Source organism: Amycolatopsis sp. WAC 04182, assembly GCF_003947465.1.
Lineage (GTDB): Bacteria > Actinomycetota > Actinomycetes > Mycobacteriales > Pseudonocardiaceae > Amycolatopsis.
Map to the genome: position 1 here is coordinate 727307 of NZ_QHJJ01000001.1, position 111569 is coordinate 838875.

The following is a 111569-nucleotide window of genomic DNA, read 5'->3' on the forward strand; positions in this document are numbered from 1 at the left end:
ATAGGACGTGAGCATCAGGCAGGCGGGCGGTGGATCGACGGACGCCCGGATCTCCCGGCAGACGCTGACCCCCTCGCCGTCCGGCAGCCGGACGTCGAGCACCGCGACCTGCGGTTTGACCGCGGGGATCCGCACGTACGCCTCGGCGGCCGTGGACGCTTCGCCGACCACGGTGAGATCGTCTTCGGCCTCGAAGACCGTCTTCAGCCCGGTGCGGACGAGTTCGTGATCGTCCAGCAGGAACACCGAAATCGTCATCGCACACTCCCCTGTCGGGCCGGCAGCTCCACCGACCAGTCGAGCTTCGTCCCGCCGTCCGGCGCCGCTTCGACGGCGAACGAACCGTTCCAGCGGGCCGCGCGTTCGGCCAGGTTCGCCACGCCGCTGCGATGGCCGGGTTCGGCCGGCATGCCGACGCCGTCGTCCACCACCGAAAGTTTCAGCCACCGGCCGTCCCGGTCGACGGAGACGTCGACCGAGACCGCCGTCGCCTCGGCATGTCTGACCACATTGGACAGTGCTTCGCGCAGGGTCGCGATGAGATCCGAGCGGACCGTGTCCGGCACGGCCGAGTCGAGCGGCCCGTCGAACCCGACCCGGGGTTCCGACGCGCAGCCCGCGTCGAGCGCGACACGCAGCAGCTCCGACCGGAGGCTGCCCTGCGCCTCCGCCGGTTCCTGCAGCGAAAAGATGCTGTTGCGGATCTCGCGGATGGTGCGGTCGATCTCGTGCGCGAAGCCGGTCACGCGGTCGGCGACGGCGGGTTCGCCCGCGAGCCTGCTGAGCCCCTCCAGGCCGAGCCCGATCGCGAACAGCCGCTGGATCACCAGGTCGTGCAGGTCGCGGGCGATGCGGTCGCGGTCTTCGAAGACGGCGAGGCGCTGCCTGTCCTGCTGCGCGCGGGCGAACTCGACCGCGAGCGCGGCGTGCGCGGCGAAGGTCTCGGCGAGCTGGACGTCGTAGGCGGAGAACGGGGTCTTGTCGCGGAACTTCGCCACCAGCAGGACGCCGAGCTTCTCCTCGCCGACGACCAGCGGGACGGCGATCGTGGAATCCAGGTCCTTGACCATCGCGGGCATCGTGACGCCGCGGCCGCCCTGGTGCTCGATCACCTTGTCGCCGTACTCCCGGACCACGACGGGTTTGCCGCTCGTGTACGCCAGTCCGGTCGCGGTGCCTTCGGTCGGCACGGTGACCCCGGCGAGCCGGTCGGCGTCCGGCCCCGGCGGCTCGACGATCTCGAAGACCAGCATCCCGTCACCGCGCGGCCGGGCGACCGCACCCGCCGAACCGCCGGCGACGACGCGGGCGCGCTCGGCGATCAGGCGCAGGGTCGCGGTCAGATCCTGGTCGGTCAGGAGCGCGCCGGTGACGTGATAGGAGGCTTCGAGCCAGCGTTCGCGGCGCTGCACCTGCTCGAACAGCGCGGCGTTCTCGATCACCACACCGGCCGCCGCGGTGAGCGCGACGAGCAAATCCTCTTCGGCTTCGGTGAACTCCTCGCCGTCCGGTTTGCGGGCCAGGTACAGCATCCCGAAGATGCGGCCACGCAGGCGGATCGGCACCACCAGGGACTCGTCCTCGGACGGCGGCCGGTCCCAGGCGTCGCCGAAGCGGATGAACTCGCTCGAATCGAGCACGCTCAGCGCGCCGTACGGCGCACCGGTCAGGTCGCAGGCCGATTCGACCAGGCGCCTCAGGATGTCGGAGAGACTGAGATCGTGGGCGATCCCGGCCACCGCGTCCAGAATCCTGGGCGCTTTGGCGTCACTCGCCGCACTCACCCGCCGCACTGGCGTCACCGTCCCGGAGTAACTCCCCGGGCAGTGGGGTCAGGAGTGACAGACGCGCCCGGATCGCTCATCTGGTGCGTCGATCACGGACAGCGCTTCGTTACCGCAAGCGCCGAGGATCCTTCGACCGGTCACCGATTCGATCGGGATGCGGAGGTACCGGGCGTCCGTCCGACCAGTCCAGCAGCCCAGCGGCAGGGTCTCGAGCTCGGCGATCACGATCGGATCACGCACCTCGGCGGCACGGCCGACGACGGTGACGAACCAGCCCGTCCCCAGGTCCTCGGCGAACTCGTCGACGGCGAACGCCACCACACTGTCGAGTGTCCCGGCGAACAACGCGCTCTGTGACGGCGTCCGGACCACGATCGCACCGTGGTGGAGCGCGAATCGCGCGGGCTGGATCGCCGGCATGGCCCGCGAGGTGAACACCACCCGGCCGAGCCCGGCGCCCGCGAGCAGCGCAAGGCACTGCTCGCGGCCGAGCGTTTCGAGACCCAAGGAGTCGGACATCGGCATCCCCGCGTTCTCGTCGTGTGCTTCGTCGAGATCCACGGTCCCCGGCTTACCGACTCGCCGGTAGGGCCGATGGACCCGGCCCGTGCGGGGGATGCCGGGTTACGCCTTCGGGCTCAGCAGCACCACGGGGATCTCCCGCTCGGTCTTGGTCTGGTACTGCGCGTAGTTCTTGAAGTCCGCGGTGATCTTGGGCCACAGGCGGGCGCGCTGCTCGGCATCGGCCACGCTCGCGACCATCGGCTTCGCGCTCTCACCCTTCAGGGTCACCTGGACGTCGGGGTTGTCGCGGAGGTTGAGGAACCACGCCGGGTGCTGGTCGTCGCCACCGCGCGAGGCGACGATGACGTACGCGTCACCCTCGCGCAGCGGCGAAGTCAGCAGCACGGTGCGCGGCTGGCCGGATTTGCGGCCGATGGTGGTCAGTTCCAGGACGGTCATCCCGGCGACCTGCCAGCCGGCGCGGCCGCCGCTGACCTTCTGGATGACGCGGTGGACGGCGTTCATGGTCTTCAAGGCGAAATCGGAGGGCATGCGGAGAAGGCTACTCCGCTTTCGTCGCCACTTCGATTCCGTCCAGGAGAACCGCCAGCGAGAACTCGAAGGCCTCCCTCGCCTCCTGCTCCAGATAGGACACCGTCTCGTCCTCCATCCGGAACGCGTGCTCGCCCTCCATCCAGGTCAGCGTCGGGAAACGCTCGGCGAAGTCGGGCGAGACCTCCTTCAGATGCCCGGAGCGCGCGTACCACCACTCGTCGTCGGACTGTCCTGTCACCTTTTCGGCCAGCCGCGCCTCCGAAGCCGTCCTGGCGGGCTCGCGCACGCACGAGTACAGCGCGCTGACCAGCCGCCGCAGCGCCGTCGGCCGCAACCCGGTCCGGCGCAGGATCTTCACCAGCGCCTCCAGGACGACGTACTCGTTCGGCCCGAGCACCGGCCGCGCCTGCGAGACCTGCAGGACCCAGGGGTGCCGCAGGTAGAAGTCCCAGAGGTCCTCGGCCCAGCGCGCGGCGTCGGCCCGCCAGCCGTCTCCGTCGTAGATGGCCGGAAGCTCGGCGAGCGCCTTGTCGTGCATGAGATCGACGAGTTCGCTCTTGCTCGGGACATAGGTGTAGAGCGCCATGGCCGTGCGGCCCAGCCGGTCCCCGACCGCCCGCATCGAGAGGCCCGGCATCCCTTCGGCGTCCGCGATGGCGATGGCGGTTTCGACGATCAGATCCACCGAAAGCCCCGGTTTGGGGCCGGGCCGCTCGGCGTCCGGCGACTCGGTCCGCCACAGCAGTGCCATCGACCGCCGGGGATCCCCCTGCGCCGCGTAGACGACCACTTGCCAACTCCTTACAGCCTAAACTAACCTCTGCTACCCTCACTTTACAGGCTAAAGAGTTCCAACCAGGGGAGAGCTATGCCTTCGGCCGCCGACAGCCACGACATGATCCAGGTGCGCGGAGCCAGAGAGAACAACCTCGCCGACGTCTCGGTCGACATCCCCAAACGCCGTCTCACCGTCTTCACCGGTGTCTCGGGCTCGGGGAAGTCGTCCTTGGTGTTCGGCACCATCGCCGCGGAGTCGCAGCGGCTGATCAACGAGACCTACACCGCTTTCATCCAGTCCTTCATGGCCCCGGTCGGACGGCCGGACGTGGACGCGCTGCGGAACCTGAGCGCGGCGATCGTCGTCGACCAGGAGCGGATGGGCGCCAACTCGCGGTCCACGGTCGGCACCGCGACCGACGCGCACACGATGCTGCGGATCGTCTTCAGCAGGCTGGGAACGCCGCACGTGGGGACGTCGGGCGCGTTCAGCTTCAACCTTCCCGAGGGGATGTGCCCCGAATGCGAGGGGCTGGGCAAGGTCACCAGCATCGATCTCGACCAGCTCGTCGACAAGGAGCTTTCGCTCGACGAAGGGGCGATCACCGTCCCGAACTTCACGCCAGGCAGCTGGTACTGGAAGGGACTGGCGGAGTCCGGTTTCGTCGATCCCGCGGTCAAGCTGAAGGACTACACCCCGCGGCAGTGGGAAGACTTCATGCACAAACCCGCCACCAAGATGAAGCTCGGCGGGATGAACACCACCTACGAGGGCCTGCTGGTGAAGGTGCGGCGGCTGTTCCTGTCGAAGGACAAGGAAGCGACGCAGCCGCACATCCGGGCCTTCGTGGACCGGGCGATCACCTTCCGGCAGTGCCCGGCGTGCGAAGGCGCCCGGCTCAACGAGGCGGCGCTGTCATCCAAGATCGAGGGACTGAACATCGCCGACTGCTCGTCGATGCAGATCGACGACCTGGCCGACTTCCTCCGCAAGATCGACGATCCGTCGGTCGGGCCGCTGATGCAGACCCTGCGCGGCACCCTCGACTCGCTCGTCGAGATCGGCCTCGGCTACCTGAGCCTCGACCGTGAATCCGGGACGCTGTCCGGCGGCGAGGCGCAGCGCGTGAAGATGGTGCGGCATCTGGGGTCCAGCCTCACCGACGTCACCTACGTCTTCGACGAGCCGACCGTCGGGCTGCACCCGCACGACATCCAGCGCATGAACGGTCTCCTGCTTCTCTTGAAGGACAAGGGGAACACGGTGCTGGTCGTCGAGCACAAACCGGAGACGATCGAGATCGCCGACCACGTCGTCGACCTCGGCCCCGGGGCCGGACCGAACGGCGGGCAGATCTGTTACACCGGCGATGTCGCCGGCCTGCGCGCGTCCGGCACGCTGACCGGACGGCACCTCGACCACCGGGCACGGCTGCGCACCGACGTCCGCGCGGCGCGCGGGCAGATCGAGATCCGGAACGCGACCCGGCACAACCTGCGCGGTGTCGACGTGGACATCCCGCTCGGGGTGCTGACCGTGGTCACCGGCGTCGCCGGTTCGGGCAAGAGCTCGCTCATCCACGGCTCACTGTCCACAAGGGACGACGTGGTGGTGCTCGACCAGTCGGCCATCCGCGGCTCGCGGCGAAGCAACCCGGCGACCTACACCGGCCTGCTCGACCCGATCCGCACCGCGTTCGCCAAGGCCAACGGCGTCAAGGCGGCCCTGTTCAGCGCGAACTCCGAAGGCGCCTGCCCGAAGTGCAAGGGCATCGGGCTGATCTACACCGACCTGGCGATGATGGCCGGGGTGGCGACGGTGTGCGAGGAATGCGAGGGCAAGCGGTTCACCGCCGAAGTGCTGACGTACCGGCTGCGGGGCAAGAACATCAGCGAGGTCCTCGCGATGCCGGTCGCCGAGGCGCGCGAGTTCTTCCCCTCGGGGCAGGCTCGGACGATCCTGGACCGGCTTTCCGACGTCGGCCTCGGCTACCTCGGGCTCGGGCAGCCGCTCACGACGCTGTCCGGCGGGGAACGGCAGCGGATCAAACTCGCCATCCGGATGGCGGAGAAATCGGCGACCTACGTCCTCGACGAACCGACCACCGGTCTGCACCTCGCCGACGTCGACCAGCTGCTGGGCCTGCTCGACCGGCTCGTCGACGACGGGAACACGGTGGTGGTGATCGAACATCACCAGGCGGTGATGGCGCACGCGGACTGGATCGTGGATCTCGGACCGGGCGCCGGTTCGGACGGGGGTCAGGTGGTGTTCACGGGGACTCCGGCCGATCTGGTCGACTCCGGTGACACGCTCACGGCACAGCACCTTCGCGCTTACGTGGGCCGCTAACTCCGTGAAGGCCTCCTTGAGGGACTCTGGGTCCCTCAAGGAGGCCTTCACGGACCGAGCCTGGGGGCCGGAAGAGGGCGGTAGAGACCAATGGTCTGTTAGTCTGGCCGACATCATGCCCCGCATCCTTGTCCGCGTCGCCGCGCTGATCGCCGTTCTCGCCCTCCTGTTCGGCGTGCCGTGGTGGACGATCGTCGGCTCCCCCGCACTCCCGGCTCCGCTCGAAGTCCTCGGCACGATCGTGTTCGCCGCCGCCGCGGTCGCCGTCCCCGCGTGCATGGTCCTCGGCCACGGCCCGTGGCAGCGTGACCTCGCGGCGAAGATCGGCGACCTCTCCCTCGGGCTGATCTGGCTGCTGTTCTCCTTGTCGGTGCTCGGAAACGTGCTGCGACTCGTCCTCGCCCTGTCCGGAGTGGACAGTGCGGCGGGCATCGTGTCCGGCGTCGTCCTGGCCACCTTCGCGGCGCTGGCGGCGTACGGGATGTTCGAGGCCCGCCGCGTGCCGAGGCTCAAGGAACTCGACGTCGTGCTCCCCCGCCTCGGCGAAGGACTCGACGGCCTCCGCTTCGCGATCATCACCGACACCCATTTCGGTCCGCTGAACCGGACGGCGTGGTCGGAGAAGGTCGTCGAGGTGGTGAACGAGCTCGACGCCGACGTCGTGGCCCACGCGGGTGACCTCGCCGACGGTTCCGTCGCCAAACGCGCACAGCAGGTGGCGCCGCTCGGCAAGGTGCGGGCGAAACTCGGCAAGTTCTACATCACCGGCAACCACGAGTACTTCGGCGAGGCGCAGGCCTGGCTCGACCACATGCGCGACCTCGGCTGGGAGACGCTGCACAACCGGCACCTGCCCGTCAGCCGCGACGGGGACACGCTCGTCTTCGCCGGCATCGACGACCCGACCGGCGCCGCCTCCGGCCTGCCCGGCCACGGCCCCGACCTGCCCGCCGCGCTCGACGGCGTCCCGGCGAGCACTCCGGTCGTCCTGCTCGCCCACCAGCCGAAGCAGGTCAAGCAGGCCGTGGAGGCCGGTATCGATCTCCAGATCTCCGGGCACACCCACGGCGGCCAGATCTGGCCGTTCCATCTCCTGGTCCGGCTCGATCAGCCCGTACTGGCCGGTCTTTCGCGCCACGGCGAGCGCACGCAGCTCTACACGAGCCGCGGCACCGGCTTCTGGGGACCGCCGCTGCGCGTCTTCGCGCCGAGCGAGATCACCCTTCTGACCTTGCGAAACGCCAAGTAGCCATCCACTCGCGACACCCTCGGCGTCGCAGCACGCATCACCGACAAATTTTTTTGTCTTGACAATCGAGACTTTCGGAGCGAGAGTTGTGCCAACGTACTCGCCGCCCCGAAAGGCCGAACCGATGACCATCACCGCCCCCCGGACCCACGTCGCCCTGCCGGCCCGCGCCCTGCTCGCGTGCGGCGCCGTCTCGGGCCCGCTGTACTTCCTGACCACGCTCGTCCAAGCCGCCGTCCGCGACGGCTTCGACCTGACGAAGCACCCGGCGAGCATGCTGAGCAACGGCGACGCGGGCTGGATCCAGGTGACGAACTTCCTGGTCTCCGGTGTCCTGGTGATCGCCGGGGCGGTCGGCCTGAGCCGGACGCTCGAACCGGGCAGAGGCAGCACGTGGGGACCACGGCTGCTGGGTGTCTTCGGCGCCAGCATGCTCTTCGCCGCGGTCTTCAAGGCCGACCCCGGCAACGGTTTCCCTATCGACACCAGCCCCGCCGGCACCGGCCCGGGCACCCTCAGCACCGCGGGCGTCCTGCACATGGCCGCCGGCTCGATCGGTTTCCTCTCGCTGATCGTCGCGACCTTCGTCTTCGCGAGCCGCTTCTCCCGTGAGGGCAACCGCGGCTGGGCCGTCTACTCCCGCGCCACCGGCATCGCGTTCTTCGCTTCCTTCGCCGGGATCAGCTCCGGCAACGCGAACGCCGCCGTGATGCTCGCCTTCTGGGCCACCGTGATGCTGGCCTGGGGCTGGGTCACCGCCGTCATCTTCCGTTCCGCTCGCTAGACCACCCGAGGAGAATTCCCGCCATGAGCACCGTGACCTCGCAAGACGGCACCACCATCGCCTACACCCGCACCGGCTCCGGCCCGGCCGTCATCCTGGTCGACGGCGCGATGTGCCACCGCGAGTTCGGCCCGGCCACGCCGCTGGCCGCCGAATTGGCCGCGCACTTCACCGTCTACACCTACGACCGCCGCGGCCGCGGCGAAAGCGGCGACACCGAGCCGTTCTCCGTCGCCCGCGAGGTCGAGGACATCGCGGCCCTGATCAAGGAAGCGGGCGGGACCGCCCACGTCTACGGGATCTCGTCCGGCGCCGCGCTCGCCCTCGAAGCCGCGAAAGCCGGGCTCCCCATCACGAAACTGGCGGTCTACGAATTCCCGCTGGTCGTCGACGACACCCGCCCGCCGGTCCCGGCCGACTACGACGAACGCCTGGAGAAGGCCATCGCCGACGGCCGCCCCGGCACCGCGATCAAGACCTTCATGCGGGAAGGCGTCCGCGTCCCGGCTCCGGTCGTGTTCATGATGCAGTTCATGCCCGCCTGGCCGAAGCTGAAGAAGGTCGCGCCGACCCTGCGCTACGACGCCGCGTTGTTCGACGGCCTGCACGACGGCACCCCGCTGCCCGAGGGCCGCTGGGCGAGCGTTTCCGTCCCGACACTGGTCATGGACGGCGGCAAGAGCCCCGCGTGGATCCGCAACGGTGTCGCCGCGCTGGCGAAGGCGGTGCCCGGCGCCGAGTACCGCACGATCGAGGGCCAGACGCATATGCTCAAGCCGAAGGCCGTTGCCCCGATACTGATCGAGTACTTCACCGACTGACGGAGCGATCACGATGATCGAACTGGTCGAAGGCGACATCACCGAACAGCAGGTCGACGTCGTGGTCAACGCGACGAACTCGTCGCTGCTCGGGGGCGGTGGGGTGGACGGCGCGATCCACCGCCGCGGCGGACCCGAGATCCTCGCCGAATGCCGGGCGCTGCGCGCGGGGCACTACGGCAAGGGACTGAAGACCGGAGAGGCGGTCGCCACCACGGCGGGCCGCCTCCCGGCGCGCTGGGTGGTGCACACCGTCGGGCCGGTGTGGTCCGATTCCGAAGACCGTTCCGCGCTGCTGGCCGCCTGCCACCGCAACTCGCTGCACGTGGCCGCCGATCTCGGCGCCCACACCGTGGCCTTCCCCGCGATCTCCACCGGGATCTACCGATGGCCGGTCGAGTCCGCGGCGGAGATCGCCCTCGAGACCGTGGTGACCACGCTCTCGGCCGGGTCTTGCTCCGTGGAACTGGTGCGGTTCGTGCTGTTCGGGCGGGCCGCCTACGACGTGTTCCGTGAGCAGGCGGAGGCGATGGGCGTCGTGTAGGGCTACACGCCCGCGGGCGAGGAACCCTGCGCCACCAGCTCCCGGGCCGCCCCGCTCCCGTCCGCCGGAACCGACCAGATCGCCGAATCCACGCCGTACGCCACGGTCCGGTCGTCGAGCCAGGTCGCCTGGTCGTCCACGCTGCGCGTCTCGGCCAGCATGGTCTCCTGCCCGGAGGCCAGGTCGAGGACGGCGAGCCGCCACGGCGCCGCGAGATCGGCGGAAACCTTCTTCTTGAAGGCGATCCGCTTCCCGTCCGGCGAGAGCGACGGGCATTCGACGTTCTCCCGGATCATCTTCGCGACGAGCTTCTCGTAATCCGCCTCGACCAGGTACGTCTTCCCCTTCGTCCCCACGGTCGCGTAGAAGCGCTTGCCGTCGGGGGTGAAGGTGATCCCCCAGTAGTTCACGTCGGACGAGTAGTACGGCTTGCCGTCGAGCAGGAGCCCCATCTCCTCGATGCTCTTCATCAGCTTCCCGGTCCTCAGGTCGAAGATCCCCGCCCTGGTCGAAAACCCGGTCTCCGCATAGGAATCCCCGTTGACGAACAGCGTCCAGAAGGCGAGCTTCCCGTCCGGCGAGACCCGGCCGCGGCTGGGGGTGCCGGGCAGCTCGATCCGGCGGATCTCGGTGAGGTCCTTGTCCAGCACGATGACGTCGGTCATCGGCGGCAGCACCCCTGGCTGGGCGGCCAGGCACAGCGCGGTCCCCGCCGAGGCGGCGAACCGGTCGCAGCTGAGGCCGGACACCTTCCTCGGTTCGCCGGGCCGGTCGGCCGGGACGGTCGCGAGATGGCCGAAGTCGGGGCCTTCGGCGGTGTTGCGGAACAGCAGCTGTCCCTTGGCCTGCACGGAAACCGGCTGCCCCGACACGACGGCGACGGAGTTGACGTCCGGCCCCCGGTCCCGGGAGACGACACCGTAGCCGACGGCCGCCGCGATCAGGACGACGACCGCCGCCACCACGCCGAGGATCCGCGTCCTCATGCGTATGTCCGCAAAGGACGGAGGACGGCCGCGGCGACGACCACCACGGCCAGCGCGCCCGCGGCGACCAGTACCGCGGCGTGCAGGTCCCACGTGGTCCAGGCGAGTCCGAAAAGGACGGACGCGAGCATCCGCGTGGTCGCCTGCCCGGTCTGCACCAGCGCCAGCCCGCTCGCCCGCTGGTGCTCGGGCAGCAGCGGCCCGGCGGCGGCCATCAGGACACCGTCGGTGGCCGCGTAGAAGACACCGTGCAGCACGAGCGCCAGCACCGCGAGGATGCCGCCGTCCACCGGACCGAGCAGCGCCAGCAGCGCGACGACCAGCGCGACATGCCCGCCGAGGAACACCTTCCAGCGGCCGATCCGGTCCGAAAGCCTGCCGAACGGGACGGCCAGCAGCAGGTATACGCCGGCGGTTCCCAGTGGCAGCAAGGGAAAGAAGACCGCGCCGAGTTCCCAGCGGCGCTGCAGCACGAGGTAGAGGAACGAGTCGCTGAGGGTGACCAGGCCCAGCAGCGCCGCCCAGACGCAGATCCGGCGGAACGACGCCTGCCGGATCAGGCCCGCGGTCTCGCGCAAGGAGACCTTGGGCCGTTCGGCCCGCTGCTTGGGCTGGTGGTCCTTGACCAGCACCACCAGGATGATCACGCCGATCGCGGCGATGCAGAAGCTCGTGAAGAACACCGAGTCGTAGCTGCCGAGGCTGAGCCACAGCACGGCCATCGCGACCAGCGGACCGAGGAACGCGCCGAAGGTGTCCATCGCGCGGTGCACACCGAACGCGCGGCCGAGGTGTTCCGGCTCGCTGCTCAGGGTGATCAGCGCGTCCCGCGGCGCGGTCCGGACGCCTTTGCCGGTGCGGTCGGCCGCGAGGACCGCGCCGATCGCGACGGTGGACGAACCCGCCATCATCAGGCCGATCTTGCCCAGCGCCGAGAGGCCGTAACCGAAGCAGGCGACCGCCTTGAGCCGCTGCCACCGGTCCGCGAGATGCCCGCCGACGAGCCGGACGACGGCGGTGACACCGGAGTAGAGGCCGTCGAGCACGCCGAACTGCAGCGGGCTGAGGCCCAGACCGAGGACGAGGTAGAGCGGGAGTACCGCGGTCACCATCTCCGACGAGATGTCGGTGACCAGGCTGACCAGGCCGAGCGCGACGACGTTCCCGGTGACGGCCCGTTTCACGCCGCTGCTTTTCGGTACGTCTACAGCCGCCCTACTGGTGGCTATGTACATGGGAGACCTCCAACGCCGTGAGGAGGTGCCGGGTCGCGGCCCGGCACCTCCTTGCGGGGATCAGTGGCAGGTGTAGGTGGGAGAGGAGTCGATGGTCTTGCCGTCGAGACCGATCAGCTGGGTCGAGAAGGCGTTGTCCGACATGTTCAGCTTGAGCACGCCGTAGGTCGAGATCGCCTTCGCCGTGGCCGGGTGCTCGGTCTTGACCGGGTACAGGCTCGCCCCGCCACCGCCGCCGATGATCTGCACCGGACCCGCGGGGTCCTTGTCGCCGTCGGCGTTCTGCGGATAAAACCGCTCGTAGTGGTGGTCGTGCCCGTTGAGCACCAGATCGACCTTGTTCTGGACCAGGGTCTCCCAGAGCGTGGCCATCTTGCTGTTGTCGCCGTGGTCACCCGAGGTGTAGCGCGGGTGGTGGTAGTACGCGGCGACGCAGGGCTTGGTGTTGTTCTTCAGGTCCTGCTTGATCCAGTTCAGCTGCTCGTCGCTGATCGCGTTCGCGGCCAGGCCGGGCGAGAACTCCGTGCTGTCGATGGCAACGAAGTGCCAGTTGCCCATTTCCCAGCTGTAGTAGGTCTTCCCGTTCGGCGTCGCGATCTTGCCGAAGTACTGCTTGTAGGCGCCCAGCGGGGTGTGGTCGTAGGTCTCGTGGTTGCCGGGGACCGGGTGCATGATGTTCTTGTACTTGCCCCAGGTCTTGTCGAAGTACTTCGTGAAGTCCTCGATGTGGGCGTCGTCGTACTGGTTGTCGCCCATGGTGATGACCGCGGCCGGGTTCATCTGGCCGACCAGCGCGGCCGTCTTCGGGTGGATACACGAAGACGACGAAGCGGTGCACTGTTCGGCGATGTCACCGGAGGCGGCGAGGACGAACGACGAACCGCCCGCCTGTGTGGTCGCCTGGATCTGGTTGCTGGCCGCCGAGGTGTTGCCGGCGGCGTCCTTCGCGCGGACGGTGTACGTGTACGCGGTCGAGGCGCTCAGCCCGCTGTCGGTGTAGGAAGCGCTTTCCGTAGTGCCGACGACCTGGCCGTTGCGCAGCACCTCGTAGCCGCTGACGCCGACGTTGTCCGTCGAGCCTGTCCACGTCAAGTCCACAGTGGACGCCGTGACCGAACCGGCCTTGAGGTTCGACGGCACGGTGGGCGCCTGCGTGTCGCCGGAGGAGTCCGACGTCCCGTAAACCTGCATCTCCCAAAGGGAGTAGCCGTAGCCGGTGGCGCGTTTCGTGCCGACGAGGCGCAGGTACCGGCCGCGCGCGGCCAGCCCGGTGAGGTCGTCGGTCCCGCCGTTGCCGTTGGTGACGGACTTGATCGGCGTCCACGCCGAGCCGTCGTTGGAGACTTCCAGCCGGTACGCGGTGGCGTACGCCGCTTCCCAGTTCAGCTTGACCCGGTTGATGGCCGAGGGGCCGCCGAGGTCGATGCGGATGAACTGCGGGTCGACGCCTTCCGTGCTCGCCCAGCGGGTGGTGCTCTTGCCGTCGACGGCGAGCGGGCCGCCGTAGGACGAGGACTCCACCGAGGAGACGAGGACGGATTTACCTTGGGACAAAAGGACATCAGCGGCTTGGGCGTTACCGCTGAGCAGCGTCGGCAACAGGATGGCGGCCGCGCCTAGTGGCAGTAGTCGGGTTCGGGCCTTCACATCGATCTCCCCGGGAATCCGTGGCGGCGGGTTGAGAGGGACGGGTGCGCGGCGTTCACTTCGAGTACACTTGTTCGTTTGGTAAGTTTCCTAACGAATGCGTACGGTAATCCGTGCCACTCAGTGAGTCAAGACGTAGACTCGTCCCATGACCGGCGCATTGATCTTCGACTTCGACGGGACGCTGGTCGACACCGAGGCGGCCGTCCTCGTGGCCTGGCAGGAGACCTTCCGCGACCGCGGCGGCGAGCTCCCCCTCGACGTCTGGCACACCGTGATCGGCACACAGAACACCGCCGTCGCGATGTTCGAACTGCTGGAGAAGAACGACGAGAACCTGGACCGGGTCGCCGTCCGCACCGGCGTCCGCGCCAGGGTCACCGAGCTGCTGGAATCGGTGGGGCCGCGGCCCGGGGTCGAGGAATACCTCGAAGACGCGAAGGCGCACGGCCTGCGGCTGGCCATCGCGTCCAGTTCGACCGGCGACTGGGTCACCACGCACCTGAACCGGCTGGGCCTCGCGGACGCGTTCGAGGCCGTCCTCACCGGAGACCTCCACGAGGCGAAGCCGAGCCCGGACCTCTACCTGGCCGCGCTCGCCGCGCTGGACCTGCCCGCGGCCGAAGCGATCGCGTTCGAGGACTCGCCGCACGGCGTCACCGCGGCGAAGGCCGCCGGGCTCGAGTGCGTCGCCGTGCCGAACGAGATCACCGCGGTCCTGAACTTCGACCACGCCGACCTCGTGCTCGGCTCGCTGGCCGACAAACCACTCGGCGAGTTACTCAGCCGTTGAGCAGTTCACCCAGCCGGACGAGGAACGGGCGCTGGCCTTTGAGCAGCTTTTCCTCCGCTTCGGCCAGCGTGAACCAAGCGGCCCTGTCGACCTCCGGGAACTCCTGCGTCCGGCCCGACCGCGGCGGCCATTCCATCTCGAAGGTGCCCGGCACGACCTGAGCCGGGTCGAGGTCGCCCTCCACCGCCCAGACCGTCACGACCTTGCCACCGGACTGCTTCACCACGCCGAGCGGGAGGTACTCCCCCTCCGGCGCCGGCAACCCCAGTTCCTCCTGGAACTCGCGCCGCGCCGCGGCCTCCGGCGCCTCGTCCGGCTCGTACTCGCCCTTGGGCACCGACCAGCCGCCCGCGTCCTTCTTCGCCCAGAACGGCCCGCCCATATGTCCGAGCAGCACCTCGGTCACCTCGCCCGACCTGCGGAAGAGCAGGATCCCGGCACTCGTCTTACCCGCCATGCCATCCAGTCTGGCCTTGCGCCGATCGGGTGATGTGACCGGCCCGCGAAAAAAGTTTCCGCCCGGATGTCGATTCGCGTCGTGCCCGTCCGACGCGTTGTCAGAAGCCGCCCGACAGACACTCCCGGAAGGACCGGAACCATGACGCAGACCACCACCGCCCCCGCCCAGGCCACCACGACCGCCGCCGCCTCGCGTGCCGCCAAGGCGCAGGGCGCGATCCAGTCCGCCGTCCGGATCGTCGTCTCGTTCCTCTTCCTCTGCCACGGCTTGCAGGGATTCGGGTTCTTCGGTGGTGTCGACGGCGCCGGCGGCTCGGTGGAGCTCGACTCCTGGCCCGGCTGGTACGGCAGCGTGATCGAACTCGTCGGCGCCGCCTTCGTGCTGGTCGGCCTGTTCACCCGGCCGGTCGCGGTGCTCCTCTCCGGCGTCATGGCCTACGCCTACTTCACCGTGCACGCGTCGGAAGGCCTGCTGCCGCTGCAGAACATGGGCGAGCTGTCGACCCTCTATTGCTGGATCTTCCTGCTGATCGCCGCGATCGGCCCGGGCACCTACGCCCTCGACACCCTGCGCCGCCGCCGCTGACCGAAACGCGATTAAGGCCCCTTTCCTGGAACCATTCCAGGAAAGGGGCCTTTTTATCGCGAACCTGTCGATTCGCTGTCAATAAATGTGGGCATACCATGGAATTACCCCCCGAAAGAAAGTTCCCTACCGATGGGGGTATCCGGCATCCTCAACCACATCAATGGTTTAGACCACCTTGAGCCGGAAGGATGCGTCATGACCCAGACAGCCACCGCCACGACCACCGAGGTCGGTCCGACCGCCCCGAAGTGGCAGGGACTGGCCCTCTCCGTCGTCCGCGTAGTGGTCTCGTTCCTGTTCCTCTGCCACGGTCTGCAGAAGATGGGACTCTTCGACAAGCCCGCCGTACCGTTCGCCACCTGGCCGGGGTGGTACGCCGGGGTGATCGAAACGGTCGGCTCGCTGCTGATCCTGGCGGGCCTGTTCACCCGCCCGGTCGCGGTGCTGCTTTCGGGCACGATGGCGTACGCGTATTTCGTCGTACACCAGCCCGACGCACTGCTGCCACTGCAGAACAAGGGCGAGACGGCCGCCCTGTACTCCTGGATCTTCCTGCTGTTCGCGGTGGTCGGCCCGGGCACCTACGCGCTCGACACCCTGCTGCGCCGCCGCCGCAAGTCCTGACCGCCCGCCGATGCTATGAAGGACGCTTTCATTGCAAATTTTGCAATGAAAGCGTCCTTCATAGCGCTTGAGAGTGACGTCAGCGGCCCTGTGGCAACCCGGCGGCCAGGTCCGACAGAGCCAGCACGTGCTCCATCAGCACGGTCAGCACCTGCTTCGTCGAGTCGCGTTCCCGCGCGTCGCACAGCAGCAGCGGGACGTCCATGCTGACGTCGAGCGCCTGCCGGACCTCCTCGGTGCCGTAGCGGTAGGCGTTGTCGAAGCAGTTCACGGCGACGACGAACGGCAGTCCGCGGCGTTCGAAGAAGTCCACGGCCGCGAAGCAGCTGTCGAGCCGGCGGGTGTCGGCCAGCACGACGGCGCCCAGGGCCCCTTCGGCCAGCTCGTCCCACATGAACCAGAACCGGTCCTGTCCCGGCGTGCCGAACAGGTAAAGGATCAGCTCGGGGTTGATGGTGATGCGGCCGAAGTCCAGCGCCACCGTGGTGGTCGTCTTCTTCTCGACACCGGTGAGGTCGTCGACGCCCTCGGACGCCGCGGTGATGACCTCCTCGGTGCGCAGCGGGGGAACCTCGCTGACCGAGCCGACCATCGTGGTCTTACCGACCCCGAACCCGCCGGCGATGAGGACCTTGACCGCGTTCGCGGTCAAGGATCGCCGGGGCTCAGAGTTTCCGGATGCCATCAAGAACCGCCTGGAGTACGTGTTTGTTGGGGGTGTCGGTGACCGGGGTCGCGGTGCGGAACAGCACGAGGTTCTGTTCGATGAGGTCGCTCAGCAGCACCTTCACCACCGGCAGCGGCAGGTCTATGCGCGCGGCGACCTCCGCGACGGAAGTCGGTCTCTGGCACAGGTTGAGGATGCGCCCGTACTCCGGCTCGAAGCCCGCCACCTCCTGCGAGGAGCGCATGGCGACCACCAGGGTGATCAGGTCGAGGCCGATCGTGTCCGAGCGGGTGCGCCCGCCCGTGACGGCGTACGACCGGACCAGCGGCCCGGCCTCGTCCTCGAACCACGACTCGTGCCGCCCGCTCATGGCGACGTGGGAGTCGCGGCGCGGGGCGCTGAGGTGAGCACCGCGCCGACCCGTTTGACCATCAGGTTCATCTCGTAGGCCACGAGGCCCATGTCCGCGTCCTCCTTCGCCAGCAGCGCGAGGCACGCACCGCGGCCCGCCGCGGTGACGAACAGGAAGGCGTGGTCCATCTCGACCATGGTCTGGCGGACGTTGCCGCCGCCGAAGTGCCGTCCCGTGCCCCGCGCGAGGCTCTGGAACGCCGACGCGACCGCGGACAGGTGTTCGCCGTCCTGCTCCGACAGGTTCCCGGACCGACCGATGAGCAGGCCGTCGGCGGACAGGACTACCGCCCTGTCGGCACCGCTGACGCGCTTGACCAGGTCATCCAGCAACCAGTCGAGTTCACTGACTCCCGCGTTGGCCATCTAGTCACGATCTCCGTACATGTCGAGGTCGGTGTAATCGTCGGTGGGTTCGGTGTCCCGCCCGCGGCGCGTGCCCTGCTGGAACGCGGCGAGCCGGTTCCTCGCCAGCTCGGGGGTGTCCTCGCGGACCTCCTCGCGCTGGGCGGCGGGCCGGTCCTCCATCAGCTGGGGGACCAGGTTCGCCTGTCGGCGGCGCTGCGGCAGCGGTGGCCTGCCGGGCGCCTCGGGGCCGGGTCGCCGGGTCTGCGGCGGACGGCCGTCCTGCGGGCGGGTGTCGGCGGGCGGCCACGCCGGCGGCTGCACCGGCTGCGGACGTCCCTCGGCGCGCACGGGCTCGGGGCGGATCGGCTCGGGCCGCGGCGTCTCCGGCCGGGGCACCCGCGGCGGGCGCGGGGGCAACGGCGGCAACGTGGACCCGGGCTGCTCCGGGGCCTGCTGCTGGGGCGCGACCGGCATCGGCACGGGCAGCTCGGGCCGCTCCGCGGGGATCTCGGTGCGGTGGCGGGCACGACGGCCCGGAAGCAGCGGCGCGGCTTCCGGCACCTCGGTGCTCTCGGGGTCCACCTCGTCCTCCGGCTGATCAGACGGGACCGGCGCGAGCAGGTCGGTGCGGACGAGCACGATGGCCCTGGTGCCGCCGTACGCGGATTCGCGCAGGTGCACGGAGATCCCGTGCCGAGCGGCGAGACGCGCGACCACGAACAGGCCCAGCCGTGGCTCGGCTGACAGGGCCATGATGCCGAAGTCCGGCGGATCGGCCAACATCGCGTTCAGCTCGGCGGCCTGTTCGGGCTCGATACCGAGGCCCTGGTCCTCGACCTCGATCACGACACCCTTGCCGACCACGTTGCCCCGCAGCTCGACGCGCGACTGCGGCGGCGAGAAGGACGTCGCGTTGTCGATCAGCTCGGCGAGCAGGTGCACGAGGTCGCCGACGACCGGGCCCTGCACCGCCATCGCGGGCATCTTCGCCGTCTTCACCCTGGCGAAGTCCTCGGTCTCGGCCGAGGCGCCGCGGGTCAGCTCGGCCAGCGTCACCGGCTTGCGCCACTGACGGCCGGGCTGCCCGCCACCGAGGATGATCAGGTTCTCCGCGTTGCGGCGGGCGCGGGTGGAGAGGTGGTCCAGCTGGAAGAGCGTTTCCAGCTGCTCCGGGTCCTCCTGCTTGCGCTCGGCCTGGTCGAGCACCTTGAGCTGGCGGTGCACGATGACCTGGCTGCGGTGCGCGATGTTGAGGAACACCGCCTTGGTGCCCTCACGGGTCCGCGCCTCTTCGACGGCGGCCGCGATGGCGGTCTGCTGTGCCTTGTTGAAGGCCTCGGCGACCTGGCCGATCTCGTCGTCGCCGTGGTCGAGGAAGTGACCCTTGTCGTCGAGGTCGACGGGTTCACCCGCCCGCACGCGGTCCACCAGTTCGGGCAGCCGGATCTCGGCGACGTCGAGGGTGTCCTCGCGCAGCCGCGCCAGCCTTCCGATGAGCCTGTTCGACAGCCGCAGGGCGATGACGAACACGCCGATCGCCACCAGCAGCGCGATGGCCGCGGCGATGGCCGAGGTGATCAGCGTCCGGTCCGCGTCGTCGACCGCCTGCGTCGTGGCCGTACCACTCTGCTCGACGAAGCCGCGCATCATCGCGTCGCTGACGCCGCGCGCGGCCTGAAGCCACGTCTGCTCGGGGATGGGGAGCGTGGCCTTGCTGTTCTGCAGGAAGGTGTTCTCGACCGTGGTGACGGCCTTCCACGGATCGCTCGCGACGAGCTGGTCGAACTTCGCCTTGACGTCCGGGAGCATCCGCGAGACCGACGACTCCAGCTGCGAGCGGTAGGAGCCGACCTCGGTCACGTAGGCGCGGTAGGTCTCGTCGGTGAAGCCGCCGCCCGCGACGGCCGCGGCGGCGAGGGCGTTCGCGCGCTGCATCTGGTCGATGGCGGTGAACAACGGGACCGCGGTGATGCGCTGGTAGGCGTTCTCGGCGTTCGGTGCGTCCTGCGCCAGCCCGGTGAGGCCCTCGACGAACTGGTCGAGGATCTGGTTGTAGAAGGTGAAGGCGTCCAGCAGCGGGAGCTGGCCGGAGTCGGCCGACTGCCGGATCTGCGGCGCCTTCTGGAGGAGCCCGTTCAGCGTGGCGATGTTGCGCTGCACGCTGTCGGGCGAGTCGCCGACGAACTTCTGCAGATGCGCGGCGACACCCTGGGCGGCGGCGTCGGTCTTGGCGCGCTGCTCGGTGAGCGTGGCGTGCTGCGACCGGTCGCCGGCGAGCTCGCGCAGCGTCAGGCGCCGCTCTTCCTGCACCTGGACGAAGAAGGGGAGAGAGGGGGCTTCCGAGTCACGGATTCGCTGCGCGTAGTCACGGCCGTTGACCGCGTCGAAGATCAGGTACCCGCCGATCGCCAGACCGACCAGCATCAGCGCGATGCTCGGAATGAGCGCGATCGTCAGAACGCGCGAACGAATCGAAGAGCCGCGGCCTCGTCGAAGGGAAATCTGCTTCACCGTGGTCCGTTTTCCTTCCGGCAGTTTTTGGTGTCGGGTCGCCGGGGATTCATACCCGCGGGATCCGATAGCCGGATCAACACAGCGTGGTCCGCTCCGCCCGCGAAGACGCTAGGAGACCCAAACGGGTGAGTCAAGTCCAGACGCGAAGGGTAGTCGCGTATGGCCGTGACCAGCTGACGAGAGGCAGCCGGACCTCGAAAGTCCACCACGTGGACCAGCGGACCCCGCCAAGTGACTCACCAGTAGATCACCTGGTGGTTTACCGCAGGCAGCGGCTTGATCGACACTCTTCGGACTCGATCAAGTCACCCCTCGGCGCGTTCGTGTCCGAGCCGAAAAGTCCACGAAAACTACGCGCCGTGACCTCGCTCACGCTTTCGGACCAGCGCTCCACATACCGTTCGGTTTGCGAACGACATCACCGCGGAGGAACGCCGTCGTCACTCCCCTCGCGCCACGAAATCGAGAATTCACGCGCCCATTGCCGACGATTCGGCGAAATGATCTTCGCCGGAACGGCCGAGCTCGTCGTCGAGGAGCGCGTCGACCCTGCCGGAGGCGTCGCGAAGGATCCGGGCGCCGGCCCAGCACAAGGTCGCCACCCCGCAGATCAGGATCACGACGAGCGCGGTCTCGACCGGATACCGCGCCCCGAATTCGTTGAGCAGAAAACCGGAGGCGGCACCCGACACCGCGACGGCGACATAGGTGAACGACATGATCCCTCCTTCTCCCGGCGCCGTGGCCCGCGCCTCGCCGGTAAGACGGGCGACGCGGGTTTTCCTTACGCCACAGGGGAAGGATCTACGTCACACACGCGGCGAAGCGAATATCGAGATTAACAGCGGATCCACGAAAGGTCGCGCGTTCTCCCCCGCCGGGGCGAGGTGATCACCTCTTTGCCACGGATTCCCGAATGAGTTTCACCCTTTTCTCCACCCAGGCGACCTTCGAAAATCATCGAACTTCCCGCAGCGTCGTCACGGCGCGGAACACCTCACCGTAGGTGGTGTAAAGCGGCGCCAGCCCGAACCTCAACACGTTGGGCGGACGGAAGTCACCGATCACGCCGCGGTCGATCAAGGCCGCCATCGTCTTGGCCGCGTCGTCGTCGGCCACCGAGATCTGGTGGCCGCGGTCTCCACCGCGCGGGGTCAGGATCGTCGCGCCGTCGAGGAGCTCGTCCGCGCACCGGAAGAAGAACTCGCCGAGCGCGAGGCCCTTCTCCCTGAGCAGTCCGCGGTCCACGCCGTCCCAGACGTCGAGGGCCGCGTCCAGTGCCAGCAGCGAAAGGATGTCGGGCGTGCCCGCGCGGCCTCGCGCGATGCCCGCGTCCGCCTCGTACGCGCCCCGCATCGCGAACGGGTCGCGGTCGCCGGCCCAGCCCGCCAGCGGCTGCTCGAATTTGTCCAGCCACTTCGTTGCCACGTAAAGGAAAGCGGGCGAGCCGGGGCCGCCGTTGAGGAATTTGTAGGTGCAGCCGACGGCGAGATCCACGCCCGCCGCGTCGAGCTCGACCGGCAGCGCGCCGACGCTGTGGCAGAGGTCCCAGAGTGCCAGCGCCCCGGCGCGGTGCAGTGCCGCGGTCAGCCCGGCCATGTCGTGGGCGCGTCCGGTGACGTAGTCGACGTGGTTGATCAGGGCGACGGCCGTCCGCTCGCTCACTTGAGCGGGCATGTCCTCGGCGACGACCCGGCGCACCGTGCGCCCGGTCAGGCGGGCGACCTCGTCGGCGATGTAGCCGTCGGTCGGGAAGGTGTCCGCGTCGACGAGGATCTCGTCGCGGCCGGGCTTGAGGCGGGTCGCGGCGACCAGCGCCTTGAACAGGTCCACGCTGGTCGAATCCGCCACGACGAGCTGCCCCGGCGCGGCGCCCACCAGCGGCGCGATCCGTTCGCCGACCCGCACCGGAGCCTCCCACCAGCCCTCCGACCAGGACCGGATGAGCCGCCCGCCCCACTGCTCGCGGACGACCGCGGCGACGCGTCCGGCCACGTGCTTCGGCGGGGCGCCCAGCGAGTTGCCGTCGAAATAGGCGACGTCCGCGTCGAGGTCGAATTCGTTTCGCTTGTGCGCCAAGGGATCGGCCGCGTCCAGCGCCGCGGCCTCGGCTACGAGGTCAGTCACGGTGGCCATCGTCGGCGAGACTGTTCCAGAAGTCCAGCTCGTACGCCTGGAACAGCCGCGCATGGGTTCGAGCGTCCTTTTCGGACAGATTCCCGGCGTCGAGCGCGGCCTGCACCGCCTGGACGGCCAGTTCCTCGAGCTCCGGCGACGGCGTGCCGAAGAAGTCGAAGAAGGCGCACGCCTCGTCGTCGAAGCCGTACCGCTCGCGCATCGCGGCGGCGATCGCGGCGCAGTACCGGCCGAAGGCGGCGAAGTTGGCGACGATCGCCACGATGACGTCCGCCGGCTCGCCGTTGAGCGCGAGCCAGGCGACGAACGCCGGGTACGCCTGGCATCCCGCGCGCGGCTCGAAGCCGGGCGACTCCTCGGCGAGCGCCGCCAGCTTGCCGAGCGCCAGCCCTTCCCCCGAAGCCAAGGCCGCGAAGAACTCCCGTGCCCGCTGCTCCCGGGAACGCGAGGCGAGGTGGAGGAAACTGCGCCAGTCGCTGCGGACGATCCGGTACTCCTCCGCGGCGATCGCGGCGAAGACCGCACGCGGCGCCTCGCCCGCCTCGACCAACGGGACGAGCCTGTTCTCGTCGTCGCGGGGCGCCAGTTCCGCCTGGACCGCGTCGATCAACTCGCGTGCCGAACCGGTCATCGTCGCGGCTCCTCCTTGTTCGGGACTGACGCGGTGAAAACGGAAAAGGTGGACATTTCGCGGAGCACGACCGTGGCCGCGATTCTCTATCCAGCACTGCCGACAGCCCTTACAGTGTGCCTGATCAGGCAGCATCGAGGAGGCCAGCGTTGACCACCCAGCCGACCGTCGCCGAGCAGATCGAAGGCCAGACCATCCCCGCCCTGCTTCACCGCAACGCCCAGGAGTTCGGTGACCTGCCGGCGGTCACGTCACTCGACATCGAGGGCAAGCCGACCCTGAACTGGGTCGAATTCCGCACCGCCATCGCGGAGGTTTCCCGAGGACTCGCCGGCCTCGGGCTCGGCGTCCGCGACCGGATGCTGATCATGGCGCCGAGCAGTCCGGACCACCTCGTCGCCGATCTCGCCGCGGCCCATCTCGGCGCGATCCCCTGCACCGCGTACGCGACGCTCAGCCCGGAGCAGATCGGGTTCGTCGCCCGGCACAGCGCCGCCGGCGTCGTCGTCCTCGCCGGTGCCGACGAACTCGGCCGCTGGTCGCAGGTCCTCGACGACCTGCCCGCGCTGCGGCACGTCGTCCTGCTCGACGCGTCCGCGGTCCCTCCGGACGACAAGCGGTTCCTGTCGTTCGCCGAGCTGCGCGCGGCGGGCGCGGAGGCACACGCCGCCAACCCGCGGGCGTTCGAGACCGCGTGGTCCGCGATCACCCCGGACGACCCGCTGTCGATGATCTACACCTCCGGCACCACCGGCGACCCCAAGGGTGTCGTGCTGTCGCACCGCAACGCGATCTACCAGGCCGTCGCCGTGCAGCGGCTGCACGACTCCCCGATGCACGCCACGAACATCGCGTACCTGCCGCTCGCGCATATCGCCGAACGCGAGCTGTCGATCTACATGCCGATCGTGTGGGCCGGGCACGTGCACACCGTCGCCGACCCGACCGGCGTCGTCGGCGCGCTGGGCCAAGTGCACCCGAAGAGCTTCTTCGGCGTTCCGCGAGTGTGGGAAAAGATGGTGGCAGGCCTCAAGAACCTGCTCGGCTCGCTGCCGGAGGAGAAGCGGAACGGTCTCCTCGGTGCGAACGAACTGCTGCAGCAGGGCTACAAACTGCGCAGTGACGGCAAGGAGGTACCGCCGGAGCTCGCCGAAAAGATCGCGCGGACCGACGCGGCCGCGCTCGCGCCGGTGCGGGCGATGCTGGGCCTCGACCAGATCGAGGTCGCCTCCAGCGGTGCCGCCGCGCTGCCGGTGGAGATCCTGTACTTCATCGCCGGGCTCGGCGTCGAGATCCAGGAGGTCTGGGGGCTGTCCGAGACCACCGGCGCGGTCACCTCGAACACGCCGTCGGCGTTCAAGGCCGGCTCGGTCGGCCGCCCGCTGGAAGGTATCGAGGTGAAGGTCGCCGAGGACGGCGAACTCCTCGTCCGCGGCGCGATCGTGTTCCTCGGCTACCTGCAGGCGGACGGCACGATCAAACCGGACGTCGACGCCGACGGCTGGCTCGCCACCGGCGACATCGGGACCATCGACGAACGCGGCTTCGTCACGATCACCGACCGCAAGAAGGAACTGATCATCACTTCGAGCGGTAAGAACATCGCGCCGACAAAGATCGAAGGTCTCCTCAAGGAACACCCGCTGATCGGGCAGGCCGTCGCGATCGGCGAGAAACGGCCGTACGTCACGGCGCTGATCGTCGTCGACGACGAGATCGCGCCGGGCTGGGCGACCGCGAACGGCATCCAGCTCGCGGAAGGCGAATCGCTCGCCGACAACGCGGAGGTCCTCGCGGAGATCGACAAGGCCGTCGAGGCGGCGAACGCGCGGCTGGCCAGGATCGAGCAGATCAAGCGGTACCACGTGATCCCCAAGGCCTGGACGCCGGAAACCGGCGAGGTGACCCCGACCTTGAAGCTGAAGCGGCGGATCATCAACGACCGCTATGCGCCGACGATCGCGGATCTGTACGCGGCCTCCGCTCCGGAACCCGCCCCCGCCGCCGGTTCCTGACGCGCGGTAAGTCGCAAGACGTGTGCTTGAAGGCGCAACTCGCGTGTCTGGAGGCGTAACTCGTGAGTTACGCCTTCAAGCACGTGAGTTACGCCTTCAAGCACGGGACGAAAGGAGTCGCGACCGGCGAGCGACCGCTGCTAACTTGCCGCCGTGGATCTCTTCTCCCGCTCTTGGGCGGCGCTCCTCGCCGCCGTCGCCGAAACCCCCGACGAAGACTTCGCCAAGCCGTCCGGCTGCGCGGGCTGGCTAGTGCGGGACCTGGTGTGTCACCTGGTGATCGACGCCCAGGACGTCCTGATCACCCTCGCGACTCCCGCCGAGACGGAACCCACGCGCGACGCGGTCACCTACTGGGAGCTCGCCGAGAAGCCGCCCACCGGCGAGGACGACCTCGACGCGCTGATCGTGCGCCTCGCCGCCGCCTACCAGGAGCCGCGGCTCCTCAAGTTCCACCTCGACGACGTCGGCTCCGCCGCGGGCCGCGCCGCCACTCTCGCCGACCCGGCGACGCGGGTCGCCACTCGCGACATCGTCCTGACCGCGGGCGACTTCCTCTCCGCGTACGTCCTGGAGTGGACGCTGCACCACCTCGACCTGGTCGCGTATCTCCCGCACCTCGACGGCCCCGCCACCGACAGCCTCGCCAGGACGCGGCAGATCCTGGAGCAGCGCACCGGGGAAACGTTCCCGGCGTCGTTCTCCGACACGGACGCGCTGCTGGTCGGCACCGGCCGCCGTCAGCCGACGGACGCCGAGAAGGCCGAACTCGGCGACCTGGCCGCGAAGCTGCCGTTCGTAGTGGGCTAAGCCGTCCGGGTCGACTCCGTCCACTTTCGCAGCCGGGGCGGGACGCGCTTTTCGAGGCCGTAGTTCTCCAGGTGCGCGCTGAAGACCTCGTCGAAGGCGCGCTGCACGGTCTCGGTGTCCCACACCGGCCGCTCGAGGATGGGCTGCTTGAGGAACGGCTGCCCCATGACGTGCAGCTGCGGCCCGTTGCAGCGGATCATCTGCCCGGTGATGCCGTCGGATCCGGGGCCGAGCAGGAAGAGCACGACGGGTGCGATCCGCGACGGTGTCCGGTCCGGCGGGCAGGCCCGCAGCGACCGTTCGGATTTCCACACCATCCGGGTGTGCGCGAGCGGGCAGACCGCGTTCACCCGGATCCCGCTCTCCTCCAGGTCGAGCGCCCACGAGTAGGTCAGCGAAGCGACGGCGCCCTTGCTGGCTGCGTACACGCCGAGCTTGCGCTGCCCGAGCGACGCCCCCGACGAGATGTTGACGATCGACCCCGGCCTGCCGCTTTCGACCATCGCCCTGATCGCGGCGAGCCCGGTGTACATGACGCCGAGGACGTTGACCTCGATCAGTTCGCGAGCCTGGTCGACGTCGTCCTCCCACGGCAGCGCCTCGTAGTTCAGGCCGGCGTTGTTGACCAGCCCGTCGATCGCGCCGAACTCGGCGAGACACAGGTCGACGATCTCCTGCGCCTGCTTCGGATCCGCGACGCTGTGCCCGCTGGCGACCGCTCTACCGCCGAACCGGCGGATGTTCTCCGTCGTCCGTTCGGCCAGTCCGGCGTCGATGTCGTTGACCACGACGGCCCCGCCCGCCCTCGCGACGTGCACCGCGAACGCCTCGCCGAGGCCTCGTCCCGCCCCGGTCACGACGACGGCCCTGTCGTCGAGCAAACCGTTCATCGCCTTCACCCCTTTGACCCAGCCGGCCTCCACCTCCAGACCGGTCTCTACTCAGTGTTGGCCCATTCGGCCCAACCGGACCGGCGGCGGCGGCGAACGGCGGCCCGGCTGCGCCGAGCGAGGGCGGGGCGATAGTCGCGCAGATACCCGCGGGCGAGTCAGGCCGGCATCACCCACCGGTCGGACGGCGTAGCCCGATCAGCTCAACAGGGGAAGGATTCACCCGTCTTCTGTTCGTCTCCCTGTAGCCAGAGGCATACTGAACGTTGTCCGGCGGGACGACAACTGTGACTCCCTCGTCGACCGCGTACCACGGCAGGCAAGAATGCGAGGGACGGAAGTTCACCCGATCGGGGGGAGGTGGTCACGCAGTGAAGACGAACGCGGCGCCGCGGATGACCGCCGCCCTGGCGAACCGCGAGTTCCGCGCACTCTGGCTCGCCGAGGTGCAGTCCCTCATCGGGGACCAGCTCACCATCGTCGCGCTGGCGATCCTCGTCTACGACCGGACAGGCTCCGCGTTGCTTTCCGCGGTGGTCTACTCCCTGACCTTCCTGCCCGCGCTGGCCGGCGGTCTCGGCCTCTCCCAGCTGGCCGACCGATATCCGAGGCGCACCGTCCTCGTCGTCTCGTCCCTGGTCCAGGGCGTGCTGATCGCGATCATGGCGATCCCCGGCACCCCGCTCGCCCTGTTGTGCGGGCTGGTGGTGCTGGCGCGGCTCGTGAACGCTCCCGGCAACGCGGCGCAGAACGCACTGACCCGCGAGGTGTTCACCGACGACGACCTCTATCTCAAGAGCCAGGACATCAGGGGCATCTCGACCAACACCGCCATGCTGCTCGGCCTGGCGGGCGGCGGCCTGCTGGTGTCGCAGGTCGGGGTGAGCTGGGCACTGGCGCTGGACGCCGCGACGTTCCTGCTGAGCGCGGCCGTGGTCCGCTTCTCGGTCTCCCGGCGGGCGGCGGCGTCCGACGGCAACGGCAGCTGGTTCGGCGCGGTGAAACAGGTTTTCGGCAACCGGCACCTGCGGGTGCTGGTCTGGTTCTCGTGGCTGGTCGGCCTGGCCGTCGTCCCCGAGGGGCTCGCCGCGCCGCTCGCCGCAGAGATGGGCGTGGGGAAGCAGGCCGTCGGCTGGCTGCTGGCCGCCGATCCGCTGGGCTTCGTCATCGGGGCGTTCCTGCTGTCGCGGTTCGTCTCGGCGGAACAACGACGGAAGCTGCTCGGCGTGCTGGCGGCACTACCGATGGTCGCCCTGATCGCCTTCGCGCTCCAACCCGGGCTGATCCCGGCGTTGCTGCTGCTGGCGGCGGCGGGTGCCGCGGGGGCGTACCTGATCACGGTGAGCGCCACGTTCATCACGTGGGTCCCGAACGAACTCAGGGGCGGTGCGGGTGGGGTGTACCGCACGGGATTGCGGGTGGCTCAGGGAGTAGGGGCGGGTCTCGGCGGGCTCGCCGCCGATCGGCTCGGGTCGGCGACCTCGGCCATCGCGCTGGCAGGCGTGGTCGGCCTGCTGCTGGCCGTACTGGTCGCGCTCAGCTGGGGACACATCAACGGATCCAGCCCGGAACCGCTGCTGTCATGAGGAATCCACACTGGACGACCCCTGGGGCGGCACGGCCGCCCGGCGGGTTCGTACTCGGAAATCTCGACACGACACTGCTTCGGCACCTCAGTCAAAAGAAACGGCTTCGGATCAGAAGTCACGGCTCGACACGGTCACACACCTCCCGGCCACCTCGTTGCTGCGAACTAATACCTTGTCCGGGCTCAGAAGTCACGACTGGACACTATCCGTCACCCCTTCCGCGGCACGTCTCGAAAAACATTCAGTCGACAAGATCAGAAATCACGGGACACGATTGCCACCTCCGGTCCGTGTTCGCGGGCACCCTTGCCTGTGTCGGACAACCGATGCGATGGGATGATACCGGCCGTGGAATACGAACGGTGTATCAGTCGGTACCGGTGAGATTACTCAGCCGTGCCGTCCGCGCGGAAAAGAGGTAGCAATTGCCAGCCGAGACCGGTGACCGCCGCCAGCACGGCGACGGCACCGGCGACCTTGACGACGCGACGGCGACACCCGCCGCCCAGAGCGGTGTACCGGTGACCGAACGCGGGCAGGCGAGTCCGGAAGGTGACCAGGCCGCGCCGCCGGAACGCCATCCCTACGATCCCAGGGCGTGGGCGCTGTGGCAGCGGCCGAAGCGATTCATCGCGTTCCTTTTCGCGATGGAGGCCGTCGGAATCGCGATCATGGTCGTCGCGACGATGAATTCCACGAATCCGGGAAGAACGGACTGGGTTCGTTTCGCCATTCTCGCGGTCGGCGCCACGGCACATATTCAGCTCACCCAGCGGCAAGAGGAAAGACGGCGCGATCGGAGCCGCACCGTCCTCATCGACCTCACCGCGGTATGGACATTTCCAGCCGCGGTGATCCTGCCGCTTTCGCTCACGCTTTCCATCATCGCGATCGTCCGGATCCAGCATTGGTTCATCGCCCGCCGCCCCGCGCACAACTTCGTGTTCTCGTCGGTCACCCACGGCGTTTCGGTGACACTGGCATCGCTCACCTTCGCGGCGTTCGGGCCGCATGAATGGGGCCGGATCTCCGGCTGGGACACCCTCGGCGAGTTCGGTGTCCTGATCGTCACCGGAATGGTCTTCGAAGCGGTGCAGATCGCCTACATCGGCGGCATCCTCGCGCTCGGCTCGCCGAAGCGGCCGTCGATCTCCACCGTGCTCGGCAATGCGGCGGACAACCTGCTGGAGGCCATCACGATCGGCCTCGGCGCGGTCACCGCGGTGCTGCTGTTGATCATGCCACCGATGGTGATCGTGATGGCCGTGGTGACGGTGGTGTTCAATCGCCTCGCCGAGATCGACCAACTGCAAAACGACGCGCGGACGGACCCGAAAACCGGTGTTCTCAACATGCGCGGATGGTCGGAGTCGGCCGATCGGGCGCTCGGCAGGACTGCCCGATCGGACGACAACCTGGCCCTTCTGATGATTGATCTCGACCACTTCAAGTGGATTAACGACACATATGGACATCCGGCGGGCGACGACGTCCTCCGCGATGTGGCACGGAAATTGGACGAGGTCACCCGGCCCGCCGACGTCATCGGCCGGTTCGGCGGCGAGGAATTCCTCGTACTCCTGCCGGATATCGACGAAACGGCGGCCAAACTCGCCGCCGAGCGAGTGCGCAGTGCTATCGCCGAACTGCATATAGTGACTACCGACAAAAGGGGCAGCCGGGTGACCATCTCGGGCCGTACCACCTCGATCGGCGCGGCCTTGTTCCCTCGTCACGGTGAATCCCTGCAGGAACTCCTGCACGCCTCCGACGCCGCCGTCTACGTGGCCAAGGAGAACGGCCGGAACCAGGTGCGCTTCGCCCAGGACGTGGACCGGCCCACCCCTCCGCCGCCTCCCACCGACGAGGCGCGTTCAGAGGACTAAACGCCTTTCGGCCGGTCACACCATCAGGGGACCCCCAAGGAAACCCCGGGGGTTATCCGGATGTCGGCCTTGATCGGCGGATGGCACCCTGGACGCCATGCCAGCGACAGCCCAAGCCGCCGCTCGTCCTGCCCGGATCCGGCGGCCGTGGTCGACTTCGGGCTGGTTACTGCTGGTCACGGTGCTGGTGTTCGGCTTCGGGCTGATCGCGTCACGGCCGGCCTCGCCGCCGGACCAGGGGCCACCGACGGGTGACATCCTCGCCGCGCAGAACGCGGTCGACGCGCTGGTGCGGCCGGGCCCGGTCGAGCACGCGATCGCCGCGCTGCCCGCCGACTTCACCGCGGTCAGCGGCATCACCCCGGGCGTGATGACGGCACGGGACGGCACCGTGCGCGCCGTCCACAGCGACGGCGGTTGCTCGGCGCCCTGGGGCGACGACAACACCAAGTGGGACTACGCGGTCCCCTGCAAGGCGCACGACCTGGGCTACGACATCCTCCGCTACGCCGAGCGCAAGGGGCACCCGCTCGGCCAGGAGGCCAGGGCCTCGCTCGACGACCGGCTCTCGGCCGACATGCACAACGCCTGCGTCCTCAACCCGATGGACTCGCGCGGCACCTGCGACGTCGTCGCCTCCCTCTATACCGCCGGTCTCGTGCTCAACTCCTGGCATCAGCGCTGGGGACCGCCGGTCGGCGACCCGCTCGGCCCGATGATCGTCGGCGTGCTGGTGATCGGCGCGCTGCTGGTGTTCCGCCTGCGCGGCTGGGTCCGCAACCGCCGGACCGCCGTCACACTCCCCCGCGAGCCGCGGCCCGTCGTCCCGGTCGGCCGGTGGGCGTTGCTCGGAGTCGCCGGTGTCGTCCTCATGCTGCTCGGTGAATCCGCCGTCGCGCTCGCACACTGGGCGGGGGCACCGGAGCGGTCGTTGTGGCCGCTCACCTGGCTCGCCCAGCTCTGCCCGCTCATCTTCTTCGCGGTCGGCCGGATCAACGAGGCGGGCTGGCGGTCCATCCGCGCGACCGGCGGCCGCTACCCGCAGTACCTCGCCGACCGCGCGAGCCCGTTGCTGCGCCCGGCGCTGATCTTCGCCGTCGTCGCGCTGGTCGTCCCCCTCGCGCTGGAGGTGCTGGGGATCCCGACGGGCACGAACGCCACCGTCATGCGGATCGCGCTGCATCCGCTCTGGCTGCTCGGTGTCTTCCTGCTGACCGTCGTGCTCGCGCCGGCGCTGCTGGCGTTGTACCGCCGGACGCGGAGCGTCTCCGTCGCCGGGCTGCTGGCGCTGACCTTGGCGAGCGAGGCCGCCGCGCAGTGGTCCGGTTCGGCCGTCCCGCGCTACGCGGAGACGTTGTTCCTCGCCCTGTTCGTCCAGCAACTGGCGTTCGCCCACGCCGACGGCGTCCGCCTGCCGCGCGTCGCCCTCGTGGCGACGGCGTTCACCGGCGCCGCCGGATTGGGTCTCGCGGTCGCCGTCCGTGGCGAAGGTCCGATGCTGCTCGGCGGCCCCGGCGCCCCGGCCGCGTTGTCGGGCCCGCCGTGGGGCGTGCTCCTGCTCGGCCTGGTGCAGCTCGCGCTCCTCGGCCTGCTCGCGCAGCCGCTGGCCCGGCTCGGCGACCGTCCCGCGGTCGCCGCCACCGCCCGCCTCGTCCTGCGCGCCCCGATGAGCCTGTACCTCGGCTTCCTGTCCGCGATGCTGCTGCTCGTGGCGGTCGTCTACCTGCCGGGACCGTTCGTGGACGGGCTCAGCTGGCTGGCACGCCCGCGAGTCCTGCTGGCGATGGCGCTGCTGGCCGTGCCCGCCGTGCTCGTCTTCTGGTGGTTCGAGCGGCATTCGGGACCGCAACAGCGGACGGTCGACGAGCCGGGCCTCCGGGCCATGATCTTCTGCCGCGCGGCGGCGACGGTCGGCATGGCGTACGCGATGCTCGGTGTGTTCGGGTTCGCCCTGACCCGCTTCGGCGGCGCGTCCGCCGACGCCGACCTCCTCGGGATCCGGTTCGGCCCCGTCCAGAGCCTGGTCAACCTGCTACTCGGGGTGTACCTGCTGCACACCGTGCGGAACGGCACCAGCCGGATGACGGGGACCTGGCTCGTGTGTGCGGTCGCGTGCGCGCCGCCGCTGATGAGCGCGCTCGACGGCAAGCAGGTGAGCGCCGCGTCCGTCGCGCTGCCGGTCGCGACGATCGTCGTCGCCATGCTCGCGGCGGCCGCCACACTGGTCCCGGCCCGCGCCGCCCGGCGTGTCCTGCCCTGATCCGTACGGCGCTGACCAGGCGTTCTCCGTACCATGAGGAGGAAACCGGTGGTGCGTGCCACATCTCCGGGGGGATGTGTAATCCTGCGACAACCCGCAACAGGCACCATGCGTCCCTTGAAGAGACCGTCGAACCGGTAACGACCAGAAGGAGCAGACCGCGTGGAGTACCCGCCTCGGAATGGGCATGGGGATCGACGTCCCGCCCGGCCTAGGCAGGACGCGCCCGGACGCGTTCCTTCCCGATCGGCCCCGCCCCGTGGAGCCCGCCCGGCGCCCGCCCGTCAGGCCGCGGGCATGCCGCCCCGGCGCCCGGCCCCGAGGCGGCGGTCGTTCCGCGGTCCCAAGATCGCGCTCGGCCTGGTCTCGCTGCTGGTGATGGGCCTGACCGGGTACGCGTGGGCCGCGATGGACGGCCTGACCTTCGCGAACGTCGGCATCGGCGCGGACGAAGGCGAGAAACCCGCCGACGGCGCCCGCGACATCCTGCTCGTCGGCCTCGACAGCCGCACGGACGCGCAGGGCAACCCGCTGTCCAAGGAAGTCCTGGCCCAGCTGCGCGCCGGACAGGCGGACGGCGAGCTGAACACCGATTCGCTGATCTTCGTGCACATCCCGAACGACGGCTCCAAGGCCGTCGCGATCTCGCTGCCGCGCGACTCCTACGTCGACATCCCCGGCGGCTACGGGAAGCACAAGATCAACTCGGCCTACGCCCGCGCGATGCTCGACGAGCGCAAGAAGCAGCAGGAGAACGGCGTCTCCGACCCGAAGGAACTCGACCAGAAGGCCAACGAGGCCGGGGCGAAGACCCTGATCAAGACGGTCGAGCAGTTGACCGGGTCGACCATCGACAACTACGCCGCCATCAACCTGCTGGGCTTCAGCGAGATCACGCAGGCCATCGGCGGGGTCGACGTCTGCCTCAACGACGACGTCAACGACCAGTTCTCCGGCGCGAAGTTCACCAAGGGCCCGCACACCATCTCCGGTGTCGAGGCGCTCGGCTTCGTCCGGCAGCGGCACGGGCTGCCGCGCGGCGACCTCGACCGGGTCGTCCGGCAGCAGGTGTTCATGGCCGGGATGGCGCGGAAGGTGCTGTCCGCGGGCACACTCGCGAATCCGGGCAAGCTCAACGACCTGATCACGGCCATCAAGAAGTCGGTCGTGCTCAACCAGAACTGGGACGTCTTCGGCTTCGCGCAGCAGATGAAGAGCCTGACCGGCGGCCAGCTCGAGTTCCGGACGATCCCGATCGTCAACATCGAGTACAAGACCCCGAACGACGGCGTCGCCATCCAGGTCGACCCGAAGCAAGTGAAGAACTTCGTCCAGGGGCTCGCGGGCCCGCAGCCGGGCGAACAGCAGCAGGCGCCGCCCGCCGAGTCGCCCAACAAGGCGACCACGGTCGACGTCCGCAACTCGACGCCCCGGGACGGGCTGGCCTCGTCGGTGCTGAAGCAACTCGTCGACAAGGGCTTCACCGCGGGCGACACGGCCACCGCGAGCGCGCGCAAGAAGACGGTCGTCTGGGTCGCCAAGGGCGAGAAGGCGAAGGGCCAGGCGGTCGCCGACGCGCTCGGCGGCAACCCGACCGTCCAGGAGGACAAGAGCGTCGAGGCCGGGCACGTGATGGTCTTCCTCGGCTCGGACTTCAAGGCGCCGAGCGGTGCCGAAGGCTCCGGCTCGTCGCAGAACGCCGCCGGCTCGTCGGCCGCCGCGCCCCCGCCCGAGCAGTCCGACGAGAAGCCGATCACCGCCGAAGGCGTGCCCTGCGTCAACTGACGCGCTCGTAAACAGGCCGAAGACCACCGAAACAGCCCCTCCGGCCGCCTTTCCTTCACCCATTCGGCCCAGCGAGCAAAAATCTCTCGGAAAAGCACCCCCGAAACCGCGTAAGAGCGGCGGCCCTGCCGACTTTCATACACGTGAGCGCGCTCGTCCCCGGTTTTGTCACACGGGGCGGGCGGTGGAGAAGGTTGGCAAGGCAGGGGATGGGGAGTGCTGATCGACGCTGAGAGCTATCAGCGGATACTCGGAGACGAGCTCCGCAAGCTCCGCCGTAAACGTGGCTGGACACGCAAGGAACTGAACCAGCATCTGCAGAGCGAGATCTCGCTCCAGACGCTGGCGACCTACGAGCTGGGCACCCGGCACTGTTCCGTGGTGCGGCTGGTCGAACTGTGCGTCGCGATGGACGAACTGCCACAGGATCTGCTGGCCAAAGTGCATCGCCGGGTGTTCGTGGACGAACCGGGCCGGGTCCGGATCGACCTGCGCCAGGTGATCAAGGACGAGCAGGACGAACTGCTCCCCCTGCGGCGGTGGGCGGACGACCGGCTCAAACGATCGAGCGACAACGGCTCCGCCGAAGTCCATCTCGATCTCGCGGCGCTGGAACGGATGGCCGAGCTTTGCGGCATCCCCACCGTCGATCTCATCGGAAGGCTTCGCCGGCTCAACCCCTCATGAGCGCGGCGTTCCCCGGTCCGTGAAGGCCATGCCCCCCATCTTGGCTTTCACGGACCTCCCCCTCTTCGCGTGAAGGCGCGTTTCGGCTCAGCCGAGCAGTTCGTAGTCCTCGCGGCGCACCTTGCGGGTGTCGAGCCAATACCGCCAGGTGAAGCCCGGCCAGATCGTGCGGTTGACGCCCTTCGCGTCGAGGTACCAGCTCTTGCAGCCGCCCTGGGTCCAGATGCCCTTGGCGAGTTTGCGCTGGATCTCGCCGTTGAAGCGCTCCTGCGCCTCCGGCCGCGGGTCGAGCGCCTTGCCGCGGGCGAGCCGCAGCGCCTGCGCGACGTAGGAGATCTGCGCTTCGATCATGAACACCACGGAGTTGTGCCCCAGCCCGGTGTTCGGGCCGAGCAGGAAGAACAGGTTCGGGAACCCGGACACGGTGATGCCCTGGTACGTCCGCATCCCCTCGGTCGCCCACTCCTTGCCGAGATTGCGCCCGTCGCGGCCGATGATCTCCAGGTCGTCGAAGGCGTCGGTGACGTGGAATCCGGTGCCGTAGATGATCGCGTCGACCTCGTGCTCGACGCCGGCGCCGTCGACGACGCTGTGCTCGCGGACCTCTTTCACGCCGTCGGTGACGACGTCGACGTTGTCCCGCGCGAGCGCCGGGTAGTAGTCGTTGGAGACCAGGACCCGCTTGCAGCCCATGGTGTAGTCCGGCGTCAGCTTCCGGCGCAGTTCCGGGTCCTTGACGCTCTTGTGGATGTTGCGCTTCGCGATGCGCTGGCCGATCTTCATCACCCACGGCTGCCCGTTGAAGCCGATCGCGCGGGCTTCGAGACCCCAGTAGAGGACGTTGCGGAAGGCGCGCTGCAGCAGCGGCACCGAACTGAACGTCTTCCGGAGCGCTTCCGGCATCTCCCGGTCCGGCTTCGGCATGATCCACGGCGGCGTCCGCTGGAAGAGCGTCAGCTCGGCGACGTCCTTCGCGATCTGCGGCACGAACTGGATCGCGCTCGCGCCGGTGCCGACCACGGCGACACGTTTGCCGGTGAGGTCGTAGTCGTGTTCCCACTGCGCCGAGTGGAACGTCCGGCCCTGGAAACGCTCGATGCCGGGCAACTTCGGGATCTGCGGCAGGTGCAGCGCGCCGACCCCGGCCACCAGCGCGGGCGCGACGAACTCGTCACCCGACTTCGACGCGACGTGCCAGCGGTTCTCGTCCGCGTCCCAGCGGGCGCCGGTCATCTCCTGGCCGAAGCGGATGAAGCGGTGCAGGTCGTACTTCGCGGCGACGTCGCGCATGTACTGCCAGATCTCCGGCTGCGGCGAGTACGCGCGAGACCAGCCGGGGTTCTGCTCGAACGAGAACGAGTACATATGCGAGGGGATGTCGCAGGCGCAGCCGGGGTAGGTGTTGTCCCGCCACGTGCCGCCGACGTCGTCGGCCTTCTCCAGGATGACGAAGTCCTCGCGGCCCTCTTTGCGCAGCTGAATGGCCATGCCCAGCCCGGAGAAGCCGGTTCCGACGATGACGACTCCGGTCTCGGTGCGGTTGCCCATGACCCCGACCTCTCGTTCGTTTTACCTGTTACCGGGAGTTCACCTTACTCGAAGTAGGTTACCTTCGGTAGAGTGTTGTGGTGACGACGGCGAAGCGCAAACGCATGCCAAAAGCAGAGCGGATGCGGCAGATGATCGAGATCGCTGAAGAAGTCTTCGCCGAACGCGGCTACAGCGCGGCGTCGATGGACGACATCGCGGAGCGCGTCGGGGTCTCCAAACCGATGCTCTACGAGTACTTCAACTCGAAAGAGGGCCTGCTGCTGGCCTGCATCCAGCAGTCGCGGGCGGCACTGCGCGAGGTCACCGAACGGGCGACCGTCGGTGCGACGTCCGCCGAGGACGCGCTCCGGCGTGGTCTGCTCGCCTTCTTCGTCTTCATCCGCGAACGACGGCAGGCCTGGTCACTGCTCCGCCACGAGATGGCGCTGATCGGGACCGGCGCCGCCGACGAGATCGAGCAGACCCGGCGCCAGCAGACCGACCTGATCGCCGCACTGATGGGTGACCACCTCGACGCCGGGGACGACCTCCGCGCCGAGGCGTCCGCGGAGTTCGTCGTCGGCGCGTGCGAGCGGCTCGCGATCTGGTGCGAACGCCACGAAGACGTCAGCCCCGAAACGGCGACCGGATACGCCATGGACGTCCTCTGGTCAGGCCTGTCCGCGCGGGCCCGCTGAAACGACTGTGAAGATGCTCGTGCATTAGGCCATTCGGTCGTCACTCAGAGCACATTGCCGCCAGTGTCTTGTGACACAGAGTTGTCCTACTGTATCGATGACACTGTAGAAAGTCTGATGGACAGTCGCGGCCTCCGTCAGGAGGGGGCGCCACCACCCGAAAGTGGCGTCATGACGGCGGCGTGACGAAGTCCATTGAGTGACGCTTGCTCGCGAGGAGAGGGGTGAGGCGGATGACCGAACCGATCACCGCGTCGTACGTCCAGGAGGACGACGACTGGAAGATAACGGTCAGCGGCTCCGGCAAGGAACTGACCGGTCGTGCGCCGGGCATCATCGCGGCACGGGACCGGGCCGACCAGCTGGTCGAAAAACTGTCCCCGCCGGAACACTCGACGGTGGTGCACCTGCTCAACGGCAGCGCCCTCGAGTTCACCGCCGCCTACATGACGGCGAGGCTCACGCTTCCGGAGATCGAACCGCTCGAGGTTCCTCCGCCGGCGAACGGCAAAGCCAAGGAGAAGACCGGCGGCAAGCCCCCGGTGCCCCAGGGCAAGGAACTCCCGAAGGCCGTCGACGAGGCGAAGTCCAAGGAGAAGTCCGAGCCCGCCAAGACACCCGCCAAGGCGGCCCAGACCTCCTGAGACCTACTTCAGGAGTTTGCGGATCAGCAGCACGCCGATCAGCACCGCCCCGCCGATGAGCGGGTACTTCACCTTGGGCTCGTCCAGCTTCGCGCGCAGACCGGTCTTCGCGGAATCCACCAGCTTCGCGGGGTTCGCCTTCGTGCCCAGCTGGTCGAGCGTGGCGACCAGCGCGTTCCTGGCCTGCTCGATCTCACGCTCGATGGTCTCGGGATCGCGAGCCACGTGTCCTCCTCGCCGCGACGGACTTGCTGGAAGCCCACGTTAGAGGACGCCGCCCTCCGGGGTGGCATCGGCCACGCCGAGAAACGCCGAACGTGTCGCACGCTACGATTTCGGGGCAGTACTGGGGGCCCGTAGCCCAATTGGCAGAGGCACACGGTTTAGGTCCGTGCCAGTGAGAGTTCGAGTCTCTCCGGGCCCACCCAACCCATGCACAGCGCTCTCTCCAGAGGTGGCCAGATCGCTCGAACTCGGGCCTCGTCCAAGTAAGATCAAATCTTACTTAGACGAATCCGACTTCAGCTCGCCTGCCGAGAGCGTGAGCCTTGGCACCGCCTTGGAAGCCGAGCCGACGGACGAGCGGCAGACCACGCGAGCGTGATTCGCGAACTCGCGCCGGGGCGTCGCCGGTTTTCGACGTCACCTTCATACCTCAAGTAGCTGACCGGCGATCGACAACAGTCTTCAAGGTAGAAACTGGTACTCTGGTACCCGGGAGCCGATCGGGACTATCGGAGGAGGGTCTGCCATGGCCGCAGCGACCGCGCCGATCAAAGTCGACGCCGCGACCGATGAACTCGTGTCCCACGCGGCTCACTTCATGTCGCGCTCGAAGAAGGACATCGTCGATGCCGCCGTACGCGAGTACATCGACGCGCACCGCGACGAAATCAACGCCGGAATCAAAGCCGCCCTCGGACAGCTCAACGGCTCCGACTCTGCCGCCATCTCATTGATGACCGGATTGAGCGATGACGAACTCGATGAGCTCGGCGGCATGCCGAAGTAGCTTGGCGCCCTAGCGGCTGATCTCCACGCGAGGCCGCTCACTAGTATTTGATCATGACCCAGGTCACAATCGGCGTCCGTCCGACCAAGAGATGCCTTGCCGATCTCAGCCTTTCCTTGCCAGATCTCGGCCTTCCGCTCAACGAGATGGACGATTCGATCGTCGTCACCGCCCAGTCGATCCCGGCACTCCGGAATGCCGGTGGCGCCCAGCGGATCTTGTCCCTGAACGACCGCGTGTGGTTCAAGGTCAAGACCAGAGATCGCCGGGCGGTCGTAACCCGACTGCAGGACGACGACCTGCCGCACGAACTCCCGAGCGAGGTCGGAGGCTGGTGGATCGGCGCGGCCGGCCACCGCCAAGCGGACAGTCCGCAACGCGACTTCTACGAATCGATCAGGCGCGAGTGCACCGACGGCAAAACCGTTTCGACCACACGCCTCCTCCCTGTCGAGTGGGACTGGAAGCGCCTCAGCGCGGAGCAGGCGGTCGCCTGGCGACGTGAGATGAAGCGGCTGGTGGTCCATCTCATCGCCATATCGCTCACCAGTGGAAAGCTCGCGGTAGCCGAGTTCCGGAACCATCGCATCAAGGCACTCGTCCGCGTCGATGACGCCCACGAGGCTTATCTGGCGATCATCGCCGAAGGAATCGCGGATCCAAAGATCTTCGCCTTGCTCCTCGACTGCGTTCCCGGCGTCACAAAGGACGATTGGCAACCCGAGCCGTCCGAGCCGGCGGCAATGGAACCGGCGCCCGGCGAGATCGTCTGGTCGACCCTGTTTCCGTCAGAAGTCGCGAGCACGATCCTCGAACTCGACTCGGCTCACCGCACCCGGTCGTAAACCAACGCCATCTCCCCCAGTTCCCCGGCCTCCTGATACGCCAGTGCCCACGTCGACGCGGGCAGGCCGTCGGCGAACAGCCGCTGCCCGCCGCCGGTGATCTCGGGGCAGATCATCAGGTACAGCCGGTCGATCAGGTCGGCCGCGAGCAGGGCCTTGATGACGCTGGCGCTGCTGTTGACCAGGATGTCGCCTTCCCCGTTCGCCTTCAGGTCGGCGATGACGTCGGCGGCCGGGGCGTTCACGACGCGGGCGCGGTCCCACGGCGCTTCGGTCAGGGTCGTGGAGAGGACGACTTTTTCGGCGTCCACCAGCCACTTCGCGTAGGCGCGGTCGCGCGGGTCGGCGTTTTCGTCGGCGGCGATGGTGGGCCAGAAACCCAGGAAGCCTTCGGCGTTCAACCTGCCGAGCACCGCGGTGGTCGCCTTCTCGTGGATGCGGGCGAGGTGAGCGCGGGCGACGTCGGTAGTGGCATACGAGACGATCGCGCCCATGTCGCCGGGTCCGCCGGGGCCGCTGTAGTGGCCGTCGAGGGTGAGGCTGATGTTCGCGGTGACGCGGCGGCCGGTCGGGTTCGTCATGTCGTTCAGTCCTTTGCCTGAGTGAGCCGAGCTGCGAGGTTGTCGAGCACCTGGCCCCAGCCGGTTTCGATGCCGGCGATGAAGGGGACCGCCTCGACGGTCGTTTCGGTGATGCGCAGGTCGAGCCGGAGCCGGGTCCCGCCCGGCGCCTCGGTGAACTTGAGGTCGTAGTGACCGGTGAAGAAGGTGTCCCCCTTGGCGTCCAGCACCGAGAGGTCGAACTCGAGGTGTTCGGGTTCGGTCGCGGCGCGGACCTCGCCCGCGGAGCGGTATCGCCCTTCCGCGTCGCGGTAGTCGAGTACGGCTCGTCCCCCGGCTCGCGGCTCGATGACGCAGTCGGTGACGGTCATCGAAGGCGGCGCCCACCAGGACGCGAGCAGCGCGGGCTCGGTCCAGTGCCGCCAGACGGCGTCCGGCGACGCGGCGAGCAGACGGTCGAACGAGAACGCCCGCCCGTCCGCCCACCGGTCCTGGTTCGCGGAAGCGGCGTCGGCGGAGATCGCGGCCTGATAGCGCGTGAGGACATCTCGTTCGCCCTCGTTCGCCTCGATGGTCGCGATCAGCGTCCGCAGCCGTCCTTCGAAGTCCTTCAGCGGACCCGCTTCGACCGCGTAGACCCGGCGTTGCCCCAGCGGGAAGACCGTCACGAGGCCGGCGCGGGCGAGGGTTTGCAGGTGCTTGGTGGTCTGCGGCTGCCGCAGGCCGGTCAGCTCGGCGAGCTCACCGACGGACCGGGGCCGTTCGGCGAGAAGCTCGACGATGCGCCGCCTCGCCCCGTCTCCCAGTGCTGCTGCGATCTGCTCCATGCCCAGAAGTATTCGCTCATCAGAATATTCCTGTCAAGGAATATCTTCGGGATGGAACTCCAGCAGGCTTCGCTCCTCGGTCAGCGTGGTGACGGAGTCGAAGACCAGACCGTGCGCGGCGGCGAGCTCGCGGAGTTCGTCCAGGCGCCGCTCGCGGCCGCCGTAGAGCACGAGCATGACCAGGTCCCCTTCGGTCTGCGCCCCGAGTCCGCCGACCGCCTCGATGACGAGGACCCGGCCGCCGGGCTCGGCCGCCTCGGCGCAGCGGGCCAGGATGCGATGGGCGTGCTCGTCGTCCCAGTCGTGGAGGATGTCGGAGAGCAGGTAGGCGTCGGCGCCGGCCGGGAGCGGGTCGAAGAAGCTGCCCGCGGTGACCTCGACGCGGTCTTCGAGGCCCTGCGCGCGCAGTTCCTTTTCCGCAGCCGCCGCGGTGGGCGCGAGGTCGACGAGACGGCCGCGCATCGCGGGGTTGGCCTTCAGGATCGCGGCGAGCAGGCTGCCGTGACCCCCGCCGACGTCGACGAGCGTGCCGAACCGGGACCAGTCGAACCCGGAGACGAGCCTCGGCACCTGCGTCAGGAACCGTTGGGTCATCTGCCGGTCGAACGTCTCCCGGAGCTGGGGCTGCTCGGCGAGATCGGTCCAGAAGTCCTTGCCGTAGCGGCGGACGTACCCCGCCTGGCCGGTGGCGATGCTGTGCGCGAGTTCGACGAACGCCAGCTCGCCCCGCCCGCCGGCGGCGTTCATGTCCAGGAGCCCGGCGAGCCCGTTTCCGGCGTCGGCGCGCAGGTTCGCCCCATAGCCGGTGGTGCGGTAGCCGGTCGATGTCCGTTCGAGGACGCCGAGGGTCACCAGGTGCCCCAGCAGCAGATCGAACGCGAGCGGTGCTTGGCCGAGTTCCGCCGCCAGGTCGGCGGCGGCCGCGCCGTCGCCGGACAGCCGGTCCGGCAACCCAAGGGTGACGGCGACCCGCAAGGCCATCGGAGTCGCGAGCCCGGCCAGCCGGAGGAGATCGTTTCTGTCGTCGTGGTTCGTCACGAAGATCCACTGTGGCAGCGGGGTCAAGCGACTTTTCAAGGTCGCGTGAGCGGTTCGGTTTCGTAGGCCTGGTGCAGCGCCGCGACGAACGCCGGGGCGGACGGCAGCGGTGTCTCGCCGATCCGGCGCACCGCGATCCCGGGCGTCCACGAGTTCATGACCACCGCGCCGTCGAGCCCCGGCAGGTCCGCAAGCGTGACCTCCTGAACCCGTTGCGGCACACCGATCCCCTCCAGACGCCGCTGGACGATGCCCATCGTCGTCCCCCTCAGCAGGCCGGCGTCGGGCCACACCACCGTGTCGCCGTCCCAGAAGGCGAGGTTCCAGATCGTCGCCTCGCTCAGTCTGCCCCGGCGGTCGACGAACGCCGCGTCGTCGAACCCTTCGCGGACGGCCTGCCGCCGGAAGTACGTCTTGGCCATCTCGCCGGTGTGCTTGATGGCCGGGAGGACGCGCTCGTGGTCCACGGCCGTCAACGCCAGCGGCCCCGCCGGACCGGACGACGGCGGCCGGGTGCGCACCAGGACTTCGAGTTCTCCCGGCTGGTGGATCGTCACGGTCAGGGAGATGTCCGCCGGGCCGGACTCGATCGCCTTCCGCACGTAGGAACGGATCCGGTCGTCGGGAAGGGCGTCGCCGAACAGCTCCAGCGAGGCGGTCCGGAGCCGGTCCAGATGCAGGTCGAGACCGCGCACGCGGCCGTCACGCACCTGCATGGCCGTGAAATGCGCGAAACCGGCGAAAGCGAGCGGCGCCAGCTCTTCGGCGGTCGCCGTCCGGCCGTTCCGCTGCGCGACATGAGGACTCATGCCCGCACCGTAAACCGCTTGCGGCCGCCCTGCCCCGGAGGAAGGATCCCGCGGGTGTCCGCATCGCGTACCGAGCTGTCGCGCTGGCAGTTCGATCTGACCTGGTCGTTGTTCGATTACCACCTCGCCGACCTCGAACCGGCGGATTTCCGGTGGGAGCCGTCGGCTCTTTGCTGGACGATCCGGCCGGACGGCACACCCGACTGGGCCGACACCGAACCCGATCCCATCCCGGTTCCCACGATCGCCTGGCTCACCTGGCATATCGGCTGGTGGTGGAGTGTCGCGCTGGATCACGCGAACGGGCGGGCTCCCCGCGAACGCGAGGCGATCACCTGGCCCGGCGAAGAAGCCGCCATCGAGTGGCTACGCGGTCTTCGCGAGGAATGGCTGGCGGTGCTGGACCGCTTGACCGACGCAGACCTCGACGCGCCCTCCGCTTACCCGTTCGGCGCGGAAGCCGGGCTGACCTTCGCCCACACAGTCGCCTGGGTGAACGCCGAACTGATGAAGAACGTCTCGGAGATCGGGCAGCTCAGGGTGCAGCGGCGCGCGGCGTGATGCCGGGGATGGACTTCAGCTCGCCCAGGAGCATCGCACTGACGGCGACCGGATAGTCGTCGAGCGCGTACCACGTCTCGGCGAGCTTCACCCGGACCGGCGTTTGTCCTTGGTGCGCCAGCAAAGTCCGCTTCAGTTCGAGGACCGCGTCCTCGGTCAGCCGCTCGGCGGTCGCTTGCAGGGTCAGCGGCGGTTCCCCGTCGTCCGCCGCGGAAAGATCGAGCGGCACGAGGCCGCCGCCGAACACGGACATCTTGTCCTCCCGCCAGTTCACCCGACCGCTGAGGCGGACGGCGTTGTCCTCGGCGAGATCTGCCGCGAACAGCGCGTACGCCTTGGGAAAGAACAACACTTCGAGCGCGGCGTCCAGATCCTCGATCGTGCAGATCGCCCACGGCTCGCCCTTCTTGTTCACCCGCCGCTCCAGCGAGGTGATGAGCCCGGCGACGACCACTTCGCCCTCCCGCGGCGGATTGTCGAGGATCGCCGCGATAGGGCGGGGCGCGTGACCGCGCAGAACGCGTTCCGCCCCGTCGAGTGGATGCGCGGACACGTACAGGCCGAGCATTTCCCGTTCGTGGGCGAGCAACTCCTTGCGCGGCCACTCCTCGACACCGAGCTTGAGGTGCGCGAGCGGCGAGTTGCCCTCGTCGCTCTCCTCCCCCGGACCGAAGAGGTCGAACTGGCCCATCGCCTGCTTGCGCTTCAACGGCACTACGGCATCCACCGCGTCCTCGTGTACCCGCAGGATCGACAGCCGCGTATGCCCGAGCGAGTCGAACGCACCCGCTTTGGCCAAGGACTCGGTGACGCGTTTGTTGCAGGCCACCAGTTCCGACTTGTCGAGGAAGTCGGTGAACGACGCGTACTTCCCCTTCTGCCGCCGGGTTTTGATGATCGAGTCGACGACGTTCGCGCCGACGTTGCGCACCGCGCCCAGCCCGAACCGGATCGCGTCCCCCACGGCGGAGAACCGGAGCCCCGATTCGTTGACGTCCGGCGGCAGCACCTTGATCCCCAGCCGCCGGCATTCCGAGAGGTAGACCGCCGACTTGTCCTTGTTGTCCCCCACCGAAGTCAGCAGGCCAGCCATGTACTCGGCCGGGTAGTTCGCCTTCAGATACGCGGTCCAATAGCCGACCAGGCCGTACCCGGCGGCGTGGGACTTGTTGAACGCGTAGCCGGCGAACGGCAGGATCGCGTCCCAGAGCGCCTGCACGGCCTCGCGCGAGAAGCCGTTGGCGACCATGCCGTCACGGAAACCCTCGAACTCCTTCTCCAGTACCTCTTTCTTCTTCTTGCCCATCGCCTTGCGCAGCACGTCGGCGCGCCCCATGGAATATCCCGCGACGTCCCGCGCGATCCGCATGATCTGTTCCTGGTACACGATCAGGCCGTGCGTCTCGGCCAGGATCTCGCGCAGCGGCCCAGCCAGCTCGGGATGGATAGACTCGATCGGCTGCCTGCCGTTCTTGCGGTCCGCGTAGTTGTTGTGCGTGTTCATCGCGATCGGCCCCGGCCGGTACAACGCGTTCACCGCGATGATGTCGCCGAAACCGGTCGGCCTCAGCCTGCGGAGCAGATCCCGCATCGCGCCGCCGTCCAGCTGGAAGACACCGAGACTGTCGCCGCGGGCGAGCAGTTCGTAGGTCGCCGGATCCTCGACGCCGAGGGTGTCGAGATCGATCTCCTCTCCGCGATTGGCCTTGATGTTGTCGAGCGCGTCGCCGATGACGGTGAGATTCCGCAGGCCGAGGAAGTCCATCTTCAGCAGGCCGATGGCCTCGCACGACGGGTAGTCCCAGCCGGTGATGACCGCGCCGTCGTCCCGCCGCCACAACGGGATCGCGTCGAGCAGCGGCTCACTCGACATGATGACGGCGCAGGCATGCACCCCCGCGTTGCGGATCAGGCCTTCCAGCCCGCGCGCGGTCTCGAAGATCTTGGCCGCCTCGCCGTCTCCTTCCAGCAGCGCGCGGACCTCCGCCGCTTCCGCGTACCGCTCGTGATCCGGCTCGACGATCCCGGCGAGCGGGATGTCCTTCGCCGCGACCGGCGGCGGGAGCGCTTTGGAGATCCGGTCCGCGATCGCGTACCCGCTCTGTCCATAGTGGACGCGAGCCGAGTCCTTGATGGCCGCCTTCGTCTTGATGGTGCCGAACGTGATCACCTGGGCGACGTGCTCGGCGCCGTACTTTTCGGTCGCGTACCTGATCATCTCGCCGCGGCGCCGGTCGTCGAAGTCCATGTCGATATCCGGCATCGAGACCCGTTCGGGGTTGAGGAAACGTTCGAAGAGCAGCCCGAGGTCGATCGGATCCAGGTTGGTGATGCCGAGCGCGTACGCCACGAGCGAGCCCGCCGCCGAGCCACGGCCGGGACCGACCCTGATGCCGACACCACGGGCGTGGTTCATCAGGTCGGCGGTGATCAGGAAGTACGCCGGGAAACCCTTGTCGGCGATCACGCCGATCTCGAAGTCGGCGCGGGTGAGGTACGCCTCGGGGACGCCGTCCGGCAGACGGCGGCGTAGCCCGGCCGCGACCTCCTCGCGCAGCCAGGACTCCTCGTCGTGTCCGTCGGGGACTTCGAAGACCGGCATGCGATCGACGTGCCGGTAGACGTCGTCGTAGGGCTCGATCCGTTCGGCGATGAGCAGCGTGGAATCCGCGGCGCCCGGGACTTCCGTGTCCCAGTACGCCCGCATCTCCTCCGCGGATTTGAGGTAGTAGCCGTCTCCGTCGAACTTGAACCGGCCGGGATCGTCGAGGGTCTTGCCGGACTGGACACACAGCAACGCCGAATGCGCGGCCGCCTGACCCCGCGTGACGTAATGCGAATCGTTGGTGGCCAAGGGTTTCAGCCCAAGCCTGCGCCCGATGTCCAGCAGGCCGTCCCGCACGGACCGCTCGATCGGGAGCCCGTGGTCCATCAGTTCGAGGAAGAAGTCGTCCGCGCCGAAGATGTCGCGATAGTCCGACGCCGCCTGGATCGCCTCGCCGGGTTGCCCGAGCCGGAGCCTGGTCTGCACCTCGCCGGACGGGCAGCCGGTGGTGGCGATGATGCCCTCGTGGTGCCGGGCGAGGAGTTCCCGGTCCATCCGGGGTTTGCGGTAGTAGCCCTCCATGCTGGCCAGCGAGGACAGCTTGAACAGGTTCCGCAACCCGGTCGCGTTCTCCGCCAGCATGGTCATATGCGTGTAGGCGCCGCCACCGGAGACGTCACCGCCGTCGCCACGCCGTCCCCAGAGCACCGGCTTCTTGTGGAAACGGGACTCCGGCGCGACGTAGGCCTCGATGCCGATCACGGGTTTGAGCCCGGCGTGGACGGACTGCCGGTAGAACTCGTCCGCGCCGTACATGTTCCCGTGGTCGGTCATGCCCACCGCGGGCATGCCGAGCCGCTGGGCCTCCGCGAACAGGGGCGCGATCTTGGCCGCGCCGTCGAGCATCGAGTACTCGGTATGAACGTGCAGGTGCACGAAGGAGTCCACCGGCCACTCCCCACGGTTGTACGATTCCGGTCCGACGCGGCGATTGGACCCAAGCCGTGCCGGTGTTGTCCAACAAGCGACACGCGACCATCGACAACCGGAAGTTGTAGGGAGTGCACACGGTGGAGCTGGACCTCGGCGCGGTGCGCGCGTTCGTCGCGGTGGCCGACGACCGGTACTTCAGCGAAGCGGCGATCCGGCTGGAGGTCAGCCAGCAGGCGATCTCCAAACGCGTCGCGAAGCTCGAGTCGGACCTCGGTGTGCGGCTGCTGTCACGGACACGCGGCGGGGCCGAGCCGACCGAAGACGGCGAGGAATTCCTCAAGCACGCGCGTGCGCTGATCAGCCTCGCGGACCAGGCCGTCGAACGCCTCCACGGCAGGCGGCGGGCGCTGCGCGTCGACGTCCTCGGCACGCGGCTGGCGACCATGGAGGTCGTCCGGGCCTTCCATGCCGACCACGACGACGAACTGGAGCTCGTCACGCCCGGGCTGGGCGCGGTACGCCGGTCCCTGCTGCCCGAGTCCGTCGATGCCGCCTTCGCCAGGGTCAGCACCGTGCCGGATCCCGGGATCGCCCGCACGCCCGCCTACCTGGAGCCGGCGAACCTGCTGGTCGGACGGCGGCACCCGCTCGCACGGCGGCGCCGGGTCGCGATGGCGGATCTCGCCGGCCAGACGGCGTGGATGCCGTACAACGCGCGGGCCAGCGAATGGGCGGAGTTCTGGCAGGAACTGTGCCCGGAGTTCGGCATCCTGGTCGACACCGACGGCCCGAACTTCGGGCTCGAACACCACATCGAGGTGATCGGCGCGTCGAAGGACCGGCTGGGTTTCGTCGGCGCGAAGATGCACGTGCCCTGGCATCCGGACGTCGTGCAGATCCCGCTCGTCGACCCGACGCCGGTGTACCCGTTCTCCCTGCTGTGGCGGCTCGAGAACCGGCACCCCACACTGCGGCTGCTGATCGAGCACGTCCGCGCCGCTTACCGTCCCTTCGATCCGGAGCGGCAGTGGCTCCCGGTGTCGGACCGGGAGGCCATGAGCGACAGTTCGTGATCTTTTCGCGCTCGTGTGTCCTTTGTGGCCGGACAGGACACCGTCTTGACGGGCCCCGGATCGGGATCTACTCTTCTCCCTTCAGACAGGCACAGACGAAGAGCCACTGTCAGCGGTCTTCGTCGTGTCTGTTTTTTTGTGTCGGATCGCTGACAGCCAGCGCAGAAAGTTGGCGGTCCATGAGTTCATCGACGCTCAGCCCGACAGGCTCGATTTCGAACGTTTCCCATGTGGCAGCACTGATCAACGGTCTTTCGAGGCTGCCACGCAAGGCGAATCTGCTGTGGTACCTCGTGCTGGGCGGCCTTTTCCTGGACGCCTACTCCAACGCCGCGCTCGGCGCGGGCCTGTCGCCGATGATCAAGGAACTCGGTCTCAGCTCCACCCAGGTCGGCGTGCTGACCGCGACCGCGCCCGCGGTCGCCATCCTGTTCAACCCGATCGGCGGCTGGCTGGCCGCCCGGATCGGGCGGGTCAAACCGCTCATCGCCGCCAAGGCGATCGCGGCGATCGGCGCCGTGCTGACGGCGACGGCGGGCGGCTTCGGCGAGGTGTGGTTCGGCCGCGGCCTGGTCGGTGTCGCCTACGGCATCGACTTCGCGGTCGCGATGGCCATGCTGGCCGAGTACACCCCCGCGAAACTGCGCGGACGGCTCAACCTCTGGCAGTCCGTCTGGTACGTCGCCACCACCGTGAACCTGGGGCTGACGCTGGTGTTCTTCCACCTCGACGCTGGGGTGGGGATCTGGCGGTGGTCCGTCGGCTCGGCCGGTGTCTTCGCGATCGCGCTGCTGGTCCTGCAGCTGATGTTCCTCGTCGAGAGCCCGTCGTGGCTCGCGGCCAAGGGAAGGCTCGCCGAGGCGGCGGTCAGCCTCCGCCGGATCTACGGTTTCCAGGTGACTCCGGGGACCAGCGGCGGGCCGGATCCCGCCACGGAACAGAAGATCGGGTTCCGGCACGCGGGTGTGCTGTTCCGCAAGCCGTATCTGCCGCGGACCTTCCTGTCCACGGCGATCTCGCTGACCCAGTCGATGCAGTACTTCGCCGTCGGGTGGTACCTGCCGGTGATCAGCCTGGCGATCTTCGGCCAGGCGTTCCAGACCGCGACCCTCGGTTCGATGGTCTTCAACATCGCCGGGATCATCGGCGGCGCGCTCTCGGCGTACGTCGGCAGGAAGATCGGGCTCCGGACGAGTTCCGCCATCGGTTACGCGTTCGCGTTCGCCATCCTGCTGGTGATGGGGCTGGGCTTCGGGAAACTGCCCATCGCCGTCGGTTTCCTGCTCCCGTTCCTGTTCATCTTCTTCCACTCGGCCGGGCCCGGCGCGAACGGCAAGTCGATCGCGGCGCTGTCCTACCGCAGCGACATCCGGACGCTCGGCACCGGGGTGACCGGGATGCTCGGCAGCTTCGGCAGTGTCATCGGGCTGTACGTGTTCCCGCAGATCAAGGAGGCGATGGGGCTGGGGCCGACGATCGCCCTGCTCGCGGTGGTGCCGTTCCTCGGCCTGGTCTCGTGCCTGATCGTCCGCTGGGATCCCACCCGCAGCGGCATCGATCCCGACGACGAGACGATCGACCTCAAGCTCGGGAGCGCCTGATGCGGCGCGGGATCCTGGCCGTCGACGAGGGTTCCACCGGGACGAGGGCGGCCGTCGTCGGCGAGGACGGCCGGTGCGGGCCCTCCTTCTACACCTCCATCGACGTCAGCCACCCCGAACCGGCGCAGGTCGAACAAGACGCCGTGCAACTTCTGGACCGGACCGTCGACGTCGCCCGGCAAGCGGTGGTGTGGGCCGCCGAGAACGGCGTCGAGATCGCGGGGATGTCGATCTGCACCCAGCGGGCGACGGCCGTCCTGTGGGACCGGGAGACCGGGCGCCCGCTGGCCCCCGCCGTGGTGTGGCAGGACAGCCGCTACGCCGCGGAGCTAACGCAACTCGCTCCGGAGTGGGACAGGCACCTTTGGCCGTCGACCGGCCGTCCGGTGGGGACTCGCGCCCCGTTCCTGTGGGCGGCACGGCAGCTCGAACGGCTCGACGTCCCGGCGGAGCGGGTGCTGTTCGGTTCCGTCGACACCTGGCTGGTGTGGCATCTCAGCGGTCGCGAGCGCTTCACGATCTCGGCGACCAACGCCGTCGCGTTCGGCGGATATCGGTTGCGTGAGCACGCTTGGGACGCCGATTGGCTGGCAGCACTCGGTTTTCCCGCCGAGCTCGCCCCACCACCCCAGGACGACGACGGCGATTACGGTTACACGGACCCGGATCTGCTCGGCATCCGCGTGCCGATCGCGGCGGTCATGGGCGATCAGCACGCGTCGCTCATCGCGCTGGGCGCGCTTTCGCCGGGCCAGGGCACCTGCGTCCACGGCACCGGCACCTTCGTCGGGGCGCTGGCCGGGGACGAGCCGCCCGAGGCGGTGGGCGGACTCGACGGCGTGCTGTGCCTGGTCGCGTGGCGCAGCCGCGGCCACAGCCGGTTCAGCCTCGAGGCCTACACCTCGACCACCGGCTCGGCTTTGCGCTGGCTCACCGAGGATCTCGGCCTGTTCACCTCGGCGGCCGAAATCAGCACGCTGGCCGCGACCCAGCCGAGTGGCGAGGCGACCTGGTTCGTGCCGACGCTCGCCGGGCTGCGCACGCCGGTGCTGCGGCCCGAAGCGCGTGGTGTGCTGGCCGGGCTGAGCCTGGCGACCACACGGGAAGTCCTGGCCCGTGCGGTGATCGACGGGATCGCCCACGCGGTGAGCGACACCGTCGACGCCTTGCGGACGACCATGGACCGGCCCATGACGCATCTGCGGGTGGGCGGCGGCCTGGCGGCGAGCGACGCGTTGCTCCAGAGCCAGGCCGATTTCACCGGTCTCGCCATCGAGCGGGTGGCGGATTCGGCGACCGCCAGCCTGCGCGGCGCCGCCTATCTCGCCGGCACGCGGCTCGGGCTGTGGCCGTCGCTGGCCGACGCGGTGGCCCACCGGCCCCCGGACCGGATCTTCGAACCCGGCCTCGCCGAAACCGACCGGCTGAAGCTGCGGGCGCGCTGGCAAGACGTGCTCGCCGTCTCGCTGTCGTGAATTCCCTGTTCTGATCGGAAAGGCTCCTCAATGTTCACACTGCCGTCCCGGCGGCCGAACGCCGTCGCCGCGGGAGCGACCCCTTCGGCACCCTTGCGGCTGGATCGTCGCACCGCGTTGACCGGACTCGATACCGGCGAGTTCGACCTGCTGGTGATCGGCGGCGGGATCACCGGCGCCTACACCGCGCTGGACGCCGTCTCCCGTGGCCTTTCCGTCGCACTGGTCGAACGGGACGACTTCGCCTCGGGGACGTCGTCCAAATCGTCCAAGATGGTGCACGGCGGGCTGCGCTACATCGAGCAGGGCAACCTGGATCTGGTCCGGCATTCGCTGCTGGAGCGCCAGAGGTTCCGCCGCAACGCCCCGCATCTGGTGCAGCGCCTGCCTTTCCTGTTCCCCATCCTGGCGAAGGACGGCGTTTTCGACGCCAGGATCGCCCGCGCCTTCGAGAGTCTCTTGTGGACCTACGATCTCGCGGGCGGCTGGCGGATCGGCAAGCTGCACCAGCGGCTCACGGTCGACGAGGTGCTGGCGCACGCCCCCACCCTGCGCGCGGACCATCTGCGCGGCGGACTGATGTACTACGACAGCCGCGCCGACGACGCCCGGCTGACCCTCGCGATCGTGCGCAGCGCGGCCCGGCTCGGCGCGGTCGTCGTCAACGGCGCCGCGGTGACCGGCCTCCGCACCACCGGCGGACGGGTGACCGGTGCGACGGTCGAAGCCGACGGCGAGCGGATCGACGTCCGGGCACGCGTGGTCGTCAACGCGACCGGAGTGTGGGCGGACAGCGTCGACGGCATGGCCTCCGCGGGACACCGGCCTCAGGTGCGCCCGGCGAAGGGCGTCCACATCGTGTTGCCGTGGTCGAAGATCCGCAACGACTGCACGGTGACCGTCCCGATCCCGGGCCGCGCGAGGCGGGCGACGTGCACCCGCTGGGGCGACGTGGTCGTCGTCGGCACCACCGACACCGACTACGAAGGCCCGACCGACGACGTGCACTGCACGCGCGACGAAATGGAGTTCCTGCTCGAAGGCGCCACGATCGCCTTCGACACCAAGCTCGGCCCCGAGGACGTGCTGGGCAGCTACGCGGGACTGCGGCCGCTCGTCGGCGGATCCGAGGGCACCACCCTCGACATGCGGCGCGATCACCACATCACCGTCGCGTCGGGCATGGTCACCGTGACCGGCGGCAAACTCACCACCAGCAGGCATATGGGCGAGCTCGTGGTGGACAAGGCGCTCGGCCTGCTGGGACGCAAAGCCCGCTGCCGCACCAAGAACCTGCCTCTGCTCGGCGGCGCCGGATACGACGCTGAGGCCACCGCGGCGACCGGCGGGATCGCCGCGCACCTCGGCGGCCGCTACGGCACCGAAGCCCGTTTCGTGAGCGAGCTCGTCGACGAGGACCCGGCGCTCGGCGAGCCGCTCATCCCCGGCCAGCCGCATCTCAAGGCCGAGGTCGTGTTCGCGGCCAGGTCGGAAATGGCGCGCTCGGTGGACGACGTGCTGTCCCGGCGCACCCGGCTGCGGTTGTTCGCCAGGGACGCCTCCGCCGAGGCCGCTCCGCTCGTGGGCGAACTGCTCGGCGCCGAACTCGGGCTGTCGCCGGAAACCGTGGCCGCGCAAGTGGAGGACTATCGGGCGGACGTCGCCCGGGAGAAGTCGATTCTGTTGGGAGACAACGCATGATCAGCAGCCAGGCCATCGCCCACCCGTTCAACCGGGGCAAGTACGTGGTCGGCGCGCCGACGCCGCCGCGCTGGGGCGACCGCACCCCGCCCGGTCAGGGGCCGGCGTCGCTGCAGACGGCCACCGTCGCCGTGCCCGCCGCGCTGACCGAGTCGCTGCGCGACGTCGCGGACGCGGTGCACACCGAGCACGACGAGGTCGTACTGCGGACCCGCGACTGGTGGGCCGGTTCGATGATCGGCGAGACCGCGGGAAACCCGGCGACCCCGGACGCGGTGATCGCCGAAGTGAGCACGGTCGAGCAGGTCCAGGCCGTGGTCCGGCTGTGCGGTGAGCACGGGGTGCCGCTGACCGTGTCCGCCGGGCGCAGCAACGTCACCGGCGCCGCGCTGCCGGTGTTCGGCGGGGTGGTGCTGGACGTCTGCGGGCTGAACCGGATCCTGTCCTTCGACGCGGACTCCCAGATCGTCGACGTGCAGGCAGGCATGTTCGGCGACCTGTTCGAAACCGAACTGCAGAAGACGCACGGTGCCACCACGGGGCACTGGCCATCGGCCTTCGCACTGTCCACTGTGGGCGGTTGGGTGGCCTGCCGCGGCGCGGGCCAGCTCTCCACCCGCTACGGGAAGATCGAGGACATGGTGGTCGGCCTCGACGTCGTGCTGGCCGACGGCACCCTCGCCCGGTTCGGCGACTACCCGCGGGCAGCCACCGGTCCCGACCTGCGCCAGCTGTTCGTCGGTTCGGAAGGCACGCTCGGCGTGATCACCTCCGTCCGGCTGCGCACGCATCCGCTGCCCGACTACGCCAAGGCCGTCGCCTACGGTTTCGAAACCTTCGCCGAGGGGCTGGAGGCGTGCCGTCTGATCATGCAGCGCGGCGCGACCCCGGCCGCGATGCGGCTCTACGACAAGCTGGAGAGCGGAACGCATTTCGGCCTGCCGGACACCAACCTGCTGCTGATCGCCGACGAAGGCGACCCGGTGCTGGTCGACGCGATGCTCCGCGTCAGCTCCGAGGTCTGCGCGGCGACCGGATCCGAACTGGACGGACCGGCCCTCTTCGAGCGCTGGCTGGACGAGCGGATGCTGGTCGGCAAGTCGGCCGACGGGTTCACGCCCGGCCCGGGTTTCGTCGCCGACACCCTCGAGATGGCCGGGGCGTGGTCGGCGCTGCCTGCGATCTACGACGAGGTCGTGGCCGCGATCAAGGCCGTTCCCGGCACGTTGGCCGCGTCCGCGCACCAGTCGCACGCCTACACCGACGGCGCTTGCCTGTACTTCTCGCTGCGTGGTGACGTGGAGCCGGAGAAGCGGCGGCACTGGTACCGCTCGGCGTGGGACGCGGCCAACGCCGTGCTCGTGCGCCACGGTGCCGCGCTCAGCCACCACCACGGTTCCGGGCTGCTTCGCGGGCCGTACCTCGCGGACACGCTCGGCACGGGCTTCGACACCTTCGTCGCCGTGAAGCGGACCCTCGACCCGCAGGGCCTGCTCAACCCGGGGAAACTCGGACTGCCCAGTGACTTCGGGCCGAACCCCCTTGACTCCAGGAGCTGATCGACCACTGTGGACCGTATGAACGAGAGGATCACGGCGGCGTTCGCGGACGTCCCGGTCTGCGCGTCGGTGGTCGGCACCGCCAAGGTGGGCGATTTCGCGAACTCGGCGTCCCGCGTCGGCATCCTCGCGGCGGTCCCGGTCGGGCAGCTGGCCAAGATCGTGCCGGTGCTGACGGGACTGGAGAAGGTCCTCTTCGTCAACATCGACTCCTGTCCCGGCCTCGCCACCGACCGCGGTGGCGTGGACTTCCTCCAGGAGATCGGGGCGACCGGGGTGGTCAGCACCCGGGTCGCCCCGATCGAACGGGCACGCACGTTGTCGATGCTCACGATGCACAAGGTGTTCGTCACCGACCGGTCGAATCTGAACCGCAGCCTGGAAGCGGTGAAACGCAGCCGCCCCGACCTGGTGGAGCTCATGCCCGCGCCGATCATCCCCTGGATGTCGGCGCAGGCCCGCGAAACCATGTCCCCGTTCGTGGCGGCCGGTTTCGTCACCGACCGGTCCGGGGTGGCCCATTCCCTCGCGATGGGCGCACTGGGCGCCGCGTCGTCCGATTCGGGGCTGTGGTCGCTGACCCGGTCCCAGCTGAGCGCAGGAGAAAAATGAGTTTCGTCGTGGTGGCCCGGTATGTGACCGAGCACCGGGACCGCGTCCTCGAACTGCTGGAGCCGATGGCCGCCGCCTCACGGCGTGAGCCCGGATGTGTCCGCTACACCGTCCACTCCGGAACCGAGGACGGAGTGGTGGTGATCGTCGAGGAGTACGAGTCCGAACAGGACTTCACCGGCCATTGCGAGTCGGAGCACTTCCGGCGGATCGTGCTCGGCGAGGTCGTGCCGCTGCTGGCCGAACGCCAGGTCACCACCTGTGTCCCCGCCGGGAGCGGGCGATGATGCGGGTCCGGGGCGCGGTCCTCCGTGAAGTCGGCCGCCCGCTGGAGATCGAGACGATGACGCTGGAGCCGCCCGGGCCGGGTGAACTGCTCGTCCGGGTGCGGGCCGCCGGGCTGTGCCACTCGGATCTCTCGGTGATCGAGGGCTCCCGGCCCCGGCCGCTGCCGATGGTCCTGGGACACGAGGCCGCGGGCGAGGTGGTCGAAGCGGGGCCGGGCGCCGGCTTCACGACAGGTCAGCATGTCGTGCTGTCGTTCGTGCCGTCCTGCGGCGACTGCCGCCCCTGCCTCACCGGACGTCCCGCCCTGTGCGCCCCCGCGGCCGAGTCGAACCGGAACGGCACCCTGCTCGGCGGCGGCACCCGCTGGTCCTCCCCCGACGGCCGCCCGGGGCACCACCTTGGCGTCTCCGCGTTCGCCGAACACATCGTCGTCTCGGCGCGTTCGGTGGTCGCCGTCGACGACACCCTGCCGTTCGACGTCGCGGCCCTGTTCGGCTGCGCGGTCCTCACCGGCGCCGGCGCCGTCTTCAACGCGACCGACGTACGGCCGGGAGACAGCGTCGCCGTGTTCGGCCTCGGTGGCGTCGGCCTCGCCGCGCTCCTCGCCGCGAAGGCGGCCGGCGCGGCCACACTGGTGGCGGTGGACCTCGTGGCCGAAAAGCGCGAGCTGGCGCTGTCCCTCGGCGCCACCCACGCCCTCGAGGGCGACGTCGAGGCGATCAAGGAACTCACCGGCGGCGGCGCCGACCACGCCGTCGACACCACCGGCGTGGTCGCCGCCCTGCACCAGGCCTACCGGGCGACCCGGCCCGGTGGCACCACGGTCACCGTCGGCCTTCCCGACCCGTCCGCCGAGATCGCGCTGCCCGCGCAAAGCCTGGTGGCCGAGGAAAAGACGCTGCGCGGCAGCTACCTCGGCTCGTGCGTCCCCCGGCGCGACATCCCCCGCTTCATCGCTCTTTACCGGGCCGGGCTGCTGCCCGTGGAGGCGTTGCTGACGCACCGGATCGGCTTGGAGGAGATCAACACGGGATTCGACCGGCTGCGGCGCGGCGCCGCGGTCCGGCAGGTCGTCACCTTCTCTTGATCAAGGTTCGAGATCGATGTGCCTGCGCAACTCCTTGGCGAGTCTCGTCGGAAGAGCGAGGAGAACGCCTTCGAGCATTTTCCTCGCCTGCCTGGGGTCACCGCAGCACTCCCAGACACCGCAACCTTCGCTGTCGACCCAAAGCCGTCGGTACGGGTTCGCGGTGAACTCTCGCCAGAGACGGAGCGCGGTCCGGATCGCGCCGGGGCCGAGGTAGTTCCGGGAACGTTCGAGCCGGGCGAGCTCGGCGGCGAGTGCGGGCGAGAAGCCCTCACCGTATTCGGCCGGCCGCCGAGGTCGCAGTCCTCGGCGGACCTGTGCGGGCGCTCTACGCGGCATGGCCCTTTCGGAAGTTCGTCATCCGGCCATCGTGCCACGAACCGGAAGTCCGTGAAGGCCTCCTTCCCTACCCTCAAGGTAGTGAAGGAGGCCTTCACGGACTTCCGGGCTCAGCCGACGATGTCGATCTCGAAATCCACGGCCGAGCTGTACTCGAAGTCGGCCCACACCGCGCCGGGCAGCCGGTAGCGCCGGTGCGAAACCGTCTTGGAGACGAACCCGGGCTGGTCCATCGGGTTGTAGCCGATGCCGACCTTGTCGCTCCCCCAGGCGTAGATGTTCCCTTGGTAGACAGGTGAGTCGGTGGTGCCGTCGCCATCGATACGCGGCCGCACGATGATCGCGGCCGTCTCGCTCCCCGAGAGCAGCAGCCGTACCGACGTGGTGTCCATGCTGGCCGGAATGGTCCTGCGTTCCATGAGTTCTGTCGTCGCCTTCCGCGTCGGGGCAGCGCCGCCGCCGGTCAAGTGGGCGTTCGTGTAGGACTCGTTGAGGTCGACACCGCTCGCGCGGATACCGGGGATGTGCCCGGCGTCCGAGTACTGGTGCACGTCATAGTGGCCCGCCGCGGCATCGGGTTTCGCCCCGTAGCGCGCGATCCAGATGACGAGGTCCCGTACGCCGAACCGGTCGGGGCGCAACATCTTGGCGAGTGAGTTGTTCATGTAGATCCCGGGGCGGAACCCGTGTTCCGCCACGCGGTTGCAGAACTTGATCGAGAAGTCCCGCTTGCGCCCGTCGGGGATGTTCGGCGCCCCCGAACCCGGCGGGTTGTCCTCGAGGTCGAACATCGGGACGCAGCCGGTCGCCCCGAGCCGCCGGACCTCCGCGATGAACACGTCGGCCTGCGCCTCGGGCGAGGGGCTCGCCTGGGCGTAGTGATAGCCGCCCACCGGGATTCCCACGGATCTCGCGCCCGCCACCAGCGCGTCGCCGGTGTTGCGCCCGCCGTTCGGCAGACCACCGCCGTCGGTGAGCTTGACGAAGACGAAGGTCACGCCGTGATCCTTGACGGCCTGCCAATTGGTAACGGATTGGAAGCGACTGTAGATATCTATTCCCAGCGCCATCGTTACAGCCTGACGGGTGAACAAGTTGGACAAAAGGGCCTAGTGGGCGATAGCCGGTGCGCCCGATTCGCCCTTTTGGGCGGCCCCTCCTTGGCTGACGCGGCTCATCCATACCCGTACTGTGACGACATGGCGTCTCGAAGCCCCATTCGCTGGCTGACCCGTTGGGCCGACTGGTTCGAAGAGCGCGGCGTCTACGTCCCCGGCGAGGAAAGCCGGGCGGTCGATCCGATGCGCGATTTCGGCTGGCTGATCGTGGCCTGGGTGTCCGGTCTGGCGATCTTCATCCTGTTCTTCGCCTTCGCCGTCTGACCCCTCGGCGCTGTGCCACCGAGGTGACGACTGTCACTAGTCGTGTCCTTCCGATCACGGATCGGCCACGGCTGTACACCAGGTGCGCCTCAACCCGGCCTCGCCGCTCCTCTCGGCTGCGGAAGACCGTCAGTCTGGACTCTTCGGCACTAATACCTACCTCGAACGGCCCACCCGCACCGCCGACTGGAGTAACCCCACATGGCGCCCCCGCGCACCCCGAAGCTCTTGATCGCCGCCTGCTCGTTGCTGCTGGCGGCCGCGTGCGGGGTTCCGGCACCGGAAAAAGGGGCAGCCGTGCTCGGCGCGGACGCCCCGGCGCAGGGCCTGGCCGCGACGCACGCGGAAGGCGACCTCGCCTTCGGTGCCCCGCACCGGTTCTCGACCGGGGTGACGATCTCCGTGTCCGCGCCGAAAGCGTTCCGCCCCAGCGCGTCGGCGTACCCGCAGAGCCCGCGCGCGGTGGCCTTCGGCATCGAGGTGACGAACGCGGGCGAGGGCACCTACCGGCTCTCCGGCTTGTCCGTGACGGGCGAGGTCGACGGGGAGACCTCCTCGGTCAAACAGGTCGTCGACCCGGTGCAGGGCTACAACGGCATCGCGGACGCGGGCAAGGACGTGGCGCCCGGCCGGTCGGTCCAGCTGAACCTCGCCTTCGCCGTTCCGGACAGGCCGGTGAGGCTGCGCCTCCAGGTGCGGCCGAGTCCCTCGGAGCCCGTCGCCGCGAAGTACTGCGGAAAGGTCTGACGCCGCCGGTTCGCTACCGTGTGCGTCATGACCGAGCAGCGACTTTCCCCCGGCGACAAAGCGCCCGACTTCACCCTCCCGGACAGTGAGGGCAACGACGTCAAGCTCAGCGACTTCCGCGGCAAGTCGGTCGTCGTGTACTTCTACCCGAACGCCGGCACGCCGGGCTGCACGAAGCAGGCTTGCGACTTCCGGGACAGCCTCGCGCAGCTCAACGACGCCGGTTACCAGGTGCTCGGCATCTCGCCCGACAAGCCCGCGAAGCTGGCGAAGTTCGTCGAGGCGGAAGGGCTGACCTTCCCGCTGCTGTCCGACACGGAGAAGACCGTTCTCAAGGCGTACAGCGCCTTCGGCGAGAAGAAGAACTACGGCAAGGTCTACGAAGGCGTCATCCGCTCGACATTCGTCGTCGACCCCGAGGGCAAGATCGCCGTGGCGCAGTACAACGTGCGCGCCACGGGACATGTCGCGAAGCTGCTGCGGGACCTCGACCTGGCGTCCTGACGATGACGGGGCTGGAGGGACCCGCACTCAAACTGGGCGGCAGTATCGCCACGCACGCGGCGAAGTCGTGGCTGCGACGACGGCGGAATAAGACCGAACGCGAGTCGAGCCTCGCCGAACTGGCGGCGGACGAACTCAAAGGGCCGCTGGAGAAACGCAAACTCGAGAACCTGGTGGAGACGATCGGCCTGCAAGTGGCCGAAGAGCTGAAGCCGGTCCTCACCGCACGGTTCTCGACGCTGCCCGAAAACGAGATCACCGCGGCGTTCCTCGCGGTCGAGGACACGCTCGGCAAGGTCGATCTCTCCGATGAAGCCCTCCTGGCGGACGACGCCGACCCGGAACTCCTGGCCCGGCGCGTCCGCGAACAGTTCCCCGCGCGCTCGGCCATGCTCGCCGAGCGCGCGGCGGATCTGTACGAACTGGCGCTGGATCAGGCATGCCGCCACCTGGTGATGGTGGTGCGGCATCTGCCGTCGTTCCAGCCGACGACGCTCGCCGAGATCTTGGGACGGCTGACCCGGCAATCGGACCAGCTGGACCAACTCCTCGCGCGGATCCCGAAGACGAGCCTCACCGCTCCTGCGGGAACCGACCACGACGCGGAGTTCAAGGCGGAGTACCTGAGCCTGCTCTCCCGGAAACTGGACAGGCTCGACCTGCTCGGACTGACCAAAGACGACCAGCCGACATTGCCGCTGACGGTCGCCTACCTCAGCCTTTCCGTCTCCTCGGAACGCTCGCGCAAGGACGACCGCCCGGAGGACTGGTTCGGGAAACACCCCGCCCGCCGCGACGGGACGACCATGCGGGCCGAAAGCGCGATCGGCGAGGAGCATCGCACACTGGTCCGAGGCGAAGCGGGTTCCGGCAAGACCACTCTGCTGAACTGGCTCGCGATCAGCGCGGCGGGCGGGCGCTTCACCGGGAAGCTGGCTTCGTGGAACGGATTCGTCCCGTTCCCGATCCGGCTGCGGAGCTTCGCCTCCGGCGAACTCCCCGGCGCCGAACACTTCGTGGCTCACGCCGCCCCCACACTCGCCGGACGGGCGCCCGCGAACTGGGCGGACCGTGTGCTGCGAAGCGGAAAGGCGATGATCCTGGTCGACGGCGTCGACGAGGTCGAACCTCCCCGCCGCCGCAAGGTCAAGGACTGGCTCCATGAACTCGGGCTGACCTATCCGGAAGCACGTTTCGTCGTCACCTCTCGGAGCGCGGCCGCCGACCAGCGGTGGCTGTACCAGGAAGGCTTCGGTTCCGTTCTGCTGGAACCGATGAGCGCGACCGACATCCACGCGCTCGTCGACAAATGGCACGAGGCCGCGGTTTCGGTTCGCCCCGACGAGGATCTCGACGAAGCCCGGCGACGGCTGCTGAACCAATTGAGCAACCGGCCACATCTGCGCACACTGGCTTCGAGCCCGCTGCTCTGCTCGATGCTGTGCGCGTTGAACTGGGCGCACCGTTCGGAACTGCCACGCGACCGGATGGACTTGTACCGCAAGGCGTTGTCGATGCTGCTGCACCTGCGCGACACGGCGCGCAGCATCACCGTCCTGCTCACCGAACAGCAGAAACTGATCCTGCTCGGGCATCTCGCCTGGCGGCTCACCTCCAGTGGCAAGGTCGAACTGCCGAAGGACGAGGTCCTGGAGCACATCGCGTACCGGCTGCGCTGGATCCCGCATGTCGACCACGACGCCGAAGAAGTGCTGAACCATCTCCTCGAACGCAGCGGCGTGCTGCGGGAGCCGGTGAGCGGCCGGGTGGACTTCGTGCACCGGACCTTCCAGGAATTCCTCGCCGCGAACGAGGCCACCGAGGCACGCTATCTGGACACCCTGATCGCGAACGCGCATCGGGACACCTGGCGGGAAACCGTGATCATGGCCTGCGGTCACGCCAAACACCATCAGGCCGACAAGCTGCTCACCGAAATCCTCGACCGGGCCGACGCGGAACAGCGGCACACACGTCGCTTGCGGCTGCTCGCGGCGGCCTGCCTGGAGACGGTCAGCAACGTCGATCCGGCCGTGATCGAACGGGTCGAAAAGGTCATCCGAGAGCATCTCGTCCCGCCGCGAGACCTTCGCGAAACCCAGTCTCTCGCCTCTGTCGGACCCCGGCTTTTGCGCTATCTCCCGGAAACCACCGACGGGCTCAGCGAGGCGGCAGCCGCCGCGACCGTCCGGGCGGCCACGCTCACCGCGGTTGACGACGCCTTGCCGCTTCTGCGCAGCTACGCCCAGGACAGCCGGGAGAAAGTGCAAATGCAGCTCAGTGAGGCTTGGCAATACTTCGATCCGGAACGCTTCGCCGACGAAGTCCTGGCAGATTCCCCTTTGCAGAACGGCAAGTTCGAAGTCAATGCAGGCAGGCTGGTGCCGTACACGGGAAGGCTTCGCCATCTCGACGCCTTGTCCGTAAGACTCCCCGGCTCCGAGAAACAGTCCGATCTCGGCCTGCTCGCGGACGCCCCGGCTCTTCGGGTAGTCGACCTGGACTTCACCGAAAACGCCGCTGTGGACGTGACCTCCCTGACCGACCATCCGGCGTTGACGGAGATCAGCCTGTACTTCGCCAAGAAGTACACCGGTCTGCAAGCCCTGAGTTCCTTGGCAGCACTGGGAGAGCTGACCATCTTCCGGTCCTCGCCGTGGCGCGGTCTGGAAGCGTTCAGCCGCCTGACGCAGGTGCGTACGCTGACGCTCGATCACCTGCGCTCAGTCACGAGTCTCAAAGCCCTAGCCGCGATGACTTCACTGACCAAGCTGAGTCTGTGGGAGTGTTCTCGTCGCGCACTCGCCGCCACACCGCCGATTGCCGGAATCGACATGTTGAGCCTGCATAGCGAATTGCAGACCGGAATCACCGCACAGTCGATCGCCGAGACGTTCCCCGGCCTGACCTACCTTTCGGTGAGCGCGGCCGACATGACGGATTTGACCCCACTGGCCGAACTTCCATTGTCGTCGCTCATTCTCTCGTCGTGCGCGCTGAACGACCTCGGCCCGCTCGCCTCGCACCCCACTCTGAAGGACATCTTCATCTACGCCGACGACGAGGGAGATGCGGTCGACGTCCGGCCGTTGGCGGATCTCGACATCAGCCTCCGCGCACGACCGAAAGATCGCATCATCGGGCTCGACGAACTCGGGCCCAACGTGCGGACCCGCTGACGGTCAGCCGGTCAGCTTCCGCAGCTCTCCCACCAACGCGCGCAACGCCTTCCCCCGGTGCGAAGCTTCGTCCTTTTCGGACGGTTCCAGCTCCGCGGACGTCCGCGTCTCGCCCTCCGGCACGAAGATCGGGTCGTACCCGAATCCGTTGGCACCACGGCGTTCCCGGATCAGCGAACCGCGCCATTCCCCGCGCACCACGGTCTCGTCGCCACCGGGGACGACCAACGCGGCCGCGCAGACGAAAGCCGCGCCCATGCGCTCGTCAGGGGTGTCGGACAGCTGCGCCAGCACGAGATCCAGGTTCGCCTCGTCGTCGCCGTGCTTGCCCGACCAGCGCGCCGAGAGCACGCCCGGCATGCCGTTGAGCGCGTCGATGGCGATGCCCGAATCGTCGGCGATGGCCGGAAGACCGGTTGCGGCGGCCGCGTCCTGGGCCTTCGCGAGCGCGTTGCCTTCGAAGTCCGGAGCGGTTTCGGGTGCTTCGGGGAACTCGGGGAGGTCGGCGAGGCCGATGACCTCGACGCCCTCGATCCCTTCGGCGACCAGGATGCGCCGGAGTTCGCCGAGCTTCTTCGCGTTGCGGGTGGCGAGGAGCAACTTGGTCACTTCGCGCCCTTCTTCTTGTCCGGACGCGGCTCGGGCAGTTCGCCGGGGTACGGCAACGCGAGCGCCTCGGTCTGCAACCGGGTCAGCTCCTCGCAGCCCGCGAGCGCCACGTCCAGCATGGTGTCCAAAGTAGACCGCGCGAAGGTGGCGCCCTCGCCGGTGCCCTGCACCTCGATGAGGGTGCCCGTGTCGGTGGCGACGACGTTCATGTCGACCTCCGCGCGCGAGTCCTCTTCGTAGGGCAGGTCGAGGCGCACCCGGCCGTCGACGACGCCGACGCTCACCGCGGCCACCGAAGACGAAAGCGGTTGCGGGTCGGCGAGGCGGCCCGCCGCGCCGAGCCAGGTGACGGCGTCGGCGAGCGCGACGTAGCCGCCGGTCACCGCGGCCGTGCGGGTGCCGCCGTCGGCCTGGATGACGTCGCAGTCGATGACGATCGTGTTCTCCCCCAGCGCCGCCAGGTCGATGCAGGCGCGCAGGGACCGGCCGATCAGCCGGGAGATCTCGTGGGTGCGGCCGCCGACGCGGCCCTTGATGGATTCGCGGTCGCTGCGGGTGTTGGTCGCCGAGGGCAGCATCGCGTACTCGGCGGTGACCCAGCCGAGGCCGGAACCGGCCCGCCAGCGGGGGACGCCTTCGGTGACGCTCGCCGCGCACAGCACCCGGGTGTCGCCGAACTCGATCAACACCGAGCCCGCGGGCCACCGCTGGAAGCCGCGGGTGATCTTGATGTCGCGAAGCTGGTCGTCGTTCCTGCCGTCTTTTCTCGCCACGGCAGCCACTCTAGAACCCCGCGTCAGAGGTCGTAGACAGCGCCCTGCTCGACCAGCTCGGCCGCGGGGAACGCGACGGACGCCTCGGCGAGGACCGCGTCGCGGTCGGTCCAGGGCGCGACGTGGGTGAGCAGCAGCCGCCCGACCCCGGCCTTGCGCCCCAGCTCACCCGCTTCCTTGCCGGACAGGTGGACGCCGGCGGGCCGGTCGGGCGAGTCGGTCCACGACGCTTCGGACAGCAGGACGTCGACGCCGCCCGCGAGATCGGTCAGGGTGTCGCAGACGCCGGTGTCCCCGGTGTAGGCCAGCGTCTTGCCGCCGTGCGCGAACCGCAGGCCGAACGCCGGGGTCGGATGGTCGACCGGGACCGCGGTGACCTCGAACGGCCCGATCTTCATCGGCTCGGCCCGCAGGACGTCGAAGGCGAAGACGTCCGAGAGGTCGGTGGTCGCCCGCTCGTCCTCGTTCGCCGCGTACGCGTAGGTGAGGCGCTCTCGCACGTCCGACGGCCCGTACACCGGCAGCCGCCGCGGCCTCGCCGGGTACGGCAGCGTGGGGTGGTAGCGCCTCAGCACGGTGAGGGCGCTGACGTCGGCGCAGTGATCGGGGTGCAGATGCGAAAGGATCAACGCGTCCAGGTCGAACGGGTCGCGCAGCGCCTGAAGCCTGGCGAGCGTCCCGTTGCCGAGTTCGAGCCCCAGGACGAACCCGTCCGCCTCGATCAGGTAGCCGGACGCGGCGGCGTTGGGCCCGGGGATGCTGCCGGAGCAGCCGAGGATCGTGAGACGCACTGTGACACCTTAAGCACGGAATCGGCGATTTTAGGCGCTGGTGGGAGCCAGCACACCCGGAGCGAAGCCCATGAACCGCTGAGCGAGTCTGGTGAACGGCTCGGCGGATCCGGTGGCGACGAACTCGTGCCGCGGCGGGGTGTCGCGTTCGGCGAGGAGGTCGGCCTCGGTGAGGACGCGCACGAGGTCACGCGCGGTCTCCTCGGCGCTGGACACCAGCGTGACGTCCTGGCCCATGACGATCTGCAGCACCCCGGACAGCAACGGGTAGTGCGTGCAGCCCATGACCAGCGTGTCGACCTGCGCGTCCAGCAGTGGTTCGAGATAGCCCTGTGCGAGCCCCAGCACCTGGCGCCCGGTGGTGATCCCGCGTTCGACGAAGTCCACGAACCGCGGGCACGCGACACTGGTGATCTCGACGTCCTGCGCGGCGTTGAAGGCGTCGTCGTAGGCGCGCGACCGCACGGTGCCCTCGGTCCCGATCACACCGATGCGGCCGGAGCGCGTGGCGGACACTGCCCGGCGCGCGGCCGGGAGGACGACCTCGATCACGGGGACGTCGTAGCGCTCCCTCGCGTCGCGAAGGCAGGCTGCGGAGGCGGTGTTGCAGGCGATGACCAGCGCCTTCACCCCGCCTTCGACGATGTCGTCCAGCGCTTCGAGCGCGTACTGGCGCGCGGTGGCGATGGGAAGCGGACCGTACGGATTACGGGCGGTGTCGCCGACGTAGCGCAACTGCTCACCGGGCAGCTGTTCCAGGATCGCCCTGGCGACGGTGAGCCCGCCCACTCCGGAATCGAAGACGCCGATGGGGGCGTCGGCGCTCGGCTTGGTCACACGGCGAGGCTACCGGGACCGGTCGCTTTCCTGGCCTGGGACCTGTCCACCCGCGCCATCAACCAGGCCGCGAAGACACCGGACAGCGCACCGAACAGGTGACCCTGCCATGAGACGTTCGGATCACCCGGAAGCAGTCCCCAGAGCATCCCGCTCCAGATGCCGAGCAGCACCACGGCCACCAGGATCTGCCCGACCGCACGGTTGAAAATGCCGCGGACCAGCAGGAACGCGAGCCAGCCGAAGGCGACTCCGGACGCTCCGACGGTCACCGTGCCGCCCGGCGAGATCAGCCAGACACCGATGCCGGAGAGCACCCAGATGATCGCGGTGACCAGCACCCACCGGCCGATGCCCGCGGACATCGCGAGGAAGGCGAACACCAGCACCGGGACGGTGTTGGAGAACAGATGCCCCCAGCCCGCGTGCAGCAGCGGCGCCCAGAGCACGCCGTCGAGATCGGAGACCTCGCGGGCGACGATGCCGCCGCTCTGGTCGAGGTCGACGGGCAACACGACGTCGACCAGTTCGACCAGGTAGAGCAGCGCGGTGAAGGCCAGCGCGACGATCGCCGCGGCCCTCGGGTTCGGTGGCAGGACGCGTTTGGCCGGATCCGTACCGGACGGCTCGCTCGCCGGGGCCGGCAGGGGAGGCAAAGTGGTCACCTCCCCAGGCTACGTCGGCGAACGGCGAGATCGCCTCCGTGAGAACCCTGATTTGTCGGTGGGTGCCGTTACGGTCGATCACATGGGGATTCCTTCTTCCGAGCACGTCGACGTGCCGGCCTACCTCGCGCGACTCGGCCTCGAGCACGAGCCGCCGAGCCTCGACGCACTCTTCCGGCTGCACAGGGCCCATGTGGAGCGGGTGCCGTACGAGGATTTCGAAGTCCAGCTGGGCCGGGTCACCTCGCTGGACCCGGCGGTGTCGTTCGGCCGGATCGCCGCCGGCCGCGGCGGCTACTGCTATCACCTCAACGGTGCGTTCTCGGCCCTGCTGCGGTCGCTCGGTTACCAGGTCACCCGGCATCCGAGCGGGGCGCAGATGCCGGGCGCGCCGTCCGGGATCCACCTCAACCACCTGGCGCTGACGGTGACCGGGCTGCCGGAGGAGCCCGAGGCCGGGTGGCTGGTCGACGTCGGGCTCGGGGACGGCATCCACGAGCCGATCCCACTGCGTGAGGGCGAGTACAAGCAGGGGCCGCTGGTGTTCCGCATGCGGCCCTCGGAGGTCACGCCGGGCGGCTGGCGGTTCGACCACGATCCGCAGGGCAGTTTCGTCGGGATGGACTTCGCGCCGGAGGCGGCCGTGATGGCCGACTTCGCCGAGAAGCACATCGAGCTGTCGACGGCGGAGGATTCCGGCTTCGTCCGCACGCTGGTGGTGCAGCGGCGCGACGCGGAGGGAGTGGATTCGCTGCGCGCGCTGACCTTGAGCGGTCTGCCGGGCGGCAAGACCGTGCTGGAATCACCGGCCGAGTGGTGGACGGCGATCGAGGACGTCTTCGGGGTGGCTCGCGGCGGATTCACCGGTGAGGAACAGGACAGGCTGTGGCGGCAGGCCGTCGCCCAGCACGAACGTCACGCCGTGGGAGGAAGGGAGGCCTTGCCCAGCGCGTAGCCCACGGCCGCTTCGGCGTGCAGCCTGGTGGTGGGGAACGTGGGCACCGGGCTGTCTTCGGGGCCCACGAGCAGTTCGATCTCCGTGCAGCCGTAGATGACGCCCTCCGCGCCCGCCTCGACGAGCCGCGCGATGACCTCGCGGTATCGCTCACGGGAATCCTCCGTGACGACACCGTGGACGAGCTCGTCGTAGATGACCCGGTGCACCGTCTCGCGGTCGCTCTCGCTCGGCACGAGCACGTCGAGACCGTGCGCGGCGAGACGTTCGCGGTAGAACGGCTGGGCCATGGTGAAACCGGTGCCGAGGAGCCCGACCCTGGTGATTTCGCGGGCCTTGATCGCGGCGGCCGTGGTGTCGGCGAGGTGCAGGAGCGGCACGCCCAGGCCGTCGGTGAGCTGGTCGGCGACCTTGTGCATCGTGTTGGTGCAGAGGACGACGAAGTCCGCTCCGGCGGCTTCGAGGGCGAGGGCGGCGCGGTTCAGTTCCCGCCCGGCGTCGTCCCAGCGCCCGTCGGCCTGCATCGCTTCGATTTCGGCGAAGTCCACTGAGTACAGCACGGTGCGCGCGGAGTGATACCCGCCGCGCAACTCGCGGACGCGCTCGTTGACCAGCCGGTAGTACTCGGCCGACGATTCCCAGCTCATCCCGCCCAGCAACCCGATGACCTTCATACGCGCCATCGTGCCAGCGCCGCGGCCGCCTCGTAAGCGATAGAGGGAACGGCAGAGGTGGCTCGTCGGTGCCCGCGCTCGGGGCTCCCGATGTGGCGTTGGAGTCGTTGAGCGTCCCCAATGCCACATTGGGGGCACGGTGGCCAGCGCGTCCCGAAGGTCATGAAAGGGTCGTTGAGGACGAAAAACGTCTTGAACGACCCTTTCATGACAAATCTTGCAGCGAAAGGCCTCTTTGCCGCAGCTGGAGAGGGCCCACCCCAACCCCCGGCCGCGCCCCCCCAAACGCTATGAAAGGTCCTTTCCTTGCAAATTTTGCAAGGAAAGGACCTTTCATAGCGCGCGCGAAGAGATGAATCAGGCCCAGAGCTGCCCGTCGAGCCTCTCGGCCGCTTCGTCGAGCGAGCCGGAATACGCGCCCGTCGAGAGGTACTTCCACCCCGCGTCAGCGACCACGAAGGCCACATCGGCGGGCTTCCCCGCGGCGGCGGCCTTCTCGGCGACGGCCAGCGCCGCGTGCAGCACGGCACCCGTCGAGATCCCCGCGAAGATGCCTTCGTGCTCCAGCAGCTCGCGCGTCCGGCGAAGCGCGTCGTACGCGCCGACGGAGTACCGGCCGTTGAGCACGCTCGCGTCGTAGAGCTCCGGGACGAAGCCCTCGTCGAGGTTCCGCAGGCCGTACACCAGCTCGCCGTAGCGTGGTTCGGCCGCGATGATCTGCACGTCCGGCTTCGCCTCGTGCAGGTAGCGCCCGACACCGACCAGGGTGCCGGTGGTGCCGAGGCCGCCGACGAAATGCGTCAGGGTCGGCAGGTCCTTGAGCAGTTCGGGCCCGGTGCCGCGGTAGTGCGCTTCGGCGTTGGCCGGGTTGCCGTACTGGTAGAGCATCACCCAGTCCGGGTTGGCCTCGGCCAGTTCCTTCGCCCGGCGCACGGCTTCGTTGGAGCCGCCGGCGGCCGGGGAGAAGACGATCCGCGCGCCGTACGCCTGCAGTAGCTGCTTGCGCTCGGTCGAAGTGTTCTCCGGCATCACGCACACCAGGCCGTAGCCCTTGAGCTTCGCGGCCATCGCGAGCGAGATCCCGGTGTTGCCCGACGTCGGCTCCAGGATCGTGGAGCCGCGCCGGAGGATGCCTTCGCGCTCGGCGGCCTCGATCATCGCCAGCGCGGGGCGATCCTTGATCGAACCGGTCGGGTTGCGGTCCTCCAGCTTCGCCCACAACCGCACGTCATGGGTGGGCGAAAGCCGGGGAAGGCCGACCAGCGGCGTGCCGCCGAGCGCGTCGAGCAGGGACTCGAAGCGAGCCATCGATCAGCCACCGGCCACGGCGGGCAGGATGGTCAGGGTGTCGCCGTCCTTGACCTCGGCCTCGAGACCGCCGGAGAAACGGACGTCCTCGTCGTTGACGTAGACGTTGACGAAGCGGTGCAGCTTCTCTTCCTTGACCAGGCGCGCCTTGAGGCCGCCGTGGCGGGACTCGATGTCGTCGATCACCTCGAGCACGGTCTTGCCGGTCGCCTCGACGGACTTCTCGCCGCCGGTGTGCGTACGCAGGATGGTCGGGATGGACACGGTCACGGCCATGGTTTTCTACCTCCGGTGGGTTCTCTGCTACGCAGACGTTCTGGTCGGGCCGGGTTATTCCCGGACCCGGTTCAGCCGATGATCTCGACGGGCTCCTCGGTGATCTCCCCGTCCACGATCCGGTACGACCGGAACTGGTGCGAATCGGGGTCCTTGGTGGAAACGAGCACGTAGTGCGCGTCGGGTTCCGAGGCGTACGAGACATCGGTGCGGGACGGATAGGCGTCGGTCGCGGTGTGCGAGTGGTAGATGACCACCGGGACCTCGTCGTTGGCGTCCATCTCGCGGTAGAGCTTGAGCAGATCGCCCGAGTCGAACTCGTAGAACGTCGGCGAGCGCGCCGCGTTCAGCATGGGGATGTATCGCTCGGGGCTGTCCGATCCCTCGGGACCGGCGATCACCCCGCAGGCCTCATCGGGATGGTCACGACGGGCATGGGCGACGATCTCGTCGACGAGTTCACGGCGGATCCGGAGCACGTCGCCCATCTTAGGTGCTGGAAAGGGCCGGTCCACACTCTGAGATCGCCGCCACTCACACCCGCGTTGTCAGGAGAGGGCCTCCGGCCAGACGTCGCGGTACGCGCGCATGCCTCCGGCGGAAGTGGCGTTGAGCACGCCGTGCACCATCGCCCGCCCGAAGACCCGCGCGGCCGCCGAGCACAGCGTGTCCAGCACCATCGCGCGCCTCGCCGCCGCGACGGGGCCCGCGCCGCCGGGAAGTTCCCGATCGCCGGTGGCCAGCGCGAACACCGTGTCGCCGTCGAACATCGTGTGCGCGGGCCGCACGGCCCTGGCGAGACCGTCTTGCGCGGCCACCGCGAGCCTCCGCGCCTCCGCCTTGGACAGCGCCGCGTCGACCGCGACCACGCCGATGGTCGTGTTGAGGCCCGCGGCCTTCGCCTCGACATCGCCCGGCCGGTCGGGCCAGCGGACGCCGAACTCGCCGTCGACCTCGTGATCCGCCGCGTAGGCGCGGCCAGTCGAGAGGTCCACGGCCTCGCCGGCGGCGTTCACGGCGGCGACGACGCCGACGGTGAACTCCCCGACCTTCTCCGAGGCCGTCCCGATCCCACCTTTGAGTGATCCCGCCTTCGCCCCGGCTCCCGCACCGACGGTCCCGAGTGCGACCGGACCCCCGACAGCCGCTTCGCAGGCCGCATAACCGAAGGAGGCGTCCGGACGGTTTCCCCACTCGCTCCGCGGCAGGTCGAACAGCACCGCGGCGGGCACGATCGGCACCACCTCGTGCGGTTCGGTGCCGACCGGGATGCCCAGATTCCGCTCGGCGAGCCAGCGCATGACGCCGTCCGCGGCGGCCAGGCCGTACGCGCTCCCGCCGGACAGGCAGATCGCGTTGACGTGCTGGACCAGGTTCTCCGGCTCCAGCAGGTTGGTCTCGCGCGTTCCGGGCGCGCCGCCGCGCTGGTCGACGGCCCCCACCGCGCCGCCGGGGACCAGCACGACCGTCGTCCCGGTCGCCCAGCCGTCGCCGACCCGCTCGTGATGCCCGACCAGCACGCCGGGGACGTCGGTGATCATGACGTCAGCGACTGGATGAGGGTCTCCTGCACCCAGGTCAGCCAGTGGTAGACGCCGAGATGCGGCGCGCGGGGATCGTCTTCGGGCAGCTCGTCGGGCATGTCCTCGGTGACGTCGAGCGCGGTGCCCAGCGCGAGCCGGACGTCGTTGAGCGCGCCCAGCCACGCGTCGGCCTGCTCGAAGGTCAGCCGCACGTTCCCGCCGTCACGCGGCAGGGTGTCCAGCACGATCTTGGCGACGCCGACCTTCTTGTCCAGCAGCTCGGGCTCGTGGATCGACCGCATCGCGGCGGCCGAGTCGATGTCCTCGCGGGTCGGGTTGTCCGGGTCCAGTTTGTGGAAGTCCGGCAGGAGCCGGGACAGGACCGGGTCGTCCGGCGATTCGGTCGGGCCCATCCGGATACCGGTCAGCTCGGCCAGCTCGTCCTGGGGCGCCTCTTCGGCGCGCGCGGTGAGCATGTCCTCCAGCTGGCTGACCAGGCCGCGCAGCACCGCGGCCTCCTGCTGCTCGAACCCCGCGACGATGGTGTCGCCCTTGCGGCGCCATCCGTTCATGAAGGCTGCTCCATGGTGGCCCAGAGGCCGGCCGCGTGGAGTTTCGCGACGTCGGTCTCCACCTTCTCCTTGGAACCGGACGACACGATCGCCTTGCCCTTCTGATGCACGTCGAGCATCAGCTTGGTCGCGTGGTCCCGGCTGTAACCGAACAGCTTCTGGAACACGTACGTCACGTACGACATGAGGTTCACCGGATCGTTCCAGACGACCGTCCGCCAGGGTTTGTCCTCAGAGACGACCTCTACTCCCTGTGGATCAACCTGCGTCTGCTCGGATGCGACAGGCGTGGACATGCACTCCATGGTGTCACGGGCCCGTTCCGGTATGGGCTGGCAGGTCCGGCCATGTGGGTGAATAGGCTGGTGCCATGGGTTTCCCCGAGGCGGCCACTGGCGCCAGCACCGCGCTGCTCACCGACCACTACGAGCTGACCATGCTGGCCAGCGCCCTGTCCGATGGGACGGCGGACCGGCCGTGCGTCTTCGAGGTCTTCGCACGTCGTCTGCCCGACGGCCGCCGCTACGGCGTCGTCGCGGGCACCGGGCGGGTCCTCGACGCGATCGCCGACTTCCGGTTCACCGACGCCGAGCTGAGCCAGCTGGAAGCGACCGCCGTCGTCGACGACGCCACCCTTTCGTGGCTCGCGGACTACTCCTTCTCGGGGAACATCGACGGTTACCCCGAGGGCGAGCTCTACTTCCCCGGCTCCCCGATCCTGACCGTCACCGGCTCCTTCGGCGAGGCCGTCGTGCTGGAGACGCTGATCCTCTCGATCCTCAACCACGACAGCGCGATCGCCTCGGCCGCGGCGCGGATGTCCGGCGCCGCGCACGGCAGGCCGATCATCGAAATGGGCGGCCGCCGCACACACGAGTACGCCGCCGTCTCCGCCGCGCGGGCCGCGTACCTCGCCGGCTTCGCCACGACCTCCAACCTCGAAGCGGGCCGCCGCTACGGCATCCCGACGCGGGGCACCGTCGCGCACGCGTTCATGTTGCTGCACGACAGCGAGGAACAGGCGTTCCGCGCGCAGGTGGACAAGATGGGCACCGACACCACACTCCTGGTGGACACCTACGACATCACCAAGGGCATCGAAACGGCCGTCCGGGTGGCCGGGACCGAACTGGGCGCGATCCGCATCGACTCCGGCGACGTGGGCCCGCTGGCGCGCAAGGCCCGTGAGCAGCTGGACGCCCTCGGCGCCAAGGACACCCGCATCGTGGTGTCGGGCGACCTCGACGAGCACGCCATCGCGGCGCTGCGAGCGGAACCCGTCGACGCGTACGGCGTCGGGACCTCGGTCGTCACCGGTTCCGGCGCGCCGACCGCCGGGATGGTCTACAAGCTCGTGGAGGTCGACGGCAGGCCGGTCGCCAAGCGCAGCGCGCACAAGGAATCACGCGGCGGCAGGAAATCCGCGCTGCGACGGCACCGCGAGACCGGCACCGCCGTCGAAGAGGTGATCTGGACGGCCGTGTCCGAGGTCCCGGAACGGGGACCGAACGACCACGAATTGCAGATTCCGCTGGTCCGGGACGGCCGGACGGTGGATGATCTGCCCACGCTGGACGACGCGCGCCAGCGGCTTCGGCGGGCGCTGGTGAGCCTTCCGTGGGAAGGCCTCAAGCTCTCGCACGGGGAGCCGGCCATCCCGACCGTATTCGTCTAAAGAGACTCAGGAGCAACACATGGGGACCGCCTTGATCGTGGTCGATGTGCAGAACGACTTCTGCGAAGGCGGGTCGCTCGGCCTGCCCGGTGGCGCCGCCGCCGCCGAAGCGATCTCCAAGCAGGCCGCGGAGGGCGGTTACGCGCACGTCGTCGCCACCCGCGACTACCACATCGACCCGGGCGACCACTTCAGCGAGACGCCGGACTTCAAGGACAGCTGGCCGCGTCACTGCGTCGCGGGCACTTCCGGCGCGTCGTTCCACCCGGCGCTCGACGTGGTCCCGATCCGCGAGGTCTTCTCCAAGGGCGAGTACACCGCCGCGTACTCCGGCTTCGAAGGCAACGCGCGCGACGGCAAGACGCTCGACGCGTGGCTGAAGGAGCACGACGTCACCGAGGTCGACGTCGTCGGCATCGCGACCGACTTCTGTGTCCGCGCGACGGCGCTCGACGCGGCGAAGGCGGGCTTCAAGGTCCGGGTGCTGCTGGACCTCACGGTCGGCGGTTCGCAGCCGACGGTCGACGCCGCGCTCAAGGACTTCGACGAGGCGGGCGTGACCTACACCGGGAAGGCGCCGGTCCCGGCCGCATGATCCAGCACGACCTCCAGGACACCCTGATCGAAAACCGGCTCGTCGCGATCCTGCGGGCCGCGGACGCGAGCCGGTTCGCCGACGCCGCCACGGTGCTGCACGCCGCCGGCGTGCGAGTGCTCGAAGCGGCGTTGACCACGCCGGGCGCCACGGACGCCATCTCGACCATCCGCAAGAAGCTCGGCGACGACGCGCACATCGGCGCCGGGAGCGTGCGCGAGGTGTCCGATGTGGACATCTCGGCGGACGCGGGCGCGACGTTCCTGGTCACGCCGACGGTGAACCCGCTGGTCATGGAGCGCGCGCACGAACGCGGGCTGCCGGTGATCTGCGGCGCGCTGACGCCGACCGAGGTCGACCAGGCGTGGCGTCTCGGCGCGGCGGCGGTGAAGGTCTTCCCGATCGCGGCCGTCGGCGGGATCGCCTACCTGCGGGCGATCCGGGCGCCGATGCCGGACATCCCGCTCGTCCCGACGGGCGGCGTCCATCTCGCCGACGTCGGGAAGTACCTCGACGCGGGTTCGATCGCCGTCGCGGCCGCCACGCCGCTGGTCGGTGACGCGCTCACCTCGAAGGGGTCGCTGACGGATCTGGCGACCCGCGCGAGCGAGTTCGTCGCGGCGGCCGCGAAGTACGTCTCGCGTCTTTAGGGCTTCTTCTTGCCGTAGGGATCGCAGCGCGCGGTCCCGAGGTAGATGTCGCCCTTCGCCGGTCCGCCGCCCTGCGGGAACAGCTTGATGTGCAGCATGTGCGTCACGAGGCTTCCGTCGGGCGGCGTCGGCGTGACGGTCTCGTTGACCGTGACTGACGCCAGCGCCGTCCCGCCCTTGCCGCCCGAGATGGTCAGCCGGTAGTTCTGCGGGATGTTCTCCGGCAGCGTGAACCCGGAGACGTCGCCGAACTCGATGTAGCCGAGGCTGCCGTCCTCGGTGGTGCTGCATTTCGCCATGAACGTGCGGATCTTGATCACCGGACCACCGAACCGCTTGAGCAGGGTGGTTTCGAACCGCCGCCCGGCCGCCTCGCCGACGGCCACCGCGCCGTTCCGGCCGCAGCGCGACTCACCCCCGCCGAACCGGGCGAAGTCGCCGACAGCCCCACCCTGGGTCTTCGCGGTCAAGGGACCGTCGACGTCACACGGCGCTAGCTCGCCCGTGACCACGTGTTCGTCGCCGATCTCCACGTCGAGCGAACCGACCGACGCCGCCGCCGTCGCGGGCGCGGGCCCGGCCGACGCGGCCGCCGGACCTCCCGCCACCAGCGCCCCGGTCAGCATCGTCACCGACAACAGCCTCGAAACGGGTTTCCTCATGTCCGGCAGCCTCCACCAACCGCCTGTCCCGTGCAGGGTCATGCCACCCGGACGAGTGGACGCACGATGACCGTGAGGTGGCCGACATTCGGTCCGCGACCCGTCTTCTGACGTTAACCTCGGTTCACATTCGTGTACTCATAGGAGGTCTGAGTGTCTTCGCTGTCTGTGGCCGGCCCCCGTCCGGTCCTCGCCGACCTCGTTCCCGGCGCACTGGTCCGTGACGCGGTCCTGGTCGCCGGTGGTGCCGCCCTGACCGGTGCGGCCGCGCAGATCCTGCTCCCGGTGCCCGGCTCCCCGGTGCCGATGACCGGCCAGACGTTCGCCGCGCTGCTGGTCGGCGCCGCGCTCGGCTGGAAGCGCGGCGCGCTGTCGATGGCGCTGTACCTCGCCGTCGGCGCGGCCGGGTTCGGCTGGTTCCAGAACGGTTCTTCCGGCCTGTTCGGCGCCAGCGCCGGCTACATCGTCGGCTTCGTGCTCGCGGGCGCGCTGGTCGGCGCGCTCGCCGGCCGCGGCGGGGACCGCACGCCGCTGCGCACGGCGGGGACGATGGTGCTGGGCAACCTCGCCATCTACTCGGTCGGCGTGCCGTGGCTGATGGCATCGACCGGCTTCGGCCTGTCGACCGCGCTCGAAAAGGGTGTCGTGCCGTTCCTGATCGGTGACGCGCTGAAGATCGCCGTCGCGGCCGCGCTGCTTCCGGGTGCCTGGGCGCTCGTCTCCCGCTTCCGCAAGGAGTCGTGACCGGTCCTTTCACAGCCCCATGAGCTGCAATGAAGGGGCCTTTCATAGCAAATTTTGCTATGAAAGGCCCCTTCATTGCACGGGGCGGACGATCTTGACGGTGCCCCCGGCTATCGTCTTGTCCCGTGCCCTCCCGTGCTGATTTCCCCGGTGTCCTCGAACTCCTGACCCATGCGGTCGAGTCCGTGGGCGGTGCCGAGCGCGAGGGCCAGGTCAAGATGGCGGACGCCGTCGGCCGCGCCATCCGCACCGGTGAGCACCTGGCCGTCCAGGCGGGCACGGGCACCGGGAAGTCGTTGGCCTACCTCGTTCCCGCGATCCGGCATGCGGTCGAGAAGGAGGCCACGGTCGTGGTCTCCACGGCCACCATCGCCCTGCAGCGCCAGCTCGTCGACAGGGACCTCCCCCGGCTGGCGAAGGCGCTGAAGAAGCCCCTCGGCCGCGAGCCCACCTTCGCGATCCTCAAGGGCCGCCGTAACTACCTCTGCCTCCACCGGCTCGATTCCGGCGCCCCGGACGAGCCGGAAGACCAGCAGCTGTTCGACCCGTTCGCCGTGTCCCGGCTCGGCAAGGAGGTCACGCGGCTGCGGGAATGGTCGTCCGACACCGAAACCGGTGACCGCGACGAGCTGGTCCCCGGCGTCTCGGACCAGGCGTGGCGCCAGGTGTCGGTCACGGCCAAGGAATGTCTGGGCGCCTCGCGCTGCCCCATCGGCACGGACTGCTTCGCCGAGCGGTCCCGCGCCGAAGCGGGCAAGGCCGACGTAGTGGTCACCAACCACGCGCTGCTGGCGATCGACGCGCTGCAGGGCTACCAGGTGCTCCCCGAGCACGATCTCGTGATCATCGACGAGGCGCACGACCTCGTGGACCGCGTGACGTCCGTGGCGACCGGCGAGCTGACCAGCGGCATGGTCTCGGCCGCCGCCCGGCGCTGCGGGAAACTCGTCGACGACGAAGTGGCCGACCAGTTGCTGGAGGCGAGCGACGGGCTGGCCCTGATCCTCGACGACCTGCCCTCGGGCCGCATGGACTCGCTGCCGCAGGCCCTCACCGGCGCGATCCCCGCGGTCCGCGACGCCGCGCATCGCTGCCTCACCGCGCTCGGCAAGGACCGCAAGGAGGACGTCGACGAGGCCACGGCTCGCAAACTGGCGCGATCGCTGCTCGAAGAGGTCCACGACACCGCGGTCCGGCTGCTCGAGGCCTTCGACGACGACAAGGCGCATCAGCGCGACGTCGTCTGGCTGACCGGGGACCGCTTCTCCACGAACCCGCGCCCGCCCGCGTTGAAGGTCGCCCCGCTGGGTGTCGCCGGTCTGCTGCGGGAGCGGGTCTTCAACCAGCACACGACCGTCCTCACGTCGGCGACGCTGACCCTGGGCGGCACGTTCGACACCATGGCCCGGCAGTGGGGTCTCCCGCCCGGCGGCGCGAAGGTGGAGAAGGCACCTGGCGCGGCGACCGACAAGGCAGCACCCGCCGACAGCGACGATGCCGACGGCCCGAAGTGGACCGGCCTCGACGTCGGGTCCCCGTTCGACCACAAACGCAACGGCATCCTCTACCTGGCCAAGCATCTGCCGCCGCCGGGACGGGACGGGTTGCAGCCCTCGACCATGGACGAGCTGGCCGAGCTGATCGAGGCCGCGGGCGGGCGCACGCTCGGCCTGTTCTCCTCGATGCGCGCGGCGAAGCAGGCCACCGAGGAGATGCGGGAGCGGCTCGACCTGCCGATCCTCTGCCAGGGTGACGATGCCACCGGCCTGCTGGTGCAGAAGTTCTCCGAGGACGCGCGCACCTGCTTGTTCGGCACGCTGTCGTTGTGGCAGGGCGTCGACGTGCCCGGCCCGTCGCTCCAGCTCGTGGTGGTCGACAGGATCCCGTTCCCCCGTCCGGACGACCCGGTCTCCTCGGCACGGCAACGCGCCGTGGAAGCCAGGGGCGGCAACGGCTTCCTCACCGTCGCGGCCACGCACGCCGCGCTGCTGCTCGCACAGGGCACCGGACGGCTGCACCGTTCGGTCACCGACCGCGGCGTCGTCGCGATCCTGGACTCACGGCTGGCCACCGCGCGCTACGGCGGATTCCTGCGCGCGTCGCTGCCGCCGTTCTGGCCGACCATGGATCCGAAGGTCGCCCGCGACGCGCTGCGCCGCCTCGACGCCGCCGCCCCGGCCTGAGTGGCCTGGAACACGGCCGAGTACCGTTAACGGAACGCCGAAGACAGGGAGAACCGGTTGTCCCACGAGTCGCCCAACGCACAATCCCGGACCGTCAGCGTCGATGACACCGGAGTGCGGCGCCAGCTCGCGGACGGAAGCGAGGAAGCCGTCACGTGGTCCGAGCTGTCCGCGGTGGTGGTCAGAGTGATCCCTGAAGGCCCGTGGAAGGAAGACGTCTTCTTCATGCTCGCCGGCGCCGACGGGAAGGGCACCGCGATCCCCAGCGGCGACCCGGCCGCCGACGCCTTGATCGAGCGGTTGCAGACGCTGCCCGGCTTCGACAACGAGAAGTTCATCGAGGCCATGACCACCGACGCCGACGAGGCGTACGTGGTCTGGAGCGCCGAAGGCCACGCCGCCAAACACTGAGCCCAAGTGCTATGAACGGTCCGTTACTTGCAAAATTCGCAAGTAACGGACCGTTCATAGCATTCCGGGGGACCTACTCGACCGGGAAGCTCTCCGTGACCGGGATGCCCTTCTTCAACGTCCGGCTCACCGTGCACAGCCGCTCGATGGCGCGGTCCACCGCCCCCGCGAGCGCCTCACGCTCGTCGGCGGCGAGCGAGGACACGTCGACGTCGAAAGCCACATGGACGGCGTCGAGTTCCGAAGCGCCTTCGCGCCGGTCCGCGGTCACGCCGACCCGGAACTTCGAGTCCTCCCCGATCCGGCGCGTGATGAGGTTCTCGGCGGTGACGGCCGAGCAGCCCGCCGCGGCGATCTGCAGGAGTTCGGCGGGCGAGAAGGCGCCCTCGGCGCCCTTGCGGCCGATCACGACCTCGGCGCCGCGTTCGTTGCGGCCGATGAAGCGGTGCTCACCGTCGCGCTGGACTTCCAAAGACACGGTTTTCCCTTTCAGTGTCCGTAGGCGAACCCGCGTCCGCCATCGACGTCGGCAGGACGCGGCCTGGTCTTGCTCTCTCACCAAGGCGGCCAGGGCCTTCGGCCGGGCGGGTTCACGCGTGTGTCACCGTCCGGACAAAGCGCAGCTACGCCTCCCCTTCAGAGTGGCGGCAGCCTGGGGGCGATCTCGCCGGCCAGCCGTTCCGCGGCCGGGCACATCTCCTGCGGCTGCTTGACCTTGTCCGCGACGTAGATCTCCACCGTCTCGATCATGGCACGCCCGTCGCCGCCGAAGGTCCGGTGCGGGATCTCGGCCTGACAAGCCTTCCACTCGGCCGAGACCTCGACGAAGGCTTCCCGCGATCCGAGAGCGACCCGTCTGCCGTCGTCCTCGAACGGCGCCCGCTCCCGTTCGAACCGGATCGTCACCTCGGTCTCGCGATGGTTCCAGTAGCACTCCCAGTTGCCGAACACCGGATCCGGTGTGACCGGGCCACCGACGACCGCCTGCGGCAGCTCCCCGCCCAGCGCGCAAGCGTCGAGACTCCCGAGCGAACCGGCGGGGAAGGGAGCGGGACGCCGTTCGACCGGCTCCCGGTTCAGCACGCTCACCGCGTGCGTGGCCACCGGATCGACGTAGTCGCAGAGATGCGCGTGCCAGTTCCGGATGTGCCGGGCGTGCACCCACACCTGGTTGCCGTCCGGCAACGGGATACCCCGTGCGCACTTGTCTTCGGAGTCGCTCGGGATCTCCCGCACGATCAGCTGCCCTGGCTTCGGTTTGTCCAGCAACGGTGACGTCGGCGTCGTCAGTTCGAGCCGGACGTCGACGATGTCCTCCTTGTCCGCGCTCAGGCGCAGGAGGACGCCGCAGGCGTTGAAGTTGCCGGTGGCGTCGTCCAGTTCGGGAGTGCCGAGGTGGTTCAGCACGGACGGGTCCACGAGCGCGCAAGGATCCGCGGTCCGCCGGTCTCCGACCAGTTCGGACGGCGGTCCCGCCGCGATCGACGCGGGTTCCTTCGTGGCGTAGAGCAGGCCCCCGGTCAGCATCAGGACCGCCGCGACGGCCGCGAGCGCGATGGCGCGTTTGGTCACCCGGAAACGTCGTGTCCGCACGGGAACGTCGACGTCCGCGACCTCGGACAGCAGTTCGGCGGCGCGAACGGCGTCCGGTCGCCCGGCGGGTTTGCGCCGCAGCAGTTCCATCAGCGCGGGCGCCAGCGGTCCCGCCCGGCGGATCGGTTCCAGCGTGTACGACGTCGCCCGCCGGAGCTGGACGAACGGACCGACGCTCGCGTCTCCCCACACCGACGTGCCCTCGACGGCGGCGAACAGTGTCGCTCCCAGCGAGAACACGTCCGCCGCGGCCCCCGCCTGCCGTCCTTCGGCCATCTCCGGCGCGACGTAACCCGGCGTCCCGACGTCGAGGCCGCCGCCGGTGCGGGTCACCTCCGCCCACTGTGCGATGCCGAGGTCGGTGAGTTTGGCCGTACCGTCGTCGGCCACCAGGACGTTGCCCGGTTTGAGGTCGCGGTGGACCATGCCCTTCTCGTGCATCGCCGCGAGCGCCGCGGCGAGCTGGACACCGATCTTGGCCACCTTGCCGGGTGGCAGCGGCCCGTCCGCGTCGATGACGTCGGCGAGGCTGCGCGAGGGCAGGTATTCCATGACGAGCCAGCGGTCGTCACCGTCGATCACGGCGTCGAAGACGGTGACGACGTTCGGGTGATGCAGGCCCGCGCCGATCCGCGCCTCGCGGCGGATCTGGCCGCTGTCCCCGGCCTGCGAGCGTTTGAGGGCGACGACCCGGCCGAGGTCCAGATCGGTGGCACGCCAGACCACACCCATACCCCCGGCGCCGATCCGCTCCTCCAAGCGATAGCGCCCGGCGATCAGCCGGTCACCCATGCGGGGAGTATAGGAGGCTAAGCCCTTTGGGCTATGACCGTGACTGTTCCGGGATCCACTTCGGTGAAACCGGCGTCCCGGACCGCGACGACGCCGTCACGGCGCCACGAACCTTCGGGATCTTCGACCGGGCAAAGCGCCTTCCAGGTCGCGACCGGCGGGGTCCGCACCGAGCACCGGAACCCGGTCTCGGCCCAAGCCGCCCGCTCGGCCTCGTCCAGCAGCGAAGCGAGGATCATCGTCGCGTGCCCGACCTGGGCCGAACCCTTGCCGACGGTCATCGAGACCTCGGGGTTCAGCAGCAGCCGCGGGACACCGTCCGGCGCAGGGCCCGGCTCGTCGGCCGGTAGTTCGCTCCCGGAGATCTGCAACCGCGAGACCTCCTTCGGCGTCTCGACGACGCGGCAGGGAAGCAAGGCCCGCGCCTCGGCGCCGTCGACCTCGATCGTGATCCCCGGCAGTTCCTGGACCGCTCGCCAGTGCGCGCCGCGCGCCCGCCGGGCGACCTTGCGGATCCGGCCGTCGACCCACACCTTGAGCGGGTCGTGCCATTCGCCCTCGGGCTCGGCGCGTTCGTCGAGACAGACCGCGACCGCGGCCGCCGCGGCGGCCTCCAGCAACGCGGTCCGCGACGGCGGTTCGGCCCGTTCCATCCGCAGGATCACCGGCATGGCGCGGACTTCGGCGGGATCCTCGTCGGAGGTGTCCACCGTGTCCTCGGCGGGCAGCCCCAGCCAGAACGCGTAGCGCGCGGCCAGCGGTTCGAGCACGCTCATGGCCGGGAAAGCTCGAGACCGTCGGCCGCGTCGGCCGCCTCGATCTCGGACCTGGTGACTCCGAGCAGGAACAGCACGGCGTCGAGGTACGGGTGGGAAAGCGCGGTGTCGGCGACCTCGCGCAGCGCGGGCTTCGCGTTGAAGGCGACCCCCATGCCGGCGACCGAAAGCATGTCGATGTCGTTCGCCCCGTCACCGACGGCGACGCACTGCTCCAGCGAGATCTCGTACTCCTCGGCGAACCGGCGCAGGGCCGTCGCCTTGCCCGCGCGGTCGACGATGTCCCCGATCACCCGGCCGGTGAGCTTGCCGTCGACCACTTCGAGCTCGTTCGCGGCGGCGAAGTCGAGGCCGAGATCGTCCACAAGGGACTGGATGATCTTGGTGAAGCCGCCCGAAACGACCCCGCAGCGGAAGCCCATCCGCTTCAGCGTGCGGATGGTCGTGCGCGCGCCCGGGGTGAGCTCGATGGAAGCGGCGACCTCGTCGAGCACCGTCTCCGGCAGCCCTTCCAGCAGCGCGACCCGGCGCTCCAGCGACTCGCCGAAGTTCAGCTCGCCACGCATCGCGGCCTCGGTGATCTCGCGGACCTGCGGTTCGACGCCGGCGTGCGCGCCGAGCATCTCGATGACCTCGCCCTGGATGAGCGTGGAGTCGACGTCGAAGACGACCAGCCGCTTGGCGCGGCGCGCGAGCCCGGCCCGCTCGACCGAGATGTCGATCCCGGCCTCGACGGCGGCGTCCGCCAGCGCGGTGCGCAGCGCGGCGTCGGCCTCCGGGGTGTCCTGGGCGAGCGAGGTGTACAGCTCCAGCCCGGTGACCGGATAGTCGGCGACACTGCGGATCGAGTCGATGTTGACGTCCAGCGCGGCGAGGCGGCGCGCGACATCGGAGAACGCCCGCGCGGTCACCGGACGGCCGAGCATCAGCAGGACATGCGTCGAGTCCTTCTGGCCGATGGCGAACGGGTCGGCACCGATGGCCGAGCCGATCTTCACCTCGACCTGCATCCCGACCGACGCCATCGCCTGCTCGACGTACTCCTGCAGGCCCTCGGGGTCGCGGTAAACGCCGGCGAGCACGCCGAGCACCAGCTGGCCGCGGATGACGACCTGCTCGACGTCGAGGACGTCGACGTCGTGGCGCGACAGCACGGCGAACAGCACCGAGGACACACCCGGTTTGTCGGGACCGGTGGTGGTGATGAGAACTGGTGTCTGCGTCACGGGGTCAGTCTCCCTCAGCCGGATACGAAAATGGCGCGTGCCTTGCCCCTGTGTGAGGCAAGGCACGCGCCGATTCCGCTTATCGGGTCACTTCTCGCTGGAGTTGTCCTTGGAGTGATCACCCGGCATGGCCGCCTCGGTGAGCACCTGGGACGGCGCCCGGTGGGTGTTGACCTTCTGCTTCCCGAAGAAGCCGATCTCACCCTCCTTGTGGATGCGCTCCACCATGTGCGGGTAGTGCAGCTCGAACGCCGGCCGCTCGGAACGGATCCGCGGCAGCTCGGTGAAGTTGTGCCGCGGCGGCGGGCAGGACGTCGCCCATTCGAGCGAGTTGCCGTAGCCCCACGGGTCGTCCACCGTGACGATCTCGCCGTACCGGTAGCTCTTGAAGACGTTCCAGATGAACGGCAGCGTCGAGGCACCGAGGATGTACGCGCCGATCGTGGAGATCGTGTTCAGCGTGGTGAAGCCGTCGGACTGCAGGTAGTCCGCGTACCGGCGCGGCATGCCTTCGGCGCCGAGCCAGTGCTGCACCAGGAACGTGGCGTGGAAGCCGATGAACGTGGTCCAGAAGTGCCACTTGCCGAGCTTCTCGTCCATCATGCGGCCGGTGATCTTCGGGAACCAGAAGTAGATCCCGGCGAACGTGGCGAACACGATCGTGCCGTAGAGCACGTAGTGGAAGTGCGCGACGACGAAGTAGCTGTCGGACACGTGGAAGTCGATCGCCGGCGCGGCCAGCATGATGCCGGTCAGACCGCCGAAGAGGAACGTGACGATGAAGCCCATCGAGAAGATCATCGGCGTCTCGAAGGACAGCTGGCCCTTCCACATCGTGCCGATCCAGTTGAAGAACTTCACGCCGGTCGGGACCGCGATCAGGAAGGTCATGAAGGAGAAGAACGGCAGCAGCACGGCGCCGGTCGCGTACATGTGGTGCGCCCACACGGCCACCGACAGCGCGGCGATCGCCAGCGTCGCCCAGACCAGGCCCTTGTACCCGAAGATCGGCTTGCGGCTGAAGACCGGGAAGATCTCCGACACGATCCCGAAGAACGGTAGCGCGACGATATAGACCTCTGGATGGCCGAAGAACCAGAACAGGTGCTGCCAGAGGATCACGCCGCCGTTCGCGGGGTCGAACACGTGCGCCCCGAGATGCCGGTCCGCCAGCAGGCCCATCAGGGCCGCGGTCAGGATCGGGAACGCCAGCAGGATCAGGATGCTGGTGACCAGGATGTTCCAGGTGAAGATCGGCATCCGGTACATCGTCATGCCGGGGGCGCGCAGGCAGACCACCGTGGTGATCATGTTGACGCCACCGAGGATGGTGCCGAGACCGGACACGACCAGACCGGAGATCCACAGGTCGGCGCCGACGCCGGGCGAGTGGATGGCGTCCGACAGCGGGGTGTAGGCGAACCAGCCGAAGTCGGCGGCGCCACCCGGGGTCAGGAAGCCGGACATCACGATCAGGCCGCCGAAGAGGTACAGCCAGTACGAGAACGCGTTCAGCCGCGGGAAGGCGACGTCGGGCGAACCGATCTGCAGCGGCAGGATGAAGTTCGCGAAGCCGAAGAGGATCGGCGTCGCGTACAGCAGCAACATGATCGTGCCGTGCATGGTGAACAGCTGGTTGTACTGCTCCTGCGAAAGGAACTGCTGCCCGGGACGCGCCAGCTCGGAGCGGATCAGCATCGCCATCGCGCCGCCCACCATGAAGAAGGCGAACGACGTGACCAGGTACATGATGCCGATTTGCTTGTGGTCCGTCGTGCGGAACAACCGCAGCAGGTACGAACCCTTAACCGACTCGCGCGCGGGATACGGGCGCGTGGCGATCGGCTTGGGGGCTACGGCCGTCACTCCTGCCTCCAACACTCAAACCTTGTGGTGGTCAATTTGCGGTCGCCGGGCGGGTTCGGGACCCATTCCGGCGGCTAGTGGGGATCGTAGCCCTCACTACCGACAGTCGCGCGCACCGGCTGGCAAGATCGCGCCGTGACCGACGAACACACCCGTGCGGGAGTGGCCGCGGCGGTCGCCGTCGGTGCCCGCCACGGGCTCCCGACCGGCGCCCCCGATGTGCTGCATTTCAAGTCGAACGTGCTGGTGAGACTGGGTCCGGTGGTCGCGCGGGTGCCCGGTACGACGCGCCTCGCGCGGTCCTCGCCCGAAGACTGGCTCAGGCGCGACGTCGAGCTGTCGAGGTACCTCACGGAACGTGGTGTGCTCGTCGTCTCACCCACGACGGATCCCCCGGCAGGACCGCATTTCGCCGAAGGACTCCCAGTCACTCTCTGGCACTACACGCCGCACGAGCCGGGGCACACGCTGTCGCCGCGCGAGGTGGCGCTTTCGCTCGCCCAGGTGCACGACGCGCTCGCGGACTATCCCGGTGAACTGCCCGAACTCGGGCCCGTCCGTGAACTCCGGACGTTGCTCGACCGGCACGGTGCGCTCATGGGCGGAGCCGCGCCCCGGTTGTACGACGAACTCGAGCGGGTGGCGGCCGCGCTGCCGGACGCCGAGCCGCGTCCGCTGCACGGTGACGCCCATCGGGGGAACGTCGTCGCAACGGCGGCCGGGCCGTGCTGGCTCGACTTCGAGGACACCTGGCGCGGACCGCTCGGCTGGGACCTCGGCGTGCTCTTCGCGGAGGCCGGGCACGCGACCTTGGACGCGTACCCGGCCGATGTCGCGCCCTCGTCGCTGGAGCCGTTCATCGCGTTGCGGCGGTTGTTCGAGGTCCCTTGGCGCTTCGTGATCGCGCGGCGGTTCCCGGAGCGGCTCCCGGAGGCCGAAGCCGCCCTGGAGCGCTACTTCTCCCGTTAGACGGCGTCCAGCAGGAGTTTCGCCGCGACGTCGACGCCGTCCGTCCGCACCTCACCGCCGACCTGACGCGCTCGCGAGGCGACGTCAGGACGCAGCACCTCGCCCAGAGCGTGCGTCAGCGCTTCGGCGGAGGGCTCCCCGGTGATCGACGTGCCCACCCCGAGTTCGCTGACGCGCTGCGCGAAGTAGGGCTGGTCGAACATCTGGGGAACGAGGACCTGCGGCACGCCTGCCCGGGTTGCCGCTGTGGTGGTCCCGGCGCCGCCGTGGTGCACGACCGCCGCGACCCGCGGGAAGAGCGCCTGCTGGTTGACGTCCCCGATGGCGAGGCAGTCGGGCTCGTCGTCGATCAGCGACAGCTCGGTCCAGCCGCGGAACACGATCGCCCGCCGTCCGTGCGCCCTCGCCGACTCGATCATCGCCTTCGCGATCTCCTCCGGGGCGCGGATGCTCCCGAATCCGAAGTAGACCGGCGGTTCCCCGTCGTCGAGGAACGCCTCCAGCTCCGGGCACAACGGACTGTGGTCCGGCAGGATCCAGGCGCCGGTCTGGTGCACGTCGAGCGCCGACGGCCCCCGCCACGGCGCCAGCACCGGATCGGCGGCGAGCCACGGGCTCTCGGTGAAGATATGCCCGCGGACGTCGTCGACGGGCGGGAGACCGAGCTTGTTCCGCTGCGCGTTCAGCACGCCGCCCCATTGCTCGTTCCATCGTCGCGCGTCGTCGGCCCACAAGGCCGGGATGGCGGCGTCGGGATTCTCCGGCGCCCATCCCGCGAAAACGGGCGGACGATGGTGCAGTGAAGGCAGCGTTATCGGGCAGTATGCGGTGAAGAAATAGGGAATCCCTTTTCGCTCGGCCACCGAATGGGCGGCGATGTTCAAGGCCATTCCCGCGACGACGGCGTCGCAACCATCGGCCACCTCCGGCATCGTCGCGAATTGGTCGACGACCATGGCCTCGGCCATCTCGCGCCGCCCCTCGGGCGTGGCCATCGCCTTGGCCATGGCGGAATCCGGCTTCGCGGTCGACCGGAGTTCCGGCCCCAGCGAAGCGAAAGGGATCCCGAGGCCTTCGGCCCAGTCGCGGAAATCGGGCGGTGCGCAAAGCCGGACTTCCCGGCCGAGTTCCCGCAACCGCACCGCCAAGGCCACCAGCGGCTGCACCTCACCCCTCGTCCCGATAGTGGACAGGAGTACACGCATGGAAATCCCCCTTCGGAAAAACGTGAAGGTGGGAATTGTGGACCGGGAATGGGGGCTTGCCGCAAGCCCCGGGGTCCGCTATACCTTGGAAGGGGCGAGGGAAACGTTTCTCACGCGGGGTACCAGCCCAAGATCGCTTCGACGACCCCGGCCGGATCCTCCAGCGGTGTCAGATGCCCGGCCTCCGGCAGCACGACCAACGTCGCGTCCGGCAGCGTCTCCACCAGGGTGTTCGCCTCCTCCAGCGGGGTCAGGCCGTCCTCTTCGCCGACCACGACCAACGCCGGCACGTCCGCCGAACGCAGTGTTTCGCGCGAATCGGGCCGCGCCGCCATCGCGCGTGCCGCCCACGCGACGCCGGACGGCGGCTGCGTCGTGATCAGTTCGCGAAGTCGTCCGGCCACTTCCGGACGGGCCTTTTCCGCGAGCAATCCGGGCGTGACGGCTTCGGGCATCCAGGCGGTGCCTTCCGCTTCCACCCTGGCCGCGACGTCGTGCCGGGCCCGCACGGCTTCGGGAGCGTCGGCCGTCGCCTTCGTGTCGATGAACACCAGCCCGCCCACCCGTTCCGGCGCCAGGCGCAGCACCGCCATCGTCAGGTAGCCGCCCATCGAGCAGCCACCGAGGACGACCTTGTCGAGACCGAGCCGATCGAGCAGCGCCACGACGTCGCGGGCGGCGTCGTCCAGATCCGGCTCCCGATCGGTTTCCGGCAGCGGGCTGCGGCCGAGGCCGCGCTGGTCGGGAGTGATCAGCCGCAGACGTTCCGAGAGCGGCGCGCGGACCGCGTCCCACATGCGGGCGTCGACGGGGAAGGCGTGCAGCAGTACCAGCGGGAGATCCTTCATGGCGACAATTCTGTCGCACCCTGGGGCTACCGTCAGATCCGTGCTGACAGAGATCAAGACGGAGAGGCTCCTGCTGCGGCGGCTGCGCGAGGCGGATCGCGAGAACATCGTCGCGCTGCAGGCCGATCCGGAGACGAACAGGTTCAACCCGGTGCCGCATACCGTCGAGGGCGCGAACGAGCTTTACGACGCCTGGATGAAGCAATGGGCCGAGCACGGGTTCGGCTATCTCGCGGTGTCCGCTTCGGACGATCCCGAGGTGATCGTCGGTTTCGGCGGCGTCCGCCATCACGAATGGAACGGCGAGCGCGTGCTGAACCTCGCGTACCGCTTCTGGCCGTTCGCCTGGGGCAAGGGTTACGCGACGGAGATGGCGGCCGCCGTCGTCGAATGGGCCGAGCGGGAGATCCCCGAGGTCCCGGTGATCGCCAACATCATGGTGTCCAACGTGCCGTCGGTCCGCGTCGCCGAGCGGCTCGGTTTCAAGATCCACACGGAGGAGGAGTTCGAAGGAGCGCCCTCACTGCACATGCGGCGCTGAGTCACCAGCGTCCGGGACGGCGCCGGGACCGCGCGCTCCAGCACGCCTTGTGCCAATGGCGGCGGTCGGCGACCCCGCCGGTGTCGTCGGCGGGCCAGGCGACCACATGCGGGGTTCCCTGCCGGATCTCGTGATCGCAGCCGGGGCAGCGGTAGTCCTTGGTGGCCTGCGCGCCGGGCACGGTGCGCACCAGCCAGTCGCCGTCGGCGGCGGATTCGGAGCGCGCCCAGCCGGTCGACGCGCCGAGGTCGGGGCGTCCACCGCGGTCGGGCCGGTTACGTCGTGGCACGCCGAAACGGTATACGGCCGGGTGCCGTGTGATCCCGCTCGCTCGCGGTTCGGTCGTGAGATACGCCTTCAATCACGCGAGTTACGCCTCCAGACACGCGAGTTCCGCGGAACATCACGTGACGGCACTCGGCGGCGCCGGACCGCCGGTGTGACGGAAGGCGTAACTCGCGTGATCGCAGGCGTATCTCGCGTGTTTGGAGGCGTAACTCGCGTACTAGCCGCCGAAATAGGCGCCCGGCGTCACCCCGACCGCGCGGCGGAAGGCGGCGACGAACGCGCTCGGCGAGGAATAGCCGATCCGGCGGGAGACCGCGGTCAGCGGCATGCCCTCCGCCAGCAATGGCAAGGACGCGCGCAGCCGGGCCTGCACCCGCCACGCGCCGAACGTCGTGCGGCATTCGGTGAGGAACAGGCGCGCGAGGGTGCGTTCGCTCGCGCCCGCGTCGTGCGCGAAATCCGCGAGGCCGCGGCGGTCCGCCGGATCGGCGATCACCGCCCGCGCGACGGTCAGGGCTCGTCCGTCCGACGGCATCGGCACGGTGATCGGCACGACGGCCACCGGTTCGAGCAGATCGAAGGCGACGGCCTCGGCCCGGCGGCGCGCGTCGTCGCCGAGGTCGGCGGCGCCGAGGTGCTCCAGCAGTTCCCGCAGCAGCGGGCGGACGGCGACGAGCGTCGGTCCGGGCCAGCTCACCGGGCATCGGTCCCGGGCGGCGTAGATCCCCCGCAGCACGGTTTGCGCGGTGGCACCGGTCCGATGGACGACACCGGCCGGGATCCAGAGCGCCCGGGTCGGCGGCAGCACCCAGTACCGGTCGCCGACGTTCACGCTCAGGATCCCCCGGGCGGCCCACGCGAGCTGGTGGCCGTCGTGCTCGTGCCACGGGAGCCAGGTGCCCGCGGCCAGATCCATCTCGCCGAGCACCATCGCCGTCGGCATCGGCGGCAGGAGTCCGATTTGCGACATCACTTGGCAGCCTATCGCCTACCGGTCACGGCTAGCTTCGGATTCATGCCGATGAACCTGGTGCACCGCAAACTCTGCAGTTCCGCGCTGTGGGCGAAGGCCGTCGCCCACGAGATGCCGGGCAACGTCGCCGGCTTCGACCTCGGCGACTCCGTACTGGAGATCGGCCCAGGCTTCGGCGCGACCACGCGCGCGCTCGTCGGGCTCGTTCCCCGGCTCACGGCGATCGAGATCGACGAAGCGTCGGCGGACCTCCTGAAACGGGAGTTCGACGGCCGGGTGCGGATCGTCCAGGGTGACGGAGCGGCGCTGCCCTTCGAGGACGGCGAGTTCTCGGCGGTCGTCTGTTTCACGATGCTGCACCACGTGCCGACGACGGCGTCGCAGGACTCGATCTTCGCGGAGGCGTTCCGCGTGCTCCGCCCCGGCGGCGTCCTGCGCGCGATCGACAGCCTGGAGAGTTTGCCGTTCCGGCTGCTCCACCTCGGCGACACGATGAACGCCCTCGACCCGGTTTCACTTTGGCCCCGGCTCACCGACGCCGGGTTCACCGACATCAAGGTCGACCACGTCCCGAAACGCAGCGTGAAGTTCTCGGCCAGGAAGCCTTCCTGACGCGCTAGCCGCGCGCGAGGACCAGCGGGACGAGTTGTTCGGCCGGGGTCAGCGAGCCGTGCTGGCCGACCAACGAGGATTCGACGGCCTCCGCCAGTTCCCGCACGAGGCCGAACCGTCCCTTCGACGCCACGACCACGTCGCCGATGCGCGGGCGGACCCGGTCGGAGACCGGGCCGAACCAGCCCGCCTCGATGGCCTCGTCGCGCGGCAGGGTCCACGTCCGGTCACCGATGACCTCGCGCCAGGCGGCCAGGACGTCGGCCTCCGCGCCCGGTTCGCTGTAGACGTGCCGTGCCCGGACCTCGCCCCCGATGGCCCGGACGCCTTCGAGCAGCGCGGGGGTCTCGTCGATGTCGAGCGCGCCCTCGACCGTCACCATGCCGTGGTCGGCCACGACCGCGAGGAGCGAGCCGGGCGACAAGCCGTCCACAATGGACTCCACCAGCCTGTCGACCTGTCGCAGCTGCATCCGCCACGGCGCCGAACCGGGGCCGTAGATGTGGCCCAGCATGTCGAGTTCGCTGTGGTAGCCCCAGCAGAACGCGGGCCGCGTTCCGAGACAGTGCAGGACGCACGCTGCCAGGTCTCCGAGCGCGTGGACACCCACATAACGCGCACCGGACTGCGTCGCGCGGGTGAGCGCGGTGTCGGCGAACTTCGCCGAAGACACCACGCTCGTCGTGATCCCGGCGGCCGCCGCGCGTTCGAACGTCGTCGGCAGCGGCTGCACCTCGCGCGGCGGCAGCGCGCCGCGGAGATCGCCACCGTCCACATGGCTGCTCCAGCGCAGCGCGTTCAGGACGCCGGTGCCCGGCACCTCGAAGCTGTAGCCGACCAGTCCGTGTTCCCCCGACGCCAGCCCGGTGCCGATCGCGCCGAGACCGGCCGCCGTCGTCGCCGGGAACCCGACCCGCAGCGGCGACTTCGCCAGCTGGGTGAGCACGGGCGCGTCGGCGGCGTGCTCGGCCAGCAGTTCCCAGCCGAGACCGTCGATGAGCAGGACGCACGCACTGGAGGCCTCCGCCAGGCACAGTGAATTGGCGAACCCGTCGGCGCCGAGGGCGGAGAGCACGGACGGGACGACTTGGCCGAGGTGCGGCACATGCGCCGCGACAGGCAGTTCCACCAGGCCAGCTTGCCATCCCGGAGGCCGGACGGAGATGGGATAATGCCGGACATGCCGACTTACGCCTACCGCTGCCGCGAATGCGCCGGAACCTTCGAACTGCTGCGGCCGATGAGCGAGTCCGGTGCGCCCGCGCCGTGCCCGGAGGGCCACCAGGACACCGTCAAACTGCTGACGACCGTCGCGCTGACCGGGTCTGCCTCCGGCCCCGCCCCTGTTCCCGCAGGTGGAGGCGGTTGCTGCGGAGGCGGCTGCTGCAGTTGACCCACCCGTTCGGGTGGCGCAACGTGTGATCGCCCGAATGGCGGGTACTCCCTTCCCACCAGTCTGGAAGCTCCAGTGGTGGGAAGGGAGAAAGTCCAGTGGCCACATCAGCACTGGCGGCCGTCGACTTCGGTCAGGGCGTGTCGAGCGCCTGGAGTTCGGTCGCCACCTTCGTCCCGAAACTGCTCGCGTTCCTGGTCATCCTGTTCATCGGCTGGCTGATCGCGAAGGCGCTCGCCAAGGCCGTGAGCATGGTGCTCGAGAAGGTCGGGTTCAACCGGCTCCTCGAACGCGGGGGCTTCAAACAGATGCTCGCGCGCAGCCAGTTCGACGCGTCGAACATCATCAGCAAGATCGTCTACTACGCGATCCTGCTGATCGCCCTGCAGTTCGCGTTCGGCGTGTTCGGCCCGAACCCGGTGAGCGCGCTGCTCAACGACATCGTCGCCTGGCTGCCGCGCGCCATCGTCGCGATCGTCATCGTGGTGATCGCCGGCGCGATCGCCAAGGCGGTCAAGGACCTGGTCGCCAACGCCCTCGGCGGCGTTTCCTACGGCAAGGTGCTCGCCACCATCGCCTCGGTGTTCATCTGGGGCCTCGGCGCGATCGCCGCGCTGAACCAGATCGGTGTCGCCACCGCGGTCACGCTGCCGGTGCTGATCACCGTGCTCGCCACGGTCGGCGGCATCGCCGTCGTCGGTGTCGGCGGTGGCCTCATCAAGCCGATGCAGCAGCGCTGGGAGACCTGGCTCGGCCGGGCCGAGGCGGAGATCCCCGCCGCGAAGGCGCAGGCCGAGGCCTACCAGCGCGGACGTGAGGACGCCGGCCGCTCGGGTGGGGTTCCCGCCGAGCGGACGACCGTCCACCAGCCGGTGTCCGCCGGGCACCACGCCGCGAACCCGACCACGCCGACGCAGCACCAGCAGTTCCCGCCCAGCCAGGGCCAGGTGCCCCAGCACCAGGATCCCGGCCAGCGGCCCCCCGGTGGAAACATGCCCCCTCCGCCGGAGTACCGCTGACCTTCCACGGGAGCGGGTGGGGCGTCCGGCCGCCCTACCCGTTCCCGGTCGGCTGGGTCCGCCGGTCGTCCATCGAGACGGCCAGCGAACACACGCCGACCAGCCGCGCGGTCATCCAGTCGCTGGTGGTCCAAGCGGACAGATCGGCCGGGATGCGGAACGTCCATCCCTTGGTCTTCGCCTCGTCGAGCAGCCCGCGGGTGTAGCCGGCGAGAAGGACGACACCGGCCACCGCCGCCGAACCTTCGACCCCCGCCGCGAGGATGTCCCGCACCGCGGCGGAGTGCTGATCGAAGACGGCCGACAGCCCGGGCACAGCGGCCGCGGCGGCCAGCCCGGCGACACCGATCTGCTGGTGCAGCCGGGAAAGCGTGCTACGAGCCGAAGATTCCACCCAGGACGAGACCAGATCTTTCACCCGACCAGGTTAGCCAGGCCGGACGATTTGTCGACATCCCGGTGACGACGATCGCAGAACTCAGCAAGCCTTGAGGGCCTGATCCAGGTCGTGCCACAGGTCCTCGACGTCCTCCAGCCCCACCGACATGCGGATCAGCCGGTCGGTGACCCCCGCGCCGCGCCGGTCGTCCTCGGCCACGATCCGGTGGCTGATCGAGGCGGGGTGCTGGATGAGCGAGTCCACGCTGCCGAGGCTGACGGCCGGCGTGATCAGCCGGACCGCGCCGATGAGCGCGTGCGGATCGCCCTCGACCTCGAACGCGATCAGCGGACCGCCGACGGCCGGGTAGTGCACAGCGCTCACGTTCGAGTGGCCACGAAGCCGCTCGACGAGTTCGGCGGCCGTCGCGGACGCGGCGTTGACGCGCAACGGAAGGGTCGAAAGGCCGCGAAGCAGCATGTACCCGGCAAGCGGGTGCAGCACGCCGCCGGTGGCGAAGCGGATCTGCCGCAACATCCCCGCGTCCTCGGCGCTACAAGCGACGATGCCGCCCATGACGTCACCGTGGCCGCCGAGGAACTTGGTCGCGCTGTGCAGGACGAACCGCGCGCCGTGCCGTCCCGGCCGCTGGAGCACGGGAGTCGCGAAGGTGTTGTCGACCAGCACCGGGACCTCGCCCGCGGCGCGCACGATCTCGGCGATGTCGACCTCGCGCAGGGTCGGGTTCGCGGGGGTTTCGAGCAGCACCAGCCCGGTGTCGGGCCGCAGCGCCGACGCGACGCCTTCCGGATCGGCCCAGGTCACCTCGGTGCCGAGCAGACCGGACGTGAGCATGTGATCGGTGCAGCCGTAGACCGGCCGGACGGCGACGACATGCCGTTTGCCCTGCGCGACGGCGGCGAGCAGCGAAGCCGACACCGCGGCCATGCCGGTGGCGAACGCGACGGCGTCGTCGAATCCTTCGAGTTCGGCCAGTGCCTTCTCGAACCGTTCGACGGTCGGGTTGCTCAGCCGCCCGTAGACCGGGAGCCCGGACAGCGAGCCCGAGGCGGCGAATTCGTCGATGCGGCCTGCCTCCTCGACGCTGTCCCGCGACGGGTAGGTCGTGGACAGGTCGAGCGGAGCGGCGTGGACGCCGAGGTCCGTGAGATCGTCACGGCCGGCGTGGACGGCTCGGGTGCGCAGCGTTGCGGTCATACCCGAGATGGTGCGATTTTCTCCGAATCAAGCGCAATATCCTCGGATATCATTCGCCGATGTCGGATTCCGTCGAATTGAGCACGGTTGATCTTCGTATTCTGCGGCTCCTGCAGAACGACGCCCGGATCTCGAACAAGGATCTCGCGGCCGAGGTCGGCGTCGCGCCCTCGACCTGTCTCGACCGCGTCAACCGGCTGCGCGAGCTCGGGGTGATCACCGGCCAGCGCGCCGAGGTGGACGCCGCCAAACTCGGCCGCCCGCTCGAAGCTCTCCTGTTCGTCCAGGTCCGGCCGCACCGGCGGGCGCTCGTCGACTCGTTCGTCGAGCACCTGCTGGCCCTGCCCGAGGTCCGCGCCGTCTACCACCTGACCGGCCCAGACGATTTCCTCGCGCATGTCGCCACCGCGTCGGCGACCGAGCTCCAACGGCTGGTCCTCGACGAACTGACCGCCCGCGACGAGGTCGCCCGGGTGCACACGAACCTCGTCTTCCAGCACTGGAGCGGGGGACCTTTGCTACCACCCGCTTAGGCCGCCTAGTCGATCCGGATCTTGAAGGGATGCGTGACGTCGGCAGGGCACGTGAAGACGTTCAGCACCCCCTGGCGGCGGAAGGACCAGCCCGCCGCCTCCCCCTCGGCGACTTCGCAGCCGCAACCGACCTCGTGTTCCTCGGAGGCCAGCGCGATCGTCTGGCGCAGTTCGGCGCCGCACTCCCGGCAGCCCAGCTCGTGCCGATCGGTCGCGTCCCAGGCGGTCCAGCCGCCGATCTTCGAGTACTGGTCCAGCTCCGGCCAGCCCTCCGGGTCTTCGCCCGCGCCCTCGGGAATGCCGAGCGCGGCGCGGGTCTCCGCCGGGAAGTCGCAGAGCCGGGGCAGTTCGTCGATCGAGCACGGTTCGAAAACGCAGGGATCCGGCACGTAGGCGGCCTTGGCGCCGTCGGGGGCCGACGGGGGGACCGTGATGTCCGTGATGTCCCGCACCTCGCCCGCATCACGCCAGACCAGCCGGACCGCGGGCCCCTGGTGATGCGGGCTGTCGTGGTCCATCGGGCAGAACAGGATCTGCAGGACGTCGGTGCCCTCGGGGAAGGGCAGCTCCGGGAAGTCGTCGCGGAAGAACTGCGCCGCGGCGACCATCGCCGGTACGGGCTCGTCGAGCGGATGCCCGCCTGTCCACGCGTCGTCGGACGCGTCCGGGTCGGGCGGCCAGGTCACCGGGCACTCCGGCCACGGCTCGTCCGACGGCCAGAGCAGCGGGCCGCCGAAGTGGCTTTCGTCCGGACCGGGCACTCCCGGCGCGGGGTGCAGCCGGATGGCCGTCCGGACCAGGTCGTTCAGGCCGGGGATGGGCATCCCGTCGTAGGTGAGCTGACGCACTCCCGGGAGCTTAGAGGTCCGGCAGCGGATCTTCAGGTTTCGCACCGTCCCGCATGATCTCCGCGTCGGCGGCGTGGACGACCGCGATGTACTCGTCGTCGATCTCGTAGTCGATGCCGCTGAACTTGAACCACGGGACGGTCGACGTGTCGACCGGGCCGATCCGCTGGTTTCGCAGCGTCGTCGAGACCACCCGTTTCGGGGTCTTCCGGCTCAGGTATCCGGTGGTGAGGATCGCGATCGTCTTACGGGTGACCGCGAAGAACACGCCGGGATTGGTGCTGCCCAGGACGTCGGCCGGGAACACGTAGTGGATCTCGTCGTCCGGATCGAGGAGCTCTTTGATCCGCTTCCTGACCCCTGAGGAAACCGGCATGTCACCCAAGTTACCGGGCCGAGTAGTCCTTGAACCCCTTTCCGGTCTTCCGGCCGAGCCGTCCGGCGGTCACGAGGTGTTCCAGCAGCGGCGCGGGCGCGAAGCCCTCTTCGCGGAACTCGTTGAACAGCGTCCGCTGGATCGCCAGTGAGACGTCCAGCCCGACGACGTCGAGCAGTTCGAACGGGCCCATCGGCAGCCCGCAGCCCACCTTCATCGCGGTGTCGATGTCGTCGGCCTCCGCGTAGTGCGCTTCGAGCATCTTCACCGCGTCGTTCAGGTACGGGAACAGCAGCGCGTTGACGATGAACCCGGCCCGGTCGCCGCAGTGCACGGGGTGCTTGCCCACGGCCGCGCAGACGGCGTCGACGGTCGCGATAACGTCGGGCGCGGTGGCGATGGTCGAGACGACCTCGACGAGCTTCATCACCGGCGCCGGATTGAAGAAGTGCACGCCGACCACGTCCGAAGGCCGCGAGGTGGCGGCCGCGCATTCGATGACGGGCAGGGACGACGTCGTCGTGGCCAGGACCGCACCCGGTTTCACGACGTCGTCGAGCGCGGCGAAAACCGCCTGCTTGACGGCCAGGTCTTCGGCCACCGCCTCGACGACGAGGTCGACGTCGGCCAGTTCCTCGAACTCCACCGCCGGCGAGATCCGGCCGAGCGCGGCGGCGGCGTCCTCCTCGGACAGCCTGCCCTTGACGACGGACTTGTCCAGCGACTTCTTCACCCGCGCGACCGACGCCGCGGCCTTCTCCGCGCTCCGCGCCCGCAGGATGACCTCGTAACCACGTTTCGCGAACACCTCGACGATGCCCGTCGCCATGGTCCCGGTCCCGACGACGCCGACTTTACGCACCTCACGAGGCGGGACGGTGTCCACTGTGGACTTCGTGACCGCGTCGGTCACCGTCGGCGAATCGGGCTCGTCGTAGGTGTAGAAACCCCGGCCCGTCTTCCGGCCGAGCAGCCCGGCGGTGATCATCTGCTTCAGCAGCGGCGCCGGCGCGTGCAGCCGGTTACGCGACTGGTGGTACATCGTGTCGAGGATCTCGTACGCGGTGTCCAGCCCGATGAGGTCGAGCAAAGCCAAGGGCCCCATGGGATATCCACAGCCGAACCGCATCGCCGCGTCGAGGTCCTCGCGCGTGGCGTAGCGCTGCTCGTACATCCGCACGGCGTGGTTGAGGTACCCGAAGAGCAGCGCGTTGGCGATGAACCCGGCGCGGTCGCCGATCACCACCGGGGTCTTGCCGAGGCGTTCGGCGAAGGCGACGACGTCGGTGACCACCTCGGGTTCGGTGACGACGGTGCGGACGATCTCGACGAGCTTGAGGATCGGCGCCGGGTTGAAGAAATGCATCCCGACGACCTTGCCCGGCCGCGCGGTGTGCACGCCGATCTCGGTGATCGACAGCGAGGAGGTGTTCGAGACGAAGATCGTGTCCGGGCCGGTGATCTTGTCCAGCTGGGCGAACACGTCGGATTTCGCTTCGAGGTTCTCCGGGATCGCCTCGATCACCAGGTCCACATCGGACAGTTCGGCCAGCGACGTGGTGTACCGGATCCGGTCCAGCAGCGCGCTCCGGCCGTCGGCGTCGAGTTTGCCGCCGGTCACCGCCCGTTCGGTCGAATGCTCCAGATGACCCCGGCCACGGTGGACGCCGTCGTCGTCGATCTCCACCGCGACGACGGACACACCGCTCCGCGCGAGCACCTCGGCGATCCCGGCACCCATGGTGCCGAGACCGATGACTCCCACACTCGAGATTTCCCGCGCCACAACCGGCCTCCGGAGGTTACTCGCTGGTAGTTTCTCCGATCGTGCCATGCCGGGGCGCGGAAAGCAGCGGCTGTCACCCTCCGAATCGAGTAAGTGTCACTCGCGGACGAGCTGAAGGACGCTTTCCCCGCATAAGACGAGAGGAAAGCGCCCTTCACCGCGTGAGACGAGGCGAAGGGCCCCTTCAGCTCACTCGCCGAAGTTCTGGTCGACCAGGTCCTTCACCTTGGTGAGTGCTTCCTCGGCCTGCGCGCCCTTCGCGCGGACCTCGATCCGGTCGCCCTGACGGGCACCGAGCGCCATCAGCGCGAGCACGCTGTTGGCGTCCGCGGTCTCGTCGCCGAGCCGCACGGTGACCTGCGCGTCCAGCCCCGCGATGCTCCGGACCAGTACCGCGGCGGGCCGCGCGTGCAACCCGACGTCGTTGCGCAGCGTGAGTTCGACAGTGCTCTCGCCGTCCTGCGCGCCTTCGTCGAACGTCAGGTCCGGCGGCGCGCCCGCGGCGGCGGCCGCTTCGGCGACGGCCTTGCGGTCCGCCCCGCCCTGCGCCGCGACGGCGGCCGCGATCGCGCCTTCGACCAGCGGCGCGTCCACGACGACCGCGGCCGACGGGTCGGCGAGCGATTCGACGGCCAGTTCCGCGGTCATCTGCGCGCTGCCCAGGTCGTACAGCAGGACGACGCCCCCGCCCGAATCGGCGCGCTGCGTCGCGGCGACGACCTCGTCGTAGTCCGTCCCGATCCCGCCGTCGGCAAGGCCGCCCGCCGCCGCGATGGTGACGTCCGGCGCCATCTGCGCGGCCAGTTCCGCCAGCCCTTCGGCCAGTTTGGTGCTGTGGGAGACGAGCACGATTCCGACGCTCACTTGGCGGCCTCCGCGAAGGCGCGCAGCAGCAAGGCCGTCGAACGGGCGCCGGGGTCCATATGCCCCTTGGCCCGCTCACCGAGGTACGAGGCCCGGCCCTTGCGCGGCACGAGCTCCACAGTGGACTCGGCGCCCTTGTCCGCGGCGTCCGCCGCCGCGGTCAGGATCTCCGCGATACCGGAGCCGGAGGCTTCCTCGGCGGCGGAGACGGCGGGGATCAGGGCGTCGACCATGGTCGCGTCTCCCCCGACGGCCTTGCCTCGCGCCTGCACTCCTTCGAGTGCCGCGCGCAGGGCCTCGACGAGCAGCGGACCGTCCACTTCGGCCGCGTCGCCCAGCTTGACCGACGCGCGCAGGAAAGCCGTGCCGTACAACGGGCCCGCCGCGCCGCCGACCTTCGAGATCAACGTCGTGGCGGCCAGCTTCGCGACCGCGGCGGGCGTTTCGGGAGTCGCGGTGTCCAAAGCGGACACGATGGCGCCGAACCCGCGATCCATGTTCTCGCCGTGGTCGGCGTCGCCGATCGCGCGGTCGAGGTCGACCAGTTCGGCTCGATGCTCGGCGATCACCGCGGCCGCCGCCCGCAAGGCGGCGGCGAGCGTCTCGGCGGTGCAGGCCATCAGACTCCCCACCTCAGGGCCGGGGTGTTCACCGGCGCGTCCCACAACTCGGTCAGCTCGTCGTCCAGTTTCAGCAACGTCAGGCTCATCCCCTGCATCTCGAGGCTGGTGATGTACGGCCCCACCAGCCGCCGTTCGACCACGATCCCACGCTCGGCCAGCAGCCGCTCGGCGATCCCGTGCGCCAGGTACAGCTCGACCAGCGGGGTCCCGCCCATCGAGTTCGTGAACAGGAGGACCTTGTCGCCCTCGGCGAAGGGCAGGTCCGTGACCACCGCTTCCACCATCCGCGCGACCAGTTCGTCGGCCGTCACCACCGCGGTCCGCTCGATACCGGGTTCGCCGTGGATACCGATGCCGAACTCGATCTCGTCGTCGGCGAGGTCGAAACTCGGCTCGCCCGCGTGGGGCACGGTCGGCGCGGTGAGCGCCACCCCGATCGACCGGACCTGGCCGATCACCTTGCGTGCCAGGGCTTCCACCGCGTCGAGCGTGTCGCCGCGTTCGGCGGCGGCACCGGTGACCTTCTCCAGCAGTACCGTGCCGCCGACCCCGCGACGGCCGGCGGTGTAGGTGGAGTCCTTGACCGCGACGTCGTCGTCGATCACCACGCTGCGCACGTCCAGCCCCTCGGCGGCGGCGAGTTCCGCGGCGGTCTCGAAGTTGAGCACGTCGCCGGTGTAGTTCTTCACGATCAGCAGCGCGCCCGCGTCCCCGGTGGTGGCCTTGACCGCGGCCTCCACTGCGTCCGGCGTCGGCGAGGTGAACACCGCGCCGGGGACGGCGGCCGCGAGCATGCCCTGCCCGACGAAGCCACCGTGCAGCGGTTCGTGCCCGGAGCCGCCGCCGGAGATCACCGCGACCTTGCCCGCCACGGGCGCGTCCACCCGCACCACGAGCGCCGGGTCGTCCTCCACGCGCAGGACGTCCGCGTGCGCCGCGGCGAGTCCGCGCAGGGATTCCGCGACCACCGTCTTCGGGTCGTTGATGATCTTCTTCAAGGGTGGCCTCCGGCCGTCGGCGGGTGGGGTGTCCCCTTCCTACCTCGCCCGGCCGGATGCCGCCAGCGTCAGGGCTTCGGCAGCTTGGAGATCACCGATTTGGCGACCTTGACCGCCTTGCCGCACGACACCGCTTCGTCCTTCGACTTCTCGTCGTAGTTCCGGTAGTTGACGCTGACGATCTCGACGTCGTCGCCGGACCACGGCTTGTGCTGCCACTCGAGCTTGCACTCGGCGGCGTTACCGGTGCCGACCTTCTGGTAGACGGCGACACCGTCGACGTCGATCTTCTTGTTCCCGTCGCGTTCCGCCGGCGGAAGCGCGTGGCGGAAGCCGATCGAGACCCGCGGATTGGAGCCCGGTGTCCAGTCGCAGGAGTGGAAGGTGGTCAGCTCGGCCGCGCCGTGCGGCACCACCTCGTTGAGGACGGCGCTGTCGGCGGCGGTGCACGGATCGACGGCGGTGAGCGTGCCCGCGACGGCCGGGTACTTCGCCGGTGACGTGTGCAGGATCTTCACGGCCTTCGCGGCCACCGCACGGCCTGTCGCGCACGAGTCGCCACCGTCGTAGGTGACCGAAAAGCTGATCCCGCGCTCGGGTTTGCGCAGGGTCATGATGGCGACTTCGCAGCTCTTCCCGTCCTTGCCCTTCCGCTCGATCTGCGGCAGGCCATCGACCGTCGAAACGGTGACGCCGTTGCTCGAGAGGTAGGTCGACGCGCCGATCTCGACCCTGACCGAGAGTTCCTTGCCTCCGGCGTCGACGGCCTTCGCCCGGCAGGTGCCGAACGAGCTGAGATTCGACGTCGGCTCCTCCGGCGTGCCGAGGCTGCTCAGCACTTCCTTGCTCACCAGCCCGCACGGCTCGATCGTGCGCAGCACCGCCGGGGTGACCGCGGGATCGTTGATGTCCCCGTCGGGCACCGAGCCGTTGCCGGAGCCGGGTTCGGCGGCGACGGTGGTCCGGGCGAAGTTGGACTTGGCGAGGTTCTGACCGCAGGCCGACACCGCGCCGAGCGCGGCCACCAGGGCCAGCACGGACGCGATCCGGCGACGTCGAGCGTTGAACAGCACGAAGTGCACGGTAGCCGGAGCTCCTCGCCGGTGTCCGGACAACCCGGCTATTCGCCGCCCTCGCCGTCGGTGCTCGGCGGCACCACGATGGGGCGCAGCTTCGCCCACAGCACGAACAGCGCCGCGAACACCAGCATGCCGATGCCCGCCCACAGGTTGATGTTGACCTCGGCGGCCTTGGTCAGCTCCTCCTCGGTGGTGAACCAGAGGCCCATGATCGTGAGCACCAGCCCGTAACCGCCGATGAGCAGCGCGATGATCAGCCGGATGTCGAAGACGCCGGCCTTCTTGGGAGCTTGCGACGCAGCCATCTCCGGCCTCCTAGAAGATGATGTTGAGCACGATGGTCAGGATCAGCACGATGCCCGCGAGCAGGCCCGGCTTGCGGTACCAGCCCGCGTCGTCGCCGGTCTCGTCGTGCTTCAGCGACTCCTTCGGGGTGAGGGAGTACACGAGGCCGACCAGCTGGGCCTCCGGCTTCGGCGCGGTGGCGAGCGAGACCCCGACACTGACCGCGATGTCGACGACGAACGCCGTACCGGCGGCCACGAAGCTGATGCCCTGCCCGGTGAGCCCGAGGACCCCGGCCTGCGAAAGCAGCCACACGGTGATCGCGGAGGCGGTACCGGACACGAGGCCGACCCAGCCCGCCGTCGGCGTCATCCGCTTCCAGAACATGCCGAGGATGAAGGTGGCGAACAGCGGCGCGTTGAAGAAGGAGAACAGGTCCTGCAGGTAGGTCAGGATGTTCCCGGAGTTCGACGCGATGAACGCGGTGCCGATCGCGAGCACGGTGCCGACCGCGGTGACCAGGCGGCCGAGCCGCAGGTAGTAGCCGTCCGACTCGTTCTTCTTCACGTACGACTGCCAGATGTCGTAGGTGAACACGGTGTTGAACGAGCTCAGGTTCGCGGCCATGCCCGCCATGAACGAGGCGAGCAGACCGGCGAGCGCCACGCCGAGCATGCCGTTGGGCAGCAGGTCGCGCATCAGCAGCAGGATCGCGTTGTTCGCGGTCACGCCGCTGGGCGCGTCGCCGCCCTCGAGCAGGATCTGCTTGTCCTGGACGTACTCGGAAACGGTGACCGCGGCGATCATGCCCGGGATGATCACGATGAACGGGACCAGCATCTTCGGGAAGGCGCCGATGATCGGCGTCCGCCGCGCGGCCGACATGCTCTTCGACGCCATCGCGCGCTGGACCTCGACGAAGTTCGTGGTCCAGTAACCGAAGGACAGCACGAAACCGAGGCCGAAGACGAGACCGAGGATCGACAGGAAGCTGTTGCCGAAGCCGGTGAGGTTGTCACCCGGCCACGAGTGCAGCTGCGCTTCGCCGCCGGGGCTCGCGGTGACCTTGTCGACGAGACCCTGCCAGCCGCCGACCTTCACCAGGCCGACGATGGTCAGCGGCAGCAGCGCCGCGACGATCACGAAGAACTGCAGGACCTCGTTGTAGATCGCGGCGGAAAGGCCGCCGAGCGCGGTGTAGGAGAGCACGACCGCGGCCGCGACGATGATCGACACCCACAGCGGCCAGCCGAGCAGCAGGTTCACCACGCTGGCGAGCAGGAACAGGTTCGCGCCCGCGATGAGGATCTGCGCGCTCGCGAAACTGATGCCGTTGACCAGGTGGGCGGGTTTGCCGAACCGGCGGAGCATGAACTCCGGGACACTGCGGACCTTCGAGCCGTAGTAGAACGGCATCATCACGATGCCGAGGAACAGCATCGCCGGGATCGCGCCGATCCAGAAGTAGTGGACGGTCGGCAGGCCGTAGAGCACGCCGTTGGCCGACATGCCCATGATCTCGACCGCGCCGAGGTTCGCCGAGATGAAGGCGAGACCGGTGACCCAGGCGGGCAGTGAGCGGCCGGAGAGGAAGAAGTCGAGGCTGCTCGAGACCGACCTTCGCGCCATGTACCCGATGCCGAGCACCAGGGCGAAATAGAAGGCGAGCAGGACGTAGTCGATCGGACTTGCGTCGAGCCGCAGGTTCGCATCGGCCAGTACGTGCAACCGACTCACCTCCATAGTGAAAATGTCCACGAGAAACGCCGGTATCGCGTCAATCGCGGACCATACTGCATGGATTCAGGAGCGGCAGTGCGGGTGGGCGACGTCCGCCCTGACGTGTCTGTTTCGGGACAATTCTTGACAATTCCTGTCCGATCCCCGGGCCTTCAAGGCGTTGCCGGCAGCCGCACCGCTTCGATTTCGGCGTCGTTCAGCAGCGCCTCGATCAAGGCGGGTGGACCGGCGACCTTGGTGGCCCACAGGTCGTAATCGGTGCACAGGCACCAAGATCGATCTTCGGCCCAGAGATTGGACGGGCTGAAGTCCGCCTCGGAATGGTCGTACAGGATCTCGGCGTCACCGAGGCGCCCGGCTCGCACATGGAGGTTGTCGAAGTCCTCCGCGCCCAGGGTCAGCGGGTTGTAATAGGCGAGGCACGCGGTGTCCCGGCCCGCCGGACCGAACTCGGTGAGCACGCCGATCAGCCGCGTCCAGGTCTCGCGGTCCAGGCTTCCCTCGGTCGGCGGGATGATCCCCAGCGGCCAGCTTCCCTCCTTCCTGATCGAAGGGAAGCATCGGAAGCACGGCATCATTCCCGACGGGACGACCGGATCGCCGGTGCGGCGGGCGAGCTCCGCCCAGCGCAGCCGCCGCCATCCGGGGCCGGGATGCCCGGCGCGGCCGATTCCCCCTCCGGTGGTCACACCCACGGCTTCGAGATCGAGGCCGCCGATGATGTGCGGCTCGACGCTCCCTTCGGCCACTTGAGCCTGGCGATGCTCGTGGTACGACGTTTCGGACGGCCCCTGCTCGTGCTCGTACATCGCGTTGAGCACCCAGACGGCGTCCGGCATCGGCGGCGGCATGAATCCGGTCAGGCCGTCACCGCACAGGTCACGCAACCAATCGGTGGCGCCGGACGGCGCGAGCGGCCATGCCCTCGACAGCGGTTCTCCGTGCACTCCGTCATGATCGCGGAAAAGGGCCGTCCCGTCGCCGGAACGGCCCTTCCCCGTGACCGGTGGGGGTTTACCGGTCCGTGGGCAGGCCCACTTCGCCGTCCTCCTTGATCAACCGGGCGAGGACGTCGTCCGGCATGTACGTGCGGTGCGGGTAGCCCGAGCCCCACGAGTTGAGGAACGGCACGGCGCCGAGCTCGTCGGCACGCGGGTTGCCGAGGACCTCGTGCACCTCTTCGACCGACTTCGCCCAGCGATAGGCCTGGATGCCGTTCTTGACGTCGGGCGTGTAGGCGGCCCGCTTGACGTGGTCGTCGTCCGTGTAGGTCTCGGACCACGGGACGTGCCCCAGTTCGAGCAGGACCTCGGCCGCCGCGCGGACGGACGTGCCGTTGTTGTCGCCGGGGTTGGTCTCGCCCCATTCGTCACGCAGCTTCGACTGGTCCCACAGCCACCGCGCGGCGTACAGGTCGCCGTTGAACATCGTCATGCAGCGCGACCAGCCGAAGCCGACGCAGGCGCCTTCCTTGCCCTGGTCGTAGAAGGCGTACTGGGTGTCGCCGTCGGTCGATTCACCGGGTTCGAGGCAGACGCAGTGCCCGCCGCGGATCCTGGTGAGCGATTTCGCGCCGCCTTTCGCGACGAAGAACTCGCCGGACTTCTCGTCCTTTTCCGGCACGTCGAATTCCTTGTACCAGTTGACACCGATGACGACCGGCGACCGGGTCGGCCGGTCCTCGGTGGCCAGCGCGGTCAACGGATAGCGCTCGACGTGGCGCCAGTCGTCCGGGACGAACCGGCCGAGGCGGCCGTCCGCCGGGTCACTGCCGATCGGGCGATAACGCATGGGATCCTCCTATCCCTCATCCCACCGGAATACCGCCGGCGAGTTCACTGCGGCACGATCTTTTCCAGAAACCGCCGCGCGGCCTCCCGCCCGCTTTCGAAGAGGCGCTTCTTTTCCTCTTCGCCGAGCCCGAAGTCGACGGCGGAAACCCCCGTCGTGTCGACGTACACCGTCCGCCGGTTCACACCTTCCTCGTGCAAGCGGTAACGATTCCAGTCCGACAGCAGGGTTTCGAGCGAACCGATGGCGATCCGCAACGCGCTCTTGACCGGTTTGTCCTTGCCGCCCGCGGGTTCCCCGGACAGCTTCACGCCCCAGGTCGGCCACCGCGGCTTCTTCGCGTCGGTCCGGTCGAAGACGGTGATCGGGAAGTTCGACAGCAGGCCGCCGTCGACCCACGTGACGGTCCCCTCGGGATGGACGTCGAACTGCACCGGCCGGAAGTAGAGCGGGATCGACATCGACGCGCGGACCGCGTCGACGACCTTCTCCGCACCGGGATCGCGGCCGTACTGGGAATAATCCCAAGGCAACCGGACGAGCACCCGCCTGGTCAGGTCGCTGACGTGGACGACGAGCGAATACCGTTGATACGGAAGCAAAGTACCTTCGGGATCTTCGATGGCCAGATCGGCGAAAGTGCGCACGCCGACCTCTTCCAGCAACGGCGCGAGCCATTCGGTGAGATAGTCACCGGAGTGCATCCCGTCGTGCAGAAGCAGATCGACGCCATCGCCGATCGGTCCGGCGACCTTGTCGAGCAGGGACTGATCCTGGAACCGGCGGCAGTCCAAGTCGTTCATCACCGCTTCCAGCCCGCCGAGATCCTTCCCCGCCTTCTGATACGCGGCGACCAGTGTCGCGACGATCGCGCCCGCGCTCGTCCCGGCGATCCGGGGAAACGAATAACCGGCATCGTGCAACTCCAGTACCGCGCCCAGCAACCCGATACCTTTGACGCCGCCGCCTTCCAGCACGAGATCGACGTTCTTCCGTGAATCAGCCATGGCCCATCACCCCTGCACCCCGCGGGTCCCCATATGTCGGCGGTACCCCTCGCGGAAATCGAGTGTGACACAGCGCGAGACCGGCCAATCCGGCGTTCACCCGAATGGCACAGAAATAGCTGGTTCTTTTGCAGGAGAACGCGAGTTCGTTACTTTCTCGCGCCCTTTAGGGCATTCTGTGGCGCGGGAAAGAATGCAGATACGAATCCGAGGACTCGATTCGATATCGGCTGTTCACTGCTCTGAGAGTCACCAGGCCCCGTAACATGCAGTGGACAGTGCCCGACTTCGCAGCATGCAACGCATCGCGATGATCTTCGCAGTGGTCCTGCTCAGCGGGTCATCCGCGGGATGCACGGAGAGCCCTGCGGGCTCGACGGCGACCACGAGGCCGCCGCCGTCATCGACAGCGACCTCCACCGCGCGGACCTCGCCGCCGAGCACTAGCAGGAGCGCACCGAGTTCGACGGCATCGACGCCACCGAGCGAGTACCCGAAGTTCGTGCCGAAGTCCAAGGTCGACAAGCGGTACACGCAGTACGTCGAGGGCGACAAGATGGTGATGCTGGCCCCCGGCGTCTATGCGGAACCCCCACCGGACGGAGTCCTCGGCAGACTCGAGGACTACAGCTCTTACTTGGGCAACTGCACAGCGATCAAGCGCTACTCCGAAACCTACCCCGGCGGGCACACCTGCTGGTGATCGCAGAGCTCAGGCAGCGACGCCGTCAGTACATGAAGGACCCCTTCCTTGCGCTAGACGCAAGGAAGGGGTCCTTCATGTACTGAGGCCGTTCAGAAGAGGCGGAACTCGTCCGATTCGATGCCGCGCAACGCGTCGTAGTCGAGCGTGAGGCACCGGATCCCCCGGTCCTCGGCCAGCACCCGCGCCTGCGGCTTGATGATCTGCGCCGCGAAGACACCCTGCACCGGCGCCAGCAGCGGGTCGCGGTTGAGCAGTTCGAGGTACCGCGTCAGCTGCTCGACGCCGTCGATCTCGCCGCGCCGTTTGATCTCGACGGCGACACTGGCACCGTCGGCGTCGCGGGCCATGATGTCGACCGGCCCGATCGCGGTCGGGAACTCACGCCGCACCAGGGTGTAGCCGTCGCCGAGGGTCTTGATGTGCTCGGCGAGCAGTTCCTGCAGGTGCGCCTCGACGCCGTCCTTCTGCAGTCCCGGTTCGGCGCCGAGTTCCTGCGCGTGGTCGTGGAAGATCTCGTCGATCGTGATGACGAGCTTCTCCCCCTGCTTGTTCTCGACGATCCACAGCTTGCCGTCCTCGATCAGCCAGCACGGCGGGCTCATCCAGTTCAGCGGCTTGTAGGCGCGGTCGTCCGAGTGCACGGACACCGAGCCGTCGGCCTTCACGAGCAGCAGCCGGGTGGCCATCGGCAGATGGGCGGTCAGACGGCCGGCGTAGTCGACCTGGCAGCGAGCGATCACAAGGCGCACCACGCGAGGGTAGGACAAGCACGGCGATACTGTGCGCATGGACCCCGTTCAGCGTGTCAGCTCCCGCGAGGTGTACCGGAACGACTGGATGACCCTGCGCGAAGACGCCGTCCGGCGGCTCGATGGTTCCGAGGGGATCTACGCCGTCGTCGACAAACCGACCTGCGCCGTGGTGATCCCGTTCGACGGCGCCGGGTTTCACCTGGTCGAGCAGTTCCGCTATCCGGTCGGGATGCGGCGCTGGGAATTCCCGATGGGCACCGCGCCCGAACTGGCCGACGTCCCGCCGCTCGAACTCGCCGCCCGCGAACTGCGGGAGGAGACCGGGCTGATCGCGGGTTCGATGGCCGACCTCGGCAAGACCGACGTCGCGCCCGGGTTCTCGAGCCAGCGCGGGCACGTGTTCCTCGCCACCGATCTCACGCAGGGTGAAGCCCAGCGCGAGGTCGAGGAGCAGGACATGCGGACGGCGTGGTTCGAGCGCGGCGAGTTCGAGAAGATGATCGCTTCGGGCGACATCACCGACGCTCAGACGCTGGCCGCCTACACGCTTCTGCTCCTGCGCGAACGCACGCTCTGAACCTGCTCAGTCGGGCCACACCGGGGAACGCTTCTCCAGGAAGGCCGCCATACCCTCACGCGCCCCGGGCAACTGCGAAGCCGAAGCCATCACCTCCAGCGCCAGCGCGTAGGCGTCGGCCTCGGGCCGGTCCAGCTGTGCGTAGAGGGTCTGCTTGCCCATCGCCTTGCTGGCCCGGCTTCCTCGCGTCGCGCGTCCGAGCAGCGAAGCGACGGCTTCGTCCAGCGAGTCGTCCGGCACGACGCGGTTCACCAGGCCCCAGTCCAGCGCGGTGGCGGCGTCGACGACGTCGCCGGTGAGCGCCAGTTCCATCAGGCGTTTCCGCCCGATCGCGCGTGCCACCGGTACCGCGGGTGTGTGGCAGAACCAGCCGCCCTTGCCACCGGGAAGGGCGAAGCCGGCGGATTCCGCGGCGACGGCGAGGTCGCACGAGGCCACCAGCTGGCACCCCGCCGCGGTCGCGAGCCCGTGCACCCGCGCGACGACGACCTGCGGGACGGACTGCATCGTGCCCATCAGGTCCGTGCACAGCCGCAGCAGCTCGCGCACGCCCATCAGGTCGCGTGCGGCGACGTCGCCGAAGTCGTGTCCCGCCGAGAAAACCGGCCCGGCGCCGGCCAGGACGATCCCGGTGGCGTCGGTTTCCCCGGCCTCGCGGAACGCCGCGAGCAGCTCGGCGAGGTGGTCCGACGACAGTGAGTTGCGCCGCGCGGCGCGGTTCATGGTGATCGTGACGGTGTCCCCGTCCCGCTTCACGAGGATGTGCTCGTACTCGGCCATGCTTCGACGGTAACCGACCGGAACGTCCGGCGATACGAATCGGGTCCGACACCGACGTCCGCCCGGAGCCGTCGTCGCAGGTTGGCGGCGGTGCCGAGGCCGGAGCGCTGCGCGACCCGCTCGACCGGGAGCTCGGTGGTCTCCAGCAGCCTCCGCGCGAGCCGCACCCGCTGCGCGCGGAGCCACCGGCCCGGTGTCACGCCGGTGGCCGCCGCGAACTCGCGGTGGAAGGTCCGCTCGCTCAGCCCGGCGTGCCCGACGAGGTCGTCGACGCCGATGTCGTCGGCGATCCGCTCCAGTGCCCAGTCCATTGTGGACGATACACTCGGCCGCGACGGCTTGGGCGGCAACGGGTTGTCGACATACTGCCGCTGGCCGCCCTCCCGCGCGGGCGGCATCACCAGCCGCCGGGCGAGGGCGGCGGCGATCTCGGCGCCATGGTCGCGGCGCACCAGATGCAGGCAGAGATCCAGCCCGCCGACCACCCCGGCGGACGTCAGCACGTCACCCTCGTCGGTGAACAGCACGTCCCGCTGGACGACGGCGTCGCGAGCGGCGGCTTCGAGGTCGTCCAGCAGTCGCCAGTGCGTGGTGACGGACCGGCCGCCGAGCAACCCGGCCGCGGCGAGCGTGAAAGCCCCGGAACACAGCGACGCGACGGTGATCCCCTCCCGGTGCGCCTTGCGCAGCGCGGCGACGGCGGCCGCGGGCACCTCGGCGTGCGGATCCACCCGGCCGGGCACGAGGACGAGATCGCAGCCGGCCAGCCCGCTCAGCCCATGGGTGGCCTCGATCCGGCCGAACGGATGGACGGCGATCGAGCTGCGGCCTGCCGCGCAGAGCCGGACCTCGAAGGGACCGATGCCGCTGTCGGTCCGGTCGACTCCCCAGACCTCACCGATCACGCCCAGGTCGAAGGACCGGCTGCCCGGCAGGAGGAGCACACCCACGGTTCGCATGGCAGAAAAGTACCGCATCGCGCTTCTTCTGCCACTCCCCACCCGCGACGATGCGCGTGAAACTCGAAGCCATGACCACTGAGAACAAGGCCCTGCTCGTGATCGACGTCCAGCGCGGCTTCGACAAACCCGTCTGGGGCCCGCGCAACAACCCCGGCGCGGAGGCCAACATCAAAGCGCTCGTCGACGCCTACCAGGAGCGCGGGCTGCCGATCGTGCTGGTGCACCACGACTCCGTGAAACCCGGCTCGTCGCTGCAGCCGGGGCAGGAGGGCAACCACTTCAAGCCGGAACTCGACGGCGTGCGCGCGGATCTGGTGTTCGGCAAGAAGGTCAACTCGGCCTTCCACGGCGACATCGATCTCGACGGCTGGCTGAAGACCCGCGGCATCACGTCGTTCGTGCTCGCCGGTATCCAGACGAACTTCTGCTGCGAGACCACCGCGCGCGTCGGCGGGAACCTCGGCTACGACGTGACTTTCGCGCTCGACGCCACCTTCACCTTCGACCTCGCCGGGCCGGACGGCAGCGTCTTGACCGCCGACGAGCTGTCCAAGGCGACCGCGACGAACCTGCACGGCGGCGGGTTCGCCACGGTCACCTCGACGAAGGAGATCCTGAGCGCGCTTTAGGCGCGGTCGATGACCGCCTTGAGGAACCGCCGCGTCCGGTCGTGCTCCGGGTCGTTGAACAGCTTGTCGGGCGTGGCGTCCTCCAGCACCTGTCCCTGGTCGAACATCATCACCCGATCCGAGACATCGCGCGCGAACTGCATCTCATGCGTGACACAGAGGATCGTGATGTCGGTGGACGTCGCGATCTCACGCAGCACACGCAGGACGTCGGCGACCAGTTCCGGGTCGAGCGCCGAGGTCACCTCGTCCAGCAGCAGCACGTCCGGCCGCATCGCGAGCGCGCGGGCGATCGCGACGCGCTGCTGCTGGCCGCCGGAAAGCCGCGTGGGGTGCGCGTCCTTCTTGTCCGTGAGCCCCACCATTTCCAGCAGTTCGACGGCCCGCGCCTCCGCCTCGTCCTTGGCGACGCCGAGGGAATGGATCGGCGCCTCGGTGATGTTGCGCAGCACGTTCATGTTCGGGAACAGGTTGAACTGCTGGAACACCATGCCGATCCGCTTGCGCGCCTCCTGCAGGTACTTCTCGTCCGCGGGGACCAGTTTCCCGCCGCGCTTCATATGGCTCAAATAGTCACCGCAGACCTCGATGGTGCCGCCGTCGACCTTCTCCAGTGTCATCAGCAGCCGCAGGATCGTCGTCTTCCCGGACCCGCTCGGCCCGATCAGGGAGACGAATTCCCCTGGCGCGACGGTGAAATCAAGGTCACGCAGCACGACGTGGTCGCGGAAGGACTTGACCACCTGCGAGAACCGGATCATCGGGGAATCAACTGTGGGCGGCACGTCGCTCCAACCTTCTCACCAGAATCGAAGCCGGCAGGCTCACCAGCAGGAACAGCACCCCGGCCAGGGTGTACGGCTCGACGACGCGGAACGTGTCGGCGCCGACCTCCTTCGCCCTCGCCAAAACGTCGACGACGCCGATCGCCAGCAGCAACGGGGTTTCCTTGAACATCGAGATCGTGTAGTTGCCGAGCGCGGGCAGCACCCGCGGCACCGCTTGCGGCAGGACGACCGCGGTCCACACCCGCGACCTCGGGAGGTTCAGCGCGGTCGCGGCCTCCCACTGTCCTTTCGGGACAGCCTCGATCCCGGCACGGTAGACCTCGGCCGCGTATGTCGCGTAGTGCACGCCGAGCGCGATGACACCGGTGGCGAACGGGGACAAGGTCATTCCGCCCACCGGCTGGATCACGTAGTAGAGAACGAACACCTGGATCAGCAGCGGCGTGCTGCGGACGAACTCGATGAACAGCCGGATCGCCTGGGACAGCACGGGGATTCCGGTGCGGTGGACCAACGCGAACACCAGGCCGAGCACGTAGCCGACCAGCGAGGCGAGCAGGGTGATCTCGACGGTGACGAGAAGCCCTTCCAGCAGCAGGGGAATCGAATCGAAGGCCGATTTCCAGCTCCAGTCCATCACACACCTCCCGCGGTGGCCGTCATCTTGGCCGGGGCCCGGCCGAGGCGCCGCGCGGCGTTCCGTTCCAGCAGCCGCATCCCGCTCGTGATCAGCAGCGCGAGCAGGAGGTAGAGCACGAGTTCTGTGCCGTAGATCCAGCCGATCTCGGCACTGAACACCGGCCGCAGCAACTCACCTTGGCGGGCCATCTCCGGGACCCCGATGAACGACAGCAGCGCGGTGCTCTTCAGCAACTGGATGAAGAGATTGTTGAACGGTGGCAGCATTTCCGCGAACGCCTGCGGCAGGATCACCCGCCGCATCCGCTGGGCCGGGCTCA

The 111569-nt window shown here is 68.9% G+C and carries 117 protein-coding genes and 1 tRNA gene (2 of these 118 running past the window's edge); 49 read left to right on the plus strand and 69 right to left on the minus strand.

Going from position 1 to position 111569, the window contains the following annotated elements; all coding sequences use genetic code 11:
• From DMH01_RS03700 to DMH01_RS03720, 5 genes are all read right to left on the minus strand, one after another.
• Positions 1-258, minus strand: the beginning of a protein-coding gene (locus DMH01_RS03700; RefSeq protein WP_125673698.1) for a response regulator transcription factor. It extends 390 nt beyond the left edge of the window; 258 of the gene's 648 nt are visible here — the first part of the coding sequence; it begins with the start codon at positions 256-258; its stop codon lies off the left edge, out of view.
• Positions 255-1784, minus strand: a complete 1530-nt coding sequence (locus DMH01_RS03705) for a GAF domain-containing protein (protein ID WP_233621387.1) — start codon at positions 1782-1784, stop codon at positions 255-257. The genes DMH01_RS03700 and DMH01_RS03705 overlap by 4 nt, the downstream gene beginning before the upstream one ends.
• 48 nt (positions 1785-1832) lie before the next feature.
• Positions 1833-2312, minus strand: coding sequence for a pyridoxamine 5'-phosphate oxidase family protein (locus tag DMH01_RS03710; RefSeq protein ID WP_125674304.1), 480 nt, complete (start codon positions 2310-2312; stop codon positions 1833-1835).
• Between the two features lie 99 nt (positions 2313-2411).
• A complete protein-coding gene (locus tag DMH01_RS03715; RefSeq protein WP_125673700.1) occupies positions 2412-2843 on the minus strand; it encodes a nitroreductase family deazaflavin-dependent oxidoreductase in 432 nt (143 codons plus the stop codon).
• Between the two features lie 10 nt (positions 2844-2853).
• Entirely contained in the window at positions 2854-3636 is a 783-nt protein-coding gene (locus tag DMH01_RS03720) for a TetR/AcrR family transcriptional regulator (RefSeq protein ID WP_125673701.1), read from the minus strand.
• A gap of 78 nt (positions 3637-3714) precedes the next feature.
• Between DMH01_RS03720 and DMH01_RS03725 the strand changes: the two genes are divergently transcribed.
• The 5 genes from DMH01_RS03725 to DMH01_RS03745 all read left to right on the plus strand — a co-directional run bounded on the left by DMH01_RS03725 (position 3715) and on the right by DMH01_RS03745 (position 9374).
• On the plus strand, positions 3715-5976 hold the full coding sequence (locus DMH01_RS03725; protein ID WP_125673702.1) for an excinuclease ABC subunit UvrA: 2262 nt from the start codon (positions 3715-3717) through the stop codon (positions 5974-5976).
• Positions 5977-6091: 115 nt separating this feature from the next.
• Positions 6092-7225 carry a metallophosphoesterase gene (locus DMH01_RS03730; protein ID WP_125673703.1) on the plus strand — a complete coding sequence of 378 codons (1134 nt, stop codon included), beginning with the start codon at positions 6092-6094 and terminating at the stop codon, positions 7223-7225.
• A gap of 124 nt (positions 7226-7349) precedes the next feature.
• On the plus strand, positions 7350-8009 hold the full coding sequence (locus DMH01_RS03735) for a DUF998 domain-containing protein (protein WP_125673704.1): 660 nt from the start codon (positions 7350-7352) through the stop codon (positions 8007-8009).
• A 23-nt stretch (positions 8010-8032) separates the two neighbouring features.
• Positions 8033-8830 carry an alpha/beta fold hydrolase gene (locus tag DMH01_RS03740; RefSeq protein ID WP_125673705.1) on the plus strand — a complete coding sequence of 266 codons (798 nt, stop codon included), beginning with the start codon at positions 8033-8035 and terminating at the stop codon, positions 8828-8830.
• 13 nt (positions 8831-8843) lie between these two features.
• A complete protein-coding gene (locus tag DMH01_RS03745) occupies positions 8844-9374 on the plus strand; it encodes an O-acetyl-ADP-ribose deacetylase (protein ID WP_199745355.1) in 531 nt (176 codons plus the stop codon).
• Between the two features lie 2 nt (positions 9375-9376).
• Here DMH01_RS03745 and DMH01_RS03750 read toward each other — a convergent pair whose 3' ends face one another.
• The 3 genes from DMH01_RS03750 to DMH01_RS03760 are packed head-to-tail and all read right to left on the minus strand — an operon-like array spanning position 9377 to position 13242.
• Positions 9377-10360, minus strand: a complete 984-nt coding sequence (locus tag DMH01_RS03750) for a PD40 domain-containing protein (RefSeq protein WP_125673707.1) — start codon at positions 10358-10360, stop codon at positions 9377-9379.
• Complete coding sequence (locus DMH01_RS03755; protein ID WP_125673708.1) at positions 10357-11595, minus strand: MFS transporter; 1239 nt, start codon at positions 11593-11595, stop codon at positions 10357-10359. Before DMH01_RS03755 ends, DMH01_RS03750 begins: the two co-directional genes overlap by 4 nt.
• 60 nt (positions 11596-11655) lie before the next feature.
• Complete coding sequence (locus DMH01_RS03760; protein WP_233621389.1) at positions 11656-13242, minus strand: discoidin domain-containing protein; 1587 nt, start codon at positions 13240-13242, stop codon at positions 11656-11658.
• A 148-nt stretch (positions 13243-13390) separates the two neighbouring features.
• Here DMH01_RS03760 and DMH01_RS03765 point away from each other — a divergent pair, with 148 nt between their 5' ends.
• On the plus strand, positions 13391-14035 hold the full coding sequence (locus tag DMH01_RS03765; protein ID WP_125673709.1) for an HAD family phosphatase: 645 nt from the start codon (positions 13391-13393) through the stop codon (positions 14033-14035).
• On the opposite strand, the gene DMH01_RS03770 is transcribed toward DMH01_RS03765, so the two are convergent.
• Positions 14025-14492, minus strand: a complete 468-nt coding sequence (locus DMH01_RS03770) for an NUDIX domain-containing protein (RefSeq protein WP_034315293.1) — start codon at positions 14490-14492, stop codon at positions 14025-14027. The genes DMH01_RS03765 and DMH01_RS03770 overlap by 11 nt on opposite strands.
• A gap of 141 nt (positions 14493-14633) precedes the next feature.
• Between DMH01_RS03770 and DMH01_RS03775 the strand changes: the two genes are divergently transcribed.
• Complete coding sequence (locus tag DMH01_RS03775; RefSeq protein ID WP_125673710.1) at positions 14634-15080, plus strand: DoxX family protein; 447 nt, start codon at positions 14634-14636, stop codon at positions 15078-15080.
• Between the two features lie 198 nt (positions 15081-15278).
• The gene (locus tag DMH01_RS03780; protein ID WP_125673711.1) at positions 15279-15707 is read left to right on the plus strand and encodes a DoxX family protein; all 429 of its coding nucleotides are present in this window, start codon (positions 15279-15281) and stop codon (positions 15705-15707) included.
• 79 nt (positions 15708-15786) lie between these two features.
• Here the strand turns inward: DMH01_RS03780 and DMH01_RS03785 are convergent, their stop codons facing one another.
• The 7 genes from DMH01_RS03785 to DMH01_RS03815 all read right to left on the minus strand — a co-directional run bounded on the left by DMH01_RS03785 (position 15787) and on the right by DMH01_RS03815 (position 22414).
• Positions 15787-16392: an ATP/GTP-binding protein gene (locus tag DMH01_RS03785; RefSeq protein ID WP_101610140.1), complete on the minus strand. Its 606-nt coding sequence runs from the start codon at positions 16390-16392 to the stop codon at positions 15787-15789.
• The gene (locus DMH01_RS03790; RefSeq protein ID WP_125673712.1) at positions 16373-16744 is read right to left on the minus strand and encodes a DUF742 domain-containing protein; all 372 of its coding nucleotides are present in this window, start codon (positions 16742-16744) and stop codon (positions 16373-16375) included. Before DMH01_RS03790 ends, DMH01_RS03785 begins: the two co-directional genes overlap by 20 nt.
• Positions 16741-17151 (minus strand): roadblock/LC7 domain-containing protein, encoded by a 411-nt coding sequence (locus DMH01_RS03795; RefSeq protein ID WP_037306800.1) that lies wholly within the window; start codon positions 17149-17151, stop codon positions 16741-16743. Before DMH01_RS03795 ends, DMH01_RS03790 begins: the two co-directional genes overlap by 4 nt.
• The gene (locus DMH01_RS03800) at positions 17152-19644 is read right to left on the minus strand and encodes a nitrate- and nitrite sensing domain-containing protein (RefSeq protein WP_125673713.1); all 2493 of its coding nucleotides are present in this window, start codon (positions 19642-19644) and stop codon (positions 17152-17154) included.
• Between the two features lie 473 nt (positions 19645-20117).
• Positions 20118-20366, minus strand: a complete 249-nt coding sequence (locus DMH01_RS03805) for a hypothetical protein (protein WP_233621390.1) — start codon at positions 20364-20366, stop codon at positions 20118-20120.
• A 238-nt stretch (positions 20367-20604) separates the two neighbouring features.
• A complete protein-coding gene (locus DMH01_RS03810; protein WP_125673714.1) occupies positions 20605-21783 on the minus strand; it encodes a kynureninase in 1179 nt (392 codons plus the stop codon).
• Positions 21767-22414, minus strand: a complete 648-nt coding sequence (locus DMH01_RS03815) for a transcriptional regulator (protein ID WP_125673715.1) — start codon at positions 22412-22414, stop codon at positions 21767-21769. The genes DMH01_RS03810 and DMH01_RS03815 overlap by 17 nt, the downstream gene beginning before the upstream one ends.
• 149 nt (positions 22415-22563) lie before the next feature.
• Here DMH01_RS03815 and DMH01_RS03820 point away from each other — a divergent pair, with 149 nt between their 5' ends.
• Both DMH01_RS03820 and DMH01_RS03825 read left to right on the plus strand, forming a co-directional pair.
• Positions 22564-24429 (plus strand): long-chain fatty acid--CoA ligase, encoded by a 1866-nt coding sequence (locus tag DMH01_RS03820; RefSeq protein WP_125673716.1) that lies wholly within the window; start codon positions 22564-22566, stop codon positions 24427-24429.
• Between the two features lie 153 nt (positions 24430-24582).
• Positions 24583-25239 carry a maleylpyruvate isomerase N-terminal domain-containing protein gene (locus tag DMH01_RS03825; RefSeq protein ID WP_125673717.1) on the plus strand — a complete coding sequence of 219 codons (657 nt, stop codon included), beginning with the start codon at positions 24583-24585 and terminating at the stop codon, positions 25237-25239.
• On the opposite strand, the gene DMH01_RS03830 is transcribed toward DMH01_RS03825, so the two are convergent.
• The gene (locus tag DMH01_RS03830; protein WP_125673718.1) at positions 25236-26129 is read right to left on the minus strand and encodes an SDR family NAD(P)-dependent oxidoreductase; all 894 of its coding nucleotides are present in this window, start codon (positions 26127-26129) and stop codon (positions 25236-25238) included. The two genes, DMH01_RS03825 and DMH01_RS03830, sit on opposite strands and share 4 nt — an antisense overlap.
• 371 nt (positions 26130-26500) lie before the next feature.
• Here DMH01_RS03830 and DMH01_RS03835 point away from each other — a divergent pair, with 371 nt between their 5' ends.
• The 5 genes from DMH01_RS03835 (at position 26501) to DMH01_RS03860 (ending at position 34336) form a co-directional block, all read left to right on the plus strand.
• Positions 26501-27715, plus strand: a complete 1215-nt coding sequence (locus tag DMH01_RS03835) for an MFS transporter (protein WP_125673719.1) — start codon at positions 26501-26503, stop codon at positions 27713-27715.
• A gap of 428 nt (positions 27716-28143) precedes the next feature.
• A complete protein-coding gene (locus tag DMH01_RS03845) occupies positions 28144-29604 on the plus strand; it encodes a GGDEF domain-containing protein (RefSeq protein WP_125673721.1) in 1461 nt (486 codons plus the stop codon).
• Between the two features lie 97 nt (positions 29605-29701).
• Positions 29702-31864, plus strand: coding sequence for a phospholipase A2 (locus DMH01_RS03850; protein WP_125673722.1), 2163 nt, complete (start codon positions 29702-29704; stop codon positions 31862-31864).
• 378 nt (positions 31865-32242) lie between these two features.
• Positions 32243-33649 carry an LCP family protein gene (locus DMH01_RS03855; RefSeq protein WP_199745384.1) on the plus strand — a complete coding sequence of 469 codons (1407 nt, stop codon included), beginning with the start codon at positions 32243-32245 and terminating at the stop codon, positions 33647-33649.
• Between the two features lie 216 nt (positions 33650-33865).
• The gene (locus DMH01_RS03860) at positions 33866-34336 is read left to right on the plus strand and encodes a helix-turn-helix domain-containing protein (protein ID WP_125673724.1); all 471 of its coding nucleotides are present in this window, start codon (positions 33866-33868) and stop codon (positions 34334-34336) included.
• Positions 34337-34423: 87 nt separating this feature from the next.
• Here the strand turns inward: DMH01_RS03860 and DMH01_RS03865 are convergent, their stop codons facing one another.
• A complete protein-coding gene (locus DMH01_RS03865; protein WP_125673725.1) occupies positions 34424-35884 on the minus strand; it encodes an NAD(P)/FAD-dependent oxidoreductase in 1461 nt (486 codons plus the stop codon).
• Between the two features lie 122 nt (positions 35885-36006).
• On the opposite strand from DMH01_RS03865, the gene DMH01_RS03870 reads away from it, so the two are divergent.
• Both DMH01_RS03870 and DMH01_RS03875 read left to right on the plus strand, forming a co-directional pair.
• Positions 36007-36564 (plus strand): TetR/AcrR family transcriptional regulator, encoded by a 558-nt coding sequence (locus DMH01_RS03870; RefSeq protein ID WP_199745385.1) that lies wholly within the window; start codon positions 36007-36009, stop codon positions 36562-36564.
• A 233-nt stretch (positions 36565-36797) separates the two neighbouring features.
• Positions 36798-37208 (plus strand): hypothetical protein, encoded by a 411-nt coding sequence (locus tag DMH01_RS03875; RefSeq protein WP_199745356.1) that lies wholly within the window; start codon positions 36798-36800, stop codon positions 37206-37208.
• Between the two features lie 3 nt (positions 37209-37211).
• On the opposite strand, the gene DMH01_RS03880 is transcribed toward DMH01_RS03875, so the two are convergent.
• Positions 37212-37433, minus strand: coding sequence for a DUF3618 domain-containing protein (locus tag DMH01_RS03880; RefSeq protein ID WP_005165704.1), 222 nt, complete (start codon positions 37431-37433; stop codon positions 37212-37214).
• Between the two features lie 125 nt (positions 37434-37558).
• On the opposite strand from DMH01_RS03880, the gene DMH01_RS03885 reads away from it, so the two are divergent.
• From DMH01_RS03885 to DMH01_RS03895, 3 genes are all read left to right on the plus strand, one after another.
• A tRNA-Leu gene (locus DMH01_RS03885) sits at positions 37559-37632 on the plus strand.
• A gap of 327 nt (positions 37633-37959) precedes the next feature.
• Positions 37960-38220 (plus strand): hypothetical protein, encoded by a 261-nt coding sequence (locus tag DMH01_RS03890; RefSeq protein WP_125673728.1) that lies wholly within the window; start codon positions 37960-37962, stop codon positions 38218-38220.
• 47 nt (positions 38221-38267) lie between these two features.
• Positions 38268-39065: a hypothetical protein gene (locus DMH01_RS03895; protein ID WP_199745357.1), complete on the plus strand. Its 798-nt coding sequence runs from the start codon at positions 38268-38270 to the stop codon at positions 39063-39065.
• Here the strand turns inward: DMH01_RS03895 and DMH01_RS03900 are convergent.
• The 4 genes from DMH01_RS03900 to DMH01_RS03915 are packed head-to-tail and all read right to left on the minus strand — an operon-like array spanning position 39047 to position 42299.
• Positions 39047-39646 (minus strand): dihydrofolate reductase family protein, encoded by a 600-nt coding sequence (locus tag DMH01_RS03900; RefSeq protein ID WP_125673729.1) that lies wholly within the window; start codon positions 39644-39646, stop codon positions 39047-39049. The genes DMH01_RS03895 and DMH01_RS03900 overlap by 19 nt on opposite strands.
• Positions 39647-39651: 5 nt before the next feature.
• Positions 39652-40452 carry a metalloregulator ArsR/SmtB family transcription factor gene (locus DMH01_RS03905; protein ID WP_125673730.1) on the minus strand — a complete coding sequence of 267 codons (801 nt, stop codon included), beginning with the start codon at positions 40450-40452 and terminating at the stop codon, positions 39652-39654.
• Positions 40453-40485: 33 nt separating this feature from the next.
• Positions 40486-41490, minus strand: coding sequence for a methyltransferase (locus DMH01_RS03910; RefSeq protein ID WP_125673731.1), 1005 nt, complete (start codon positions 41488-41490; stop codon positions 40486-40488).
• A 35-nt stretch (positions 41491-41525) separates the two neighbouring features.
• Positions 41526-42299: an aminotransferase class IV family protein gene (locus tag DMH01_RS03915; RefSeq protein WP_125673732.1), complete on the minus strand. Its 774-nt coding sequence runs from the start codon at positions 42297-42299 to the stop codon at positions 41526-41528.
• A 54-nt stretch (positions 42300-42353) separates the two neighbouring features.
• Between DMH01_RS03915 and DMH01_RS03920 the strand changes: the two genes are divergently transcribed.
• Positions 42354-42860, plus strand: a complete 507-nt coding sequence (locus DMH01_RS03920) for a DinB family protein (protein WP_199745358.1) — start codon at positions 42354-42356, stop codon at positions 42858-42860.
• On the opposite strand, the gene dnaE is transcribed toward DMH01_RS03920, so the two are convergent.
• Positions 42835-46353: a DNA polymerase III subunit alpha gene (gene dnaE, locus DMH01_RS03925; RefSeq protein ID WP_125673734.1), complete on the minus strand. Its 3519-nt coding sequence runs from the start codon at positions 46351-46353 to the stop codon at positions 42835-42837. The two genes, DMH01_RS03920 and dnaE, sit on opposite strands and share 26 nt — an antisense overlap.
• Before the next feature lie 122 nt (positions 46354-46475).
• Here dnaE and DMH01_RS03930 point away from each other — a divergent pair, with 122 nt between their 5' ends.
• The 8 genes from DMH01_RS03930 to DMH01_RS03965 all read left to right on the plus strand — a co-directional run bounded on the left by DMH01_RS03930 (position 46476) and on the right by DMH01_RS03965 (position 55734).
• On the plus strand, positions 46476-47411 hold the full coding sequence (locus tag DMH01_RS03930; RefSeq protein ID WP_125673735.1) for a LysR family transcriptional regulator: 936 nt from the start codon (positions 46476-46478) through the stop codon (positions 47409-47411).
• 230 nt (positions 47412-47641) lie between these two features.
• Positions 47642-49012, plus strand: a complete 1371-nt coding sequence (locus DMH01_RS03935; RefSeq protein ID WP_233621391.1) for an MFS transporter — start codon at positions 47642-47644, stop codon at positions 49010-49012.
• Complete coding sequence (locus DMH01_RS03940) at positions 49012-50487, plus strand: FGGY family carbohydrate kinase (RefSeq protein ID WP_125673737.1); 1476 nt, start codon at positions 49012-49014, stop codon at positions 50485-50487. The genes DMH01_RS03935 and DMH01_RS03940 overlap by 1 nt, the downstream gene beginning before the upstream one ends.
• Positions 50488-50517: 30 nt before the next feature.
• A complete protein-coding gene (locus tag DMH01_RS03945; protein WP_125673738.1) occupies positions 50518-52188 on the plus strand; it encodes a glycerol-3-phosphate dehydrogenase/oxidase in 1671 nt (556 codons plus the stop codon).
• Positions 52185-53747 (plus strand): FAD-binding oxidoreductase, encoded by a 1563-nt coding sequence (locus tag DMH01_RS03950; protein WP_125673739.1) that lies wholly within the window; start codon positions 52185-52187, stop codon positions 53745-53747. The genes DMH01_RS03945 and DMH01_RS03950 overlap by 4 nt, the downstream gene beginning before the upstream one ends.
• Positions 53748-53765: 18 nt before the next feature.
• Positions 53766-54359 carry a glycerol-3-phosphate responsive antiterminator gene (locus DMH01_RS03955; RefSeq protein ID WP_125673740.1) on the plus strand — a complete coding sequence of 198 codons (594 nt, stop codon included), beginning with the start codon at positions 53766-53768 and terminating at the stop codon, positions 54357-54359.
• A complete protein-coding gene (locus tag DMH01_RS03960; RefSeq protein WP_125673741.1) occupies positions 54356-54646 on the plus strand; it encodes a putative quinol monooxygenase in 291 nt (96 codons plus the stop codon). The genes DMH01_RS03955 and DMH01_RS03960 overlap by 4 nt, the downstream gene beginning before the upstream one ends.
• Positions 54643-55734: a zinc-binding dehydrogenase gene (locus DMH01_RS03965; RefSeq protein WP_233621392.1), complete on the plus strand. Its 1092-nt coding sequence runs from the start codon at positions 54643-54645 to the stop codon at positions 55732-55734. The genes DMH01_RS03960 and DMH01_RS03965 overlap by 4 nt, the downstream gene beginning before the upstream one ends.
• Here the strand turns inward: DMH01_RS03965 and DMH01_RS03970 are convergent, their stop codons facing one another.
• Complete coding sequence (locus DMH01_RS03970; RefSeq protein WP_125673742.1) at positions 55735-56073, minus strand: hypothetical protein; 339 nt, start codon at positions 56071-56073, stop codon at positions 55735-55737.
• A 110-nt stretch (positions 56074-56183) separates the two neighbouring features.
• Complete coding sequence (locus tag DMH01_RS03975) at positions 56184-57143, minus strand: glycoside hydrolase family 25 protein (RefSeq protein WP_125673743.1); 960 nt, start codon at positions 57141-57143, stop codon at positions 56184-56186.
• 129 nt (positions 57144-57272) lie between these two features.
• Between DMH01_RS03975 and DMH01_RS03980 the strand changes: the two genes are divergently transcribed.
• The 4 genes from DMH01_RS03980 to DMH01_RS03995 all read left to right on the plus strand — a co-directional run bounded on the left by DMH01_RS03980 (position 57273) and on the right by DMH01_RS03995 (position 61885).
• Positions 57273-57455 carry a hypothetical protein gene (locus DMH01_RS03980; protein WP_034308775.1) on the plus strand — a complete coding sequence of 61 codons (183 nt, stop codon included), beginning with the start codon at positions 57273-57275 and terminating at the stop codon, positions 57453-57455.
• Between the two features lie 201 nt (positions 57456-57656).
• Complete coding sequence (locus DMH01_RS03985; RefSeq protein ID WP_125673744.1) at positions 57657-58202, plus strand: hypothetical protein; 546 nt, start codon at positions 57657-57659, stop codon at positions 58200-58202.
• Positions 58203-58229: 27 nt separating this feature from the next.
• Positions 58230-58706 (plus strand): thioredoxin-dependent thiol peroxidase, encoded by a 477-nt coding sequence (bcp, locus tag DMH01_RS03990; RefSeq protein ID WP_034308781.1) that lies wholly within the window; start codon positions 58230-58232, stop codon positions 58704-58706.
• A 2-nt stretch (positions 58707-58708) separates the two neighbouring features.
• Complete coding sequence (locus DMH01_RS03995; protein WP_125673745.1) at positions 58709-61885, plus strand: NACHT domain-containing NTPase; 3177 nt, start codon at positions 58709-58711, stop codon at positions 61883-61885.
• Positions 61886-61888: 3 nt separating this feature from the next.
• On the opposite strand, the gene rdgB is transcribed toward DMH01_RS03995, so the two are convergent.
• From rdgB to DMH01_RS04020, 5 genes are read right to left on the minus strand one after another with little or no spacing between them, the layout of a single operon-like run.
• Complete coding sequence (rdgB, locus tag DMH01_RS04000; protein ID WP_125673746.1) at positions 61889-62494, minus strand: RdgB/HAM1 family non-canonical purine NTP pyrophosphatase; 606 nt, start codon at positions 62492-62494, stop codon at positions 61889-61891.
• On the minus strand, positions 62491-63267 hold the full coding sequence (rph, locus tag DMH01_RS04005) for a ribonuclease PH (RefSeq protein WP_125673747.1): 777 nt from the start codon (positions 63265-63267) through the stop codon (positions 62491-62493). Before rph ends, rdgB begins: the two co-directional genes overlap by 4 nt.
• A 23-nt stretch (positions 63268-63290) precedes the next feature.
• The gene (locus DMH01_RS04010) at positions 63291-64058 is read right to left on the minus strand and encodes an MBL fold metallo-hydrolase (RefSeq protein WP_125673748.1); all 768 of its coding nucleotides are present in this window, start codon (positions 64056-64058) and stop codon (positions 63291-63293) included.
• A gap of 30 nt (positions 64059-64088) precedes the next feature.
• A complete protein-coding gene (gene murI / locus DMH01_RS04015; protein ID WP_007028257.1) occupies positions 64089-64895 on the minus strand; it encodes a glutamate racemase in 807 nt (268 codons plus the stop codon).
• Positions 64892-65560, minus strand: coding sequence for a rhomboid family intramembrane serine protease (locus DMH01_RS04020; protein ID WP_370323337.1), 669 nt, complete (start codon positions 65558-65560; stop codon positions 64892-64894). Before DMH01_RS04020 ends, murI begins: the two co-directional genes overlap by 4 nt.
• Positions 65561-65642: 82 nt before the next feature.
• Here DMH01_RS04020 and DMH01_RS04025 point away from each other — a divergent pair, with 82 nt between their 5' ends.
• Entirely contained in the window at positions 65643-66515 is an 873-nt protein-coding gene (locus tag DMH01_RS04025) for an arylamine N-acetyltransferase (RefSeq protein WP_125673749.1), read from the plus strand.
• On the opposite strand, the gene DMH01_RS04030 is transcribed toward DMH01_RS04025, so the two are convergent.
• The 7 genes from DMH01_RS04030 to clpS form a co-directional block, all read right to left on the minus strand.
• Positions 66476-67189, minus strand: coding sequence for an aspartate/glutamate racemase family protein (locus DMH01_RS04030; RefSeq protein ID WP_125673750.1), 714 nt, complete (start codon positions 67187-67189; stop codon positions 66476-66478). The genes DMH01_RS04025 and DMH01_RS04030 overlap by 40 nt on opposite strands.
• Before the next feature lie 357 nt (positions 67190-67546).
• Positions 67547-68497: a PLP-dependent cysteine synthase family protein gene (locus tag DMH01_RS04035; protein ID WP_125673751.1), complete on the minus strand. Its 951-nt coding sequence runs from the start codon at positions 68495-68497 to the stop codon at positions 67547-67549.
• 3 nt (positions 68498-68500) lie between these two features.
• Positions 68501-68773 carry a MoaD/ThiS family protein gene (locus DMH01_RS04040; protein WP_005165659.1) on the minus strand — a complete coding sequence of 91 codons (273 nt, stop codon included), beginning with the start codon at positions 68771-68773 and terminating at the stop codon, positions 68501-68503.
• Between the two features lie 71 nt (positions 68774-68844).
• The gene (locus DMH01_RS04045) at positions 68845-69261 is read right to left on the minus strand and encodes a Mov34/MPN/PAD-1 family protein (protein WP_016336788.1); all 417 of its coding nucleotides are present in this window, start codon (positions 69259-69261) and stop codon (positions 68845-68847) included.
• Between the two features lie 60 nt (positions 69262-69321).
• Entirely contained in the window at positions 69322-70314 is a 993-nt protein-coding gene (locus DMH01_RS04050; protein WP_125673752.1) for a P1 family peptidase, read from the minus strand.
• Positions 70311-70868: a DUF2017 domain-containing protein gene (locus DMH01_RS04055; protein WP_034308812.1), complete on the minus strand. Its 558-nt coding sequence runs from the start codon at positions 70866-70868 to the stop codon at positions 70311-70313. Before DMH01_RS04055 ends, DMH01_RS04050 begins: the two co-directional genes overlap by 4 nt.
• A complete protein-coding gene (gene clpS, locus DMH01_RS04060) occupies positions 70865-71164 on the minus strand; it encodes an ATP-dependent Clp protease adapter ClpS (RefSeq protein ID WP_005165655.1) in 300 nt (99 codons plus the stop codon). Before clpS ends, DMH01_RS04055 begins: the two co-directional genes overlap by 4 nt.
• 74 nt (positions 71165-71238) lie before the next feature.
• Between clpS and DMH01_RS04065 the strand changes: the two genes are divergently transcribed.
• The 3 genes from DMH01_RS04065 to DMH01_RS04075 are packed head-to-tail and all read left to right on the plus strand — an operon-like array spanning position 71239 to position 73788.
• Complete coding sequence (locus DMH01_RS04065) at positions 71239-72543, plus strand: nicotinate phosphoribosyltransferase (protein ID WP_125673753.1); 1305 nt, start codon at positions 71239-71241, stop codon at positions 72541-72543.
• 19 nt (positions 72544-72562) lie between these two features.
• A complete protein-coding gene (locus DMH01_RS04070; RefSeq protein WP_125673754.1) occupies positions 72563-73138 on the plus strand; it encodes a nicotinamidase in 576 nt (191 codons plus the stop codon).
• Complete coding sequence (locus DMH01_RS04075) at positions 73135-73788, plus strand: bifunctional 4-hydroxy-2-oxoglutarate aldolase/2-dehydro-3-deoxy-phosphogluconate aldolase (protein WP_125673755.1); 654 nt, start codon at positions 73135-73137, stop codon at positions 73786-73788. Before DMH01_RS04070 ends, DMH01_RS04075 begins: the two co-directional genes overlap by 4 nt.
• Here DMH01_RS04075 and DMH01_RS04080 read toward each other — a convergent pair.
• The gene (locus tag DMH01_RS04080; protein WP_125673756.1) at positions 73785-74450 is read right to left on the minus strand and encodes a choice-of-anchor P family protein; all 666 of its coding nucleotides are present in this window, start codon (positions 74448-74450) and stop codon (positions 73785-73787) included. The two genes, DMH01_RS04075 and DMH01_RS04080, sit on opposite strands and share 4 nt — an antisense overlap.
• Positions 74451-74603: 153 nt before the next feature.
• On the opposite strand from DMH01_RS04080, the gene DMH01_RS04085 reads away from it, so the two are divergent.
• The 3 genes from DMH01_RS04085 (at position 74604) to DMH01_RS04095 (ending at position 77788) form a co-directional block, all read left to right on the plus strand.
• Positions 74604-75194, plus strand: a complete 591-nt coding sequence (locus DMH01_RS04085) for a biotin transporter BioY (RefSeq protein ID WP_125673757.1) — start codon at positions 74604-74606, stop codon at positions 75192-75194.
• Between the two features lie 125 nt (positions 75195-75319).
• Positions 75320-77377: an ATP-dependent DNA helicase gene (locus DMH01_RS04090; RefSeq protein WP_125673758.1), complete on the plus strand. Its 2058-nt coding sequence runs from the start codon at positions 75320-75322 to the stop codon at positions 77375-77377.
• A gap of 57 nt (positions 77378-77434) precedes the next feature.
• The gene (locus DMH01_RS04095) at positions 77435-77788 is read left to right on the plus strand and encodes a hypothetical protein (protein ID WP_007028272.1); all 354 of its coding nucleotides are present in this window, start codon (positions 77435-77437) and stop codon (positions 77786-77788) included.
• A gap of 73 nt (positions 77789-77861) precedes the next feature.
• Here DMH01_RS04095 and DMH01_RS04100 read toward each other — a convergent pair whose 3' ends face one another.
• The 5 genes from DMH01_RS04100 to ctaD all read right to left on the minus strand — a co-directional run bounded on the left by DMH01_RS04100 (position 77862) and on the right by ctaD (position 84041).
• The gene (locus DMH01_RS04100) at positions 77862-78266 is read right to left on the minus strand and encodes an OsmC family protein (protein WP_125673759.1); all 405 of its coding nucleotides are present in this window, start codon (positions 78264-78266) and stop codon (positions 77862-77864) included.
• Positions 78267-78424: 158 nt separating this feature from the next.
• Positions 78425-80173 (minus strand): serine/threonine-protein kinase, encoded by a 1749-nt coding sequence (locus DMH01_RS04105; RefSeq protein WP_125673760.1) that lies wholly within the window; start codon positions 80171-80173, stop codon positions 78425-78427.
• Positions 80174-80190: 17 nt separating this feature from the next.
• Positions 80191-80949 (minus strand): peptidyl-tRNA hydrolase, encoded by a 759-nt coding sequence (locus DMH01_RS04110; protein ID WP_125673761.1) that lies wholly within the window; start codon positions 80947-80949, stop codon positions 80191-80193.
• The gene (gene serB / locus DMH01_RS04115; RefSeq protein WP_125673762.1) at positions 80946-82175 is read right to left on the minus strand and encodes a phosphoserine phosphatase SerB; all 1230 of its coding nucleotides are present in this window, start codon (positions 82173-82175) and stop codon (positions 80946-80948) included. Before serB ends, DMH01_RS04110 begins: the two co-directional genes overlap by 4 nt.
• Before the next feature lie 87 nt (positions 82176-82262).
• Positions 82263-84041 carry a cytochrome c oxidase subunit I gene (gene ctaD, locus DMH01_RS04120; RefSeq protein ID WP_034308844.1) on the minus strand — a complete coding sequence of 593 codons (1779 nt, stop codon included), beginning with the start codon at positions 84039-84041 and terminating at the stop codon, positions 82263-82265.
• Between the two features lie 135 nt (positions 84042-84176).
• Here ctaD and DMH01_RS04125 point away from each other — a divergent pair, with 135 nt between their 5' ends.
• Positions 84177-85010 (plus strand): aminoglycoside phosphotransferase family protein, encoded by an 834-nt coding sequence (locus DMH01_RS04125; protein WP_125673763.1) that lies wholly within the window; start codon positions 84177-84179, stop codon positions 85008-85010.
• Here the strand turns inward: DMH01_RS04125 and DMH01_RS04130 are convergent.
• Both DMH01_RS04130 and DMH01_RS04135 read right to left on the minus strand, forming a co-directional pair.
• On the minus strand, positions 85007-86215 hold the full coding sequence (locus DMH01_RS04130; RefSeq protein WP_125673764.1) for a glycosyltransferase: 1209 nt from the start codon (positions 86213-86215) through the stop codon (positions 85007-85009). The genes DMH01_RS04125 and DMH01_RS04130 overlap by 4 nt on opposite strands.
• 110 nt (positions 86216-86325) lie before the next feature.
• Positions 86326-87063, minus strand: coding sequence for an alpha/beta fold hydrolase (locus DMH01_RS04135; RefSeq protein WP_125673765.1), 738 nt, complete (start codon positions 87061-87063; stop codon positions 86326-86328).
• 40 nt (positions 87064-87103) lie between these two features.
• On the opposite strand from DMH01_RS04135, the gene DMH01_RS04140 reads away from it, so the two are divergent.
• Complete coding sequence (locus tag DMH01_RS04140) at positions 87104-87604, plus strand: GNAT family N-acetyltransferase (RefSeq protein ID WP_125673766.1); 501 nt, start codon at positions 87104-87106, stop codon at positions 87602-87604.
• Position 87605: 1 nt separating this feature from the next.
• Here DMH01_RS04140 and DMH01_RS04145 read toward each other — a convergent pair whose 3' ends face one another.
• On the minus strand, positions 87606-87893 hold the full coding sequence (locus DMH01_RS04145; protein WP_125673767.1) for a hypothetical protein: 288 nt from the start codon (positions 87891-87893) through the stop codon (positions 87606-87608).
• A 216-nt stretch (positions 87894-88109) separates the two neighbouring features.
• Positions 88110-88862 carry a helix-turn-helix domain-containing protein gene (locus DMH01_RS04150; protein WP_125673768.1) on the minus strand — a complete coding sequence of 251 codons (753 nt, stop codon included), beginning with the start codon at positions 88860-88862 and terminating at the stop codon, positions 88110-88112.
• A gap of 51 nt (positions 88863-88913) precedes the next feature.
• Between DMH01_RS04150 and DMH01_RS04155 the strand changes: the two genes are divergently transcribed.
• On the plus strand, positions 88914-89477 hold the full coding sequence (locus tag DMH01_RS04155) for a class I SAM-dependent methyltransferase (protein ID WP_125674314.1): 564 nt from the start codon (positions 88914-88916) through the stop codon (positions 89475-89477).
• A 4-nt stretch (positions 89478-89481) separates the two neighbouring features.
• Here the strand turns inward: DMH01_RS04155 and DMH01_RS04160 are convergent, their stop codons facing one another.
• Complete coding sequence (locus DMH01_RS04160; RefSeq protein ID WP_125673769.1) at positions 89482-90606, minus strand: alkaline phosphatase family protein; 1125 nt, start codon at positions 90604-90606, stop codon at positions 89482-89484.
• A gap of 51 nt (positions 90607-90657) precedes the next feature.
• Between DMH01_RS04160 and DMH01_RS04165 the strand changes: the two genes are divergently transcribed.
• Both DMH01_RS04165 and DMH01_RS04170 read left to right on the plus strand, forming a co-directional pair.
• Positions 90658-90870, plus strand: a complete 213-nt coding sequence (locus tag DMH01_RS04165) for an FmdB family zinc ribbon protein (protein ID WP_038508997.1) — start codon at positions 90658-90660, stop codon at positions 90868-90870.
• 98 nt (positions 90871-90968) lie between these two features.
• The gene (locus tag DMH01_RS04170; protein ID WP_125673770.1) at positions 90969-91889 is read left to right on the plus strand and encodes a hypothetical protein; all 921 of its coding nucleotides are present in this window, start codon (positions 90969-90971) and stop codon (positions 91887-91889) included.
• Positions 91890-91923: 34 nt separating this feature from the next.
• On the opposite strand, the gene DMH01_RS04175 is transcribed toward DMH01_RS04170, so the two are convergent.
• Positions 91924-92307, minus strand: a complete 384-nt coding sequence (locus DMH01_RS04175) for a DUF6401 family natural product biosynthesis protein (protein ID WP_125673771.1) — start codon at positions 92305-92307, stop codon at positions 91924-91926.
• Positions 92308-92367: 60 nt separating this feature from the next.
• Entirely contained in the window at positions 92368-93486 is a 1119-nt protein-coding gene (locus tag DMH01_RS04180) for a PLP-dependent aspartate aminotransferase family protein (RefSeq protein WP_125673772.1), read from the minus strand.
• A 59-nt stretch (positions 93487-93545) separates the two neighbouring features.
• On the opposite strand from DMH01_RS04180, the gene DMH01_RS04185 reads away from it, so the two are divergent.
• On the plus strand, positions 93546-94019 hold the full coding sequence (locus DMH01_RS04185) for an Lrp/AsnC family transcriptional regulator (RefSeq protein WP_125673773.1): 474 nt from the start codon (positions 93546-93548) through the stop codon (positions 94017-94019).
• 5 nt (positions 94020-94024) lie between these two features.
• Here the strand turns inward: DMH01_RS04185 and DMH01_RS04190 are convergent, their stop codons facing one another.
• The 12 genes from DMH01_RS04190 to DMH01_RS04245 form a co-directional block, all read right to left on the minus strand.
• Positions 94025-94867, minus strand: coding sequence for a hypothetical protein (locus DMH01_RS04190; RefSeq protein WP_125673774.1), 843 nt, complete (start codon positions 94865-94867; stop codon positions 94025-94027).
• 10 nt (positions 94868-94877) lie between these two features.
• Positions 94878-95243: a hypothetical protein gene (locus DMH01_RS04195; RefSeq protein WP_125673775.1), complete on the minus strand. Its 366-nt coding sequence runs from the start codon at positions 95241-95243 to the stop codon at positions 94878-94880.
• A 10-nt stretch (positions 95244-95253) separates the two neighbouring features.
• The gene (locus tag DMH01_RS04200) at positions 95254-97029 is read right to left on the minus strand and encodes a 3-hydroxyacyl-CoA dehydrogenase family protein (RefSeq protein ID WP_125673776.1); all 1776 of its coding nucleotides are present in this window, start codon (positions 97027-97029) and stop codon (positions 95254-95256) included.
• A 189-nt stretch (positions 97030-97218) separates the two neighbouring features.
• Positions 97219-97893 (minus strand): dihydroxyacetone kinase phosphoryl donor subunit DhaM, encoded by a 675-nt coding sequence (gene dhaM / locus DMH01_RS04205; RefSeq protein WP_125673777.1) that lies wholly within the window; start codon positions 97891-97893, stop codon positions 97219-97221.
• Positions 97890-98513 (minus strand): dihydroxyacetone kinase subunit DhaL, encoded by a 624-nt coding sequence (gene dhaL / locus DMH01_RS04210; RefSeq protein ID WP_125673778.1) that lies wholly within the window; start codon positions 98511-98513, stop codon positions 97890-97892. Before dhaL ends, dhaM begins: the two co-directional genes overlap by 4 nt.
• Positions 98513-99514 carry a dihydroxyacetone kinase subunit DhaK gene (gene dhaK, locus DMH01_RS04215; protein WP_034308881.1) on the minus strand — a complete coding sequence of 334 codons (1002 nt, stop codon included), beginning with the start codon at positions 99512-99514 and terminating at the stop codon, positions 98513-98515. The genes dhaL and dhaK overlap by 1 nt, the downstream gene beginning before the upstream one ends.
• Positions 99515-99582: 68 nt before the next feature.
• Entirely contained in the window at positions 99583-100587 is a 1005-nt protein-coding gene (locus DMH01_RS04220; RefSeq protein ID WP_233621394.1) for a DUF3558 domain-containing protein, read from the minus strand.
• A gap of 47 nt (positions 100588-100634) precedes the next feature.
• Positions 100635-100898 (minus strand): hypothetical protein, encoded by a 264-nt coding sequence (locus DMH01_RS04225; protein ID WP_125673780.1) that lies wholly within the window; start codon positions 100896-100898, stop codon positions 100635-100637.
• Between the two features lie 10 nt (positions 100899-100908).
• A complete protein-coding gene (locus DMH01_RS04230; protein WP_125674316.1) occupies positions 100909-102606 on the minus strand; it encodes a sodium:solute symporter family protein in 1698 nt (565 codons plus the stop codon).
• 164 nt (positions 102607-102770) lie between these two features.
• On the minus strand, positions 102771-103565 hold the full coding sequence (locus DMH01_RS04235) for a hypothetical protein (protein ID WP_125673781.1): 795 nt from the start codon (positions 103563-103565) through the stop codon (positions 102771-102773).
• Between the two features lie 67 nt (positions 103566-103632).
• A complete protein-coding gene (locus DMH01_RS04240; protein WP_125673782.1) occupies positions 103633-104409 on the minus strand; it encodes a hypothetical protein in 777 nt (258 codons plus the stop codon).
• 44 nt (positions 104410-104453) lie between these two features.
• The gene (locus DMH01_RS04245) at positions 104454-105416 is read right to left on the minus strand and encodes a patatin-like phospholipase family protein (RefSeq protein ID WP_125673783.1); all 963 of its coding nucleotides are present in this window, start codon (positions 105414-105416) and stop codon (positions 104454-104456) included.
• Between the two features lie 502 nt (positions 105417-105918).
• Here DMH01_RS04245 and DMH01_RS04250 point away from each other — a divergent pair.
• The gene (locus DMH01_RS04250; RefSeq protein WP_125673784.1) at positions 105919-106119 is read left to right on the plus strand and encodes a hypothetical protein; all 201 of its coding nucleotides are present in this window, start codon (positions 105919-105921) and stop codon (positions 106117-106119) included.
• Between the two features lie 92 nt (positions 106120-106211).
• Here the strand turns inward: DMH01_RS04250 and nucS are convergent, their stop codons facing one another.
• Positions 106212-106871 (minus strand): endonuclease NucS, encoded by a 660-nt coding sequence (gene nucS, locus DMH01_RS04255; RefSeq protein ID WP_034308895.1) that lies wholly within the window; start codon positions 106869-106871, stop codon positions 106212-106214.
• A gap of 37 nt (positions 106872-106908) precedes the next feature.
• On the opposite strand from nucS, the gene DMH01_RS04260 reads away from it, so the two are divergent.
• Positions 106909-107451, plus strand: a complete 543-nt coding sequence (locus tag DMH01_RS04260; protein WP_125673785.1) for an NUDIX hydrolase — start codon at positions 106909-106911, stop codon at positions 107449-107451.
• A gap of 6 nt (positions 107452-107457) precedes the next feature.
• On the opposite strand, the gene DMH01_RS04265 is transcribed toward DMH01_RS04260, so the two are convergent.
• Both DMH01_RS04265 and DMH01_RS04270 read right to left on the minus strand, forming a co-directional pair.
• The gene (locus tag DMH01_RS04265) at positions 107458-108231 is read right to left on the minus strand and encodes an enoyl-CoA hydratase-related protein (protein ID WP_125673786.1); all 774 of its coding nucleotides are present in this window, start codon (positions 108229-108231) and stop codon (positions 107458-107460) included.
• Positions 108204-109190 carry a GlxA family transcriptional regulator gene (locus DMH01_RS04270; RefSeq protein WP_125673787.1) on the minus strand — a complete coding sequence of 329 codons (987 nt, stop codon included), beginning with the start codon at positions 109188-109190 and terminating at the stop codon, positions 108204-108206. Before DMH01_RS04270 ends, DMH01_RS04265 begins: the two co-directional genes overlap by 28 nt.
• A gap of 71 nt (positions 109191-109261) precedes the next feature.
• Here DMH01_RS04270 and DMH01_RS04275 point away from each other — a divergent pair, with 71 nt between their 5' ends.
• Positions 109262-109822 (plus strand): cysteine hydrolase family protein, encoded by a 561-nt coding sequence (locus DMH01_RS04275; RefSeq protein WP_125673788.1) that lies wholly within the window; start codon positions 109262-109264, stop codon positions 109820-109822.
• Here the strand turns inward: DMH01_RS04275 and ehuA are convergent.
• The 3 genes in view from ehuA to ehuC are tightly spaced (at most 7 nt apart) and all read right to left on the minus strand, a layout consistent with a single transcriptional unit that may run on beyond the window.
• Positions 109819-110583, minus strand: coding sequence for an ectoine/hydroxyectoine ABC transporter ATP-binding protein EhuA (ehuA, locus tag DMH01_RS04280; protein ID WP_125674318.1), 765 nt, complete (start codon positions 110581-110583; stop codon positions 109819-109821). The genes DMH01_RS04275 and ehuA overlap by 4 nt on opposite strands.
• Positions 110584-110590: 7 nt before the next feature.
• Positions 110591-111247 (minus strand): ectoine/hydroxyectoine ABC transporter permease subunit EhuD, encoded by a 657-nt coding sequence (gene ehuD / locus DMH01_RS04285; protein ID WP_125673789.1) that lies wholly within the window; start codon positions 111245-111247, stop codon positions 110591-110593.
• Positions 111247-111569 carry the 3' portion of an ectoine/hydroxyectoine ABC transporter permease subunit EhuC gene (ehuC, locus tag DMH01_RS04290; protein ID WP_125673790.1) on the minus strand. It continues 373 nt past the right edge of the window, so 323 of the gene's 696 nt are visible here — the last part of the coding sequence; its start codon lies beyond the right edge, outside the window; its stop codon occupies positions 111247-111249. The genes ehuD and ehuC overlap by 1 nt, the downstream gene beginning before the upstream one ends.

Bases quoted from the DNA above. Each gene is read 5' to 3' on its own strand.
- DMH01_RS03710 (WP_125674304.1), bottom strand. From the start codon at position 2,312: ATGCCGATGTCCGACTCCTTGGGTCTCGAAACGCTCGGCCGCGAGCAG.
- DMH01_RS03715 (WP_125673700.1), bottom strand. From the start codon at position 2,843: ATGCCCTCCGATTTCGCCTTGAAGACCATGAACGCCGTCCACCGCGTC.
- DMH01_RS03725 (WP_125673702.1), top strand. From the start codon at position 3,715: ATGCCTTCGGCCGCCGACAGCCACGACATGATCCAGGTGCGCGGAGCC.
- DMH01_RS03730 (WP_125673703.1), top strand. From the start codon at position 6,092: ATGCCCCGCATCCTTGTCCGCGTCGCCGCGCTGATCGCCGTTCTCGCC.
- DMH01_RS03735 (WP_125673704.1), top strand. From the start codon at position 7,350: ATGACCATCACCGCCCCCCGGACCCACGTCGCCCTGCCGGCCCGCGCC.
- DMH01_RS03740 (WP_125673705.1), top strand. From the start codon at position 8,033: ATGAGCACCGTGACCTCGCAAGACGGCACCACCATCGCCTACACCCGC.
- DMH01_RS03745 (WP_199745355.1), top strand. From the start codon at position 8,844: ATGATCGAACTGGTCGAAGGCGACATCACCGAACAGCAGGTCGACGTC.
- DMH01_RS03750 (WP_125673707.1), bottom strand. From the start codon at position 10,360: ATGAGGACGCGGATCCTCGGCGTGGTGGCGGCGGTCGTCGTCCTGATC.
- DMH01_RS03755 (WP_125673708.1), bottom strand. From the start codon at position 11,595: ATGTACATAGCCACCAGTAGGGCGGCTGTAGACGTACCGAAAAGCAGC.
- DMH01_RS03765 (WP_125673709.1), top strand. From the start codon at position 13,391: ATGACCGGCGCATTGATCTTCGACTTCGACGGGACGCTGGTCGACACC.
- DMH01_RS03770 (WP_034315293.1), bottom strand. From the start codon at position 14,492: ATGGCGGGTAAGACGAGTGCCGGGATCCTGCTCTTCCGCAGGTCGGGC.
- DMH01_RS03775 (WP_125673710.1), top strand. From the start codon at position 14,634: ATGACGCAGACCACCACCGCCCCCGCCCAGGCCACCACGACCGCCGCC.
- DMH01_RS03780 (WP_125673711.1), top strand. From the start codon at position 15,279: ATGACCCAGACAGCCACCGCCACGACCACCGAGGTCGGTCCGACCGCC.
- DMH01_RS03785 (WP_101610140.1), bottom strand. From the start codon at position 16,392: ATGGCATCCGGAAACTCTGAGCCCCGGCGATCCTTGACCGCGAACGCG.
- DMH01_RS03790 (WP_125673712.1), bottom strand. From the start codon at position 16,744: ATGAGCGGGCGGCACGAGTCGTGGTTCGAGGACGAGGCCGGGCCGCTG.
- DMH01_RS03795 (WP_037306800.1), bottom strand. From the start codon at position 17,151: ATGGCCAACGCGGGAGTCAGTGAACTCGACTGGTTGCTGGATGACCTG.
- DMH01_RS03805 (WP_233621390.1), bottom strand. From the start codon at position 20,366: ATGTCGTTCACCTATGTCGCCGTCGCGGTGTCGGGTGCCGCCTCCGGT.
- DMH01_RS03810 (WP_125673714.1), bottom strand. From the start codon at position 21,783: ATGGCCACCGTGACTGACCTCGTAGCCGAGGCCGCGGCGCTGGACGCG.
- DMH01_RS03815 (WP_125673715.1), bottom strand. From the start codon at position 22,414: ATGACCGGTTCGGCACGCGAGTTGATCGACGCGGTCCAGGCGGAACTG.
- DMH01_RS03830 (WP_125673718.1), bottom strand. From the start codon at position 26,129: ATGAACGGTTTGCTCGACGACAGGGCCGTCGTCGTGACCGGGGCGGGA.
- DMH01_RS03850 (WP_125673722.1), top strand. From the start codon at position 29,702: ATGCCAGCGACAGCCCAAGCCGCCGCTCGTCCTGCCCGGATCCGGCGG.
- DMH01_RS03855 (WP_199745384.1), top strand. From the start codon at position 32,243: ATGGGCCTGACCGGGTACGCGTGGGCCGCGATGGACGGCCTGACCTTC.
- DMH01_RS03865 (WP_125673725.1), bottom strand. From the start codon at position 35,884: ATGGGCAACCGCACCGAGACCGGAGTCGTCATCGTCGGAACCGGCTTC.
- DMH01_RS03870 (WP_199745385.1), top strand. From the start codon at position 36,007: ATGCGGCAGATGATCGAGATCGCTGAAGAAGTCTTCGCCGAACGCGGC.
- DMH01_RS03875 (WP_199745356.1), top strand. From the start codon at position 36,798: ATGACCGAACCGATCACCGCGTCGTACGTCCAGGAGGACGACGACTGG.
- DMH01_RS03890 (WP_125673728.1), top strand. From the start codon at position 37,960: ATGGCCGCAGCGACCGCGCCGATCAAAGTCGACGCCGCGACCGATGAA.
- DMH01_RS03900 (WP_125673729.1), bottom strand. From the start codon at position 39,646: ATGACGAACCCGACCGGCCGCCGCGTCACCGCGAACATCAGCCTCACC.
- DMH01_RS03905 (WP_125673730.1), bottom strand. From the start codon at position 40,452: ATGGAGCAGATCGCAGCAGCACTGGGAGACGGGGCGAGGCGGCGCATC.
- DMH01_RS03915 (WP_125673732.1), bottom strand. From the start codon at position 42,299: ATGAGTCCTCATGTCGCGCAGCGGAACGGCCGGACGGCGACCGCCGAA.
- DMH01_RS03940 (WP_125673737.1), top strand. From the start codon at position 49,012: ATGCGGCGCGGGATCCTGGCCGTCGACGAGGGTTCCACCGGGACGAGG.
- DMH01_RS03945 (WP_125673738.1), top strand. From the start codon at position 50,518: ATGTTCACACTGCCGTCCCGGCGGCCGAACGCCGTCGCCGCGGGAGCG.
- DMH01_RS03950 (WP_125673739.1), top strand. From the start codon at position 52,185: ATGATCAGCAGCCAGGCCATCGCCCACCCGTTCAACCGGGGCAAGTAC.
- DMH01_RS03955 (WP_125673740.1), top strand. From the start codon at position 53,766: ATGAACGAGAGGATCACGGCGGCGTTCGCGGACGTCCCGGTCTGCGCG.
- DMH01_RS03960 (WP_125673741.1), top strand. From the start codon at position 54,356: ATGAGTTTCGTCGTGGTGGCCCGGTATGTGACCGAGCACCGGGACCGC.
- DMH01_RS03965 (WP_233621392.1), top strand. From the start codon at position 54,643: ATGATGCGGGTCCGGGGCGCGGTCCTCCGTGAAGTCGGCCGCCCGCTG.
- DMH01_RS03970 (WP_125673742.1), bottom strand. From the start codon at position 56,073: ATGCCGCGTAGAGCGCCCGCACAGGTCCGCCGAGGACTGCGACCTCGG.
- DMH01_RS03975 (WP_125673743.1), bottom strand. From the start codon at position 57,143: ATGGCGCTGGGAATAGATATCTACAGTCGCTTCCAATCCGTTACCAAT.
- DMH01_RS03980 (WP_034308775.1), top strand. From the start codon at position 57,273: ATGGCGTCTCGAAGCCCCATTCGCTGGCTGACCCGTTGGGCCGACTGG.
- DMH01_RS03985 (WP_125673744.1), top strand. From the start codon at position 57,657: ATGGCGCCCCCGCGCACCCCGAAGCTCTTGATCGCCGCCTGCTCGTTG.
- bcp (WP_034308781.1), top strand. From the start codon at position 58,230: ATGACCGAGCAGCGACTTTCCCCCGGCGACAAAGCGCCCGACTTCACC.
- DMH01_RS03995 (WP_125673745.1), top strand. From the start codon at position 58,709: ATGACGGGGCTGGAGGGACCCGCACTCAAACTGGGCGGCAGTATCGCC.
- DMH01_RS04025 (WP_125673749.1), top strand. From the start codon at position 65,643: ATGGGGATTCCTTCTTCCGAGCACGTCGACGTGCCGGCCTACCTCGCG.
- DMH01_RS04030 (WP_125673750.1), bottom strand. From the start codon at position 67,189: ATGAAGGTCATCGGGTTGCTGGGCGGGATGAGCTGGGAATCGTCGGCC.
- DMH01_RS04035 (WP_125673751.1), bottom strand. From the start codon at position 68,497: ATGGCTCGCTTCGAGTCCCTGCTCGACGCGCTCGGCGGCACGCCGCTG.
- DMH01_RS04040 (WP_005165659.1), bottom strand. From the start codon at position 68,773: ATGGCCGTGACCGTGTCCATCCCGACCATCCTGCGTACGCACACCGGC.
- DMH01_RS04045 (WP_016336788.1), bottom strand. From the start codon at position 69,261: ATGGGCGACGTGCTCCGGATCCGCCGTGAACTCGTCGACGAGATCGTC.
- DMH01_RS04050 (WP_125673752.1), bottom strand. From the start codon at position 70,314: ATGATCACCGACGTCCCCGGCGTGCTGGTCGGGCATCACGAGCGGGTC.
- DMH01_RS04055 (WP_034308812.1), bottom strand. From the start codon at position 70,868: ATGAACGGATGGCGCCGCAAGGGCGACACCATCGTCGCGGGGTTCGAG.
- clpS (WP_005165655.1), bottom strand. From the start codon at position 71,164: ATGTCCACGCCTGTCGCATCCGAGCAGACGCAGGTTGATCCACAGGGA.
- DMH01_RS04065 (WP_125673753.1), top strand. From the start codon at position 71,239: ATGGGTTTCCCCGAGGCGGCCACTGGCGCCAGCACCGCGCTGCTCACC.
- DMH01_RS04070 (WP_125673754.1), top strand. From the start codon at position 72,563: ATGGGGACCGCCTTGATCGTGGTCGATGTGCAGAACGACTTCTGCGAA.
- DMH01_RS04075 (WP_125673755.1), top strand. From the start codon at position 73,135: ATGATCCAGCACGACCTCCAGGACACCCTGATCGAAAACCGGCTCGTC.
- DMH01_RS04080 (WP_125673756.1), bottom strand. From the start codon at position 74,450: ATGAGGAAACCCGTTTCGAGGCTGTTGTCGGTGACGATGCTGACCGGG.
- DMH01_RS04105 (WP_125673760.1), bottom strand. From the start codon at position 80,173: ATGGGTGACCGGCTGATCGCCGGGCGCTATCGCTTGGAGGAGCGGATC.
- DMH01_RS04110 (WP_125673761.1), bottom strand. From the start codon at position 80,949: ATGAGCGTGCTCGAACCGCTGGCCGCGCGCTACGCGTTCTGGCTGGGG.
- DMH01_RS04130 (WP_125673764.1), bottom strand. From the start codon at position 86,215: ATGCGTGTACTCCTGTCCACTATCGGGACGAGGGGTGAGGTGCAGCCG.
- DMH01_RS04135 (WP_125673765.1), bottom strand. From the start codon at position 87,063: ATGAAGGATCTCCCGCTGGTACTGCTGCACGCCTTCCCCGTCGACGCC.
- DMH01_RS04150 (WP_125673768.1), bottom strand. From the start codon at position 88,862: ATGTCGCAAATCGGACTCCTGCCGCCGATGCCGACGGCGATGGTGCTC.
- DMH01_RS04155 (WP_125674314.1), top strand. From the start codon at position 88,914: ATGAACCTGGTGCACCGCAAACTCTGCAGTTCCGCGCTGTGGGCGAAG.
- DMH01_RS04165 (WP_038508997.1), top strand. From the start codon at position 90,658: ATGCCGACTTACGCCTACCGCTGCCGCGAATGCGCCGGAACCTTCGAA.
- DMH01_RS04180 (WP_125673772.1), bottom strand. From the start codon at position 93,486: ATGACCGCAACGCTGCGCACCCGAGCCGTCCACGCCGGCCGTGACGAT.
- DMH01_RS04185 (WP_125673773.1), top strand. From the start codon at position 93,546: ATGTCGGATTCCGTCGAATTGAGCACGGTTGATCTTCGTATTCTGCGG.
- DMH01_RS04195 (WP_125673775.1), bottom strand. From the start codon at position 95,243: ATGCCGGTTTCCTCAGGGGTCAGGAAGCGGATCAAAGAGCTCCTCGAT.
- dhaL (WP_125673778.1), bottom strand. From the start codon at position 98,513: ATGGCCTGCACCGCCGAGACGCTCGCCGCCGCCTTGCGGGCGGCGGCC.
- DMH01_RS04225 (WP_125673780.1), bottom strand. From the start codon at position 100,898: ATGGCTGCGTCGCAAGCTCCCAAGAAGGCCGGCGTCTTCGACATCCGG.
- DMH01_RS04240 (WP_125673782.1), bottom strand. From the start codon at position 104,409: ATGCGTTATCGCCCGATCGGCAGTGACCCGGCGGACGGCCGCCTCGGC.
- DMH01_RS04245 (WP_125673783.1), bottom strand. From the start codon at position 105,416: ATGGCTGATTCACGGAAGAACGTCGATCTCGTGCTGGAAGGCGGCGGC.
- DMH01_RS04260 (WP_125673785.1), top strand. From the start codon at position 106,909: ATGGACCCCGTTCAGCGTGTCAGCTCCCGCGAGGTGTACCGGAACGAC.
- DMH01_RS04265 (WP_125673786.1), bottom strand. From the start codon at position 108,231: ATGGCCGAGTACGAGCACATCCTCGTGAAGCGGGACGGGGACACCGTC.
- DMH01_RS04270 (WP_125673787.1), bottom strand. From the start codon at position 109,190: ATGCGAACCGTGGGTGTGCTCCTCCTGCCGGGCAGCCGGTCCTTCGAC.
- DMH01_RS04275 (WP_125673788.1), top strand. From the start codon at position 109,262: ATGACCACTGAGAACAAGGCCCTGCTCGTGATCGACGTCCAGCGCGGC.
- ehuA (WP_125674318.1), bottom strand. From the start codon at position 110,583: ATGATCCGGTTCTCGCAGGTGGTCAAGTCCTTCCGCGACCACGTCGTG.
- ehuD (WP_125673789.1), bottom strand. From the start codon at position 111,247: ATGGACTGGAGCTGGAAATCGGCCTTCGATTCGATTCCCCTGCTGCTG.